Origin of the sequence: Gallibacterium trehalosifermentans, assembly GCF_042433055.1 — a bacterium.
Taxonomy (GTDB): Bacteria; Pseudomonadota; Gammaproteobacteria; order Enterobacterales; family Pasteurellaceae; genus Gallibacterium; species Gallibacterium trehalosifermentans.
The window spans coordinates 1-115,343 of record NZ_JBHLWB010000009.1; the positions used below are offsets into that span (position 1 = coordinate 1).

Genomic DNA, 115,343 nt, shown 5'->3' on the forward strand with positions numbered 1-115,343 from the left:
TTCCCATGTGAGAGTAGGACACTGCCAGGTTTTTGAATTAAAGAGAGCCTCCGTAGCGATACGGAGGTTTTTTGTTTTTGGAAAATTGAGATGTGGCAATCGCTTCGTGCAACTCGTGCAATGCGGGACGATTTGTTAGTACCGCATTAATCACGTCTCACCCTCTTCTTCTTATACAATCAACCCAAAAAAGCAAGCGAAAACCCACGAAAAAGCTGGAGAAACGTTCAAACGTCCTAAAGCGATAATGGAGCTATACCGATTTTTTATCATCATTGACGGGGATAGATGGGCGAGAAGCTGAGGACAGAAGAGCGGAAAGTAATGTTGTTTGAGATGGATTTACCCTTTTTATAGCGTTGCGTTTTATAAGGTTCTTTTAATGAAGTCCATTTTTCACCCTCTGGTGAGCGCTCATCATCAAACGCCTCTTCTGCCTCTTGCCACAGTACATTGGCGATTTTACGAGTTAAGCCCTCTGTTTTACCTGCTTGGCTGAGCTTGCGGAATTTATTTTGAATTGCTTTAGTGTCAGCTTTAAATACTAAGTGCATTTGACTTTTTCTCTAAATAGAATTAAATTTATTACAAGGCTAAATGATGTCGACTAATGGTAAGTCATCAGGAAACTGAGGTATTGTGGGTTCGACCCCCCCCCCACCATCATTAGCCTAACAATCATAGATTACCTTCAACTAACTCGTAAACACCGCCCGGCACTGAATTCCTAACATCTTCTAAATTTACTCGATACGCATTAATAACAGTATCTAATTTTTCGTATGGCTTTAATTTATCTTTATTAGGTACATCAACAATAACCTTAATATTTCTTTTTTTATCAATATAGATAAGGTTTCTATTATGTTTATCCCAAATGACTACACTAGGATTTGCAATAATTTGTGAAATACTTGCATATTCATCAACTGATAAACCAATCCCTCCCTTATGATGTTTATCGCTGCTAGCGTGATCGAGCCTTTTCTCACTCATCACCAACACCCGTTGCGAGAATTTTTGTCCACCTGATAATTCAGCCACTTTTTCGGCAATGGCTTCATTTACGATACCTGCAGTAATATAACGGCTACTTGCCCCATTCAGTATATGGATTATATTTTTAGGCGTATTTTATTCATCTATTGAAAAATGATAGAAATCTAACATATGGTGAATTTGGGAGAAATGTTTTTAAAATATATGGAGTTCGCCATATTGATGAAAATGGCGTAATAAAAAATTATTTTGGGATTAAGGAATAAGATAAATTAGATTAGATCTGGTTGAGAGAGATATTACTTCATTTCAACCAAGAATCCCTAGTGAGTTTTAAAACGTATCTATTTTTAGTCAAAAATTGCTTGTCAAATGGTAAATACAAGGTATTATAGCCGTCTAGAAGTAAAAACATCTATTTAGTAACCTCCTTTTAATGTTTTCTACTTATTTTGTATTAGATTAAATTGAAATTTATTGAGTAAATTTTAATAAGGAATTTTCATGTCAACATATTTATTTACCTCTGAATCTGTGTCTGAAGGACACCCAGATAAAATTGCTGATCAGATTTCAGATGCTGTTTTAGATGCAATTTTAGAACAAGACCCTAAAGCACGAGTTGCGTGTGAAACCTATGTAAAAACGGGAATGGCGCTGATTGGTGGAGAGATCACAACATCTGCATGGGTGGATATTGAACATCTTGCACGCCAAGTAATTTGTGATATTGGTTATACTTCATCAGAAATGGGATTTGATGGTCATTCTTGCGCAGTGTTGAATGGTATCGGTAAACAATCATCGGATATTAATCAAGGGGTGGATAGAGAAAATCCATTAGAGCAAGGTGCGGGCGATCAGGGAATTATGTTTGGTTATGCTACAAACGAAACAGAAGTATTAATGCCAGCACCAATTACTTATGCTCACCGTTTAATGGAGAAGCAAGCTGAAGTACGTCGTCAAGGAGTTTTACCTTGGTTAAGACCAGATGCGAAAAGTCAGATCACTTTTATTTATGAAAATGGTCAAATTCAAGGGATTGATACCGTTGTTCTTTCTAGTCAGCACGCAGACAACGTAAGTGAGAAAGCGCTGCGAGAAGGAATTATGGAGGAAATTATTAAACCTGTTCTTCCTACAAAGTGGTTATCAGCCAATACAAAATATTTTATTAATCCAACTGGGCGTTTTGTTATCGGTGGTCCAATGGGAGATTGTGGTTTAACGGGGCGTAAAATTATTGTTGATACTTATGGCGGTGCGGCGCGTCATGGAGGAGGGGCTTTCTCTGGTAAAGATCCGTCTAAAGTTGACCGTTCTGCAGCATATGCGGCACGCTATGTGGCGAAAAATATTGTTGCCGCTGGGTTAGCAGACCGCTGTGAAATTCAATTATCTTATGCGATTGGTGTGGCAGAGCCAACTTCCATTATGATTGAAACGTTTGGCACAGGTAAAATTGATAATGAATTATTAGTGAAGTTAGTGCGTGAACATTTTGATTTACGTCCATATGGTTTGATTAAAATGTTAGATTTGATTCAACCAATTTATCGTCAAACAGCGGCATATGGGCACTTTGGGCGAGAACAATTCCCTTGGGAACGTACTGATAAAGCGGAATTATTGCGTAGTTACTTAAAATAAGTCATCACTTTATTTGAAAAGTCATAGAGAAAAAAGAGTTGGTAATGATTATTTCCTTATAATTTTTACCAACTTTTATTTTTAAGAAATTCTGTATAAACATTATTTTCTTTTTGTACTACAAATGTAGTTTATCTTTAACGTTTTTCAATCATGTGTTTCTTTGAAAAAAGTGGTTTAAAACGTTGTACTATAAGTTGTTAAACCACTTTTATCTATCATGTTGTCCTCTATAACTATTCTATGTTTGGACAAGGTATAAGGAAAAACTTATAAAAATCAGAGTGTTAAACAGCGTTTTTTCACTCAAATGAATGATATTGATTTAATGGTGGAACAGGTTTCCCTATTCTGGCATAAAATTCTTGTACAAACTCCTCAAAACGTTGCTCCTCAATGGCTTGTCGAATTTGTTCCATTAAACGTTGATAATAACGTAGGTTGTGAATGGTATTTAATCTTGCCCCTAAAATCTCGCCACATTTATCTAAATGATAAAGATAAGATTTGGTGTAATGTTTACAAGTATAACAATCACACTCAGGATCTAATGGCGAAGTATCATCACGATATTTCGCATTACGAATTTTTACTACCCCATCAGTAACGAAGAGATGACCATTGCGTGCATTGCGCGTTGGCATCACGCAGTCAAACATATCAATCCCACGTCTTACCCCTTCCACTAAATCCTCAGGTTTCCCTACACCCATTAAATAGCGTGGTTTATCTTGAGGAATTTTCGGGCAAATATATTCCAGAATACGGTGCATATCTTCTTTCGGTTCACCCACTGCTAACCCGCCAACGGCATAGCCATCAAAACCAATTTCCAATAGACCATCTAATGAAACTTGACGTAATTCTTCGTGCACACCGCCTTGAATAATGCCAAATAGTGCATTTTTATTGCCTAATTGATCAAAACGATCTCGGCAGCGTTTTGCCCAACGCAATGATAGCTCCATTGAGTTTTTCGCATAATCAAAAGTTGCTGGATATGGGGTACATTCATCAAAAATCATCACAATATCTGAACCAAGATCATATTGGATTTCCATTGATTTTTCTGGCGATAAGAAAATGCGTTCACCATTAATTGGGTTTTGGAACTTCACGCCCTCTTCGGTAATTTTGCGTAATTTCCCTAAACTAAAGACTTGGAAACCGCCTGAGTCAGTTAAGATTGGGCGATGCCATTGCATAAAGTCATGTAAATCGCCATGCTTACGCATAATCTCTTGCCCAGGGCGTAACCATAAGTGGAATGTATTGCCTAATAAGATTTCAGCACCTGTCGCTCGGACTTCTTCTGGTGTCATACCTTTTACCGTGCCATACGTGCCTACTGGCATAAATGCTGGGGTTTGTACGGTAAATGTTCCTTGTGGGCGTTCAAATGTCAGTTGTCCTCGGCGAGCACGACCGTCCGTTTTTTTTAATTCATATTGCATAGTTGCTCCAATCAACGAATAAACAGTTCGAAGTTTAAGTATATTTGCCCTTTATGGGCGGTTTCTTGTTTAGAGAGAATGGTTCTAAGAGGCTGACAAATTTAATTGCAAAAATAGATTTGTCAACTATTTAACGAGCGTTTTATTGCAATTTTGCTTTCTTTTCTGTCATATCCATCATATTAATCAATAATTTGCGATCAACTTTGCGTTGGCTATCTAAAATTTGTTGCCAGAGTTTAATTGCTTGTTGGTAATGTGCTTGTTGAAACGCATCATTAGCGAGTAATAATAGCGCAGTGGTGTCATCTGGATCTTGCTGTAATGCTTCTTGCAACCATTGTTGAGCTTGTGTTGTTAATTTTTGATTGTGTTGATAATAGAGAGCGGTTGCTGCGGCAGCTAAAATTTGTGGTTGGCGTCCTAATAAAATTGTTGCTCTGGAATAAGATTCTAAAGCGTTATCAAATTCATTATTCTGCGCATAAGCTAACCCTAATTCATACCAATTTTCACCCTGATTTGGATTTTCACGGATTTTTCGTTGAATAGATAAAATCATGTCTTCATTCTGATTTTGTGAAATCACTTTTGTTTTTATTGGCATATTGAGTTGAGTAACGGTTTGCCAACGGTTGGTCAGCGCATAATAACTGATAGCGAGAAAAAAAAGGACACAGCCAAGTATGAGTGTAAATGCTTTGCGCCGATATTGTGGCGTTGGCAACGATGATGGAATTGCCTGTTCTTGCATAAAGCGATAGGCGGTTTCATTTAATAAGGTAGTATTTTGTTGTTTTTTATTCTCAGTAAGTTGTTGATTGAGTAGCTGTTGGTTAAGTTGTTGATTGGCGTAGTCAACTGTTTTACTCGGGCGATACCAATATAGGATCAAAATAATGATCCCTAAAAAAAGTATCAGTCCAGAAAAGAAAATTGAATTAATCATGCTGCTCCTGCTGTTGTAAAAAAGCATTGATTTGTTGTTGTTCTACTGTGGTTAGTGGCTTATTTGCTTTGCGTTTTCTTAAATAATATAAACTCGTAACGATAGCGATGCCCAAAGCGATGATTGGCAATAACCATAATAGATAGGTATTAAGCGCAAATGGAGGATCATAACGGACAAAATTGCCAAATCGTTCTGTCATAATATTGATGATTTCATCATTACTTTTTCCCTCATTTGCCATTTGATAGACTTCAAGCCGTAATTCATAAGCTACTGCTGCATTGGATTCGACTAAATTTTGATTTTGGCATTGCGGACAACGTAAAGTTTTGGCTAAAGCAATCGCGCGTTGTTGTGTTTCTGGCGAATGAAACTGAAAGGTATCGACAATTTCAGCATTGGCGATACTGCATAACGTTAGCAAAATAAAGAAAAAGCGTAGCATTAAGGTTCCGCCTGTAATTGTTGGATTAAAGGTAACATTTGCTGTTGCCAAATGGTTTGGTTAATTGCGCCACCTTCAAAAAAATAACGAATAATGCCTTTTTTATCAATAATAAAGGTATAAGGGGCACCATTAATACCAAGTTCTGCGGCAAATACACCTTTACTATCATAAGCATTTAATTGGAATGGATTACCTAACTCAGCCAATGTATTAAGCGCATTCTCTCGTTTATCCAAATAGTCAATGCCAATAATTGGTAGTTGGTATTGCTGACTGATGTGATGTAACAAAGGAAATTCCTGTTTGCAATATTGACACCAGCTGCCCCAAATATTAATTAAATAGACCTGACCTTGTGGAAGATCACTATTTTGCCAAGTGCGAGTATTGTCTTGTAAATCAGATAACACTAATGCTGGCAGAGGTTTATTAAGATGATCTTTCATTTTTTGCAGCGGATCTTGGTTTAAGCCAAAAAAGAGGATCACGGCAAAAAGCAAAATAATGATCACAGGAGTGAATAATAGCCAACGTTTCATTGTTTATCCTTTGTTTTGGGTTTTCTAGCACTCCACATCGCAAGGAAACCACCGAGCATAATGAGTAAGCCACCTAGCCAGAGCCAACGAATATAAGGTTTATAATGTAAACGGAAAGTGAATTCATCGCTCGATAATTTATTCCCCATCACAATATACAAATCTTCAAACCAGCCCCACGCAATACCTACTTCACTCATATTCATGGTGCGTACATCGTAAAAACGGCGTTCGGCACTAATTTGGGCAATATGTTTATTATTTCGTTGTACCGTGAAAAAGGTGCGTTCTGCTGTGTAATTAGGCCCGATTTCATTACGATAGCCAAGATAGGTAAATTGATACTGATGTAAAGTTTGAGTATCGCCTGCTTTCATTTTGACACTGATCTCTTCGGCATAGAAATTGCTAATTGTGCCACCAATAACGCTCATTGCTAAACCAATATGTGCTAGCCGCATACCCCATTGTTTTATATCTTTAATCCAACGAGCAAATAGCGTATTGAGTAATAGCCACCAAGCGAAAATTAATAGGCAAATAGCAACAACTGAAATATCAGAAAATTGTAGCCCTTGTTGTTGCCATATTTGTAATAGTGTTAATAGCAGTGCAGGTAATAGCCAATAGCTTGCACGACGTAAACGAGTAAATGATGTTTGTTGCCAAGACCATTGAGGGGCAAATAGCATCAAGATAAGTAAGACAACTAATAGTGGTAGGAATAAGCGATTAAAATAAGGTGTACCGACCGAAATACTACCCCAGCCCATCATCGTAAAAATCATTGGGTAAAATGTGCCAACAAAAACAATCAATGTGGCAAGGGAAAAAAGGATATTAGTGATCAGTAGAGCAGATTCTTTTGCTAACCATTGAAAACGAACGATTGATGGCGGATTACTTGCGCGTAAAGCAAACAGGATTAATCCTCCAATCGTAAAGAGAAAAAATATCGCTAGTAATGCCTGCCCTCGCTGTGGGTCGATAGTAAAAGCATGTACAGAAGCAATAGCACCAGAACGGACAATAAATGTCCCTAATAAACTCAAGGCAAAAGTAAAGATGGATAATAACATGACCCAATAAATGAAAATGCCTCGTTTTTCATACACAATTAGCCCATGTAAGAGAGCAGTAGCCAATAACCAAGGCATTAAAGAAGCATTTTCAACGGGATCCCAAAACCACCAGCCACCCCAACCTAATTCGTAGTATGCCCACCAAGAACCTAAAACAATGCCAATCGTTAAAAATGCCCACGAGGCTAATACCCAAGGGCGGCATAAACGAGCTAAGGCGGCATTGAATTGTTGTAATAGCAAAGCCGCACAGATGAGCGCAAAATTAATCGCAAACCCTACATAACCAAGATAAAGAAGTGGTGGATGCACAATTAAGCCAATATCTTGTAGCATAGGATTTAAATCACGTCCTTCAATAGCAGCAGGAATCAAGCGTTGAAAGGGATTAGAAAGAAATAGAATAAAAAGTGCAAAGCAGAAACCGATTAATCCCATAATAATCAAGGTAATCGTCATTAAACGGAGATCGGTATGGCGGTTAAACCAAGCAAACAGTCCAGTCCATAGTGAGAGAGCAAAGAGCCAAAATAGCATTGAACCTTCATGTCCACCCCAAGTTGCGGCTAATTGATAAAATAAAGGTAATTTTGAATTGGAATGTTGGGCGACATATTCGATAGAAAAATCATTGGTGGCGAGCGCATAAGCTAATAGTGCTAATGTTATCGTTGTGAATAGGGTATAAAGTAAACTGAGTGGTTGGGCAAGTTGCATAAAGAATGGCTTGTTACGCCATACACCATAGGTCGGTAATAAGGCTAAACACCCAGCGAAAACAACAACTAATAATAAACTGATAAATCCTAACTCAACGACCATAAATTATTTATATCACGATGATCAAGAAAAATGAAAGTGATATGTCGAGAGAACAACATATCACTTTTTACCACTTTGTTATGCACACTTAGTTAAGCAAGTGTCATTTGTCCTGCGTATAATGCCCAGAAACGTAAGCATAATACGCCGATTAAGCCTAATGCAGCGACTGTCATCATAAAGGATTTTTTATGTTTAAGGTTTTCGTTAGCAACGGCATTTAATAAGGTTGGTAGAACTAAACCGATGCCAACAACGCCAAACCAAAATACATTAGACCAAAATCCGCCGCCGATGGCATTGACAATCGCCACGGTTTTTTGTCCGCCACCTAGGTAAAGTCCGACGCAGAAAGCGAAGAGTAAAAACGCTTCGATTAACACTACCGGCAATTCAAATTTATGGATAAAATGCAATGCTGGTGAGTGGGTACTCTCTTTGGTGAAGAGTAATGCACAGACAACCAATGCCGCAACACCTGATGATGTTCCTGATGCTAAGAATAAAATTGGCAAGACAGGGTTATTCAACATCGGGTAGCTGATTAAAGCGGAAAGGAGGAAGCCTGTGTATGCCCCGAGTAAGACAGACAGTAAAATCAGGATGATTTCTATTGGCGAAATAAAGCGTTCTGCGGTTGCAATGAGGCGATTAACAAAAGCTAATTTTGGGACAAAACGCGCGATCATTGTTGCCACTAACGATTTAAAAATAATCGCTAACCATAAGAATAAAAACGCCATATAGACTTGGAATAACATGACCCCCATCGACATAATCGAGGTGCTGTGGTAGTTAAACATTAAATACCAGAACGTCCAAGGCTTGGTTAGGTGGAAAATTAAAATCGTTAAGCCAAGTAAGATAGTCACAGGCGACAAGATAGCCGCACAGCGGATAATGTTGTTCTCACTTGGTGAGGAGACAATGCCACTGCGTCTTAATAAGACGGCTAGCATTGTTGCCCCTGCTGAGATCCCTAATAAAAAGAGATAAATCGCAATAATTTCGTCCCATACTAACGATGGAAAATGAAACGGGCTACTCATCGTCTGATCTCCCCTTGTTTAGCTGGAATATGGTAAAGATTTGGTTCTGTGCCGAGTTCTACTTTAGTACGGTAAACCTGATCTTTACGCACTTTCTGCGAAATCTCGCTATTTGGGTCATTTAAATCGCCGAAGGTTAAGGCTTTGGTTGGGCAAGCCTCAACACAGGCTGGTAATTTGCCTTGTGCAAGATTGGTATCTCGGCAGAAATTGCATTTATCGGCGGCTTTTGTTTCTGGGTGAATAAAGCGAACACGATAAGGGCAAACCGCAATGCAATATTGGCAGCCGACACAGAGATCTTTATTCACATCAACAATGCCTGTTTTCGCATCAATAAAAGATGCGCCAGTCGGGCAGACGTGTACACAAGGTGCGTTACTACAGTGTTGGCATGAATGACGGAAAAACTCATACTCTACATTAGGAAATTCACCATAAGGCTCACTACGGATAATTTCAAGACGAGACACCCCTTCTGGCACGTTATTCACTTCACGACAAGCGTCCATACAAGCTGTACAGCCAATACAACTACGCTCATCGTGCAACATTCCGTAGCGTTTGTTTTTTTCTTCAGAAAGTACGGTGGCTAATGTTTTATTGCTGCCTCCAGCAACTAACATTAATGCTCCGATTCCTGAAACAAAGTTGCGGCGTGAACAATTCATTGTGTATCCTTCTTAATGTTTTTCTCTTGCTGGATTGCCTGTTGTTTACCGTGACAATCTACACACAATTTCACCCGCTCTTTCGGCTGAACATCTTTCATTGCGTCATTGGTTGGGTGTAGTGTATGACAACTTGCACAAGGTAATTTCATGGCGTGTACATCGTGAACCCAGAACTTCTCACGCAGTTTTGCTGGCTGGTGGCAAGCAAAGCAGACCTGATTTTGTTCTTGCACGCTATACATTGGGGCTTTATCACTGAAAATATCCCCGTGGAAACGCATTACATCTTTCACCCCACGACGGTGATCTTCTGAAATATTACCGTGACAACTTACGCAATTAATCGGCTTGCCGTTATTTGGGTTCACTTTATTTAAATGCACACCGTGAAACTGTTGCTCATTAAATTTGTGGCATTTCGCACAATATTGGTTTGGATCACGCTGATTTTCTAATTGTGGCTGATAAGTCAGCTGGTTTTGTCCATCCGCTTTAGCTTGTTCAGCACTGGCTTGCGTCCAGCTTAACATTGCAACAGCAACGAGTAACGCTGTTCTGATCCCATTCTTAAAAGTCGAGTAGAAGCTCATTATTATTACCTCAAAAAAGTTTTCTTATTTGACCGCACTTTTTGCTTTTATCAGGCTCAAAGTGCGGTTATTTTTTAGGATTATTTTGCATCAGCTGGCAATAAGCCTTTCTCTTTTGCTTCTTTATCCCATTGAGGAACGACTGTTCTTAAAAACTCTTCTTTTTCACGTTTTTGTTTTTCGATATCAATACCGACTGCCGCTTGTGCTTTGGCTTTGGTAGAAATATCAGGAATTGCAACAGGTTGTGCCACATTATGACGTGTTAAGACCACCGCTAATTTACGGCGGGCATCTGCCGCTTTATCCACACCAGAACCTAACACGCTTAATGCCACTTCAGGTGCGTGAATAAATGCCCCATGGCTTGCTGCTGCATAGTCCCAACGCCATTGAGCATGACGAATATCTTGCAAGGCATCTTTCATCTCATCAGCCGTTGCGCCTGCGTCCCAAGCCGCTTTTGCTTCAAAGTGAGCGTGCACTAATTGATCTTCTAAAGTGATAAGCATTGTGTTCACACGCTCTTTACGAGAATTAACAATACCTTCTAACTTCTCTTTGCTTTGATCGTGGCAGTTTGCACAGGTATTTTGGAAATTATCAAACGGATTGCCGATATTGTGGTCAGTATAAACTTGACCATCAGCGGCTTGTACTTTCGGCATATGACAATCAACACAAGTTACGCCATTTTTACCGTGCATACCCATTGTCCAAATTTCAAAGTCTGGGTGCTGTGCTTTCAACATTGGTGCTTTTGATAAAGAGTGCGTCCAATCTTTAAAATCTAAATCATCATAGTATTTTTGCATTTGATCAACACTTAAGCCGTTATCCCAAGGGAATGTAACGGTTTTCTTATCACCAGCAAAATAGTATTCAACGTGGCAGTTTGCACAAATCGCTGCGCGTTTATCTGTTTTGTCTGAACGTTCAAAATTCCAATTTACTTTGTCTAACGCACGCAATGCGTGAGGGCGAGCAATACGCAATGCAGGCTCACCTTTAGCAAAGGCAGCTGAATTTGTGTCATGACAGTCCGCACAGCCGATTGGATTGACAATTTCAGAACCCCATTTCGCCCATTTCACGCCAAAGTAGCCGTCTTCACCTTTTTCCGTGATTAAACGAGCCACATCAGGGCTTTTACAGGTCCAACAAGCGGCAGGTTGTGGACCACTATTTTCATCTTTCGGACCACCTGTACGCAAAATATTACGCACATCTGTTACCGCATAAAAGTGTCCACGCGGGTGGTTATATTCTGATGAGAATAAATAACCGCCCCAAAGCACCACTAAACGAGGATCTTCTTCAAGGGCATCACCAATTTTTTCTGATTGTTTGGTACTTAACCAAGATTGATATTGTAATGGATATTTTTCTGCATAAAGGTCATTGCGTACAGCCACTTTATCAATATCAAACTTCATATCTTTATATTTATCTGCAGTTTGTGTGGCTGGATTATTTGCAGGTTGTTCAGCAGCCTGTGCTGATACCATTCCCATAGAAGCCGTACCAGCTAATAAAAGAAGCATCGCTTGTTTGAATGTTTTCACGATAATTACCCCAACATAAATAGTTATTTAGTAATAACAAAATATAGATAAATTTAGATGTATCTAATACCTTGAAAATACAAGGAAGATACAATTATAAGCAGTGCATACTTTAACGAAATATGTGTAATTATTCTAAGGTTTTATGGTGATTTTTTGAGTTTAATCAAAAAGTTTTGGTAGAAAAAATGGAAAGTAAGAGGTTAATTATTTTTTATACCTATTAATGGTTATAAAAGGTAATAATATCAATAGAATAGGAATTTTATTTTTATACCTATTTGTGGGTATTTTAATAAAAAATAGGATTAGATTTTTATAAAATAGTGAGATATGTATATGAGAATAAAATAAATAACCGCTCTTTTGAGCGGTTAGAGATGTTTAGATAATAAGGGCTTTTGTGGCTGCTATTTTTTTATCTGCGTATATCACCACCTCTTTTATCACCAGTTTTTGAATGGCGGAGATGAGCGTTTGCATTAATTTATAATCAATGTTGCCTGTTTGGGTAATGGGGAGTTGAATATTTAATACATCAGCATCTTTTGCATAAAAGTTCCTTCCATAGTTAAATTGACCATTATAAGAAGATTTATGAATACCCAACACTTAAATCTTATTTAATAAGTAACGCAATCAAACTTTATGCGACTATCATTTTAAATCTATGATAGAAAAAGTGCGGTAAAAATTACCGCACTTTTTTGTTGCAGCCTGATTGGTTACTATAGCGTATTCAATAATTCGTTTTTCTCTTGTTCAGATAATTTGGCGATGCCAAAGCCTGTGAGTCCCCAAAGAGTGGCGAAGAATATACCGCTCCAGCAGAGGATTGCCCACGGGAGGTAGGAGAGTGTTGCCACGCCGAGTGTACCTGCCATATATGCCCCTGCGGCTGTCCACGGCAGGATTGGTTCAATAATGGTGGCAGAGTCTTCGACTGTACGCCCTAAATTTTTCGGGTGTAAACCACGCTCAATATAGGCTTTGCGAAGCATTTCACCTGGGATTAGGATCGAAATTTGTCCGTTACAAGTTACGCCAATCATTGTTAAACCGCAGGCGATGGTGGTAACAATTAATGAGGCGGTTGATTTCACCATTGTCAGCAATTTTTCTAAAATCACGTTAAGGGATCCGCCGACCGACAACGCCCCTGCAAACGATAAGGCACAGAAACAGATCAACAATGTCCCCATCATTGAGTTCATTCCGCCACGGTTGAGTAATCGGCTTAAATCGGCACTCACTTGGATTGCGTCATTATGGATCATCGACACATTAAAGCCATTCAAGGCACTGTTCATCACATCAGCAAATTGGAAATGTTGAATAAATACCGCATTGAACATTGCGATCAAGGCGGAAACTAGCATCACAGGAATGGTCGGTTTTTTCGTGATAGATCCCCATAAAATAATCACCACTGGCACGAGTAAAAGCAGGTTGAACTGGTAGATGCTTTCAAGCCCAGTCAGCATATTGGCGACTTTTTCAGGGGTGGCCACTTCGGTTACTTCAATGTTTAAGCCGTAGATAATATAAACCGCGGCTGCCAGCAGGAACGATGGCAAAGTGGTGTAAAGCAAATGGAATATATGCTCGTATAAATTGACTTTAGTCGCCGCGGCGGCAATGTTGGTGGTGTCTGATAAAGGCGAAAGTTTATCGCCAAAATACGCGCCAGCAACCACAGCCCCTGCGGTGGCAGCAAGGTTTGCGTCTAAGCCAATCGCCACGCCCATAAATGCCACGCCGACTGTGCCTGCCGATCCCCACGATGTGCCGGTACAAATCGACACCACTGAGGTGAGGACTAAGGCGGTTACATAGAGAAATTTCGGATCAATCACTTTTAAGCCGTAATAGATCAGCATTGGGATTGTGCCACCACTGATCCAAGTGCCAATCAGCAACCCTACGCTGATTAAAATCAGCAAAGCAGGCATTGTTTTGGCGATTTTATCGGCGATTGCTTTGAGAATATCGTCATAGCGATAGCCTAGACGAATAGTAACTAAGCCTGCAATCACGGTGGAAATCACCATTAACGGTTCAGGCGGTAAATCAAAAAACGCATAGCCTAAACCTAATAATATCAGCATTGATAAAATTGGTATCAACGCTTCAAAAAGCGTTGGTAAACGTGGGGTGGTCGTCGCCATAATTTACTCCTTTTCGGTGGTTAAAGCGAAACAAATACGGTCTAAACACGCACGCAACCTTGCTTGCGGAAGAGCGGTGTTTAAACGGAAAAACCCTTTGCCCTCTTCCCCAAAATCCTCGCCCCACGCCAGTTCAATGTTGGCGTGCGTGAGTATGCGTTGTTTAAATTGTTCAGGGGTGAGCGACAAGTCGGTGTAATTTATCCACAGCAGATAAGTGCCGTCTGTTGGGCAAACGACCAGCTGTGGCAATTTTTCAGCAAAACAAGCGGTTACAATTCGCTTATTTTCTGCAATATAGTCTTTGAGTTGAAGGAGCCATTCATCGCATTGTGTGTAGGCACAATATAGGGCTGGCACGCTGAAATAATTGGGGTTATGAAAGCCTGTGCGTTGTAATATTTTTTCAAAATCCGACCGCACTTTGGCATTTTTGATAATGATATTGCTGATCTCCAACCCTGGCAGGTTAAAGCTCTTGGCAGGTGAAGTGCAGATCATCGAATGTTGGGCGAGATAATCGCTGACGCTGGCAAGCACGGTATGTTTTTTACCAAACACAAAATCGGCGTGGACTTCATCGGCAATCACAAATACGCCATATTGTTCCGCCAGCCGTGCGATTAAGCCTAGCTGTTCGGCGTTCCAGACAATACCTGTCGGGTTGTGTGGTGAAATCAAAATAAATACCCGAATACGCTGAAAACAGGCGGTCAGCTCGGCTTCGTCAATCTCATAACCTTGACCGTTATAGCGTAATGCACAAGGGATCAGCGTTCGCTGATTTAAGGTTACGCAATTCACCACGGGCGAATAAGAGGGCATAAATATGCCCACCGCATCGTCTGTTGCGGTGAAATGTTGCAAATAGAGCGAAATCGCTTGTATCACTCGTGGGCAGTGGACAATTTCTGTCGGCTCTGCCTGAAAATCGTAATGGCGAGCCAGCCAATTTGCCACCGTTTGCTGATAATGCTCACCCAAAATGGTGTAGCCGTAAATGCCGTTATTGGCTTGTTGAATCGTGTCAATAATCGCAGGGGCAGTCGGTAAATCCATATCCGCTACCGACAAGGGAAAGACACGCCGTTGGTGGCGTAGCAAGGCTTCGTCCCATTTCGCTGAATAGGTGTGATAGCGTGAAATTTCCTGATCAAAATGATATTGCTTCATAGGTATTTCCTATTTTTTCTTGCTAATAGAGTCCACCCAAACAGCGAGCAATAAGATGCCGCCTTTTACAATATATTGCCAAAAGGTTGGGACATCGAGCATACTCATACCATTGTCTAATGCTGCAATAATCAATGCTCCGATTATTACCCCAAAAATACTACCGACACCGCCGGCAAGGCTTGCGCCACCAATCACACAAGCGGCAATCGCATCTAATTCGGCATTTTGTCCCGCAGATGGCGAGCCAGCGCCCAATCTTGCACTTAAAATTAGACCTGCAATCGCTACCATCAAACCATTAATTGAGAAGATCGCGAGTTTAATTTTTTCCACTTTGATCCCTGAAAGGCGAGCTGCATCAATATTGCCGCCAATCGCATAAATATAACGACCAAATGCGGTTTTCTTCGATACGAAGTAACCAATGACAGCAAGAATAGCGAGCAGTAATACAGGGAATGGGATACCGCGATAATCATTCAGCAGATAAATTGAACCTAAAAGTAAAATGGCGAGCGCTGCATAAGTGATAAAATCTTTTGATATGGCTGGTACTGGTAATTGTAATTTTTGCCGAGCATGACGTTGGCGGCTAGTCCATAAAATAAAGGCGACAACAGCAAAACAACCAATGCCAAGTCCCCAAATATCAGGAATATAACCTTGACCAATAAGGGTCATTGACGGACTAACAGGCGAAACGGTTGAACCGTTAGTCATACCAACGAGAATACCTCGGAATGCCAATAAACCAGCTAAGGTAACAATAAAGGACGGTACACGTTGATAAGCCACCCAATAACCATTCCAAACCCCAAAAATTAAACCAAGTACTAATGTTGCTAGAATTGTTGCGGGTAATGGCCAACCCCACCAAACATTGGTAATGGCTGCAAAACCACCAAGTAATCCCATTAATGAACCGACAGAAAGATCAATTTCAGCCGCAATAATCACAAATAACATACCGATAGCTAAGATACCCGTAATTGACGTTTGGCGTAGTAAGTTAGAAATATTCCTTGCACTGAGGTAGGCACCATCAGTTGCAAAAGAGAAAAAAAGCATGATTACAATGATTGCAATCAGCATAATATAAACTTGTAAATTAATGGATTTTAGTTTTTTCATAGACTACTCCTTGAGTGCGGTTTCCATGACTTTTTCTTGGGTAAGTTGATGATTAATGAGATTGCCTTTTAATTTTCCTTGGTGCATGACAAGCACACGATCACTGATCCCAAGAACCTCTGGAAGTTCGGAAGAAATAACAATAATAGCAACGCCTTTTTTCGCTAATTCATTGATTAGTTTATAGATTTCGTATTTTGCGCCAACGTCAATACCACGAGTTGGTTCATCTAAAATTAAAATTTGTGGGTTAAGTAATAGAGCTTTGGCAAGAATCGCTTTTTGTTGGTTACCACCACTAAGGCGAGAAATGGCTAATTCAGGTGCTGGTGTTTTTACTTTTAATTCCTGAATAGATTGTTGAATAATGGTTTCTTCAAGTGCTTCATTGATGACATTAGCATGGCAATATTTTGGTAAAGCAGATAGTGTAATATTTTTATTTACGCCCATTATTGGAATAATACCGTGGCGTTTTCGGTCTTCAGGCACCATAAAAATACCGTTTTTAATCGCCTCAGCACAGTTTTTATGTTGTACAGGTTGTCCATGTAATTTAAAGTTACCTTCAAATTTACCTGGATAAGCTCCGAAAATACATTGCACAATTTCAGTTCGGCCTGAACCAACTAAACCTGCAATCCCAAGGATTTCACCTTTATGTAATTGGAAACTGACATCATCAATTCGTTTAATGTGTGTATTTACATGATGCCATGCAGTTAAATGTTCTACGGATAAAATTTCTTCGCCGATTTCATGCGTGTCGTGTGGATAAAGAGAAGTAATTTCACGTCCGACCATCATAGTGATAATGTCATCTTCGGTCATCTCTGCAGCAGAACGAGTCCCGATATGCTTACCATCACGAATAACACAAATTTGATCGGAAATCGCTTTAACTTCATTTAATTTGTGTGAAATATAAATACAAGCGATATTATGTGCTTTTAGATTACGAATAAGATCTAATAATATATCTGTTTCTTTTTCAGTTAATGATGCTGTTGGCTCATCTAAAATTAATAAACGTACGTTTTTATTTAATGCTTTTGCTATTTCAACTAATTGTTGCTCACCTAAACCTAATTCACCAACAACAGTATAAGGATCAACATTTAATTGCACTTGAGATAACATTTTCTGACAGCGAAGATACATTTCATTTTCATCAGCAATGCCATATTTAGTTAATTCATTACCTAAAAATATATTATCCATAATAGTCATATTTTTAACTAATGCTAATTCTTGGTGAATTATTGCAATGCCACGAGTTTCTGTATCTTTTATATTTTTTGATTTAAGTAATTCTCCAGAAAAATAAATATCACCCTCATAATCACCATAAGGATAAATACCACAAAGTACTTTCATTAAAGTTGATTTTCCAGATCCATTTTCTCCACAAAGAGATAATACTTCTCCTGGGGAAATAGAGATAGAAATATTATCTAGTGCTTTTACATCACCAAATTTTTTTACTATCCCTTTCATTTCTAGTAATACATCCATAGAAACCACCTTAAAATAAAGTGAGGGAGAATATCTCCCTCAAAAATATTATTTATAAACACTATCTTTAGTATGGAAACCATCTTTAATAACGGTTTCATCAATATTATCTTTAGTGACAACAATTGGTGTTAATAAATAAGATGGAACATCTTTAAGTGCGTTATTTAATACTGCATTACTTTCAACTTTTTCACCTTTACCAAGTTTCACAGCAATTTCTGCTGCTTTATCAGCTAACTTCGCAATTGGTTTATAAACCGTCATTGTTAGTGTTCCAGCAACAATACGTTTTACACCTGCTAAGTCAGCATCTTGACCAGAAATAACAACTTTACCTGCCAATCCTTGGGCTTGTAGAGCTTGTACCGCACCACCTGCAGTAGCATCGTTAGAAGCTACCACAGCATCAATTTTGTTATTGTTAGCAGTTAACGCATTTTCCATAATTTGTAATGCTTTTTCTGGTAACCAAGAATCTACCCATTGGTCGCCAACAATTTTAATATCGCCTTTATCAACTAATGGTTGAATAACTTTCATTTGTCCTTTGCGGAATAATTTTGCATTATTATCAGTAGGTGAGCCGCCCATTAAGAAGTAATTACCTTTAGGTTTTAATTTAACTAAACTTTCTGCTTGTAATTCCCCAACTTTTTCATTATCAAATGAAACATAGAAATCAATATTTGCATTATTAATTAAGCGATCATAAGCTAATATTTTAATACCTGAACGTGATGCATCCTCAATAACATTACTTAATACATCACCATTGTGTGGAATAATGACTAATACATCGACATTTCTATTAATCATATTTTCAATTTGTGAGATTTGAACGCTGTCATCACCATTTGCAGATTGTACAAATACTTTTGCACCTAACTCTTCAGCTTTTTTAGTAAATATTGAACTATCTTTTTGCCAACGCTCTAAACGTAAATCATCGATTGACATACCAATAGTTAATTGTTTTGCCTGAGATACGCTGCTTATACAACCTAAAATAAGTGCAATAGATAATAAAGTTTTTTTAAATTTCATTTGAGTCACCTCATGTTAATTAAAGGGATAAGTAATACGGCGGCTATTACTATTCATAATTTCTACATGTGGAACAATTTATAAATTTTGTTTTTCAATTACGATTTTTAGTTTCTGTGATACTTCTCACAATATTAAAAATAAGTATGTTTTGGACATAATGTGATATTTGTCACAAAAAAGAATTATCTAAATTGGAAAAAGAAATAACGTAATTGAAGAGATGATTTTTCATATTTACTCTGTGCACAACCAAAATTTATTACGCATGTAAGGAGCTTAAAAATGACAACTTATTTTGATCAAATTGAACAAGTAAAATATGAAGGCCCACAATCAACTAATCCATTTGCCTATCGTTATTACGATGCAAATCGTGTGGTACTCGGTAAAACAATGGCAGAACATTTACGCCTAGCAGTTTGCTATTGGCATACTTTCTGTTGGAATGGTACAGATATGTTTGGTACTGCTTCACTTGATCGTCCATGGCAAAAAAATGCAACTGAATTAGGTGCAGCAAAAGAAAAAGCCAATATTGCATTTGAATTTATTAAAAAATTAGGCGTACCTTATTATTGTTTCCATGATGTAGATGTTGCGCCTGAAGGTAACTCATTTAAAGAATATATTTATAACTTCTCAACCATTGTGGATTTACTTGCACAAAAACAAGCAGAAACAGGTATCAAACTGTTATGGGGAACGGCAAACTGTTTTACCAATAAACGCTATATGTCAGGGGCTGCAAGTAACCCTAATCCTGAAGTGTTTGCGTGTGCTGCGACTCAAGTTTTCCACGCAATGCAAGCAACCCAGAAATTAGGTGGTGAAAACTATGTGTTGTGGGGTGGACGTGAAGGCTATGAAACATTGCTTAATACTGACTTGAAACGTGAGCGTGAACAACTCGGTCGTTTTATGCAATTAGTGGTGGAAAATAAATATAAAATTGGTTTCAACGGTACATTATTAATTGAACCAAAACCACAAGAACCAACCAAACACCAATATGATTATGATGTAGCAACCGTATATGGTTTCTTAAAACAATTTGGTTTGGAAAAAGAAATTAAAGTGAATATTGAAGCAAACCATGCAACACTAGCTGGTCACACTTTCCAACACGAAGTGGCAACTGCAGCAGCACTCGGTATCTTAGGCTCTATTGACGCAAACCGTGGTGACGCACAACTTGGTTGGGATACAGACCAATTCCCGAATAGCGTAGAAGAAAATGCGTTAGTGATTTATGAAATCTTAAAAGCTGGCGGTTTAGGTCAAGGTGGTTTCAACTTTGATGCGAAGATTCGTAGACAAAGTATTGATCGTTATGATCTTGTTCATGCACACATTGGTGGTATTGATGTATTAGCACGTTCATTATTAATTGCAGCTGAAATGATTGAAAATGATCGTTTACAAGCAGAAAAAGATAAACGTTATGCTGGATGGGATGCACCATTTGGTAAAGATATTCTTAGCGGCAAACTTTCTCTTGCTGATTTAGCAAATCATGTTGTACAAAATGATGTTGCTCCAGCACCAGTTTCAGGTCGCCAAGAATTACTCGAAAATATTGTTAATTCTTATATTTATAAATAAAAAGGAGACAAAAGAAGGAACACAAGTTGTTCCTTCTTCTTTTATTGTTCTCATAATAATTAATCAAACTTAGCTAAGAGATGGGGAGGTACAATGTATCTCGGAATTGATTTAGGGACATCAGGAATAAAAGCCGTTGTATTAAATGAAGCGCAACAAATTGTTGCTACTGTGACGGCACCACTAAGTGTAACCCGCCGACAACCTTTATGGTCTGAACAAGATCCTGCTGATTGGTGGCAAGCACTGCAACAATGTTTTAGTCAATTAGCAGCAGAACAGGATCTTTCTGCGATCAAAGCAATTGGATTGACTGGGCAAATGCATGGTGCGGTAATGTTGGATGCACAAGATGAAGTTCTCTATCCAGCGATTTTATGGAATGATGGACGAAGTTTTGCTGAGTGTCACGAATTGGAACAGTTAGTGCCAGATTCTCGTGAAATTACAGGCAATTTAATGATGCCAGGGTTTACTGCACCAAAAATCAAATGGATTGAAAAAAATGAACCTGAAGTATTTAAGAAAATAGCTAAGGTATTGTTACCAAAGGATTATTTACGTTTATTACTCACTGGAGATTATGTGAGTGAAATGTCAGATGCAGCAGGGACAATGTGGTTGGATGTTGGCAAACGGTGTTGGAGTAAAGCGTTATTAACAGCTTGCCATTTAACAGAACAACAAATGCCACGTTTAGTAGAAGGTAATGCGATTACAGGACAATTATTACCAGAATTAGCTCAACAATGGGGAATGTCATCTGTTCCAGTGATTGCTGGCGGTGGTGATAATGCTGCTGGGGCGATTGGTGTCGGTTTATACCAAGCAGGGCAAGCGATGCTTTCGTTAGGAACATCGGGCGTTTATTTTGTGGTAACGGACCATTATGTTAGCAATCCAAGTAAAGCAGTGCATAGTTTTTGTCATGCTTTACCAGATCGTTGGCATTTAATGTCAGTGTTATTAAGTGCGGCTTCCTGTATTGATTGGGCAAATAAAGCCTTAGGAATTAATGATATTCCACAATTCTTTGCGTTAGCAGAACAAGCAAAAAGTAGTAAAGATGTCTTATTCTTACCGTATCTTTCTGGTGAGCGTACGCCACATAATGATCCTTATGCAACAGGCGTATTTTGGGGATTGCATCATGATACAACGCAAGCAGAAATGGCGAGAGCTGTTGTGGAAGGTGTAAGTTTTGCATTAACTGAGGGTATTGAAGTTTTACATGAAACTGGCGTAACTGCGGAATCAATTACCTTGATTGGTGGTGGAGCGAAAAGCCATTTTTGGCGACAATTATTAGCGGATATTAGTGGTAAAACATTTGAATATCGAATTGGGGGAGATGTTGGACCAGCATTAGGTGCTGCAAAATTAGCGCAAATGGCATTGTATCCAGATCGACCGATTGCTGATTTTTGTCCACCGCTGCAATTAGAGGCTCGTTATCTGCCAGATCTTCAACAGTTTAAACACTATCGGGCTAAGTATGAGAAATTTAGACAGTTATATCAGCAGGTAAGGGGGTTTTAAATAATAGATAAATGTCGGTATTTGATGCCGATATTTTAAACGGCTGACAAATCTAGATTTAAGCAAGATTTTTATAAAATGCTCAATGGGTTCCCTTGTGCTTTGCCCGAATGCAGGAAAGATTTTCAGGCAAAAAACGTCTAATTTTTCGTAGAAAAATATTAGTTTTTTGCCGCTCGGAAAATCTTGACGAAATGAGGAATAGCAAAGCACTAGGGCGTGCTTTTTTTGCCCACTTTTCTTGCACGAGCAAAAAAGTGGGGCGCCCTTTAGGGCGAAACCTAAATATCAATTTGAGTGAAACATAACATCTAAATTAATGTATATGACTTTGTCAACAACCTGAAAGGTTGAGTTAAAATTTCTCTCGTAATGACACTTCCCCAATAGCAAAAGTTACTATCGAACTATCTTCTCGTTGCAAACATAATTCACCATTAGCATTCACGCCTTGATTAATGCCAGTTATGGTTTGCTTTTCTAACAATAATTTGACTTCTTTTTGATAAAAATAGTCGTATTGTTGCCAGAAAGGTAACAATGGCGATAAGCCATTTGCAGTAAATCGATCTAATACTTGATTAAATTGTTTGATAATCTCTGCAATCACAGTATTGCGATTTAGCGGTTTTTGTTGACTTAACATTGCAATCGGTTGATCGAGTTGAAGATCAGCTGGGAAGTGTACATTTAATCCTAAACCAATCACCACATCATAACGGGCTAACGCTGCTTGTTGTTTCATTTCAATTAAAATGCCACCTAACTTTTTTCCTGCTAACCAAATATCATTCGGCCATTTTAACTGCACTTGTTGATAGCCTAAATGCGTTAATGCTTGAGCTGTGGCAATACCAACCGCTAAACTTAAACCAGATAGATTGACGGTATTCGGAAATTGTCGATAGAAACTTAAAATTACTTGTCCTGCAAAAGGTGAATGCCATTTTCGTCCTCGTCTGCCACGCCCTGCTGTTTGATATTCCGCTAGACAAACACTGTTATTTGGCAACGTAGCAATACGATCTAATAAATACTGATTGGTTGAATTGATAACGGGTTGAATAATAAGCGTGTTATTTGGCAAGGCTTGCTGCAAGAAAGGACGAGCTAATAACTCCGCAGCAGGCAACCATTGGCAAGTTTCAGCCAGTTGCACTAGTTGTACACCTTGTTGCTGCAATTCTGCTATCTGTTCTGTCAAAGTCGATAAGGTAATCGCTAATGCTTGAGATAGTGTTGTATAAGAATGTGCTTGACCATCTGCGAGTAAATTGAGTAATGCAATATTCATAACGTAATCAGATTTTTCCGTGTGAGCATAAACCATCTATATCGGGGGAAGCTATAATTCCCTGTGAAAATGCGTATAATACACTGCATTTATGTTTACCTCTAACGATTATGCATACAGTTTCCCAAACAACTTTAGTGCCACATAGTGCCGAACAGATGTATCAACTAGTTAATCAATATGAACGCTACCCGCAATTTCTTCCTGGTTGTGTAGCAAGTAAAACTTTGCATCAACAGGGGAATGAGTTGGACGCGGAGTTGGTGGTGAGTAAAGCAGGAATCCGCTTGGCATTTACCACACATAATACGATGCAACCAAATCAATTAATTCAAATGCGTTTGGTTGAAGGACCATTTAAACAGCTCTCAGGTGAATGGCGTTTTCTTGCCCTTGATGAATATTCTTCACAAATTAGTCTGCAGCTGCAGTTTGAATTTAGTAATGTTCTAGTAGAAAAAATGTTTGGCAAAATTTTCCAACAACTCACTTCTCAGATGGTGCAAGCATTTAAGCAACGTGCAAAGGAGATTTATTATGGCTGAAATTCATGTCGAAGTAACTTATGCCTTACCCCAGCACTATTTTCTGAAAAAAATCCGCTTACCTGAGGGCTGTAACGTGCAATCTGCGATTTTGCAATCGGGGGTATTACAAGCTTTTCAAGAAATTGATTTACGCGAAAATAAAGTGGGCATTTTTGGGCGACTTGCTAAATTGACGGATATTTTACGTGATGGAGATCGGGTCGAAATTTATCGTCCATTACTTGCTGATCCAAAAGAGATTCGCCGTAAACGTGCTGCACAACAACAAGAACAAAAAGCTCAAGCTAAATAATCACATTCAACTAGGATACCCAAAATGACACATCAATATTGTTTACCCGCAGATATTACTCCTGAAATTTTCTTGCGTGATTATTGGCAAAAACGCCCATTATTAATTCGACAAGGTTTACCACAAATTGCGGGAATGTTTGAACCACAAGATATTATTGAATTAGCCCAAGAGGAAGAGGTAACGGCACGTTTAATCCAAACCCATTTGCAGCAAGATGGCAGTGAAAAATGGCAATTAAAAACCAGCCCGTTACACGCAACAGATTTTGACAACTTGCCTGAAAAATGGTCTGTTTTGGTGCAAAATTTAGAACAATGGTCGCCAGAACTCGGCAAATTATGGCAAGCATTTGCTTTTATTCCGCAATGGCAACGTGATGATATTATGGTCTCTTTTGCCCCGAAAGGTGGTTCGGTCGGCAAGCATTATGATGAATATGATGTGTTTTTGGTGCAAGGTTATGGTGAACGGCGTTGGCAATTAGGCAAATGGTGCGATCCAAGTACTGAATTTAAGGCAAATCAACCTATCCGCATTTTCGATGATATGGGGGAATTAGTGCTCGATGAGGTCATGCAACCTGGTGATGTGTTATATGTTCCTTCTCGTTTATCACATTACGGTGTCGCAGAAAGCGACTGCCTGACTTTCTCCTTTGGTTTACGCTATCCAAATGCGAGTGATATTTTAGAGAATTTTTGTAAAGCACTAGAGCATCATAGTGAACAAATTAATAGTAGTGAATTTGCTATTCCGTTTCGTCTTGCGCCAGATGTGCAACCAAATGGTTTGCTAGCGCAGCAATCTATACAAACACTAAAACAACAGCTAATTGCATTACTACAACATTCTAGCCAATTTGATGCACTCTTTACCCAAGCCATTGCCACAACCGTGAGTGGTCGCCGTTATTCCTTGTTAAATACCGAAGACAGTTTCTATCCTGATGAATTAGCTGATGTTTTGCAATCGGGAGCGCGCCTATATCAAGATGCTAACTGTAAAAGTATCTATACCGATAATGGCGAAATCTTTGTACAAGGTGAGTGGATTGATGAATTAAATGCTACGGAACGTCAGTTATTAGCGTATCTTGCAGATGGTAATGCGTTAGATTGGCAACAGTTACAACAATATGTGAGTGCTGAATCATCATTGGCATTATTGCTCGATAGCTTATGTGATTGGCTCGATAATGGCTGGTTATTACTGGATACGGAATAATTTTTTATGTTATTAAATCAAGCTAGCACAACCCCACAGATTCTTTCAGTGAGCCAACTGAATCACTGTGCAAAAACTTTGCTTGAACAAGAATTAGGTTCACTTTGGCTAACGGGAGAAATATCTAATTTTTCACAACCCGTATCGGGTCATTGGTATTTCACCTTAAAAGATAATAATGCCCAAGTGCGTGCGGCTATGTTTAAAATGCGGAACTTGCGAGTTACGTTTAAACCGCAAAATGGCATGCAGGTACTGGTTAAAGCAAGTGTTAGTTTGTATGAACCTCGGGGCGATTATCAATTAATTGTGGATACGATGCAGCCTGCTGGCGAGGGACTATTACAGCAAGAATTTGAACGTTTAAAATTAAAACTGGCGGCAGAGGGATTATTTGCCCAACAATGGAAACAACCGTTGCCGCAACATTGCCAACGTATTGGCGTGATTACTTCCTCCAGTGGGGCGGCATTACATGATATTTTACAGATTTTACGCCGCCGCAATCCTAGCTTAGAAGTTGTGATTTATCCGACCTTAGTGCAAGGAAAAGAGGCTGCGCAAGATATTGTCCGTAATATTGAAATTGCTAATCTTCGCCAAGAATGCGATGTGTTGATTGTTGGGCGCGGTGGTGGTTCATTAGAGGATCTTTGGTGTTTTAATGAAGAAATCGTGGCACGCGCAATTTTCGCTTCTACGATTCCAATTATCAGTGCCGTCGGGCATGAAACAGATGTAACGATTGCCGATTTTGTTGCTGATTTACGTGCTTCTACGCCATCTGCGGCTGCGGAATTATTAAGTCGTGATCAAAAAGAGTTATGGCAAAAAATTGATTATCTGCAACAACGACTTGAAAAAGCATTTGCGTTATTTCTTAATACAGCACAACAACAATTAGAACGGTTACAACTACGCTTAAAAAATCAACACCCTAAAGCCCAATTAGCCTTACAAAAACAGCAGTATCAACATTTACATCAGCGTTTACAAAAAAGCATTTTGCTTTATTTACAACACCAACAGCAACGACAACAACATTTAGCGCAACGCTTATCGCAGATTCCATTAGCGCATAAAGTAGAAGTACAGCAAAAAGCGTTACAACAATGGCAGTTTCGCTTGCATAATGCAATGCAAACCCTTTTACGCCAACAACGTTATCAATTTGCTCAATTAAGCGGTTGTTTAGAAAGTGTGAGTCCGTTAAAAGTATTACAACGAGGTTATACGGTAACTACCACCGAACAACAGCGATTGGTAACAAGTATCGAGCAGGTGGAGATTGGACAATTATTAACCACACAGACGACTGATGGACAGATTATCAGCATCATTCGACAGGTTACAGCAAAATCTTAAACTTCAATATCATTAAGGAGTGGCTATGACAAAAACTTATTACCAAATTGCCTTATTTTTTAATGCAAACAAAGTTTATGATCGTGAAGTGATGAGTGGAATTGGTGAATATATCCAAACGTCAAGAGTCTCATGGAATGTCTTTTTAGAAGATGATTTTATTCATCGAGAATTGATCTTAGATCCAGAAAATCTAGATGGCATTATTGCCGATTTTGATAATCCTGTTTTAGCGAAAAAATTACTTAATTGTAAAATTCCTGTGGTTGCAGTGGGCAGTTCCTATCAAGATGAACAGCATTATCCTGCTAATATTCCGTATGTTGCGACAGATAACCATGCGATTTTACAAGCAGCTTTTGAACATCTACAACGTAAAGGGATTAATCACTTCGCATTTTATGGTTTACCTGATCCAGGTTTTCAACATTGGTCTAGTGAACGCCGTATGGCATTTGAACGGATTATGCAACAAAACAATTACCAACCAAACATCTATTTAGGGCAAGAAACACATGCAGAAAATTGGCAGCAAGCACAACAAGCGTTGTCAGAATGGATTCTCTCTTTGCCAAAACATACTGGGATTATTGCAGTTACTGATGCGCGAGCAAGACATCTCTTACAAACCTGTGATTTAGTAGATATTCCTGTTCCTGATCAGCTTTGTATTATTGGTATTGATAATGAGGAGCTAATTCAAGCCTTTTCTCGCGTGCCATTATCCTCTGTGCGACAAGGGACGAAAAATATGGGCTATCAAGCGGCAAAATTATTGCACGCGTTAATTGAAAATCGCGCAATCAAACATCACCCTTATTTAATTACGCCTTTGGGTGTAGAAGCACGAACTTCTACTGATTATCGTTCGATTAAAGATCCTTTAGTCATTCAGGCGTTACATTATATTCGTTTAAATGCATGTTCTGGTATCAAAGTTGAACAAGTTCTAGATTATGTAAAAGCCTCTCGTTCAAATCTTGAAAATCGTTTTCGGACTGAAACAGGTAAAACGATTCACCAAGTATTGCATGACGAAAAAATGAATAAAGCCAAGCAATTATTGAGTGATACGCAAATCTCAATTCAAGAAATTGCTGAGGTTTGTGGTTACCCCTCTGTACAATATTTCTATTTTGTATTTAAGAAAGAGTTCCAACAAACGCCAAATGAGTATCGGGCTAAATATCAGCCTGAAATGTTAATTTAAATAGTTAAATATCTAGCCAATATCTCTACTTGCGATAGATCAAAAAAAAGTGATTTCCTTTTATCTGTAAATATCATTATTTATCAGGTAGTTAGTACCTTTTAATTTGTTTTATTTTGTAATTTTTACTACTAAAGAGGTAGGTTTGAGGTTGAGATAAAAATACCACCAATGACTGGCTTATGTTAGAATTTTGCCCCGTTAAATTAGTTTAGTCGATCAGCAGTAAATATATGAATTCAATCAATCAGTTACAGGTCAATGATCTCAGTTGCCAGCGCGGAGAGCGAATTTTATTTGCTGATGTTAATTTTCAATTTCAAAGTGGTGATTTTGTTCAAATCGAAGGACATAATGGTGTAGGGAAAACCACGTTATTGCGGGCATTAAGTGGACTTTCTCGTCCAAGAAAAGGCGAAGTACTTTGGAATAATCAGGCAATTTTGCAGCAACAGGAAGAATTTAATGCCAATTTGTTGTTTTTAGGGCATCACGCAGGCATCAAACCTGAATTGACCGCATGGGAAAATCTCCATTTTTTTCAGCGTACCACCAATAGCCGTAAACAATCAGAAGTATTATGGGAAACGCTACAAGTGGTAGGGTTATTAGGTTATGAAGATATTCCTGCGAGTCAATTATCTGCAGGGCAACATAAACGTGTATCACTTGCAAGATTATGGTTATCAACGGCACCCTTATGGATTTTAGATGAACCTTTTAATGCGATAGATAAACGAGGCGTTCAGGTTTTAACCCGTTTATTTGAATTTCACGCCCGCCAAGGTGGCATTGTGATTATTACCAGCCATCAAGATGTACCGAGTGATATAGTGCAAAAAGTACAACTAGAAAAATATAAATTTGTAGAAACAGAATAGAACCAATGATTTTTTACGACATCATCAAACGTGAATTACAAATTGCAATGCGGAAACCGAGTGAGATATTAAATCCACTATGGTTTTTTCTCATTGTTATTACGTTATTTCCGTTAGTCGTTGGTCCAGAACCACAATTATTAGCACGTATTGCACCTGGGATTGTCTGGGTGGCAGCCTTGTTGTCAGCATTATTATCATTTGAACGTTTGTTTAAAGATGATTATTTAGATGGTTCATTAGAACAGCTACTTTTATTACCGATTCCTCTTTCGATGATAGCATTAGCGAAAATTTTTTCTCACTGGTTATTAACAGGATTTCCTTTAATTTTGTTATCACCCATTGCAGGTCTATTACTCTCATTAGACATTGATGTCTGGTGGGCGTTAGTACAAACTCTATTTATTGGTACGCCGATTTTAAGTTGTATTGGTGCGGTTGGTGTGGCATTAACTGTTGGGCTACGCAAAGGCGGCGTATTACTGAGTTTATTGGTGGTACCACTCTTTATTCCTGTTTTAATTTTTACAGCAGCAGTATTGGATTCAGCTGCATTGCATCTTGGCTATAGCGGACAATTAGCTATTCTGGCAGCGATGTTAGTTTTAGCGTTAGTGAGTTGTCCATTTGCGGTAGCTGCAGCATTACGAGTTAGTTTGCATTAATCAATTTAAAGGTAAAAGATTATGTGGAAATGGTTACATTCTTACGCAAAACCTGAGACACAATATCGTATTTGTGGAAAATTATTGCCGATGTTAGGGGGAGCAAGTTTATTGTTATTAGTGATTGCGATAGTGTGGGGATTGGGTTTCGCTCCCGCCGATTATCAACAAGGTAATAGCTTTCGGATTATGTATATTCACGTTCCCAGCGCAATTTGGTCAATGGGCATTTATGGTTCAATGGCAGTTGCTGCGTTTGTAGCACTGGTTTGGCAAATTAAGCAAGCCAGTTTAGCAATGGTAGCGATGGCACCAATCGGGGCATTATTTACTTTTTTAGCATTGGTAACAGGTGCGGTTTGGGGAAAACCAACATGGGGAACATGGTGGGTTTGGGACGCGCGTTTAACGTCAGAATTAATCCTATTATTCCTCTATTTTGGCGTGATTGCCTTATATAGTGCGTTTCAGGATAAAGTCATTGGCGCAAAAGCAGCGAGTATTTTAGCGATTGTTGGGGTGATTAATTTACCGATTATCCACTTTTCAGTGCAATGGTGGAATACGTTGCATCAAGGTGCAAGTATCACAAAATTTGAGAAGCCATCGATTGCAACAGAAATGTTAATTCCACTGTTATTAGCCATTTTGGGTTTTATGTTATTAAGTCTGTATTTAACTGTCGTACGCTATCGTAATGAATTACTTAATGCAGATAAAAAACGTCCTTGGGTACAAGCGTTAGTGCAAAAAATTAACTAAAAGGAACTGTAAAATGACACCATTTTTTGATAGTTGGAGTGCTTTTTGGCAAATGGGGAATCATGGATTTTATGTATGGCTTTCTTATGGTATCTCATTGATTGCGATTCTGTTATTAGTGGTTACCAGTCATCGAGGACAACGTAAAGTGTTACGTGAAGTGCAAAAAGAGATCCAACGCCAACAACGAATGAAACAACAAATAACAACGGAGAACCGTTTATGAACCCACGCCGTAAATCAAGATTGTATTTAGTATTATTTGTCGTGGCAGGAATCAGTATTGCTGCTGGTTTAATGCTGTATGCGTTACGGCAAAATATTGATTTGTTTTATACACCAAGTGAAATGATTTATGGTAAGGATAATAATATCGCTTCAAAACCTGAGCCAGGTCAACGGATCCGTGTTGGTGGAATGGTCGTAGAGGGATCAGTGCAACGCGATCCAAATAGTTTAAAAGTAAAATTTAAACTGAATGATATTGGACCATCAATAGATGTGGAATATGATGGGATTTTGCCAGACCTGTTTCGTGAGGGGCAGGGTATTGTGGCACAAGGTACCTTGAAAGATGCGACGACATTAGTGGCAAGTGAAGTATTAGCGAAACATGATGAAAATTACGTTCCACCTGAATTAGGTGAACAGATGAAAAAAGTCCATAATCCGATGGGCGTATCTGCAAATGATCTCACCAGTGAATCAGAACGCGACAAAATGCAGTTTGAACAGCAAGCTGAGGAGAAAAAATGATTGCTGAATTAGGGAATTATGCCTTAGCGCTTGCCTTAGCGATTGCTATCTTATTAACAGTCGTCCCTTTATGGGGATTACGGCAAAATAGTCCATTATTAATTGCATTGGCGCGTCCAATGGCATTTGGATTATTTATTTCGCTTTCATTTTCTTTTTTCGCATTAATGTACCTGTTTGCAATTAATGATTTTAGCGTGCAGTACATTGTGAATAACTCCAATAGCCAACTCCCTATCTACTATCGTTTATCTGCGGTTTGGGGATCGCATGAAGGATCGCTGTTATTATGGATTTGGCTATTAAGCTGTTGGTGTTTAGCGGTAGCCATTTTTAGCCGTCAATTACCACAAGAATCGGTGGCAAGGGTCTTAGCGATAATGGGAATGATCAGTATTGGCTTCTTGGTATTTGTGGTTTTTGCGTCTAACCCATTTACGCGAACTTTCCCTGATTTTCCAGTTGATGGCAGAGAGTTAAATCCAATGTTGCAAGATATTGGCTTAATTTTTCACCCACCATTGTTATATATGGGATATGTTGGCTTTTCTGTCGCATTTGCCTTTTCGATTGCCTCATTAATGAGTGGCAACTTAGATACTGCTTGGGCGAGATGGTCTAGACCTTGGACATTAGCCGCATGGTGCTTTTTAACACTAGGCATTGTGCTAGGCTCATGGTGGGCGTATTACGAACTCGGCTGGGGAGGCTGGTGGTTCTGGGATCCTGTGGAAAATGCGTCATTTATGCCTTGGTTAGCTGGAACAGCATTATTACATTCACTCGCAGTAACGGAAAAGCGTGGTAGTTTTAAAGCTTGGACGGTATTGCTTGCTATCTTAGTTTTTTCCCTTTGTTTATTAGGTACATTCTTAGTTCGTTCAGGTATTTTAGTCTCAGTGCATGCTTTTGCTTCTGATCCAACACGCGGATTATTTATTTTAGCCTATTTAGTGGTTGTGATTGGTGGATCACTGGGTCTTTATGCTTACAAAGGAAGTGAAATTCGTTCTCGTGATAACTTCCAACGTTATTCAAGAGAATCGATGCTATTGCTTAACAATATCTTATTAATGACAGCTTTAGCGGTCGTATTGTTAGGGACATTATTACCGTTAGCACATAAACAACTAGGGCTTGGTTCAATTTCCATTGGCGCGCCATTTTTCGATCAAATGTTTTTAATTATTATGGTGCCATTTGCGTTGTTATTGGGTATTGGTCCATTAGTAAAATGGCGTCGTGATCAATTCTCTGCGATTCGTAAACCAGTGGTCATCAGTGTTATTGCCATGGCATTATTTGGTTTCGTGTTACCTTTGGTTATTGCTGATAAAATCACGGTAAGCGCAGTATTGGGCAGTATGATGACATTGATCATCGCCTTACTAAGTTTATATGAGTTACAACAGCGCGCCACTTATCGTACTGGATTTTGGCAAGGTATAACAAAATTATCGCGTTCGCATTGGGGAATGTTCTTAGCACATATTGGTGTAGCGGTAACGGTATTTGGTATTGCGTTTAGTCAAAATTTTAGCGTTGAGAAAGATGTGCGCATGAATATTGGCGATAGTATTAATGTCGCAGGCTATGATTTCAAATTTAGTCAGGTAAAAGACAATCATGGACCTAACTACCTTGGCGCAACAGCAGCAATTATTGTGAGCAAAGGACAACAACCAATTACGACACTCAATGCAGAAAAGCGTTTCTATCAAGTGAGCCGTATGAGTATGAGTGAAGCTGCGATAGATGGCGGAATAACACGTGATCTTTATGCTGCATTAGGTGAGCGATTGGAGAATGGGGCATGGGCGGTACGCCTCTATTATAAACCGTTTATTCGCTGGATTTGGTTTGGTGGTTTATTAATGGCATTAGGCAGCTTGTTATGTATTTTTGATCGCCGTTATCGATTTAGTAAGTTAATTAAAAGGGATTCAAATGAATAAGAAATTGTATCTACCTTTAATTCTCTTTGCCTTGTTTGTGGTGATGGCGACCGTCGCCTTAATTCGTAATGCCCAAGGCGATGATCCAAAAGCACTTGAGTCGGCATTAGTTGGGAAAGCTGTTCCAATGACGACTGTAGTAGTTGATCTATTTGATAAAACAAAACAGTATGATCAACAGTTATTTAAGCAAGGCAAGCCAGTATTACTAAATGTCTGGGCAACATGGTGTCCAACTTGCTATGCAGAACACCAATATTTAAATCAATTAGCCAAGCAAGGCATCACGATTATAGGCGTGAATTATAAAGACAACACTGAGAAAGCAAAAAAATGGCTTAATGATCTCGGTGATCCCTATCAAGCTGTGATCGAAGATCAAAAAGGCAGTTTTGGTTTAGATCTTGGCGTTTATGGCGCACCAGAAACCTTTGTCGTGGATTGCCAAGGCATTATCCGTTATCGCTATGCAGGTGATGTGAATCCAAATGTTTGGCAACAAACGTTACAACCGCTTTATCAAAAATATGCTGCGGAGGGTGTATGTGCAGCCAAATAAAACGGATCTTGCTATTATTTGCGGTTATTTTTTTAGCTAATTCGGCAATAGCGGCAATCGAAGCCTTGCATTTTCGTTCGCCAGCAGAAGAGCAAACTTACCATGAACTCACACAAGAGTTACGTTGTCCGCAATGTCAGAATAATAATATTGCCGATTCTAATGCGTTGGTGGCAACAGATATGCGGGCGAAAGTATTGGAGCTGCTGCAACAAAATAAGAGTAAACAAGAAATTATTGATTATATGGTGGCACGTTATGGCAATTTTGTAACTTACGATCCACCTGTAACGGCTGGTACGATTATCCTGTGGATTGCGCCATTGCTTCTTGTTTTCTTGGGGATAGGGATTTTAGTACGTAGACGTAAAAATTTACCAATGGAACAACATATAGAAAGTTCGCTTGATGCGGAACAACAAGCACGTTTGCAGCAACTATTAGAGAAGGAAAAAGAACAATGATTTTTTGGTTAAGTGCATTAGGCTTGACATTAGTTGTCGCATTAATTTGCTTTTTTCCATTATTACGTCAAGCAAAAGTACAAAAAAGCATTCAGCGTGAAGCGTTTAACAAAGCGTTCTATTTTGATCGTGTTAAAGAGATTGAACAGGCTGCCGAACAAGGGTTGTTGGATAATGAGCAACAAATAAAAGTTGAGTTACAACAAACGTTATTAGCGGATATTCCAACCGAAGTACAAACTCAGACGGTATCACAGCAACGCTATGGTAAAGTCTGGTTTGTTACGGGTTTTTTATTACTGTTTATTTTGTCAGGAGCAAGTTATTTTGCTGTCGGATCTTGGCGAATGGAATCAATGCTAGAACAGACATACCAAAAATTGCCACAATTTTTTGCGCGCTTGCAAGATGAGAAACAGAACCCGCTTTCTGATACAGAAATTGAACAGTTTATTGTCGCATTAAGACAAGATTTACAGAAGAACCCAAATAATGCAGAAAATTGGTGGCTATTGGGACAAATGGGAATGGCGATGGATAAAGCGCAATTAGCCATGGACAGTTATGCTAAAGCTTATCAATTAGTACCAAATGAGGTTGCCTATAAATTAGCCTATGCCAGAATTTTGATGTTTTCGCAGGATCAAAATGATAATAGTCGAGGAAGAAGCTTATTATCAGAGGTTATTCGCCAAGATCATACCAACGCAGATGCGTTAGGATTATTAGCATTTGATAGTTTTCAGCGTGGTGATTTTAAAATGGCGATTGTGAGTTGGAATATGATGTTACAACTTTTACCAAAAGATGATCCAAAACGTGAATTGCTTGAACGTAGTATTGATAATGCACGCCAAGAATTACAACGCCAAGAGCAAAATTAATCACAAGTGGAATAAATTTAGCTAGAGCTAAATGTTACAAATGCTGGCGGTTATGTTTGATCGCTATTTAGCGAAAAATAACAATAGCAATTAAATGACTTTCCCCTCTTCAACTAAGAGGGGCTACTTTTTTAGAGGAGCGAGTATGATTCCGATGCTTGGTATTACAGGTTATAGCGGTACAGGAAAAACTACATTATTAGAAAAATTGTTGCCGCTATTAGCAGAGCAAGGGATTCGTACTGCTGTAATTAAGCATACTCACCATGATGTACAACTTGATAAACCTGGTAAAGATAGCTGGCGTATGCAAGAAGCGGGTGCAAAACAAGTTATAATGACCTGTGATCAACGGTGGGTATTAATGACCGAAACAGCGACCCCCGTTACACTAAATTATTTAGCACAACAATTTGACCCGCAATTAATTGATTTAGTTTTAGTCGAGGGATTTAAGCATGAACCGATAGCGAAAATTATGTTGCATCGTCAAGCATTAGCTAAACCGCTACCAGAATTTGATGAATATATCATTGCGTTAGCGTTAGATTATCCGTTCGAAACAACAGCAGTACCCATTCTAGATATTAATCAACCACAGCAAATTTCTGATTTTATTATTAATTTTTATCGTCATTTATAGGAATAATGACAATGGCAAAGTTAAGTAAAGCACATCGAGGTTTAGCTTGGATCGCCTCGTTTGCTTTTTTTATGCAAACGTTAGACGTTACCATTTTAAATACGGCATTACCAATGATAGCTCACGATCTCAATGAATCGCCACTCAATATGCAGTTGACTGTCATCAGTTATGCCTTAACGGTTGCCCTGTTTATGCCATTGAGTGGTTGGTTGGCAGATCGGTATGGTACGTTAATCGTCTTCCGTTATTCAGTGTTGTTATTTGTCTTAGGATCAGTACTTTGTGCAATATCAGGATCGTTGGATATGCTGATTTTATCGCGAATCGTACAGGGCGTTGGTGGGGCGATGATGATGCCAGTTGCACGGTTAACTTTAATCAAAGCCGTACCTAAAACTGAATTACTCGCAGCGTGGAATTTAATGGCAATGGCAGGGCTGACAGGACCAATCTTAGGTCCATTACTTGGCGGGTGGTTGGTAACTTATGCCTCTTGGCATTGGATCTTTTTGATTAATATTCCAGTTGGTTTATTAGGTGTATTTTTTGCTCGTTTTTATCTGCCTAATTTAAAAGGAATAAAAGCAAGTTTTGATCGGACAGGCTTTATATTATTTTCAGGTGGAATTGTGTTAGCGACTTTAGGGTTAGATTTTATCGGTGAAGCAAAGCGAGATTGGCATAGGGCGATCATTTTAATTGTTGTGGGATTATTGTTGATAGCAGGTTATGTCTTATATGCAAAAGGAAAACGTAATGTACTGTTTCCATTATCTGTTTTTTTGAATCGAACTTTTACTTTAAGCCTGATTGGTAATGTGCTAATTCGCCTTTCTGCTTCTAGTGTCCCGTTTTTATTGCCATTAATGTTGCAAATTGGCTTGGGTTATCCAGCAGATCAGGCTGGAATGTTAATGGTACCGTTAGCGATTAGTTCCATTGTGATGAAACCCGTGATTACCAAAATCTTAGAAAAATTTGGTTATAAGAGAACCTTAGTCGTGGCAAGTGGATTACTGACTATTGCAGTTTATGGATTAGGATTAATGAGTTATAGCCAAAATCTTATCTTTAGTGTTGTTATTATTATGTTTTATGGGGCGTGTATTTCGATGATTTTCTCTAGTGTGAATACGCTTATGGTAAGTGAATTAAAAGAAGATCAGGTAAGTGCAGGGACAACATTGCTTAGTATTGTACAACAAATTGGGATAAGTTTAGGAATTGCAGTTGCGTCTGTGGTGTTGAATTTATATCATCATCATTCAGCACAAAATGAATTATTGCAAAGTTTCAGTAACACTTTTTTTACGCTGTCAGTATTTGGAGGGTTATCGATGCTGACATTTTTATGTTTTCGTGCTGATGTCGGTGATGTTATGCGACATAAACGTGATACAACAGAATAGTTATGCCATTTAGTTATAATGAACTATTTTTTGTTATTTCATTTTAAAAATTAACAGGCTAATCTATACCGCAATAATAAGTGTGTATTCGTGAAAAAATGCATCAGTAATGACTACGAGGAGTAATCAAATGAAATTTAAACATATCTTTGCACTCAGTGCAGTGGCAACGACATTATTAAGTACTGCAAGTTTTGCTCATGCAGAAAAAACGTTTATTAATTGTACTAGCCGTTACCCACAAGGCATTAGCCCAGCGCTTGTGATGGACGGAATCTCCTATAACGCGAGTTCCCAACAAGTTTATGATCGTTTAATTAATTTTAAACGTGGATCAACAGAAATTGAGCCAGGCTTAGCAGAAAGTTGGGATATTTCAGCAGATGGATTGACTTATACTTTACATTTAAGAAAAGGGGTGAAATTCCATTCAAGTAAAATTTTTAAACCAACACGTGATTTTAATGCTGACGATGTAGTTTTTTCCTTTATGCGTCAATTAGATAACAATCACCCATATCACAATGTCTCTAAAGGAACCTATCCATACTTCAATGCGATGAAGTTTCCTCAATTATTAAAATCGGTGAAAAAGGTTGATGATAATACAGTCGAAATTGTATTAAATCGCCCAGATGCTACATTCTTACCAACACTTGGTATGGATTTCTTATCTATTTATTCAGCGGAATATGCAGACCAAATGATGCAGAAAGGTACGCCAGAAAAAGTAGATACCGATCCAGTTGGTACGGGACCATTTATTTTTGCTGGAGCGAAATTAGATCAAGCGTTACGTTATAAAGCGAATCCAGACTATTGGCAAGGTAAGACCCCAATCGATACCTTAATTTTCAGTATTACGCCAGATGCGACAGCACGTTATGCAAAATTGCAAAAAGGGCAATGTGATATGATCGATTTCCCGAATGCGGCAGATTTAGAGCGCATGAAAACAGATCCAAAAGTGCAGTTAGTCTCGCAACCTGGTCTAAACATTGCATATATTGCGTTTAATACTGCAAAAGCGCCATTTGATAATGAGAAAGTTCGTCAAGCATTAAACTATGCAGCAGATAAAGCCGCTATTATTGAGTCGGTTTATCAAGGTGCGGGCTTAGCAGCGAAAAACCCATTACCGCCAACAATTTGGAGTTATAACGATAGTATTCAAGATTATCCATTTGATCTTGAAAAAGCGAAAAAATTGTTAGCGGAAGCAGGCTATCCAAATGGGTTTGAAACTGAACTTTGGGTACAACCTGTTGTGCGTGCATCAAATCCAAACCCACGTCGTACCGCAGAAATTTTACAAAATGACTGGGCGAAAATTGGCGTGAAAGCCAAACTCGTTAGTTATGAATGGGGGGATTATATTAAACGTACTCGTGCAGGAGAGTTTACTGCAGGAATTTATGGTTGGTCAGGCGATAATGGCGATCCAGATAACTTCTTATCACCATTGTTAAGTTGTGAAAATGCAAATAGTGGCAGTAACTATTCTCGCTGGTGTAATAAAGAATTCGATGATCTACTTGCGAAAGCGATTATTACCTCAGATAAGAAAGTACGTGCGCCACTTTATGAAAAAGCACAGGAAATGTTCCATCAAGCAGTGCCATGGATTCCTGTAGCTCACTCAGTAAGTTATACTCCGTTAAGTCCTCGTGTACGCAACTATGCACAAAGTCCATTTGGTTATAATGCCTTTTATGGTGTAGATGTTGTCGAGTAAAGGGAATTTATTTAAATAAAGCGAGCTAAATTAGCTCGCTTTTTAATTGAAAAATATTATTTTAAACTTGCACAGCGTAAACTCACGGCATTTTTGTGGGCTTGTAATTGCTCCGCTTCTGCCATTACCTCTACTGTTTTAGCGAGCTGTACAAAACCTTGCGGTGTTAATTCTTGCACTGTCATACGCTTGCTGAAATCGGCTAAACCTAAACTTGAAGTGGTACGGCTGTAACCATAAGTCGGCAACACGTGATTGGTGCCAGACGCATAATCCCCCATACTTTCTGGTGAATAAGCCCCTAAGAAAATTGAGCCTGCATTGTCTAATTCTGGTAATAATGCTCTGGCATTTTCCACTTGTACGATTAAATGCTCAGGTGCATACGCATTACTAATTTCGACACACTGCGCTAAATCTTGCGCAATAATGATGCGACTATGCGAAAGCGCTTTTTCGGCTGTTTCCGCACGAGGTAATAAGGCTAATTGTTCTGTAATCGCTTGTTCTGTTTGTTGGGCTAACGTTTGACTTGGTGTAACCAGAATAACTTGTGAATCTGCACCATGTTCTGCTTGTGAGAGTAAGTCAGCGGCGACAAATTGAGGATTTGCAAATTGATCAGCGATTACTAATACTTCTGATGGACCTGCTTGCATATCGATTGCTGCACCATTTGGATCTTGGCTAACTTGACGTTTTGCTTCTGTTACAAATGCATTTCCTGGTCCGAAAATTTTATCGACTTTAGGAATGGATTCTGTACCAAATGCCATTGCCATTACGGCTTGTGCTCCACCGACTTGATAAATGGTATCAACACCACATAATGACGCCGCATAAAGAATTTCATCAGCAATCGGTGGTGGAGAACAGAGAATTATTTGTTGGCAACCAGCAATTTTAGCGGGGGTCGCTAACATTAACACGGTTGAGAATAATGGGGCTGAACCGCCAGGAATATATAAACCGACTTTGTTAATTGGACGAGTAAGCACTTGGCAGCGAACACCAGATTGTGTTTCTATATCGATTAGTGCGGTTTCTTGTGCTTGATGGAAAATTGCAATATTACGTTGTGCGGTTTGCATAGCTTGCTTTAATTCTGGTGTAATCCTTGCACAGGCGGTGGCAATTTGTTCGGCAGAGACTTTTAAGTCGCTTAGATTGACCTTGTCAAAACGTTGATTAAGTTCAAATAGGGCTTGATCCCCTTTTTGTAAGACAAGTTCTCGAATTTCATCAACCGCAGCTTGGATTTTTTGTGAACTACCAATCGCGGGGCGTTGCATTGCTTGTTGGCGTTGTTGCGGAGTGAGATTATTCCAAATAAGTGTTTTCATATCAGTTCCCTTAATTCATCATTTTTTCAATAGGTAATACAAGGATAGAACTTGCCCCAATAGCTTTTAACTGTTCCATTGTTTCCCAGAAAAGGTTTTCTTGGCTAACCATATGCAATGCAACACGATCATCTTCGCTTGCTAAAGGTAAGATTGTTGGATCTTCAACGCCAGGTAATAAGGCAACCACTTCTTTGAGTTTGCTTTTTGGGGCGTGCAACATAATGTATTTGGATTCTCTTGCCTGCATTACCCCTTGGATACGAGTGAGCAATTTATCAATTAATTGTTGTTTGGCAGGTTCTAATGGATTGTTTTGTTGGATTAAGCAAGATTTTGAACGGTAAATGACATCAACTTCACGTAAACCATTGGCTTCTAATGTTGCGCCAGTAGAAACAAGATCACAAATTGCATCGGCTAATCCTGCGCGGGGGGCTACTTCTACGGAACCATTGAGTAAACAACTTTTGAATTTTAATCCACGCTCGGTCATAAAACGTCTTAATAGTTGTGGGTAAGAGGTCGCAATTCGCATATTGTTTAATGATTCAGGACCAGTATATTCCGCATTTTGTGGGACGGCGAGTGATAAACGGCAAGTACCAAAATCTAAACGAGTGAGCATTTTATAATTGGCTTCTTCACCACTTGCTTTACGGCGTAGCTCTTCTTCTTCTAAAACATTTTCGCCAATAATGCCAAGATCTACCACGCCATCAAATACTAACCCAGGGATATCATCATCACGTACCCGTAGAATATCAATCGGTAAATTCTCTGCATAAGCGATTAAACGTTGTTCATTTAAATTAATTTTTACCCCGCATTGTTTAAGTAATTCTTGAGAGTCTTTACTTAAACGCCCTGATTTTTGCATTGCAATACGTAAACGAGTTTTGTCTGACATTGTGTTTTTCCTTCTTATTTAAATGCTAAAAAATAAAAAACCCTTCGGGATAACTCCCGAAGGGTATAATTGAATATTTGTACTCTCGGAAGTTTCTTATCTTCCAAGCAGCACCAAATGCCTGAAAGATTATTCAGGGTAATGGTGATGATGAGAGTAACAAATGAATAACATCAAATTTTCTTTCCTAAGCTAAAAAGCGACCTTGATTAAACTATGCGATTTTAATTGATTATGCAAGCGTTTTCTTCGTGATATTAGTTAATTTCTATTTCACTAATATATTCACTCTGTAAATCCGCGATTGGCAAAGTTGAATTTGGCCAACTACGCATAAGTTGTACTTGCATTAAATCTAATGTATCTAATCCTGGTGTTGTGTCAGGAGTATATTGTTGGGCAATTCTGGCAAGTTGTGTTAACCCAAAGCTAGACTCAATGCTTGAACTAATCACAGCAATTAAACCTTGTTGATGTGCTTGTTCAATTAATTGCACACATTTTTCTAATGAACCCACGAGTGTAGGTTTAATCACGATTGCAGTTACCTTATTTTCTGCTTTTATCTGAAAATCGGGATCTCGCACAGTTTCGTCCCACGCAATAGCAATGCCTGTATCAGCAGCAAATTGTAAACTCTCGCTAGGGGTTTTACATGGTTCTTCAATAAATTGAATTCTAGCGCGATGTTCAGGTTTAACATATTTGGCAAACATTGCCGCTTTCTCAGGTGTCCAAGAACGATTTGCATCTAAACGAAGTTTAAGATCAGGAATCGCTTCTAAGAACATATCTGCAATTAAACCATCACGATTGGCTTCATATAATCCAACTTTAATTTTGGCAATTTTTTCACCAGGTAACTGTTCTAGTTCCGCATACAGTTCATCAGGATCGCCATAGCATAAAGGAGCAATTTTAAAATTACCTTGTTCACCTAATTTTCCTTTTAGCTCAGCTAAAGCACAACTTAAACCAAATGCCACTGATGGATAACAATTTTCTAATGATAATTTTTCATTGCAAGCGCGCGCCAGATCCCATTTTTTTAACCAATCAATCGCTTGTTGTTGCGCTTGTTCTAATGTTTCTTGGCTAAATTCAGGTAATGGTGCAATTTCTCCCCAACCTGATTGCCCCCCACATTGAATCTGGACTAATAGACCTTCACGCTGTTTTAAAAAGCGATTGCGTAAAACAACTTGAGAATCCATTGGAATTTGATAACGATAGAGTTTATAACAGCGTTCGGTCATAATTTTTTCCTTCAATAATGAGTGAATTTAGCAAGGGGCGAGTATAGCAATTAGGTGAAAATGCGACAATCACAAAACAGGGTGAGTCTAGCGAAAACAAAAAATTGTCGCTCTTTTTTGCATTTTGTGAGTAATCGCAATAAACTTAGCCCCCAACTGAAAAGAGTAGATATGTTTCTTGGGCAAACATACATAAGAAACGGTTTTTTTTATAAAGAATAGGTAAGCATATGCGTGTTGCAGATTTTTATTTTGATCTTCCTGATGAATTAATCGCACGCTATCCACAAAAAGAGAGAACGGCGAGCCGTCTATTAAAATTAGATGGCAATAGTGGTGAGTTTTCACATCACCATTTTAAAGATGTCTTCTCGTTTGTGAATGAGGGAGATCTGTTAGTCTTTAATAATACACGAGTTATTCCAGCACGAATTTATGGTAGAAAAAGTAGTGGCGGAAAAGTAGAAGTCCTGATTGAGCGAGTACTAGATGATAAAAGTTGTTTAGCTCATGTCCGTGCCTCTAAAGCGCCAAAAGAGGGCAGTGAGTTAATTTTAGGGGAAGATAAGCTTGGCGAAGGGAATGGTATTTATGTAAAGATGTTAGGTCGTCAAGAGGCATTATTTCACCTACAATTTGCGATTACAGGATCGTTATTTGATAGCTTACAACAAATTGGGCATATTCCGTTACCGCCATATATTGATCGTCCTGATGAAGAGTCCGATCAAGAGCGTTATCAAACGGTATATAGTAAAGTCCCAGGCGCTGTTGCTGCGCCAACGGCAGGCTTACATTTTGATGAAGAACTGTTAGCCGCATTGCGTGCAAAAGGAGTGAATATTGCATTTGTAACATTACACGTCGGTGCAGGGACATTCCAACCAGTACGAGTAGAAAATATTGAAGATCACCATATGCACGCTGAGTACGCAGAAGTACCACAAGCGGTGGTGGATACCGTATTAGCGACTAAAGCAGCAGGTAAGCGTGTGATTGCGGTTGGCACCACATCAGTGCGATCTTTGGAGAGTGCAGCGTTAGCTGCTGAACAACAACAAAGTAAACAGTTACTTGAACCATTTTTTGCAGATACCACCATTTTTATTTATCCTGGTAAAAAATTCCGTGTAGTGGATTGCTTAATCACTAATTTCCATTTGCCAGAATCTACCTTAATTATGTTAGTTTCTGCGTTTGCGGGTTATGACAATATTATGCGAGCATATCGGAATGCGGTGGAAAATCGGTATCGTTTTTTTAGTTATGGCGATGCGATGTTTTTGACGAAAAAGACAAAATAAAGTGATGGGCAGTAACTTTGTAACAAATTCTAGATGATTATCAATGGGGCAGAGTACGATTTCCTCTTATGGTAATCGTCGGTCTGATTTGTTCCACTTTCGATTTCTGCTATAATCCGCCCGTTTAACTACAATGAAAATAGGATAAATTATGGGATTTTTAACAAATAAACGTATTTTAATCGCTGGTGTTGCTAGCAATCGTTCTATCGCTTATGGTATTGCGCAAGCAATGCATCGTGAGGGAGCAGAACTCGCCTTTACTTATCAAAATGACAAATTAAAAAGCCGTGTTGAAGAATTTGCACAAGAACTTGGTTCTTCTATTGTAATCCCTTGTGATGTTGGTACCGATGAAAGTATCGAAAATTGCTTTGCTGAATTACAAAAACACTGGGATAAATTTGATGGTTTCGTTCACGCTATTGCTTTTGCACCAGGCGATCAACTTGATGGCGATTATGTTAATGCTGTTAACCGTGAAGGTTTCCGTATTGCACATGATATTAGTGCTTACAGCTTTGTTGCTATGGCGAAAGCTGCGCGTCCTAATTTAAATCCTGGTGCAGCCCTAGTAACTCTTTCTTATTTAGGTGCTGAACGTGCTATTCCAAATTACAATGTAATGGGATTAGCAAAAGCTTCGCTTGAAGCTAATACACGCTATATGGCATCTGCAATGGGGAAAGAGGGGATCCGTGTAAATGCAATTTCTGCAGGTCCAATTCGTACTTTAGCGGCATCTGGAATCAAAAATTTCAAGAAAATGTTAGGTCATTTTGAAAATACTGCACCGCTTCGCCGTACAGTAACTATTGAAGATGTAGGCAATACTGCAGCATTCTTATGTTCTGATCTTGCTGCGGGTATCACTGGGGAAGTTGTTCATGTTGATGCAGGCTTTAGTACTGTTGCAATGAGTGAATTAGACCTAGATTAATCCTTTCTTATTATTTCGCTCCGTGCTTGCGGAGCGAATTTTTTATTTAATCGGATAAGATATGCTTTTAGATAATCCTCTTCTTAGCCAACTCAAACAACAAATTCGTGATAATAAGCCCCACGTTGAAGGTACTGTGAAAGCAACTGATAAAGCCTATGGCTTTTTGGAATGCGAAAAGAAAAGTTATTTCATTCCGCCACAAGCGATGAAAAAAGTGATGCACGGCGATAAAATTAAAGCACTTATCGAAACGGTTGGTGAGAAAGAGCAAGCTGAACCAGATAGTTTGTTAGAACCAATGCTAACACGCTTTATTGCTAGAGTTCGTTTCAATAAAGATAATAAACTGCAACTTTTTGTGGATCATTCTAATATTAAACAAGCTATTTCGGCGAATGTGCATAAAAATGTTACTGAAACACTCGCCAATGGTGATTGGGTGGTAGCTGAATTAAAAACACACCCATTACGAGATGATCGTTTTTTCTTTGCTCAAGTAACGCAATTTATTTGTCATCATGATGATCCAAAAACAGCTTGGTGGGTTACTCTCGCACGTCATGAACAACCTCGTACTGCGGTAGCTGGGTTAGATCAGTACCCATTTGAGGAAACCACGATTCGACAAGATCTAACAGATATAGATTTTGTTACGATTGATTCAGAAAGTACAGAAGATATGGACGATGCCTTAGCCATTTCGCCACTTATGCAAAATGGCGCGCAATCTGGTTGGAAACTTGCTGTGGCAGTGGCTGATCCAACAGCCTATATTCCATTGGATTCACAAATTGAGATCGATGCGAAACAGCGCTGTTTTACCAATTATCTACCAGGTTTTAATATTCCAATGCTCCCTCGTGAGTTATCTGATGATCTCTGTTCATTGGTGGAGGGAGAAAAGCGTCCTGCCTTAGTCTGTTTTATTGAAACGGATCTTGAAGGCAATGTTACTGCTGAACCAAGTTTTACTTTGGCATGGATTTGTTCTAAAGCAAAACTCGCTTATGATGCGGTTTCAGATTATTTAGAACAACAACCAAATGCGTGGCAACCAACCAACGACATTATTAAGACGCAAATTGATGCATTACATCAATTCAGTTTAGCGAGAATTCAGTGGCGTCAACAACACGCAATCTTATTTAAAGATCGTCCTGATTATAATTTTATCTTGGCAGATAATGGAGAGGTTTCTGAGATTCGAGCTGATTATCGTCGGATTGCGAATCGTATTGTTGAAGAGTGTATGATTATTGCTAATACTTGTGCTGCACAATTTTTGGCTGCACATCAAGCAGCGGGTATCTTTAGTACGCATTCTGGTTTTGATAAAAAATTCTTACCAGCAGCAAGTCAATTCTTATTAAAACACCTTGCTAATGAAAATAATCAGACGGAACTTGAACAACGTTATAGTGTGGAAAATTTAATGACACTCGATGGTTATTGCCAAATGCAGCATGACCTCGATCAACTTTCCCAAGCGTATTTAGAAACTCGTTTACGCCGTTATTTAACATTTGCTGAATTTAAAACAGAAGTTGCACCACATTTTGGTTTAGGTTTAATTGCTTATGCGACATGGACTTCACCAATTCGGAAGTATTCAGATATGGTAAACCATCGTGCAATCAAAGCTATCTTACAACAACAAACATCGCAGCCAATCGAAGAAAATGTGCTAGCTCGATTACAAGAAGCCAGAAAACAAAATCGGTTGGTTGAGCGTGATATTGCAGATTGGCTTTATTGTTTATATTTGGCGAAACAGGTAGCAGATAAACCGATTTATCAGGCACAAATTATGGATATTACTCGTGGCGGATTACGAGTACAGTTACTAGAAAATGGTGCTTATCTCTTTGTACCAATGTCTTTTATTCATGATAAGAAAGAAGAGATTGAGGTAAACAGTGATGATATTGCGTTATATGTACAAGGTAATCGCGTTTATCAATTAGCAGATCTGTTGTCAGTACGTTTAGCCGAGGTCAATATTGATACTCGCAGTATTATTGGCGAGCCAGTAAAAGAGTAAATCTACTCGCTGCCTTATTAGCAGTTTAAAGCCCAGTGAATACTGGGCTATGAAACTATTAGAGTGAGTTGAGGTTTAATACATCAGTCATATCAAACAAGCCTTTATCATGATTTGCTAACCATTTGGCAGCGCGGACTGCACCATTAGCGAAAGTCATACGGCTAGAGGCTTTATGTGCAATTTCAACTCGCTCACCTTCATCGGCAAACCACACAGTGTGTTCACCCACCACATCACCAGCTCGAATAGTAGCAAAGCCAATTTGATCCTGTTTGCGTTCACCTGTGATTCCTTCACGAGCATATACTGCGTGTTGTTTAAGATCTTTCCCCATTGCTTTTGCGATATGTTCTCCCATAGATAATGCGGTACCTGATGGCGCATCTACTTTATGACGATGATGCGCCTCAATAATTTCAATATCGCAGTAATCGCCCATAACTTTTGCTGCTTTTTCGAGGAGTTTAAAAACAAGATTAACACCGACACTATAATTTGACGCAAAAACAATGCCGATTTTTTCCGCTGCTTGTTGAATAGCTTGTTTACCTTGTTCATCAAATCCTGTAGTACCAATCACCATTTTTTTATTGTGAGCCACACAAAGCGCTAAATGATTGAGCGTACCTTCAGGGCGAGTGAAATCGATAAGTAAATCAAAGTGTTCCAGTTTTGCTGATAAATTATCGGTAATCTCAATACCATTATGTCCTATTCCAGCTAATTCACCAGCATCACTGCCAAGTAAACTTGAGCCTGAACGTTCAAAGGCAGCAGTGATTGCCACTCCCTCTGTTTTACTCACAGCTTGAATTAGTTGGCGACCCATACGCCCACCTGCACCAACTACGGCAATTCTTAATGTCATATATTTATCCTTATTTCTTTGTTTTTAAACGAATATGTACAGTAATTTCTTCTCGGTCATGATAAAGATGTTTTGCTTGCATTTGATAATCAAGATCGGCATCAATTAATCGTTGTTCAATTAAGAAAAGGCATTTCTGCACTTCTATGTAACGTTTTTTCATTGGTAATTTTAGATTAAAGATTGTTTCTTGACACCAACCATTTACTAGCCATTTTGCGATTAATTCAGCAATACGAATAGGTTGTTCGACCATATCACAAACTAACCAATCAATTTTGCGTTTTTTTGGCGGTTGGAATTTGAAGCCATCTTCTGGGCAATGTTCAACACGTCCCGTTTCTTGTAAAGACTCTGCTACTTTACCGTGATCCACGGCATAGACAAATAAACCTCGTCTAACAAGTTGATATGTCCAGCCACCAGGGCAAGCCCCTAGATCGACGGCGTATTGTTGTTCATTTAGGCGTTCAGCTTCTTCTTTTTCTGTCAAGAATGTTTTAATGGCTTCTTCTAATTTAAGGGTTGATCGACTAGGTGCTTCGACAGGGAAACGTAATCGTTTTATCCCCATAAAATCAGGTGAATGGTTGTGGTTAAAAGAATAGCCAATAAAACAACTATTTGATTCCGTAAAGCAGAGATGTAAGGTAAATGGTTGTGTTTTGGTTGTTATTTTTTTTGTCAGATAACCTGCTTGTTTTAACTTCTGACGTAATGGTACGGTAAATTTGCGACAAAAAGAGAGAAGCTCTTTTGCTTGATTGGTATCTGCTGTTTCTACCCAAACATCGGTCATTGCATTTAAATCAAGATCGCTGCTTAAAAGGCAATCCATAAGCGGAGAAATACGATCTGTTGTTGAAGTAAAGGTGAGTTGTTGAATAACGGCAAACCATTGTCGACAAAATACTAAAGTATTAAATTCAAGATGTTGAATTAATAACTTTACCTCTTCGGCACAGTTACATTCAAAAATAACAAGAGCACTATCGGGTTCTGTTCGGGCAAAACCATATATACCTAAACCAGTTGCTTTATCATTAATTTCTGCTGCTGTTTCTTTTTCAAATCCAGCGCGACAATATAAAATAAGTTGATTTGTCATAATAATTTTTATTTGGTTGTATGGGTTAGAAAGCGATAACGGATTCCGAGATAGCATAAGTTGCCCCACCCTAATAAAAAGAAAATACCACCAACAGGGGTAAGATGAGCCAAACTTTTATTCCCAGTTAACGCTAAACAGTATAGGCTAAAACTGAAGAAGATAATACCTGCAATCCAACAATAACCACTCCATTTTACGGTCTGATGCCATTTGGGAGCGACTTGAGGTAGTGGTATGACAAATAAAAGTATTAAAAAAAGTAAGGCTAAAGTATGAAATACCTGATAACGCCAACCAATTTCCAACCAATTTAATGCTTCAGCAGAAAGTTGTTTACTTAACACGTGAGAGGAAAATGCGCCAAAAGCAACACAGAAAAAGCCACTTAGTGCAGTAAAAATTAAAAATAGTCTGAACACAATATTTCCTTATACTAATGAGATTAACCAATCACGAAATGCCTTAATTTTTTCATCGTTCTCACGATCAGAATGATAAACTACATAAAACGATTTCGGATCTTTTAATTGGAGATTTAACACCTCTTGCAAGTTGCCTTGCTCAATTTCTTTCTGGGCAAGTAACTCGTTTGCTAATACAATGCCCTGACCATGGATAGCTGCTTGTAATGCCATAAAGGTATGACTAAATACTGGGTTATGTTGCAGATCCATTCCTTCTAATTTCAATGAATTTAACGCCATTTGCCAATTATCACGATTATGGACATGTAAAAGTGTATAGTGGCGGAGATCATCTGCCTGATGAATAGGTTGCTTATTCAATAAATTGGGTGATGCCAAAATTAATAATCGAGCCTCTTTTAATCGTTCAACGGATAAACCTTTCCAATCACCTTTGCCATAGTAGACGGCAATATCAATTTCTCGAGACAGCAAACCTTCATCATGATCTACCCCATTAATACGAACATCTATATTTGGATAACGCTGATTAAATTTGCTTAGTTGAGGTACTAACCATTGCATACCAAAGGTTTGTGGAATATTTATTGATAACACAGTTTGTCCTGTGTTTTGGGTAAGTTTTTCTGTAGCATTCATTAGTTTTTTTAATATGTTATTTACATCAAAAAAATAACTTTTTCCTGCTTCGGTTAATTCAAGTGTACGATTTTTGCGCAAAAAAAGGGCTGTTCCTAAAAAATCTTCTAAAATTTTTATTTGATGACTAACTGCTGCTTGAGTAACAAAGAGTTCTTCTGCAGCTTTTGTAAAACTTAAATGCCTTGCTGCTGAATCAAAAGCTTTTAGAGCATTTAAGGGGGGCAAACGTTTAACCATAATTTAATATCCAGAGTAAAAACTTCCTGTTAGTTGCTATTGGATTTTGTTATTAGTTTTTTTTATGACAAAGATAAAAAAAAATTGTTTGTTTCTTCTAGGGTAGCTCCCTAGAATGTGCGCCATACTTAATGATTGGTCATTCCTTACTAGTTAATGAGTTTCAGATTCTTAAGTATGATGTTGTGTTTGCATATTAGCCTAGAGTTTCTAGGCTGAGTAACTGAAAAGTTACTCATTTCACTTCCTGTATATTTTTATAAACAGAATTGTTTATCTGCCACCTAAATTTAGGTGGCATTTTTTTTGCGTGAATTTTATCAGAATTTTATCATTTATTGGTTATAAATGTACTACTAATATAACCTATTTTTGATAAATTTACTTGAATTTTTATGCAATAAATTGAATTTTTATGCGTTGTTTTAATAAAGATTGTGGACACCTGAGCGATTTTAGGGAATAATACGCACTCGGTAAACGTTCGTTTTATCACAGAATCAAACACATCTCACGAATAGGAATTAATATGTCAACAACAATTCTTGAATCTCTCCCAATCGGTCAAAAAGTAGGTATTGCGTTTTCAGGTGGTTTAGATACTAGTGCAGCATTACTTTGGATGCGTCAAAAAGGCGCTATACCTTATGCTTATACAGCAAATTTAGGTCAGCCAGATGAAGATGATTACGAAGCAATTCCACGCAAAGCAAAAGAATATGGTGCAGAAAATGCACGTTTAATTGACTGCCGTACTCAATTAGCTAATGAAGGAATTGCCGCTATTCAGTGCGGAGCATTCCATATTAGTACTGGTGGGGTAACTTATTTTAATACAACACCTCTTGGTCGAGCTGTAACAGGCACAATGTTAGTTACCGCAATGAAAGAAGATGATGTCAATATCTGGGGTGATGGCAGTACTTTTAAAGGTAATGATATTGAGCGTTTTTATCGTTATGGTTTATTAACGAATCCACGTTTAAAAATTTATAAACCGTGGCTAGACCAACATTTTATTAATGAACTTGGTGGACGCCATGAAATGTCAGAGTTCTTAATTGCCAATGGTTTTAACTATAAGATGTCAGTGGAAAAAGCGTATTCAACTGATTCTAATATGTTAGGCGCAACCCATGAAGCGAAAGATCTTGAATTTTTAAATAGTGGTATTCGTATTGTTAATCCAATCATGGGCGTGGCTTTCTGGAAAGAAGATGTAGCGATCAAAGCAGAAGAAGTTACCGTTCGCTTTGAAGAGGGGATTCCAGTTGCATTAAATGGAAAAACTTTTGCTAATGCGGTTGATCTTTTCTTAGAAGCAAACCGTATTGGTGGACGTCATGGTTTAGGAATGTCAGACCAAATTGAAAACCGTATTATCGAAGCGAAAAGCCGTGGTATTTATGAAGCGCCAGGAATGGCATTATTACATATTGCTTATGAACGTTTAGTAAGTGGTATTCATAATGAAGATACGATTGAGCAGTACCGTATCAATGGATTACGTTTAGGTCGTTTACTTTATCAAGGTCGTTGGTTTGATCCACAAGCATTAATGTTAAGAGAAACAGCACAACGTTGGGTTGCTCGTGCAGTAACGGGTGAGGTTACTTTAGAATTACGTCGTGGTAATGACTACTCAATTTTAAATACTGAATCACCAAACTTAACCTACCAGCCAGAACGTTTAAGTATGGAAAAAGTAGAAAATGCCCCATTTGATCCAAAAGATCGTATTGGTCAGTTAACAATGCGTAACTTAGACATTACAGATACACGCGATAAACTAGGGATTTATACGCAAACAGGTCTATTGTTGAATAATTCTGCTTTCCCACAATTAGGTAAAAAAGAATAATAGATCGTTATTTTCCCATATTTGAGAAACCGCCAAGGAAACTTCTTCTTTGGCGGTTTTTATTTATCGTATTCATAACAATATAAGCGAAATTTTGCTATACTTCCGTTCCAATAATTAATTAGATGGCAGACTGTATGGCTTGGACTCCTACTCGAACTACACAATCACAAACACCTGTAACAAAAGCAAATAGAAACAAAGAGATAGAACAGTTTACTCCCCCACATTCTATTGAGGCGGAACAATCTGTTTTAGGGGCGTTATTGTTGGATAATGGTTTATGGGATCGAGTAGCCGAAGCTGTTATTGCACAAGATTTTTATACTTATGCTCATCGGGTTATTTTCCAAGAGATAGAAAATTTATTGAGTCATGGTAAACCTGCTGACCTAATTACTTTAGAACAAGCATTGGGTAGTAAAGATCTTACGGATACAGCGGGTGGTTTTTCCTATTTAGTGGAGTTATCTCAGAAAACGCCAAATAGTGCAAATGCATTAGCCTATGCCAATATTATTCGTGAAAAGGCAATTTTACGGGAATTAATTGCGACAACGAATACGATTTCAGAAAATTGTTATTCACCAAATGGGCAAGATGTAAAAGATATTTTGGATAATGCAGAAAGTAAGATTTTACAAATTGCCGAGCAGAGAATGACGGGAACGGATACTGGTCCACAAAACATTTCTAAAATCTTATTTGATACGATTAGCAAAATTGAAACCTTGGCACAAAATCCAAGCCTTGGCGGTATTACAGGCGTTTCAACAGGTTTTACAGATCTAGATAAAAAAACAGCAGGTTTACAACCTGGTGATTTAATCATTATTGCTGCTCGTCCTTCAATGGGAAAAACGACTTTCGCGATGAATTTATGTGAGAATGCGGCTTTGCCAAAAGATCAAAATAAAGCAGTATTAATTTTTAGCCTAGAAATGCCAGCAGAACAATTAATGACAAGAATGTTAGCTTCTCTTTCTCGTGTCGATCAAACTAAATTGAGAACGGGACAAATTGACTTTGCTAATGATGAGGGCGCTAGATTATCAAGTTGTATTGCATTATTAAAAGAGAAAAATAATCTCTATATTGATGATACTTCAGGTCTAACCCCAACAGAGCTACGTTCACGTGCTAGACGTATTCATCGTGAAAGTCCGAATGGCTTAGCAATGATTATGGTGGATTATTTACAGTTAATGCGTGTTCCTGGTTATGCAGATAATCGTACTTTAGAGATTGCCGAGATCTCTCGCTCTTTAAAAGCCTTAGCGAAAGAATTAAAAGTGCCAGTGATTGCATTATCACAGTTAAATCGTAGCTTGGAACAACGAGCAGATAAACGCCCAGTTAACTCAGATTTACGTGAGTCAGGGGCGATTGAGCAAGATGCCGATTTAATTATGTTCATTTATCGAGATGAAGTTTATAACCCTAATTCAGAATTTAAAGGAACCGCAGAAATTATTATTGGGAAACAACGTAATGGACCGATTGGTAGTGTTCGTCTTGCTTTTATGGGAGGCTTCTCTCGCTTTGATAACTTGCAGTATGGTTCTGAGTTTAATGATGATTATTAATTAATAAAGGCAGTAATATGAAAGCAGCAACGGCAAAGATTAGTTCTCTTGCCCTAAAACATAATATTCAAAAAATCAAATCATTAGCACCAAAAAGTAAAATTATTGCCGTGGTGAAAGCAAATGCTTATGGACATGGTGTGGAATTTGTTTCTCAAACAGTACAAGACAATGTGGATTGTTTTGGCGTGGCGCGTTTAGGAGAAGCGCTCCGTTTACGCTCAAATGGAATCACCAAGCCTATCTTATTATTAGAAGGCTTTTTTTCTGCCAGTGATTTACCGATTTTAGCAGTAAATAACTTAGAAACGGTGGTACATTGTGCAGAACAGTTAAATGCGTTATTGCAAGCCGATTTACCTAATCCAATTAGTGTATGGATCAAAATTGATACAGGAATGCACCGCTTGGGTATTCAGCTGGAAGAAGTCGATGTTTATTATCAAGCTTTATCACAATCTGCAAATGTAAATCATATCCGCTTTATTAGCCATTTTAGTCGTGCTGATGAGTTAACCAGTGGTTATACAGAAAAACAACTTGAGCGTTTTTTATCTGCTTGTCAGGGGAAATCGGGCGAAAGAAGTATCGCAGCATCAGGTGGTATTTTGTTCTGGGAGGAATCTCATTTAGAGTGGATTCGCCCTGGGATTATTATGTATGGTATTTCGGTGAATAATACACCAAGTCGTGAATATGATTTAATTCCTGTGATGACGTTAACGTCCTCATTGATTGCCGTGCGTAAACATAAAAAAGGTGAGCCTGTTGGTTATGGCGGACGGTGGATCAGTGATAAAGAGACTAAAATTGGTGTGGTAGCGATAGGCTATGGTGATGGCTATCCGCGAGATGTGCCAACGGGGACACCTGTGTATGTGAACGGTAGACGAGTGCCGATTGTAGGCAAAGTATCAATGGATATGCTGACGGTGGATCTGGGAATGGACGCCGAAGATAAAGTCGGCGATGAAGTGATCTTGTGGGGTAAAGAACTACCTATAGAAGAAATAGCAGAAATTGTTGGCGTAATCAGTTATGAATTAGTAACTAAACTCACTCCACGTGTTTTAGTCGAATATATTGATTAATTTAAATTAAAGGGAAATTGTATGAAAAATATTAATCCAACCTCAACCAAAGCATGGCAAGCATTATTGCAACATCAACAAGCAATGAATGATGTAACCATTCAACAACTGTTTGCTGAAGATGCAGATCGTTTTGCTAAATATTCATTAAAATTTCAACAAGATATTTTAGTCGATTTTTCTAAAAACCATTTAACTGAACAAACTTTACAACTATTGCGTCAATTAGCGGAAGAAACCGCAGTGAAAGATGCGACAGAAAGTATGTTTACTGGTGAAAAAATTAATCGTACTGAAAATCGTGCGGTATTACATACAGCATTACGTAATCGTAGCAATACTCCAGTTTATGTTGATGGCAAAGATGTAATGCCAGAGGTAAATGCGGTATTAGCGAAAATGAAAAGTTTCTGTGATCGAGTGATTTCAGGAGAATGGAAAGGGTATAGCGGAAAAGCGATTACTGACGTGATTAATATTGGAATTGGGGGCTCTGATTTAGGTCCATATATGGTAACAGAAGCATTACGCCCATATAAAAATCACCTTACCATGCACTTTGTTTCGAATGTAGATGGTACGCATATTGCAGAAACATTAAAGAAAGTTGATCCAGAAACAACTTTAGTATTGGTTGCTTCTAAAACATTTACTACTCAGGAAACTATGACTAACGCTCATTCTGCGCGCGAGTGGTTCTTAGCAGCAGCAAAAGATGAAGCCCACATTGCAAAACACTTTGCGGCATTATCAACGAATGCGAAAGCCGTAGCAGAATTTGGTATTGATACGGACAATATGTTTGAATTCTGGGATTGGGTAGGTGGTCGTTATTCACTTTGGTCAGCGATTGGGCTTTCCATTGCGTTATCTATTGGTTTTGAAAATTTTGAGGCGTTATTGAGTGGCGCTCATGAAATGGATAATCATTTCCGCACTGCACCAGTAGAACAAAATATTCCATTGACCTTAGCATTGGTTGGCTTGTGGAATACCAATTTCTTAGGCGCGCAAACGGAAGCGATTCTGCCTTATGACCAATATATGCACCGTTTTGCAGCTTATTTCCAACAAGGGAATATGGAATCAAACGGAAAATATGTAGATCGCAATGGTAATGTAGTGAATTATCAAACTGGTCCAATTATTTGGGGGGAGCCAGGTACGAATGGGCAACACGCGTTCTATCAATTAATCCATCAAGGGACAACGTTAATTCCTTGTGATTTTATTGCACCTGCCAAAACACATAATCCGTTAGGCGACCATCATACTAAATTATTATCAAACTTCTTTGCGCAAACTGAAGCTTTAGCATTTGGTAAAACTAAAGAAGAAGTGGAAGCAGAGTTTGTGCAAGCAGGCAAAAATCTGGCTGACGTACAACATATTGTGCCATTTAAAGTCTTCACTGGTAATAAACCAACCAATTCAATTTTACTCAGTGAAATTACGCCATTTACTTTAGGGGCATTAATTGCAATGTATGAGCATAAGATTTTTGTGCAAGGTGTCATTTTCAATATCTTTACTTTTGACCAATGGGGGGTGGAATTAGGTAAACAATTAGCCAACCGAATTCTGCCTGAATTAGTAGGGAATGAGGAAGTTACCTCACACGATAGCTCAACCAACGGATTAATTAATCAGTTTAAAGCTTGGCGTTAATTATCTATTAAGCGCAATAAATAGTCTGAAGTATGGTGAGAAATCGCCATACTTTTTTTATTTTTTAAGATTCTTGTTGCTGGCTTTTAAACTCTAAATACTCTTCTAACTGTTCAATCGCAGCGAGGCAGCGTTCACGGCGTTGTTGATAGTGAATAATGTGTTGCTGATAAAGTGCTTTTTGTTGCGGATCTGTTGTTTGCTGTTGTTGCTGTTCTAAATAAGCTAATTGATCATTAAAACGCGTTAAAAACTCATAATATTTATGAATCCGCTGTTCTGGAGGAAGATGGAATACCGCATTTTTATCTTTCGGGTTGGCTGCTGTTTGTGGTGAGGATTGCGTGATTTGCTTGTGAGTGTGTGCCGTTTGTTCAGGATTTAACGCATCAAATAATACTCTAAATTGGGCAGTAATTTTTTCTGCAAGATAATCAATGACTTGTACATTTTCTACTTTGGCTAACTTTTCAATATTTTGTTGAATTTCATCAAGATAGAAGCCTAGTGGCTGAAAAGATTCCAGAAAAATCGTAGGTTCAAACGCAACAGTTAATAATTGGCGAGAATCATAGCGAGAAAAATGCTCAAGTTGTTTTAATAGTTGTTGAACTAAGTGCTGGTGTGGTGTTGACATACCATTTCCTTATAAATCACTCATAAAAATGGGCAGTTTAGATTGTCTGCCCATTATAGTGATATTTGATAAAAAATTGCTGATCTGATTAACAGTTACATCTTTTCGACTGTTTTGATTCCTAATAGATCTAAGCCTTGTTTTAACACACGAGCCGTTAATGCAGCAAGTTTTAAACGGCTTTGTTTAACCTCTTCTGCTTGATTGAGAATCGGACAATGCTCATAGAAAGAAGAGAAAGCCCCCGCTAAATCATATAAATAACCGCAAAGAATATGTGGTGTCCCTTCACGAGCGACAGTGGTTACTGCTTCCTCAAATTTCAATAGGGTTAAAGCAAGTTGACGTTCTTTTTCATCTGTAATTTGAATAAGCCCCGTTAAGCTGTCAGCTGCTATACCACTATTAGCAAAAATGGAACGAATACGCGTATAAGCATATTGAATATAAGGTGCAGTATTGCCTTCAAAGGTAAGCATATTATCCCAGTCGAATACATAATCCGTCGTACGGTTTTTTGATAAGTCAGCATATTTGACTGCACCAATCCCGACGACTTCAGCGACTTGCTGTTGTTCTGCTGCGGTAAAATGTGTTGATTTTTGACTGATTAATGCTTGAGCGCGCTCAACTGCTTCATCTAATAAATCAGCTAATTTCACTGTTCCACCAGTACGCGTTTTGAAAGGTTTATTATCTTTACCTAGCATCATACCGAAATTGAAATGTTCTAATGAAACAGTTTCTGGTACATAGCCTGCTTTGCGCACGATAATCCAAACTTGTTGTAAATGTTGGCTTTGGCGAGAGTCAGTAAAATATAAAATACGATCTGCGTGTAAGGTTTCATAACGATATTTGGCACAAGCAATATCGGTGGTGGCATAGAGATACCCACCATCTTTTTTCTGAATAATGACACCGAGCGGATCACCCTCTTTATTTTTGAATTCATTTAAAAAGACAACAACCGCACCATCATCTTTTACCGCTAAACCTTTCGCTTCTAAATCCGCAACAATGCCTGGCAACATTGGGTTATATAAACTTTCCCCCATCACGTCTTTATCTGTTAGAGTAACATTTAAACGATCATAATTACGTTGGTTTTGCTGCATAGTAATGTCAACCAATTTACGCCACATAGTGCGACAATATTCATCACCACCTTGTAATTTGACTACATAACCGCGCGCTTTTTCAGCAAAGGCTTCATCTTCATCGTAATGTTTTTTTGCTTCACGATAAAAGGCTTCTAGATCGCTTAATTCCATATCAGAAGCGTGTTCATTCTGCATTTTTTCTAGGTAAGCAATGAGCATACCAAATTGTGTACCCCAATCCCCAACATGGTTTGCACGAATGACATGATGCCCAACAAACTCTAATGTACGTACGACAGCATCACCGATAATTGTCGAACGTAAATGCCCAACGTGCATCTCTTTTGCAACATTGGGTGCAGAGTAGTCTGCAACGATAGTTTGTGGTTTTATTGTAGAGAAAAGAAATTTTTCATCAGCAAGCATATTATTGCTTTGTGTTGCTAACCAAGCAGGGTTTAAGAAAATATTAATAAAACCAGGACCCGCAATTTCGACTTTTGCAATCATCTCGCCAAGTTCAAGTTTATCAACAACTTGTTGAGCTAATTCACGCGGTGGGCGTGCTAATTTTTTGGCAGCAGCCATAATGCCATTAGCTTGATAATCGCCAAATTGTACTTTATTTGATGGGCGAACTAAGGCTTCACTTTGTTGATCTGCACCTGCTGCGATCATTGCGTGTTTAATTTTTTCAGATAGAATGGTTTGAATATTCACGAATGTATGCCTTTTGCTTTTTGAATTGAACCAATAAATTTAAACCTGTAATGATACTAGGGTTTAAGTCATCAGAAAAGTAGTAAGAAATAAATTGCGTTATGACAACTTTAAAAATTTTCCAACAATACCCTGCCTTATTCAATCAACTTATTGAAATTCAACCTCTTTTTCAACAAATCCTTGATATGACAGGATTAAACAGATTGGATTTGCAAATTGATCATATTGCCTTACGTGTTAATGATGTTGATATGGCAAAACAGTGGCAAGCCTGTTTTGCCGAAGAGGCGACATTATTAAGCAATAATGAGATTAATGGCAGACCTATCTATTTATATGAATTAGAGAAGCCTTTGCTTATTTTAGAGCAAGAGGTAAGGGTTGTAGAATTGCCATTTCCTAAGGCGAAAAATTATCCACAACAAGGTTGGGAGCATATTGAAATGGTATTACCATTTATTGTAAATGAAACGGTAGAACAATGGTTTGCGCGAGTAGAAAAATTATTGGCACCAGTAGCGGAGCGAATTATTTTGCAAAAAAGCTGTCATAAAGGGGACGGAGAAGGTTTACCAAATCCTGCAGTTGCCATAAAATTGGCAGACAAAAGTAATTTTGCCACAATTAAATTGCACCCTTATGCAATTAAGCAGATTGTGATGTCAGAATAATAACCTCAAAATGAAGGAGATAAAGATGAAAAAAATCGCATTAGTAGCCAGTCTGTTGGCGAGCGTAACATTAGTTGGCTGTTCAAACACCGATTTATATAGTGGTAGCGTTTATTCAGGTGGACAAACAAAAGAAGCTCGTTCAGTGGCTTATGGACGTATTATTTCAGTGCGTCCAGTAACAATCCAAGGTGAAAGCCGTTCACAAGGTGCAGTTGGTACCGTTGGTGGTGGTGTGTTAGGTGGGGTATTAGGTTCAACCATTGGTGGGGGTAGTGGTAAAGCCGTTGCAACAGCTGTTGGTGCAGTAGCGGGTGCGGTACTTGGCAATAAAGTTGAGCAAACGGTAGATCAAACAGCAGGGGTTGAGCTAGTGATCCAAAAAGATAATGGGCAACGCATTGCCGTAGTACAAAAAGCAGACCCAAGTTTTGTACCTGGTGCAAGAGTACAACTTGTTGGAACAAGTGGTTCTTTAAACGTTTCTGTACTTTAATCTTATTTGAGCGAATTATTGATTTCAGTAATTCGCTTTTTTCTTTATTAAGGCAATACTATTATGACGATGAAAATCCAACTTTCATCACTCCCTGCGTCAGCAGCATGGGGTGAAAAAGCGCTTCTCTCTTTTCAAAATGAACAAGCATTAATTCATATTACGGAAAATCGCACTGTAACTGATATTCAAAAAGCAGCTAAAAAGTTGCGTAATCAAGGGATTGATGATGTTGAGTTAGTTGGCGAAGAATGGGATTTAGAAGCTAGCTGGGCATTCTATCAAGGTTTTTATACGGCAAAACAAAATTTTGCTGTTGAGTTTCCTTCTTTAGAAGAGGACGATGAAGCAGAATTATATGAACGTATTCGTTGTAGTGATTTTGTTCGTGAAATTATTAACTTACCAGCAGAAATTATTACGCCAACAGAATTGGCTAGCCGTGCAGCAAATTTTATTACGGAACAAGCAGATAACTATGTTGGGCAGGGCTGTGTTAGTTACCACATTATTAGTCGCGAAGAGTTAAAAGCGCGTGGTTATTATGGCTTATGGGAAGTGGGTAAAGGATCGCATAATTCCCCAGCAATGCTACAACTCGATTTTAATCCAACAGGTGAAGCAGATGCGCCTGTGTTTGCTTGTTTGGTAGGTAAAGGTATTACTTTTGATTCTGGTGGTTATAGCATTAAACCAAGTAATAATATGGATTCTATGCGTTCTGATATGGGCGGTGCAGCATTATTAACTGGGGCGTTAGGATTTGCGATTGCACGAGGTTTAAAACAACGTGTGAAACTTTATCTTTGCTGTGCAGAGAATCTAGTGAGCAGTAAAGCATTTAAACTAGGAGATATTATCAAATATCGTAATGGTGTTAGTGTTGAGGTTTTAAATACTGATGCAGAAGGGCGTTTAGTCTTAGCAGATGGTTTAATTGAAGCGTCAGCACAAAATGCGAAGTTTATTGTCGATTGTGCAACCCTTACTGGTGCAGCAAAAGTTGCTGTTGGCAATGACTACCATTCTGTTTTATCTATGGACGATCAATTAGTTGCGGCGTTATTTGCAGCTGCTAAAGAAGAAAATGAACCTTTCTGGCGTTTGCCATTTGCAGAGTTTCATCGTGAACAAATTAGTTCTTCTTTTGCAGATATAGCGAATACTGCGAGTGTGAATACACCAGCAGGCGCAAGTACCGCAGCGGCATTTCTATCTTACTTTGTCGCAAATTACCAGCAAAATTGGTTACATATTGACTGTTCTGCAACGTTCCGTAAGGCTGCTTCACCATTATGGGCGGTTGGCGCAACAGGCATTGGTATGAAAACATTAGCAAATTTATTACTTTCTGCTGAATAGCAAGGAGATACAATGGCATTAGAACGTACTTTATCGATTATTAAACCAGATATTGTTGAGCGCCAAATGATTGGAGCTATTATTCATCGTTTGGAACAAGCTAAATTTCGTATTGTTGCGATGAAAATGGTGCAATTAACCCAAGAGCAAGCAGCTGGATTTTATGCAGAACATCAAGGGAAGTCCTTTTTTGAACAGTTAGTCTGCTTTATGACATCAACACCTGTTGTGGTATTAGTATTAGAAAAAGAGAATGCCATTGTAGATTATCGTGCTTTGATGGGGAAAACTAATCCAGAGGAGGCGCATATTGGTACATTACGCCATGATTTTGCATTAAATGGGCGGCAAAATAGTGTACATGGTTCAGATTCAATCGCTTCAGCAGAACGAGAAATTGCTTATTTCTTTGCGGATAGTGAAATTTTTTAATCAGCAAAAAGCGTGTTGTATGGCTACTTTAATCGAGTGATTAAAGTAGCTTTTTATCCAAGTTATCTTATTAAACTTATTTGCTTAAAGTAAATATTTTTCATTCACACATTATAAGAAATCGTTATAATGCGCACTCAACAAAATTGAGGATAATGTGAATGAAATTGACAGATAAATATAATTTTAAATTTTCTTTAATAATTTTAATACTTTATAGTACAGTCTTGTTGTGCAGTGAAGTGTTATATCGATATGTTTTTGCAATTCCACCTATCACACGTTATTTAGAAAGTTTTATCGTTCTTTTTATTCTACTTTCTCTTTATTATTTTTCTAAATTTAAAGTTACTCGTATCCTGATTGTTGGTTTCTATTTTTTATCCATTGTTATTAATAATGTTCATTTTCAGGTTTATCAGAGTTGGATTAATGGGACGAATTACTTTCTGATGCTGACAGAGGTTTCAGAAGTGGCGCATACTGGTTTTGCGATGTACAAGCAATGGATACTCAATCTTATTTGGGGAGTAGTTGATGTCGCCATTTTTGTGTCTATCTCACGTTTTAGACGAAAAAATTGGGCTATTGCGGATACATTATTTATCCTTTCAATGATATATATCTTTATTCGTTCTTATCATACTAGTCAAGAGTTGGGCATTTCGCCAAATGCAAATTATTCACGTGTTAAAGCGAACTATTTCTCATTTGGCTATTTTATTGGTCGTGTTTTACCATACCATACGCTCTCTTTGTCAGATATTCCTGAATATTCCTATCCAAAACCAGCGGTGAAGTCAGCGCTAGAAATAAAGAATATTATTTTTATTATGGGAGAAAGTGAGTCAGCTTCCCATGTTTCCTATTTTGGTTATGCAAGAGAGACAACCCCGTTTTTTAGTAAATTAGCACAGCAGCACCCAGATGCTATTATTAAACAGAGTTATTCAGCTGGGTTTATGACGGCTGTATCATTACCACTCTTTTTTAATGCTATCCCTTATCCAAATGGAATGTTGCAGATGATGAAAGGGGATACTAATTTATTTAATTTAGCCAAACAGCAACATTATCAAACTTATTTTTATTCAAGTCAGCCAGAAAACCAAATGATGATTATGAATTTGATAGGAAAAGCGTGGATTGATACGTTACGTTTTCCAACCGATGAGGGCTATAAAATTTCTGAGTTAATGCCTGACAAAAATTTATTGCCACATTTGTATAATATTAATTTAGATCAAGGACATAACTTTGTTGTATTACATCAACGTGGCTCGCATGGGGTTTATGGTGAATCATTAACTGAAGATGAAAAAATTTTTAAAGGTAAAACGCCATTAGATGAATATGATAATACTATCTATAATACAGATCGGATTATTGAGCAGGTTTATCACTATTTATCTCAGCGAGAACAACAGGATTGGCTATTAGTCTATACCTCTGATCATGGGCAAAATGTAACAAGTAAGTATCAGAATCAAGGAACACAAGCAGAAGCTAACTATGTTGTTCCATTAATGCTTTTCACGCCCAATGTCGCTTTACAGCAAAAAATCACTACAATTTTTCAACAATGTAAAGTGGCATACCATCAACAATTATCAACATTGTTAATCAATTTGATGGGATATGATATGCCAATATCTACTTGTGAACAGGGCGTTGTTACAGGAAATTTTGTTACTGGTGATGCGGGTTATTTAAAAATTTATCCAGATGGACATTCAGAGTATATTTATCCAACAAAAGGACGGATTAAAAACTAATAAAAAAACGCCAGAATTTAAATGTTCTGGCGTTTGTTTTTTCACTATTAACTTTCGTGTTTGAATAAACCAGAAGAACCTTCAGAATAATCTTTTGGTTGCTCTTGTTTTGGTTTATCTGTTAGGGTTGGATTTTCTTGTGTAAGAGCGAAAATCTCTTTGTGGTTATCGGGTAAAAGATTGGTCGAACTATTCGCAAAATGTTGGTATAACTTTTGATAATCTTGCGCCAAACTTTTCATTAAATCAGCGGTTTCAACAAAGTGTTTTTCTAATTGTGCTTTCTGTTCTGCGATAGTATCTTGCGCTTTTCTAAGTTCTTGTTGGGTTTGTTTTTGTGCTTTAACGCTACCATTGGTAAAGCGCGCAACTAAATAACCAATAAAAAATCCAATAATTAAACCGATGAGCAAAATTTGCCACATTTCTTCAGTCCAGTTTTGCATATAACACTCCTTAACAACCTAGATGAATACATTAAAATCATCATAATCATTTCTCAAAAACTTGTCTTGTAGTAATCTTCATTTCTTTGTGGTAGCTCACAGAAAAAATTTAAAATATTGTTATTAAGATATTTCAAGAAAAGACTATATAAAAGCAATCGTTTGCTTTATACTTATGCCCGCAAATTTTCTCATCTTTTTTCATATCAAACAAAGGAATAAATAATGCAGGAACAACGTCCTATCCAACGTGCTTTAATTAGTGTTTCCGATAAAACTGGTATTGTTGAATTTGCTCAAGGTTTAATTCAACGTGGTGTACAAATTCTTTCTACAGGCGGTACAGCTAAATTACTTTTAGAAAATGGCTTAACGGTAACGGAAGTATCTGATTACACGCAATTTCCAGAGATGATGGATGGGCGCGTGAAAACCTTACATCCAAAGGTACATGGTGGCATTTTAGGTCGTCGTGGGATTGATGATGAAGTAATGGCTAAACATCATATTGATCGTATCGATATGGTGGTGGTGAATTTATATCCTTTTGCTCAAACCGTCGCAAAACCAGATTGTACCTTAGAGGATGCAGTAGAAAATATTGATATTGGCGGACCAACAATGGTGCGTTCCGCTGCAAAAAATCATAAAGATGTTGCGATTGTAGTGAATAATGCGGATTTTGCTGCAATTTTGGCAGAAATGGATCAAAACCAAAATTCATTAACATTTGCTACACGTTTTGATTTAGCAATTAAGGCATTTGAACATACCGCGCAATATGATGCAATGATTGCGAATTACTTCGGTCGTTTAGTTAAACCATATCTTGGTGCAGAACAAGAGGAACTTGATAACCCTTGTGGTCAATTCCCTCGCACCTTGAATCTGAATTTTATTCGTAAACAAACCATGCGTTATGGTGAGAATTCACATCAAAATGCGGCATTTTATATTGAAAAAGAGTTAAAAGAAGCGAGTGTGGCAACGGCTGAACAGTTACAAGGTAAAGCATTGTCTTATAACAATATTGCGGATACCGATGCGGCATTAGAATGTGTGAAAGAGTTTAATGAGCCAGCCTGTGTGATTGTTAAGCACGCTAATCCTTGTGGTGTCGCTTTAGGCAAAGATTTATTAGAAGCCTATAATCGAGCGTATCAAACTGATCCAACTTCTGCATTTGGTGGCATTATCGCATTTAACCGTGAATTAGATGCTGAAACAGCAAAAACGATTATTGAACGCCAATTTGTAGAAGTGATTATTGCCCCAGTGATTTCTGCTGAGGCGAAAGAGGTATTAAAAGCGAAGAAAAATGTTCGTGTCTTAGAATGTGGTGAATGGCAACAACGTCAACCACGTTTAGATTTTAAACGGGTAAATGGTGGTTTATTAGTGCAAGAAGCCGACCTTGGTATGGTTGCGTTAGAAGATTTACAAGTGGTGAGTAAACGTAAGCCAACAGACGAAGAATTAAAAGATCTTTTATTCTGCTGGAAAGTGGCAAAATATGTGAAATCAAATGCAATAGTCTATGCAAAAAATAATCAAACTATTGGGATTGGTGCAGGACAAATGAGCCGAGTTTATTCTGCAAAAATAGCGGGTATTAAAGCAGAAGATGAAGGTTTAGAAGTAAAAGGTACAGTAATGGCGTCTGATGCATTCTTCCCATTCCGTGATGGTATTGATGCTGCTGCGAAAGTCGGCGTAACTTGTGTGATTCACCCAGGTGGTTCAATTCGTGATCAAGAAGTGATTGATGCCGCAGATGAACATAATATGGTGATGGTATTAACAGGTATGCGTCATTTTAGACACTAATTTAATAGTTATAAGGAAGCAAGAGTGCCTCTATTAAGACGATTGTTATTAATTGCTATTAGCTTGCCAATAAGCGTTCACGCAGCAACTAAAATAGAGATTAAAGGGGAGCAAATTGATTTTCCTCCGCCACAGAAATCTAAGCTGGCTTTCTTTTCTGGAGATCCTAAAGGGATATATGTAACAGAATACACAGATGCGAAAGACAAAGTTGATTCTTGGAAAACGTATCTTATAAGTGATTCACGTTATCCGCATCATATGGGAAGTTGGCTCGATTTAATCGCATTTGCGTTAGGCACATTACAAGAAAAATGTCCTACAATTAGATTTTCAGAGATTGAACCGTTATTAAGTAATATTTTTCCAGGTAAAGCGGTGGCAGTTGCTTATTATTGCCCAGAAAAATTACCTAATGCACCTTATGGTGAAGCCGCATTAAATTTTTTCTTGGAAGGAGAAGATTATAACTTTCATCATTGGCATTCTTGGCGACCACAAGAAAAACCTAAGGAAGAAGATATATTTGGAGTAAATCATTTTTCTTTACTGACAGATTATATAGTGATGCGTGAGTATCTTTCTATTTGTAATCCAGAAAAAGGTAAACCTTGTCGTTACAATAAGCTCTACCCACACAAGAATAAGTGGCAAGGTCGTGCTTCTGATTTATCAGAAGATGATCTAAAAAGATTTACAACGCAAAAAGAGTTATTTCATAAATAAATATAAATAAGGTGTTAAATGAAAATTTTAATTATTGGAAATGGTGGACGTGAACACGCTTTAACCTGGAAAGTAGCCCAATCACCATTAGCAGAAAAAGTATTTGTTGCACCCGGAAATGTTGGTACGGCACAAGAAGCAAAAGTGGAAAATGTTGCCATTAGTGCAACCGATATTACGGCTTTAGTGGAGTTTGCTAAGCAGCAACAAATTGATTTAACGATTGTTGGCCCTGAAGCACCATTAGTTATTGGTGTGGTTGATGCGTTTCGTGCGGCAGGTTTAAAGATTTTTGGTCCAACCAAAGCCGCAGCCCAATTAGAAGGTTCAAAAGCCTTTACTAAAGATTTTTTAGCTCGTCATCATATTCCGACAGCAGAATATCAAACTTTTACCCAAGTTGAACCTGCATTAGCTTATTTGCAAAAGAAAGGCGCACCAATCGTGATTAAAGCAGATGGTTTAGCTGCTGGTAAAGGCGTAATTGTTGCCATGACACTAGCTGAAGCAGAAGCTGCCGTGAAAGATATGCTTTCTGGTAATGCGTTTGGTGAAGCGGGAAGTCGAGTGGTTATTGAGGAATACCTTGATGGCGAAGAAGCTAGTTTTATTGTGATGGTCGATGGTAAAAACGTTGAACCTATGGCAACGAGCCAAGATCACAAACGTGTTGGTGAGGGAGATACAGGGTTAAATACTGGCGGAATGGGAGCCTATTCACCTGCACCAGTGGTTACCCCTGAAATTCATCAACGTATTATGCAGGAAGTGATTTACCCAACTGTGAATGGCATGGCGGCAGAAAATAATGTTTATACAGGTTTTCTCTATGCAGGATTAATGATTATGCCAAATGGACAGCCGAAAGTGATAGAGTTTAATTGCCGTTTTGGGGATCCTGAAACGCAACCAATTATGTTACGCTTACAATCTGATTTAGTGGAACTTTGTTTAGCTGCTTGTGATGGTAAGTTAGATCAAGTTCAATCACAATGGTGTGAGCAAGCTGCGTTGGGTATTGTATTGGCTGCAGAGGGGTATCCTGATACGCCGCGGAAAAGTGATGTGATTGAGGGGTTAGCACAAGCGGCAAAACTTGATGGCAAAGTTTTCTTTGCTGGTGTTGAGCAACAGGGCGAGCATATTGTAACGAATGGCGGACGTGTTCTTTGTGCGACGGCATTAGGTGATAGCGTGCAAGCAGCACAACAAAAAGCATTACAATTAGCTGAAACCATTACTTGGCAAGGGCGTTTCTATCGCCGTGATATTGGCTATCGTGCGATTGCTCGAGAAAAAGAAAAATAATTCAATAAATGCTTCTAAAGTGTTAAAAAGCATGATGATTGAATTTATGAATAAAACGATTTCTACAGATAGCGGTTTGTATGAATAGTTTTCATTATAGAGATGAAAAAATAGCGAGAAGATTTTAATTACACCTTGTAAATAAATAGGTACACTTAATAACCTTCCATCATCATTTTATTAGAGAGGAAATCCTGATGTTAAAAAGAAGTATGAATATTGCTGATTACGATCCAATTTTATGGCAAGCAATCCAAGATGAGGATCGTCGTCAAGAAGAACATATCGAATTAATTGCTTCTGAAAACTATGCCAGCCCACGTGTAATACAAGCACAAGGTTCACAATTAACCAATAAATATGCAGAGGGTTATCCAGGTAAACGTTATTACGGCGGCTGTGAATATGTCGATATTATTGAGCAACTCGCGATTGATCGTGCGAAAGAACTATTTGGCGCAGATTATGCGAATGTGCAACCACACTCAGGTTCACAAGCGAATGCAGCGGTTTATATGGCGTTACTTGAACCAGGCGATACGATTTTAGGTATGAGTTTGGCGCATGGCGGACATTTAACTCACGGTGCATCAGTGAGTTTCTCAGGGAAAATTTATCATGCAGAGCAATATGGTATTACTGATGAAGGACTCATTGATTATGACGCATTGCGTCAACAAGCTTTGGCAGTGAAACCAAAAATGATTGTTGGTGGTTTCTCGGCATATTCACAAGTTGTTGATTGGAAAAAAATGCGTGAAATTGCTGATGAAGTGGGGGCATATTTATTCGTTGATATGGCTCATGTTGCAGGTTTAATCGCCGCAGGTGTGTATCCAAATCCATTAGAGCATGCTCATATTGTAACGACAACCACGCATAAAACATTAGCAGGTCCACGTGGCGGTTTAATCTTAGCAAAAGGTGGTTCAGAAGAACTCTATAAGAAATTAAATAGTGCCGTATTCCCAGCAGGGCAAGGTGGTCCATTAATGCATGTTATTGCGGCAAAAGCGGTTTGTTTCAAAGAGGCTATGGAGCCAGAGTTTAAAGCTTACCAACAACAGGTGGTAAAAAATGCAAAAGCAATGGTAGAGGTGTTTAAACAACGCGGCTATGACATTGTGTCAAATGGTACAGAAAACCACTTATTCCTTGTTAATTTAGTGAAGAAAGGTTTAACTGGGAAAGCAGCTGATGCAGCACTAGGTCGAGCTAATATTACGGTGAATAAAAATGCAGTACCAAATGATCCGAAAAGTCCATTTGTTACTTCAGGTATTCGTGTTGGTACACCATCAATTACTCGTCGTGGCTTCAAAGAAGCGGAAGCTCAAGAATTGGCAGGTTGGATATGTGATGTTTTAGATGATATTGAAAACGAAGCCGTAATTGAAGCAACGAAAGAGAAAGTATTGGCAATTTGTCGTCGTTTACCAGTATATGCTTAATCATTCTTTCTTAGCCCTCTCTTTTAGAGAGGGCTTTATTTTTCTAATCAATTTCTTTTTTAAACCAATCAAACATCGATTTCTTACGATATATTTTGTTGAATAGATATGCAAAAAACATTAATATATTTGCATTATTGCTAATCTTAATCTAGAGCATATCCTTAATGACCATCAGTATTAAAAATGTGAACTTTTTTTATGGTTCCACACAAGCTTTATTTGACATAAATTTGACCGCTGAACAAGGTGATATTGTGGTTTTGCTTGGTCCAAGTGGCGCAGGGAAAAGTACATTGATCCGCACGTTAAATCTACTTGAAGTACCGAAAAGTGGTGAATTGGTGATTGCAAATAATCGCTTTGACCTCTCGACGAATAATGATCCAAAGCAAATTCGTCAATTACGCCAAGATGTAGGAATGGTATTCCAACAATACCATCTTTGGCCACATATGACTGTGATACAAAATTTAATCGAAGCACCAATGAAAGTACTTGGATTAAATGAACAAACTGCTAAGCAGCAAGCATTAGGTTTATTAGAACGTTTACGTTTAGAAGAGCACGCAGATCGTTATCCACTCCATTTATCGGGAGGGCAACAACAGCGTGTTGCAATCGCACGGGCGTTAATGATGAAACCTCAAGTGCTTCTCTTTGATGAACCAACGGCAGCATTAGATCCAGAAATTACGGCACAAGTTGTTTCTATTATCCAAGAGTTACAACAAACAGGCATTACACAATTTATCGTTACCCACGAGGTTAATGTTGCTCGTAAAACAGCAACGAAAGTGGTGTATATGGAACAAGGGCGGATTATTGAAGTGGGCGATGCGTCTTGTTTTGAAAATCCACAAACTGAACAATTTAAGCAATATTTATCACACTAAGATCCTTACAGGAGAAATACAATGAAAAAAGTATTATTAGCAAGCTTATTATTTGGCGCAGCAGTTGCAGCAAATGCACAAACAATTACATTTGCGATGGAGCCAACCTACCCACCTTTTGAAAATACTAATGAAAAAGGGGAAATTGTTGGTTTTGATGTTGATATAGCAAGTGCAATCTGTAAGGAGATCCAAGCAGATTGTAAATTTACTAGCCAATCTTTCGATAGCTTAATTGCAGGGCTTAAGTTTAAACGTTTTGATGCTGCAATTTCTGCAATAGATATTACGGAAGAGCGGGCAAAACAAGTGGGTTTTTCTGATCCTTACTATGATAGTTCGGCAAGTTTCGTTGCGGTAAAAGAAGGAATTACATTAGAAAATGCGAAAAATGTTGGTGTACAAAACGGAACCACTTTCCAACAGTATGTTGCAGCAAAAGCTAAGCAATATAGTAGTAAACCATATTCAACATTACAAAATGCAATTTTAGATCTGAAAAATGGTCGTATTGATATTATTTTTGGTGATACAGCGGTATTAGCAGAATGGATTAAAACGGATAAATCAGTGCATTTTATCGGGGATAAAGTAACCGATAAGCAATACTTTGGTAATGGCTTAGGTATTGCGGTAAACAAAAACAATACTGAATTGTTGCAACAGTTAAATAAAGGTTTAGCGGCAATTAAAGCAAATGGTCAATATCAAGCAATTTACGACAAATGGATGTCTGGTAAATAAGAACAATGTTTGCTGATTTTATTCAATTAATGTTTTCCGCTACCCTAATGACCTTAGGGTTAGCGGTTTCTTCATTGATACTGGGATTAATTTTATCCATTATTTTTGTGGTACTTGAAACCAATAAAATTGGTTGTATTCGTCAAACTACTTCTGTTGTTGTAACGCTATTACGTGGCTTGCCAGAAATTTTAGTGGTGTTATTAATTTTCTTTGGCTCAACACAAGTTCTCTTTATTTTAACTGATGAATATATTGAATTTGGGGCTTTTTGGTGTGGGACGGTAGCGTTAGCAATTATCTTTGCCGCATATGCTTCTCAATCACTGCGTGGGGCAATACAGGCGATTCCGTTAGGTCAATGGGAGTCTGGGGCGGCATTAGGTTTAAGTCGCCCACAAACCTTTATACGCATTGTGATGCCACAAGTTTGGCGACATGCGTTACCAGGATTAAGTAATCAATGGCTAGTGTTATTAAAAGATACTGCGTTAGTTTCACTAATTGGAGTAGATGATTTAATGCGCCAAGCGGAATTAGTGAATGCGAGCACGCATCAACCATTTACTTGGTATGGTATTGCGGCATTACTTTATTTAGTCATTACATTAGTGAGTCAAGTAGGTATCCGTAAATTGGAGCTGTACTTTACACGTTTTGAACGGGAGAAAGGCTAATGACATACGATTACTTTCAGACCATTACACAAGGTATTCCAACCAGCCTTTTATTGACCGTAGTAGCTTTAGCGATTGCTTTTGTTATGGCATTAGTATTAACGTTTTTATTGGCATTGAATAATAAAATTATCAGTCGTGTTGTTAATACCTATATTATGCTTTTCACTGGTACACCTTTATTAGTGCAATTATTCCTAATTTATAGTGGTCCAGGTCAATTCCAATGGATTGTCGATAGCCCATTATGGAGTTTGTTATCCAATGCTTGGTTCTGTGCAATGTTAGCCTTAGCGTTGAATAGTGCCGCCTACTCAACCCAACTTTTTTATGGAGCAGTAAAAGCGATTTCTAAAGGGCAGTGGGAGAGTTGTGCTTCATTAGGTTTATCGCGTGCGCAGACGTTAAAAATCTTAATTCCCTATGCGTTAAAACGAGCATTACCGTCCTATACTAATGAAATCATTCTGGTATTTAAAGGAACGTCTTTGGCATCAACCATTACAATTATGGATATTATGGGTTATGCCAGACAGCTTTATGGGACAGAATACAATGCGTTATTAATTTATGGTTTGGCAGGTGTAATTTATTTAGTGATTACAGGCATTGCGACCTATTTATTACGTAAACTAGAAAAACGTGTATTAGTATTTGAACGTTTAGAAGTGTCTAAAGCATCTTAGTTTTATCGGGGATTAATGCTTATCCCCGATTTTCAAACCAACTTTCCAAAATGACACATGCAGAAATTGAATCAATTTTACCTTTATTCAATGCACGAAACCCTCCTCTGGCAAAAATTTCGGATCTCGCTTCAGTAGTAGTGAGGCGTTCATCTTGTAATTCAACTTTTACGCCAAAGCGCCCATATAGGCGATTAGCAAATTTTTTCGCTCGTTGTGTGATTTCTTGTTCAGTGCCGTCCATATTTAAAGGCAGTCCTACCACAACGATATCAGGTTGCCATTCATCTAAACACTTTTTTATCGCTTCCCAATTAGGAATACCATCTTGCGCTTTGAATGCAGGTAATGCTTGGGCTGTTTCTGTAATACTTTGCCCAATCGCACAACCAATACTTTGTGTACCGAAATCAAAAGCCATAACTGTTAGATTTGCCATTATGCATTCCCCATTTCATAGCTTAATGAATAACGTTGTTGAATACCTAATAGATGATTTGCGGCTTGCCAACGTTGGTCAAAGGGTAATTCAAATAAAATTTCACGCGAAGCAGGTACAGTTAACCAAGCGTTTTGTTTGATTTCATTGGCTAATTGATTGGGTTCCCATAAAGCACAGCCTAATGCAATCAGATAATCTTTTGGTCCTTGTTCTTCTCCAAGTGAAAATAGCACATCTGAAGATGTCGTGAGAAAAAGATCATCTGTTACGGCAAAAGAGTAGCGATATTTTTGTGAAGTAGCAGAATGTAACACAAAACCTTGCTCAATATTGACTGGACCACCAGCAAAAATTAATTTTTCAGGATAATGTTGTTCAGTGGGAATAAAGTGGTTCATCTTCGCCATCATTTCCGCTAATGTTAAATCCGTAGGCTGATTAATCACAAGTCCCATTGCCCCTTGTTCATTATCTTCACAAATATAAACAACGGTACGTTGAAAAAAGGGATCATCAAGATCGGGCATTGCCACAAGAAATTGATTTTGTAATGTCATAATATTCCTTCAAACTAAATTACAGATCGCCAAAACAGACCTGTAATGCACTAATTGCAACTAACGAGGCTGTTTCGGTGCGTAATACACGTTTACCGAGTAAGACTTCGGTAAATCCTTGCTGTACGGTATGTTCGATTTCTTGTGCAGATAATCCCCCTTCTGAACCAATCAATAAACGCACGCCCTCTTTTGGGAGAGTGGCGAGCTGTTTAATAGATTGCGTCGCACGAGGATGTAAATTGAGTTTGAGCATATCGTCATTTTCAGCACACCAGTCTTGTAGTTTCATGAGAGGGCGAATTTCAGGCACAATATTGCGTCCACATTGTTCGCAAGCAGCGATGGCAATTTTTTGCCATTGTTGGATTTTTCTCTCCATACGCTCTGCATCTAATTTTACGCCACAACGTTCTGACCAAAGTGGTGTAATAATTTTTACCCCTAATTCAACCGATTTTTGAATGGTAAACTCCATTCTTTCGCCACGTGAAATGACTTGCCCTAAATGAATAATAAGTGGGGATTCACGATCATCAAAGACAGCTGGTTCAAGGGAAACAGAAATCTGTTTTTTACTGATATCGTTGATCACAGCGGGGTAAATATGATTACTGCCATCAAATAATTCAAGTCGTTCGCCTATTTGCATACGTAAAACACGCCCAACATGGTGAGCAGCCTCTTCACTTAATTGACAGTAAGGTTGATTGGTTAAAGATTCAGGGTGATAGATGCGTGGTATTCTCATAAAGTTTCTAATAGTTCCGTAATTTGTTAGCGGTTATTGTAAAAAATTATTGCTTTTTTTGATATATCTCTAAGGATTTTTGTCTATTTTTGTTATAGTAAGCGCCGTTATTTTTGAAGATAATCAAGGAGAAAATTATGGCTCGTCGTCCTTTAGTAATGGGCAACTGGAAATTAAATGGTAGTAAAGCATTTACCAAAGAATTAATTAATGGATTAAAAGCAGAATTAGCCGATGTTGAAGGCTGTGATGTTGCGATTGCTCCGCCAGTAATGTACCTTGCAGAAGCTGAAACTGCATTAGCTGGTAGCAAAATTGCATTAGGTGCACAAAATGTTGACCTTAAACAATCAGGTGCTTTCACTGGTGATATTTCAGCCACTATGTTAAAAGATTTTGGGGCAAAATATATCATTATTGGGCATTCAGAACGTCGTGCGTATCATCACGAAAGCGATGAATTTATTGCACAAAAATTTGCGGTATTAAAAGAGCAAGGTTTAGTACCCGTGCTTTGTATCGGCGAAAGTGAAGCGGAAAATGAAGCAGGTAAAACGGAAGAAGTTTGTGCAAAACAAATTGATGCTGTATTAAATACTTTAGGTGCAGAAGCTTTCCTTGGTGCAGTGATTGCCTATGAACCAATTTGGGCTATCGGTACTGGTAAATCAGCGACTCCAGCACAAGCACAAGCCGTACACGCATTTATTCGTAGCCATATTGCGAAGAAAGATGCAAACGTTGCAGAACAAGTTATCCTGCAATACGGTGGTTCAGTAAATGATGCGAATGCAGCGGAATTATTTGCTATGCCAGATATTGATGGTGCATTAGTTGGTGGTGCATCATTAAAAGCACCTGCTTTTGCAACGATTGTTAAAGCTGCTGCAAAAGCGAAAAATTAAGGTTAATTAAAGTCAGGTATTTTTATTCAACGTAGATCGTTGAGAAATCTTGATTTAAGTTAGATCTTGATAAAATACTCAATAGGTTCCCTTGTGCCTTGCCCGAATGCAGGAAAGATTTTTAGGCAAAAAACGTCTAATTTTTCTGAGCTGTGCGAAGAAAAATATCAGTTTTTTGCCGCCTGAAAAATCTTGACGGAATGAGGAAATAGCAAGGTACTAGGGCGTGCTTTTTTTTGCCCACTTTTCTTTGCACGAGCAAAAAAAAGTGGAGCGCCCTTTAGGGCGAAACCTAAATATCAATTTGAGTGAAAAAACAAAAGTTAATGAATATGACTTTGTAAACAGACTCAGTCGGATAGAAATATCCGACTTTTTTATTACCAATATTAAGTTGTCAATTTTTTATGAAATAATTTCCATAAAACAAACAAAATACTTAGACAGATAAAAAAGATAGAATCTAAATTATATGTTTTTAATGATAAGTAATAATGTATTGTGGATAAAATAATCGCAATAAGAGTAAGTTTGTGAAGTGGAAACCAATATGCTTTTAATCTTCTCTTTATTATTGGTATAGACGAAATTGCGATAATAATAAATATCAGCGCAGCAATTCCGCCCAGTTGTAAATATGTTCGAGTAATCAATTCATTAACAAAAAGCGGCATATTGAAGCCTAATTCTAGAAATAAATAACTTAGTATATGTAGTACTAACCAGAATAACCCCCACAATCCTAAACTACGATGTAAAGGTAAAAATATTGTTTGGTGGCACAGTTGTACTATTATTCTAAAACTAAATAAGGCAAGGAAAAACGATAGTGCGACATAGCCTAAAAAGTGAATAATTTCTTTACTAGGATCTGAGCCGAAGCTAGTTGAAAAATTAAAATTTATAGTATAAATAAGCCAAATAAGGGGAAGAAATCCCCCTAAATGAATTAAATAACGAAAGAATTTAAATAGCATATTAATAATTTATCCGTAAATCTAAATCCGTATATAAGTGAGCGACTTGTTCTGCATAACCATTAAACATTAACGTTGGTTGTCTTGTGATGTCGAATAAACCACCAGATCCAATGACTCGTTCAGAGGCTTGCGACCAGCGAGGGTGATCCACATTAGGATTCACATTGGCATAAAAGCCATATTCATGGGGAGCAAGTTTTACCCAAGTTGTTAATGGGCGTTTTTCAGTGAGTGTAATTTTGACAATAGATTTGATGCTTTTAAAGCCATATTTCCACGGTACTACTAGACGAATAGGCGCTCCGCTTTGTGGTGCTAATGTCTTACCGTATAGCCCAACAGACATAAGCGTAAGTGGGTTCATTGCCTCTTGCATTGTAAGCCCTTCAATATAAGGATAATCAATATTCCCACCGAAGAAAGGATTTTTTTGCCCTGGCATTTGTTCAGGATCGTATAAAGTTTCAAAAACAACATATTTTGCCTTACTAGTAGGGGAAACGGATTTTAATAAAGATGCAAGTGGAAAACCAATCCATGGAATCACCATTGACCAAGCTTCAACACAGCGGAAACGGTAAATTCGTTCTTCCAGAGGAAATTTAGTTAATAAATCTTGATGATCTAAAATAAGTGGCTTTTCAACTTCCCCATTAATTTCTAATTGCCATGGAGTGCTTTTAAAATCTCTTGCGTAATATGCTGGAGAGCCTTTTTCCACGCCAAACTCATAGAAATTATTATAACCAATCACTTTATTTTCGGGGGTGAGAGAGAGGGTATTTTCAGATTGAGGCGAAAAAGATAATGCAGAACGAGAATCTTGTTTATCATTGGCAATACTGGTTTTCGGAAGTAGAGAGGCAATACTACTAGATCCTAACAAAGCAATTAATTGCCGACGTTTATGAAAAATATGTTCTGGGGTAACATTATGTTCAGTTAATTTCATATACTCTCCTTTATAATAAATCAAAGTAATTAATTAGTTAAAATTCTGACGACTATTTTTTAAAGAAGTTCTTAAGTAGTAGAAAATATTTGTCGATTGCTGTAATAGGTAATAGAAAGATAATGTATTGAGGACAAGAAAAACGCTATACTACCTATACTTTTATATACGCACTGAGGTGGATCTTGACCACAACAATTTCAGAAGTTTTTACATTGGAGCCACAAGATAATGCCCGTTTGCAATCACTTTGTGGCCCATTTGACGAACATATTTCATTAATTGAAAAGCAGTTTAATCTGATTATTTCTCGCCGTAATTTTACTTTCACTCTTGAATCAGCAGATGATGAAACTAAACCACATCATGCACAACTGTTGAAGAATATTGCAAAATTAATTCAACGTTTATATCTTGAAACGGCGATGGTAAAAGGCAAAGTGAATGAATTAGATTTAGAGCAGATTCATTTAGCGATTCAAGAAAGTCGTATGTTGTTGCAACAGGTTGATGATGTTGACGATGATGAGGCAAAAGTCTTTTCCACTACGATTAAAACTAAACGTGGCGTGATTAAACCACGAGGAAAAAATCAAATTCAATATTTACATAATATTTTACGGCACGATATTAGTTTTGGGATTGGTCCTGCTGGAACAGGAAAAACTTTTTTAGCAGTAGCAGCGGCTGTTGAAGCATTAGAAAAGCAACAAGTACGCCGTTTATTATTAACTCGTCCTGCGGTGGAAGCTGGGGAAAAATTGGGTTTTTTACCTGGTGATTTAGCCCAAAAAATCGATCCTTATTTACGTCCATTGTATGATGCTTTGTTTGAAATGTTGGGTTTTGAAAAGGTGCAAAAATTGATGGAGCGTAATGTGATTGAGATTGCACCATTAGCTTATATGCGTGGTCGTACACTAAATGATGCTTTTATTATTTTAGATGAAAGTCAAAATACCACGATTGAGCAGATGAAAATGTTCCTTACTCGGATTGGTTTCAATTCTAAAGCGGTCATTACAGGTGATATAACCCAAGTGGATTTACCTCGAGGGCAAAAATCAGGCTTACGTCATGCGATTGATGTATTGAGCGAAGTAGAAGAGTTAAGTTTTAACTATTTTAAAAGTGAAGATATTGTGCGTCATGCTGTGGTAGCGAAAGTGGTACAAGCCTATGAGAAATGGGAAGCAGCAGATGAAATTCGCCGTAAAGAAGCAGCAGAACAACGCCGTTTAGCAAAACTTGAGGAACAGAAAAATGACGCATAAACCAGATGTAATTGTTGATTTACAAATCGTTTCTGAAGAGCAAAACAATTTACCAACCTTAGAACAGTTTACTCATTGGGCAACGCAAGCAGTACGCCCTGAACAAGAGAATGTCGAGTTGACAATTAGGATCGTTGATGAAGCAGAGAGTCATCATCTTAATTTCACTTATCGTGGTAAAGATCGTCCAACGAATGTGTTATCGTTTCCTTTTGAAGTACCAGAGGGAATTGACCTGCCGTTATTAGGCGATCTGATTATTTGTCGTCAAGTGGTAGAACAAGAAGCGATAGAACAAGAGATTTCGTTAGAAGCCCATTATGCGCATTTAACGGTACACGGCTGTTTACATTTGCTTGGCTATGATCATATCGAAGATGATGAAGCAGAAGAGATGGAAAGCCTAGAAACAGAAATTATGCTTGGTATGGGATATGCTGATCCCTATTTAAGCGAGAAAATTTAAGTTAGGTAATGTTGGAACAGCAAATAGATTTTTCTCGTCAGGTGATAATTCTTGCTGGGCGTATTACTTGGCGAGAACAACAGTTACAACAGATTGCGCAACATTATCCAACGCAGTCAATCCTTTACTGTGGTGTGAAGCCACCAACTGTTTGTTCAGAGCAATTTACTTTTTTTTCGTTACAAAATAGCCGTAATGTTTTAGGACAAGAGTTTTCGGTAGCGATTTTTGATGCGTGTCAGCAAGAGAATTTAGCCTTTCATTTAGATACCTTAGCCATTATTGCGGCGACCTTAAGAGCAGGTGGTTGTTTATTTATTTTATTACCAACATGGCATAACTTACCTTATCGAGTGGATATAGATTCACTACGTTGGAATAGTATTAATGAAGCCACTACGACGCCGAATTTTCTTGATTGGCTAGTGAGTCGGATTACACATTATCAATTACCGATTTATCAAGAACCCGCAACGGAAATTATTTTTCCTGATGTGAATACCGACAAATGGGGTATGCCAACTGCTGCAATCAATGCACAGCAACAACAACTACAATGCTTGCTACAATCTGATGCCGATATTTATCTCTTAATTGCGGGGCGTGGACGTGGTAAATCGGCATTGGCGGGGCAATTTATCAAAAAATTAGCTAAAAAAGTATTAGTAACCGCTGCGAATCAACAAGCAATCAAAACCTTGCAGCAATTTGCTGCACCAAATAAAGTTGATTTTCTTGCTCCTGATCTTTTATTAGCAAAACTGATTCAACAGGAAATTGATGAGGATTATGCTTGGTTGATTGTTGATGAAGCCGCAATGCTACCATTAGCGATTCTGCAGCAATTTTGTGGCGCTTTCCCTAAAGTGTTATTAACGACGACCAGTGAGGGGTATGAGGGAACGGGGAAAGGCTTTTTATTAAAGCTAGAAAAATCTTTATCAAAAACAGTTGCTTATTTGGATTTAACCCTACCATTGCGTTGGCAAGCTGGCGATTTATTGGAGCAATGGGTAAATGATCTTGCTTTATTACAACCTAAAGATGTTATTTTTCCTTATCAAGCACAAGCGAGTTATTCTTTGTATTCAACACAACACATTTCTGCTACGCATAAACTAAATCGGCTCTATCAATTATTATCATTAGCACATTATCGCACTTCATTAAGCGATTTTCGCCGTTTGTTAGATGGGCAAAACCAACAGTTTGTATGGTATGAAGTTGATCAGCAGCCAATCGGTATTGTATGGGGACTAAAAGAAGGAAATATTCAAGACACATCTTTAGTACAAGGGATTCGTCAAGGCTATCGCCGTCCAAAAGGGAATTTAGTTGCACAAGCACTTTGTTTTCAATTAAATGATGAGCGAGCAGCGAAATTACGGTCATTACGGATTTCACGGATTGCAGTATTGCCAGAATGGCAGCAACAGGGAGTAGGCTCACAATTAATTCAACAGTTGATTCAGCAATGTTCAGGAGAGTTTGATTTTCTATCAGTCAGTTTTGGCTATAGTGCAGAGTTATTTGCATTTTGGTTACGCAATGGTTTCCAGCTAGTGGGGGTTAGTGCAGGAACGGAAGCGAGCAGTGGTAATTATAGTGTGATGATGATTTATCCATTATCAGTACAAGGGGAGCAATTTTTCCAACCAGCTAAAATTCTTTTTCAGCGTAATTTTATGTTAAGTGAGCATTCATTAGTTACAGCACTAAGTAAACAGTTGAGATTCGATAAACCTGATTGGCAATTAACAGCGTGGGATTGGCAAGCAATAGCAGATTTTATTGATCATCAGCGTACATTGACGGTAGCGTATCCAACCTTAAAACGGTTTTTTTATCATTATCCTAATGAAGCATTAACTGCACAGCTCGCATTATTGCTTCAGCCTTTTTATCCTCAAAAGAAACAACAGTTGTTATTATTTAAACAGCAGCTGTTAACTTTTTTACAAAAAATCAATAAAAAAATTTAGTGTTAAAGAAGCGTTAAAATCTAGAGGATAAAATTAACTTGTTAGTTTATTTTAAAATTTAATGCTAAAAAAAATTATTTATTGCAGCTTTTAATTTTTGTTTTGATTGTTAATAAAGCAAAATAAATTCTTTTTTAGCATAAAATTCTGTTGACTTGCTTAAGGCTTTTCGGCAGAATCAAAAGCGTTTTTGATTTGCAAGGTTTTAACTACATGATTCGTTTAATTTCTTTATCTCTGAGTCTTCTCCTCACAAATAAATAATTTGTGCGGTAGGTCGTGGATAAAGAAAAGTTAATCAAAGCAAACACACACATTAGCCCGCACATAAGCGGGCTTTTTTTTAACTATTTTATTGTTAGGTGGTATATGAGTAATCGTGTAATTATTTTTGATACAACATTAAGAGATGGTGAACAAGCATTAAGAGCGAGTTTAACCGTTAAAGAAAAATTACAGATTGCATTTGCATTGGAACGTTTAGGCGTTGATGTTATGGAAGTGGGATTTCCTGTGTCTTCTGAGGGGGATTTCAAATCTGTTCAAACGATTGCTAAAGCAATCAAAAATAGCCGTGTTTGTGCGTTATCGAGAGCAGTTGCTAAAGATATTGATGCTGCATATGAAGCATTAAAAGTTGCTGAGGCTTATCGAATCCATACTTTTATTGCAACGTCTGCATTACACGTTGAAGCGAAATTAAAACGTTCATTTGATGATGTAGTTGAGATGGCGGTTGCTGCGGTGAAACGAGCAAGAGGTTATACCGATGATGTCGAATTTTCCTGTGAAGATGCAGGGCGTACAGGTGTGGATAATATTTGTCGTATTGTTGAAGCAGCAATCAATGCGGGTGCAACCACGATTAACATTCCAGATACTGTTGGTTACACATTACCAACCCAATTCGGCAGTATTATTGAAAATGTGATGAATCGTGTACCAAATATTGATAAAGCAATTATTTCAGTACATTGCCATAATGATTTAGGTATGGCGACGGCAAACTCATTAACCGCTGTGCAATATGGGGCAAGACAAATTGAATGTACTATCAATGGTATTGGTGAGCGTGCGGGAAATACGGCATTAGAAGAAGTGGTAATGGCAATTCATACACGTAAAGATTTAATGAATGTAACGACTGATATTAATACACAAGAAATTTATCGTGTGAGCCAAATGGTGAGTCAACTTTGTAATATGCCGATTCAACCGAATAAAGCGATTGTGGGATCGAATGCATTTGCCCATTCTTCAGGTATTCACCAAGATGGTGTGTTAAAAAATGCCAATACTTATGAAATTTTGTCGCCAGAAAGTATTGGTTTGAAAAAAGAAAAATTAAATCTTACTGCTCGCTCTGGTCGGGCAGCGGTGAAAAATCATATGGCAGATATGGGCTATACTGAACAAGATTATGATTTAGATAAATTATACGAAGCGTTCTTGAAATTAGCTGATAAAAAAGGGCAAGTGTTTGATTATGATTTAGAAGCATTAGCCTTTATCGATATGCAGCAAGGCGATGAAGATCGTTTAACCTTAACGAAAATTTCGGCACACTCTGTGAGTGATTTCCCAGCGACTTCCTTTGTCGAATTAATGTTAGATGGTCAAAAATTAAGTACCGTTTCTGCAGGGGGTAATGGACCAGTTGATGCGACATATAATGCGATTTTATCGTTAACTGGCATGGATATTACCATGTTACATTACAATTTAGCTGCAAAAGGTGAGGGAGCGGAAGCGCTTGGACAAGTCGATATTGTGGTGGAATATCAAGGTCGTAAATTCCATGGTGTGGGATTAGCGACGGATATTATCGAATCTTCTGCTTTAGCATTGATTCATGCAATTAATGCAATTTATCGTTCACAAAAAGTTTCAGAAATGAAAAAACATACGGAGAAACACTAATGCAAACTCACAATATTGCCGTATTGGCAGGAGATGGAATCGGGCCAGAAGTGATGGCTGAAGCGTTAAAAGTTTTAAGCGCAGTAGAAAAAAAATTTAACTTTAAACTTAATTATCAACATTATGAGGTTGGTGGCGCAGGAATTGATAATCATGGTAAGGCATTACCAGATGTTACTTTACAAGGCTGTGAAGCAGCAGAAGCCATTCTGTTTGGATCAGTTGGCGGACCAAAATGGGAGCACTTACCCGCACATGAACAACCTGAGAGAGGGGCATTATTGCCATTACGCAAACATTTTGCTCTGTTCTGTAATCTTCGCCCTGCAACGCTATACAAAGGTTTAGAAAAGTTCTGCCCATTACGCTCAGACATTGCTGCAAAAGGGTTTGATATTGTTGTTGTACGTGAATTAACAGGTGGTATCTATTTTGGGCAACCAAAAGGGCGTGATGGCGAGGGTTCAATGGAGAGAGCTTATGACACGGAAGTCTATCATCGCTATGAAATTGAACGTATTGCACGTATTGCGTTTGAAGCGGCACGTAAACGCCGCAAAAAAGTAACCTCTGTTGATAAAGCAAATGTGTTAATGAGTTCGATCTTATGGCGTGAAATCGTCATGGAGGTAGCGAAAGAATATCCCGATATTACGCTTGAACATATCTATATTGACAATGCAACGATGCAATTAATCAAACAGCCTGAACATTATGATGTTTTGCTTTGCTCCAATATCTTTGGTGATATTATTTCTGATGAATGTGCGATGATTACGGGATCAATGGGTATGTTGCCATCAGCCAGTATGAATGAGAAAGGCTTTGGCTTATATGAACCAGCAGGTGGATCAGCTCCTGATATTGCTGGCAAAGGCATTGCAAATCCGATTGCGCAAATTCTTTCTGCGGCAATGATGTTGCGTTATAGCTTCCAGTTAGAAGCGGCGGCACAAGCGATCGAAACAGCGGTACAACAAGTATTAGCAGAGGGGTATCGTACGGCAGATTTAGCGGATCAATCTGTCCCAGTTTCTACTTCTGAAATGGGTGATTTAATTGCTGCTCGTATTTAATTGGCAGCAAATGATGAAATAAAAAAATAAACGAGTGATTATTATGGGCAAAACATTATACGAAAAATTATTTGACGCTCATGTTGTGTATGAAGCGGCAGGTGAAACACCAATTCTGTATATTAATCGTCATTTAATGCACGAAGTAACCTCACCACAAGCCTTTGATGGCTTGCGTGTTGCAGGACGTAAAGTGCGTCAACCAAGTAAAACATTTGCAACAATGGATCATAGTATTTCAACGCAAAGTCGTGATCCAGCTGCTTGTGGGGAACAGGCAAGAATCCAAGTATTAGAGTTAGATAAAAATTGTCATGCGAACAATATTTCGCTTTATGATCTTACTAACAAAAAACAGGGAATTGTGCATGTTATGGGACCCGAACAAGGTTTAACCTTACCTGGAATGACGATTGTTTGTGGTGATTCACATACCGCAACACATGGTGCTTTTGGGGCATTAGCTTTTGGGATTGGTACATCTGAAGTTGAACACGTTTTAGCGACACAAACCTTGAAACAAGCTCGAGCTAAAAAAATGAAAATTGAGGTGCGGGGAAAAGTGGCTGAGGGGATTACCGCTAAAGATATTATTTTAGCCATTATTGGTAAAACCACTATGGCAGGTGGTACAGGTCATGTAGTTGAATTCTGTGGGCAGGCGATTGAAGATCTTTCTATGGAAGGGCGAATGACAGTGTGTAATATGGCGATTGAAATGGGCGCCAAAGCAGGATTAGTTGCCCCTGATCAAACTACATTTGATTATTTAAAAGATCGTCCATATGCACCAAAAGGTGAAGAGTGGGATAAAGCCGTTGCATATTGGAAAACGTTGAAGAGTGATCCTGATGCGGAATTTGATACGGTAGTAGTGTTAGATGCAAAAGATATTGCGCCACAGGTTACTTGGGGAACTAATCCAGGACAAGTGATTGCGGTGGATCAAACTGTACCAACGGTGGATCAAATTACTGATCCGATTGAAAAACAGTCTGCACAAAAAGCCCTTGCGTATATGGGATTAAATGGTGGTGAATATTTGACCGATATTAACGTGGATAAAGTGTTTATCGGTTCTTGTACTAACTCTCGCATTGAAGATTTACGTGCAGCTGCCGCCGTAGCGAAAGGACGTAAAGTTGCAGCTGGTGTACAGGCATTAGTTGTACCAGGATCTGGGCTAGTTAAAGAACAAGCTGAAAAAGAAGGTTTGGATAAAATTTTTATTGAAGCAGGCTTTGAATGGCGTTTACCTGGCTGTTCAATGTGTTTAGCCATGAATGATGATCGTCTTGGTGAATGGGAACGTTGTGCATCAACCAGTAACCGTAACTTTGAAAGTCGTCAAGGTCGAAATGGTCGTACCCATTTGGTTAGCCCCGCAATGGCAGCAGCAGCGGCTGTTTTTGGTAAATTTACCGATATTCGCACAGTAGAATTATTAGGAGCATAATATGGCAGGATTTAAACAACACCGAGGTTTAGTGATTCCATTAGATATGGCAAATGTTGATACTGATGCGATTATTCCAAAACAATTTTTACAAGCAGTAACTCGAGTGGGATTTGGTAAACACCTTTTTCATGAATGGCGTTATCTCGATCCAGAGGGTACACAAGTGAATCCAAAATTTGTGTTAAATTTTCCACAATATCAAGGAGCAACGATTTTATTGGCGCGGGAAAATTTAGGTTGTGGCTCATCAAGAGAGCATGCGCCTTGGGCATTAGCTGATTATGGGATTAAAGTGATGATCGCACCAAGCTTTGCGGATATTTTTTATAGTAATAGTTTGAATAATCATCTGTTACCTGTAAAGTTAACGGAACAAGAAGTCGATGAGATTTTTACTTGGGTAAGCGCGAATGAGGGTAAGCCGATTGATGTGGATTTGGAGCAACAAACCGTTCAAGTGGGCGATAAAACTTACCATTTTACGCTTGATCCATTCCGCCGTTATTGTTTGTTGAATGGTTTAGATAATATTGGTTTAACCTTACAGCATGAAGATGCGATTGCGGAATATGAGAAAAATATTCCGAGTTTTTTACGGTAATAGATGTGAAAAAGGAGATCCGTCAGATCTCCTTTTTACTGTCATTATTTTGTATATATCATTATTTCTTTTCTGCGTGTTTTGCTAACCATTTTTGCATAAATTCAATTTCAGCTTGTTGTGCTTTAATGATGTCTTGAGCTAATTGGCGTAGTTCAGGATCTTTACCATATTTTAGTTCTACTTCTGCCATTGCAACGGCACCTTGATGGTGTGGTAACATACCTGCTGCAAAGGCGACATCTGGATCTTGGTGTTCAATGCCTTTCATCATTGCATCATGCATTTCAGTCATTGATTGCATATAAGCTTCAGTTACTGGGTTTTGCTGATGTTGCTGATGATGGTGATGTAGCGTTTCTGCAGCGACTGTTGTTGATAAGATCGCTAGCCCAAGAGTTAATAGTACTTTTTTCATTCTCATCTCCTTTGTTAAATGTGAAAAAACGTTCATTAGAATAAAGCTTCCCCTAAGGGAAAGCAAAATACCTAAAAAACGTTAATTACGTTTACCAAAAATCGCAGTCCCAATTCTTACCATAGTTGAGCCAGACTCAATAGCGCTTGGCATATCATCGGACATTCCCATAGAAAGCGTATCAATTGGTAATTGTGGGTAACGCTGTTGTAGTTGTTGGAATAAGGTTGCCATTTGTGCAAAAGCCTTTTTTTGTTGTGCAGGATCTGTTGTTGGCGCAGGAATTGCCATTAAACCGCGTAATTGAATATTGGGTAACTGAACAATTTGTGCAGCAAGTTCAAAAAGTTGCTCTGGTTGAATCCCTGATTTTGAATTTTCATCACTAATATTAATTTGAATCAGAATTTGTAGTGGTACTAAATGAGATGGACGTTGTTGGCTTAACCGTTCGGCGATTTTAAAACGATCAATCGTTTGCACCCAATCAAAATGTTCGGCGACAAGACGAGTTTTATTGGATTGTAGCGGACCGATTAAATGCCAAGTAATATCCTTAATATTCTGTTGTTGGGCTTGTTGAATTTTCTCAACACCTTCTTGCACATAATTTTCACCAAATTGGTATTGACCTGCATGATAGGCGGCAAGAATGTCAGAAAAAGGCTTGGTTTTACTAACAGCTAATAAGGAAACCGTACGGGGAGTTTGATATTGATTAATTTGTTGTTGAATGTTGTGTAAGTTTTGTTCAATAGACATTATCTAATTCTCTATAAAAAGCAAAAAACATCTTATTATAGAAAAAATTAACGAATAGTAATAAATTTATTTGACAAGCAGAGTGAATTTAGGTACTTATTAGAACCATTGAATTAACAAGGTATTTTCTTCTGTGTAGTAACCCATGGCAGTAATGAATATGACGATTACCCGCATTATGATGACCATTATTATTAGTGGGGCGGGTTAGCACACAGAATTTAGTGTTTATAGAACCCGCACCTAACAAAGTGCGGGTTTTTTTATGGTTTCAATTTGAATTTTTAAAATACAACAAGATAGAGGACAACATCATGCGAGTATTAAAATTTGGTGGTACTTCACTAGCAAATCCACAACGTTTTTCACAAGCTGGGGAATTAATTTTGCAGGCGCATCGAAAGGATCAAGCAGCAGGTGTGCTATCTGCACCAGCAAAAATCACTAACTATTTAGTGGCGTTAGTGGATAAAACAAATAAAGGTGAAGATAAGCAGAAAGATTTTCAAGAAGCGAAACAAATATTTGAAACAATCTTAGTGGGATTAAAACAACAAAACGCAAAATTTGACGATGTAAAATTAAGAAATACTGTCCAACAAGAATTTGCACAAATCGAACAAACTTTATCACTTTTCTCTCCGCAAACACCATGTCCTGACAATATCAATGCTTCCATTATTTCGCGTGGCGAAAAACTATCGATTGCTATTATGGCAGGTTGGGTTGAAGCTCAAGGCTATCAAGTTCACGTGATTGATCCTGTTAAACAATTATTAGCGCATGGTGAATATTTAGAGTCTTCAGTAGATATTGAAGAGTCGACAAAACGCATTAATGCGCCAGCTATTGCAAAACAAAGTGTTGTCTTAATGGCTGGTTTTACGGCTGGTAACGATAAAGGCGAATTAATGGTATTGGGGCGTAATGGTTCTGACTATTCTGCAGCGGTATTAGCGGCGTGTTTGCGTGCTGATTGTTGTGAAATTTGGACTGATGTTGATGGGGTTTATACTTGTGATCCGCGTTTAGTGCCAGATGCGCGTTTATTGGAGACTATGTCTTATCAGGAGGCAATGGAACTTTCTTATTTTGGCGCGAAAGTGATTCACCCTCGTACTATTGCCCCGATTGCGCAATTTAATATTCCTTGCTTAATTAAAAATACAGGCAATCCAAGTGCACCTGGAACATTGATTGATGGCAATGTACATTCCGAAACGTTACAGGTGAAAGGGATTACTAATTTAAATGATGTGGCGATGTTTAATGTATCAGGACCAGGTATGCAGGGTATGGTGGGTATGGCTGCACGTGTGTTTGATACAATGTCAAAAGCAGGTATTTCAGTCATTTTAATTACCCAATCTTCATCAGAATATAGTATTAGTTTCTGTGTACCACAAAAATCAGCTAATAAAGCAAAAAGTGCATTAAAACGCGCTTTTGCAACTGAATTAGCATCGGGAGCATTAGATGAAATCGAAATTTTAGATAATCTTGCAATCATCTCGGTAGTGGGTGATGGTATGCGTAAAAGTCGTGGTATTGCGGCTAAATTCTTTACTGCATTGGCACAAGCGAATGTCAATATTGTTGCGATTGCGCAAGGATCATCAGAACGTTCTATTTCTACTGTTGTGCCATTAAATAAAGCGATTGAAGGTGTTAAAGCAACCCACCGTGCATTATTTAATAGCCAACAATCACTCCGCGTTTTTCTGATTGGCGCAGGGGGAGTAGGAAGTGAATTGCTCGATCAAATTGCTCACCAACAACAATTTTTAGCTGAAAAAAATATCGCTATTCGTGTTTGCGGAATTGCAAATTCTAAGAAAGTTTTACTTAATGTTGAAGGAGTGGATTTAACAAATTGGCGTGCAGATCTGGCGAATGCAACAGAAAATTTCTCTGTTCGTCGTATTATTGAAGCTGTACAAGATCAACATGTATTAAATCCAATTTTGGTTGATTGTACATCTAATCAAGAGATTGCCGATAGTTATCTCCATTTCTTAAATGCAGGTTTCCACGTTGTTACACCAAATAAAAAAGCAAATACGTCAAGCCTAGCGTACTATCATCAGTTGCGTGCAGCAGCATTAGCCAATCAACGTCTGTTTTTATATGACACTAATGTTGGCGCAGGTTTACCTGTTATCGAAAATTTACAAAATTTATTGGCGGCAGGTGATGAAGTTGAAGTATTTGATGGGATTTTATCGGGTTCATTATCTTTTATTTTTGGTGAATTAGAACAAGGTAAATCGTTATCTGAAGTAACTCGCTTAGCAAAAGAGAAAGGATTTACGGAGCCCGATCCTCGTGATGATCTGTCAGGACAAGATGTTGCCCGTAAATTATTAATTTTAGCACGTGAAGCAGGATTAGAATTAGAGTTAAGCGATATTGAAGTGGAGGGTGTGTTGCCAAAAGATTTTGCGAAAGGAAAATCGACCGCTGAGTTTATGGCAATGTTACCTGAATTAGATGCGGAATTTGCGCAACGTGTGCAAGCGGCACAAGCTGAAGGGAAAGTGCTGCGCTATGTTGGTGAAATTAGACAAGGTAAGTGTCGCGTAGCAATTAAAGCAGTTGATGCCGAAGATCCATTATATAAAGTGAAAAATGGCGAGAATGCACTTGCATTTTATACTCGTTATTATTCTCCAATTCCATTATTATTACGCGGTTATGGTGCGGGTAATGATGTTACTGCAGCGGGCATCTTTGCCGATATTTTGCGCACATTACGCCGCTAATGAAAAAGAGGGAAATTATGTTACGAATTTATGCGCCTGCTTCTAGTGCAAATATTAGTGTCGGGTTTGATACACTGGGAGCAGCAATTTCACCAGTTGATGGTTCATTATTAGGAGATGTGATTCAAATTGAAGATTGTGCTACACAATTTGAATTTGAAGCGGTTGGCTATTTTGTGCGTAAATTACCCAAAGAACCACAAAAAAATATTGTTTATCAAGCTTATGTCTTATTTAGTGAGCGTCTAAAATTGCGTAATAAACAGGTAAAACCATTATGCTTAACATTAGAAAAAAATATGCCAATCGGTTCTGGATTAGGATCGAGTGCTTGTTCCATTGTGGCGGCATTAGTTGCACTGAATCAATTCCATCAAGAACCTTTCTCTGATATGGAATTATTGGAAATGATGGGTGAGTTAGAGGGGCGTATTTCAGGCTCAATTCATTATGATAATGTTGCGCCGTGCTATATGGGGGGCGTGCAATTTATGGTGCAATCGTTAGGATCAATTTGTCAACGTTTGCCATTTTTTGATCATTGGTATTGGGTATTAGCCTATCCAGGGATTGAAGTTTCGACTGCAGAAGCAAGAGCAATTCTACCGAAAAGTTATACTCGCCAAGATGTGATTTCGCATGGACGCTATCTCGGTGGTTTTGTACATGCTTGTCATACACAGCAAGAGAATTTAGCAGCAATTATGATGAAAGATGTGATTGCTGAACCTTACCGCCAACAATTATTGCCAAATTTTGCAGAAGTGAAACAAGCGGCACAAGATCTTGGTGCATTAGCAACAGGGATTTCTGGTTCTGGTCCGACGATGTTCTCCATTGCGCCAGATCTTATGGTAGCAACAAAAGTGGCGGATTATTTAGAGAAACACTATTTACAAAATAACGAAGGTTTTGTGCATATCTGTAAAGTAGATAATCAAGGCGCAAGACAACTGGGTTAATTGAAATAAAAGGTAACACAATGAATTTATATAATATTAAATATCCAGAAGAACAGGTGAATTTTGCTCAAGCAGTTCGTCAAGGTTTAGGTAAGGATCAAGGGCTATTCTTTCCTGAGAAATTACCTTATTTTGCTAATGTTGAAGAATTACTTGCATTACCACTGGTAGAGCGTAGTCAACGTATTTTATCGGCGATTATTGGTGATGAAATTCCAGCGGAAAAACTTGCGCAGATGGTGGCTAATGCCTTTACTTTCCCTGCACCTGTTGCGAAAGTTGAAGAGAATATTTATGCTTTAGAATTGTTTCATGGTCCAACTTTGGCATTTAAAGACTTTGGTGGACGTTTTATGGCACAAGCATTAGCTGCAGTGCGTAAAGATGGCAAAATTACCATTTTAACGGCGACCTCAGGGGATACTGGTGCGGCAGTTGCTCACGCATTTTATGGCTTAGAAAATATTGATGTTGTCATTTTATATCCAAAAGGCAAAATTAGTGTTTTACAAGAAAAATTATTCTGTACCTTAGGTGGCAATATTCGTACGATTGCGATCGAGGGCGATTTTGATGCTTGCCAAGCCTTAGTTAAACAAGCCTTTGATGATCAAGAACTCCGTGAAGCGATTGGTTTAAACTCGGCAAACTCCATTAATATTAGCCGTTTATTAGCACAAATTTGCTATTATTTTGAAGCAGTTGCTCAATTACCAGCAGAAAAAAGAGAGAATTTAGTGGTATCTGTGCCGAGCGGTAATTTTGGGAATTTAACGGCGGGGTTAATTGCTAAGGCGATTGGCTTACCAATTAAACGTTTTATCGCCTCAACTAATGCGAATGATACCGTACCTCGTTATTTACGTTCACATCAATGGGATCCGTACCCAACCGTTGCCACACTATCTAATGCAATGGACGTTAGCCGACCAAATAACTGGCCTCGAGTCGAAGAATTATTCCGCCGTCAGCAATGGTCATTAAACGAATTACATTCTGATAGTGTTACTGACGCAGAAACGGAAGAAACTTTACAAGCAATGTATGCAAAAGGTTATGTTTGCGAGCCACATGGGGCGATCGCTTACCGTGTGTTGAAAAATGATTTAAGCGAGGGCGAAACAGGGGTATTTCTCTGTACGGCACACCCAGCAAAATTTAAAGAGAGTGTTGAGCGTATTTTAGATATTGAGGTGCCATTACCAGAAGCATTAGCGAAACATAATGCATTACCTTTATTATCTACTACAATGCCAGCTGATTTTGCAGTGTTGAGAAATTATCTGTTATCTGCAGTGAAATAATCAAGAAACGTTAAAAACGAAAACCCTCTTACTGATAACAATCGGTCAAGAGGGTTATTTTTTATGATAATAAGCCATTTTAGATTCTTGCAAAAATTTTTTAGAAGTAGATCAAAATTCTAATAATCTCTTTTTTTGTTCTTTTGACTTTCCTAACGTGTAGATTTATATTAACAAATAGTTAACATTAAGGATAACTACTAACATAAATTTACTTCATACTCTAGCAACAAATTAACGTAAGGATTTATCATATGGCTAATTTCTTAGGTGATTATCAAAAACACGTTGAACAAAGACAGGCAGAAGGCGTTTTTCCATTACCATTAGATGCGGAACAAACTGCGCAATTAATAGAACTTTTAAAAGCCCCTTCTCAAGACAATCCAGATTATCTTTTAACTCTTTTTGAAATTCGTATCCCAGCAGGTGTTGATGAAGCAGCTTATGTTAAGGCTTCTTTTTTATCTGCATTAGTAGCTGGCGATGTTACATCACCATTAATTAGCCAAGAACGTGCAGTAGAATTATTGGGAACGATGCAAGGTGGTTACAATATTGAACCTTTAGTGAAAGCGCTTGATAACGATAAACTTGCCCCTTTAGCAGTAAAAGCGTTATCTCATACTTTATTAATGTTTGATAGTTTCCATGATGTTGCAGAAAGAGCAACTGCGGGTAATCCATTTGCTAAACAAGTATTGCAATCTTGGGCAGATGCCGAATGGTTCTTATCTCGTCCTAAATTAGCAGACAAAATTACCGTAACAGTGTTTAAAGTAACGGGTGAAACCAATACTGATGACCTTTCTCCTGCACAAGATGCGTGGTCTCGTCCTGATATTCCATTACATGCAAAAGCAATGCTAAAAAATAGCCGTGATGGTATTACACCTGATAAAGAGGGGGAAGTTGGTCCAATTAGTCAAATTAACCAATTAAAAGAAAAAGGTTTTCCTTTAGCGTATGTTGGTGATGTGGTGGGTACGGGATCTTCTCGTAAATCGGCAACTAACTCTGTGTTATGGCACATGGGTGAAGATATTCCATTTATTCCGAATAAACGTGCTGGTGGTGTGGTATTGGGTGGAAAAATTGCCCCAATTTTCTTTAATACCTTAGAAGATGCTGGTGCATTACCGATTGAGGTTGATGTAACTGCATTAAATATGGGTGATGTGATTGATATTTATCCATATGAAGGCAAAATTTGTCGTCATGATAGTGATGAAGTGTTAGCGACCTTTAGTTTAAAAACTAAAGTATTACTTGATGAGGTACGTGCTGGTGGACGTATTCCATTGATCATCGGTCGTGGCTTAACCCATAAAGCAAGACAAGCGTTAGGTTTAGGTGAAAGCGATGTCTTTGTTAAACCACAATCAGTCGCAGCAAGTAATAAAGGCTTTACCTTAGCACAAAAATTAGTCGGTCGTGCTTGTGGCGTTGAAGGAATTCGTCCAGGACAATATTGCGAACCGCGTATGACATCGGTTGGTTCACAAGATACAACAGGGCCAATGACACGTGATGAGTTGAAAGATCTTGCTTGTTTAGGATTCTCTGCGGATTTAGTGATGCAATCTTTCTGTCATACTGCCGCCTATCCAAAACCAGTTGATGTGACCACACACCATACCTTACCTGATTTTATTATGAATCGTGGCGGGGTATCGTTACGTCCTGGTGATGGTATTATTCACTCTTGGTTAAACCGTATGTTATTACCTGATACCGTAGGAACTGGTGGCGATTCACATACTCGCTTCCCAATCGGTATTTCATTCCCAGCAGGTTCAGGATTAGTCGCATTTGCTGCTGCAACGGGTGTAATGCCATTAGATATGCCTGAATCAGTGTTAGTACGTTTTACAGGCACAATGCAACCAGGTATTACATTGCGTGATTTAGTCCATGCTATTCCATATTATGCAATTCAACAGGGGTTACTCACTGTTGAGAAAAAAGGGAAGAAAAATATTTTCTCAGGTCGTATTTTAGAGATTGAAGGTTTAGAAAATCTTAAAATTGAACAAGCGTTTGAGTTGTCAGATGCTTCAGCAGAACGTTCTGCGGCAGCTTGTACAATTAAATTAAATAAAGAACCGATTATCGAATATCTCAATTCTAATATTACTTTATTAAAATGGATGATTGCCGAAGGTTATGGTGATGCTCGTACCTTAGAGCGCCGCATTAAAAATATGCAGGCTTGGTTGGCTGATCCACAATTATTAGAAGCAGATCCAGATGCAGAATATGCGGCAGTGATTGAAATCAATATGGACGAAATTAAAGAGCCAATTCTTTGTGCGCCAAATGATCCAGATGATGCACGTAAATTATCTGAAGTACAAGGCGATAAGATTGATGAAGTCTTTATTGGTTCTTGTATGACCAATATTGGACACTTCCGTGCAGCGGGTAAATTGCTCAATAAATTTGCTGATGTGATTCCAACTCGGTTATGGATTGCACCACCAACGAAAATGGACGCTGCATTATTAACCGAAGAGGGTTATTACAGTATTTTTGGTAAGAGTGGTGCGAGAACAGAAATGCCAGGTTGTTCACTTTGTATGGGTAACCAAGCACGAGTTGCGCCGAAATCAACTGTTGTTTCTACCTCGACTCGTAATTTCCCGAATCGTTTAGGTCAAGGTGCGAATGTTTATCTCGCTTCGGCAGAATTAGCAGCTGTGGCAGCATTATTGGGTAAACTGCCAACACCAGAAGAATATTTAAGCTATGCAGCGGATTTACAACAAGATAAAGACGATACTTATCGTTATATGAATTTTGATAAAATTAATAGTTATGTGAAGAAAGCTGAGGAAGTGATCTTCCAAACACAAGTTTAATTGATCATATTGTTGTATTTCTTATTTATCTCGTTAAAAACGCAACCCCATCATTAGTATGATGGGGTTACTATTACAGGTATCTTTTCTGGTAAATTTAGATAGTAATATCCCGCTTTTCTTTTTTCGATATGAAGTTATTTTTTAGGCAAGATAATTGCAGGCTCTTTGCTTGGACGATAGAGAACTAAAATATGCCCGATACGTTGTACAGCATAAGCACCTGTTTCACGTACGATTGCGGCAGTAACTAATTCTTTATCTTCACGTTCTACACCAGAAATTTTCACTTTAATTAATTCGTGGTGGCTAAGCGCATTATCAATTTCAGCAATAACACCTTCAGTTAGCCCATTCCCACCTAATAACACAACAGGATTTAGATGATGAGCTAAACCTTTTAGATATTGCTTTTGTTTTGTTGAAAGAGTAAGTGCCATATTGATCCTTATAAATCATAAATCTGTAAAACATACGATTGTAAACAGTTATGAACAAAATAGAAAGGAATTCAGTAAAAATGACAGAATCTATATCTCGTTTAAGTGTAATTCGTGATAATTTTCTTACCTATTACTGTATTCGTTTAATTTATATTACTTTGCCTTGAAATTTAGATAATAATCATCATATAGTATCGGTATTTTTTGATAGCAATGTAATTAGTTTTAGATTTGAGTAGTTATGGGTAAGAAAAAACGTTCAGCTAGTTCGACTCGCTGGCTCAACGAACATTTCAAAGATAAATTTGTTCAACAGGCTCATAAGCAAAAATTGCGTTCACGAGCCTATTTTAAATTAGATGAAATCCAAAAAACGGATAAATTATTTAAGCCAAATATGACCGTGGTCGATCTTGGTGCTGCCCCTGGAGGGTGGTCGCAATATGTTGTAACTCAAATTGGACAAAAAGGTCGGGTTATTGCTTGTGATATTTTAGATATGGATCCTATTGTTGGGGTTGATTTTTTACAAGGCGATTTTCGTGAAGAAAAGGTCTTACATACATTGCTAGATAAGATTGGTGAGAATAAAGTTGATGTGGTGATGTCTGATATGGCACCTAATTTTAGTGGTATGCCTTCGGTGGATATTCCACGTGCAATGTATCTTGTCGAGTTAGCTTTAGATATGTGTAAGCAAGTTCTTGCTACACAAGGTAGTTTTGTGGTGAAAGTGTTTCAAGGAGAGGGCTTTGATGAATATCTACGAGAAATTCGCTCATTATTTAAGAATGTAAAAGTACGCAAACCAGAGGCTTCAAGAGATCGCTCACGGGAAGTCTATATTGTTGCAACTGGTTATAAACATTAACCACAAAGAAAACCATTTTTTAATCAAACAAATATAAACGGGGATTTACCTTGAAAAATAATAATATGCTTAAAAATATCATGCTTTGGAGTGTCGTAGCCGTTGTGCTTATGACCGTTTTCCAAGGTTTTTCTGGTAGTTCGAGAGACTCGATCGATTACTCTACATTTATTACGGATATTGGTAATAATCAAATTTCAGAAACTGTATTTGATGGTAATGAGATTACTGTTACAAAGAAAAATGGCGATAAATATCAAACCGTTATGCCATTATATGATGATAAAGTGTTAGATGATTTATTAAAGAAAGATGTTAAGGTAGCGGGTACGCCTCCAGAAAGACGAGGGTTATTGGCGCAAATCTTAATTTCATGGTTCCCAATGTTGCTGTTAATTGGGGTGTGGATCTTCTTTATGCGTCAAATGCAAGGTGGCGGTGGCGGTGCTTTGAAGTTTGGTAAAAGCCGTGCCAGAATGATGACTCAAGAACAAATTAAAACAACCTTTGCCGATGTGGCAGGGTGTGATGAAGCGAAAGAAGAAGTCGGCGAGATTGTTGATTTCTTACGTGATCCAAGCAAATTCCAAAAATTAGGCGGAAAAATTCCAAAAGGGATTTTAATGGTTGGTCCTCCAGGAACAGGTAAAACCTTGTTAGCAAAAGCTATTGCTGGTGAGGCAAAAGTACCATTCTTTACCATTTCAGGATCTGACTTTGTTGAAATGTTTGTTGGTGTCGGGGCTTCTCGTGTTCGTGATATGTTTGAACAAGCGAAAAAAGCTGCGCCTTGTTTGATTTTTATTGATGAAATTGATGCGGTTGGTCGCCAACGTGGTGCAGGTTTAGGCGGTGGTCATGATGAGCGTGAACAAACGTTAAACCAAATGTTAGTTGAAATGGACGGCTTTGAGGGGAATGAAGGGGTTATTGTGATTGCAGCAACTAACCGCCCAGATGTCCTTGATCCAGCGTTAACTCGCCCAGGTCGTTTTGACCGTCAAGTTGTTGTTGGTTTGCCTGATGTACGTGGGCGTGAGCAAATTTTGCAAGTACATATGCGTAAAATTCCATTGGCTGGCGATGTTGATGCGATGACGATTGCGCGTGGTACGCCAGGTTATTCAGGTGCAGACCTCGCAAACTTAGTCAATGAAGCTGCGTTATTTGCTGCTCGTACTAATAAACGATTGGTTACTATGATCGAATTTGAAAAAGCGAAAGATAAGATCAATATGGGACCTGAGCGTCGTACCATGATGATGACGGATAAGCAAAAAGAATCAACCGCTTATCATGAAGCAGGACACGCTATTGTTGGGTATCTCGTACCAGAACATGATCCTGTGCATAAAGTAACAATTATTCCTCGTGGTAGAGCATTAGGGGTAACTTTCTTCTTACCTGAGGGCGATCAAATTAGTATTAGCCAAAAACAATTAGAAAGTAAACTTTCTACGTTATATGCGGGACGTATTGCAGAGGCATTAATTTACGGTGATGAGAATGTGTCGACTGGGGCGTCAAATGACATTCAGGTTGCAACGAATATTGCACGTAAAATGGTTACTGAATGGGGCTTCTCCAGTAAGTTAGGTCCGATTCTCTATGCAGAGAATGAGGGCGAAGTGTTCTTAGGACGTTCTATGGCGAAAGCAAAACATATGTCAGATGAAACTGCGCATACGATTGATGAAGAAGTACGTGATATTGTGTCGCGTAACTACCAACGAGCTCATCAGTTACTGCTGGAAAATATGGATATTTTACACGCAATGAAAGATGCACTAGTCAAATATGAAACGATTGATGAGCCACAAATTAAACAATTAATGGAGCGTCAAGAGGTTACACCTCCAGCAGGTTGGGTAGAAAAAGAAAAGCCAATGGAGAAACCAGAACAACAAGATAAGGCTGAAGAGTCAGTTTCTGAAGCCAAAAAGGATAGTGATACACCAGAAATTTAATGTAAAAATAGTAGAAAAAAGGGCTTTGGATAGCCCTTTTTTATTGGACTTAATTTATAAGTTGATTAATTAGGGATATTTTAATTTATTGTAAAATATTAAAAGGGCTATGCTTGAATATGCTTTAAAAAAGAGTGAAATAAGAAAGTGTCATTTATGTAGAAAAATGCTAGTTAACGTTAAAAAGATTTCTTTCAAAAAGAAAGAAATCTTTTAATCTGTTTCTTAATGATGAATGATTTATTCTTCTTCAGAGATACTATTATTCACATCTTCTTCTTGTACAGTAGAAGCATTGGCTTGATGGTTGTGGTGAGAAATAGCTCTCGCAGGAACAACTGTAGAAATAGCGTGTTTATATACCATTTGGCTAACAGTGTTTTTAAGGAGAATGACAAATTGATCAAAAGACTCAATTTGTCCTTGTAATTTAATACCATTTACGAGGTAAATTGAAACAGGAATACGTTCACGACGAAGTGCATTTAAATAAGGATCTTGTAATGATTGTCCTTTTGCCATTTTCTTTTCCTTTTTTGATTAAGATGCTAATAATTATGCAAAAAAATCTTAGTTTTAGATGCTGTGATGTAATTAAACTAAGGTACTATCTACCCGATAGTGAGTAACAATATAACAATAATATTTTGTTATGTCATCACTGAAATGAAAAGATTATCTACTAAGATTTAAATTCCATTATTTTTTCAAGAATGGTGAATTTCGCTTGTTCAATATTTAAACTATCTAGCCAAATAATTGGTGATTTCCAACCTCTTAACCAAGTAATTTGCCGTTTTGCTAATTGCCTTGTTGCACAAATACCGCGATAAACCATTTCGTCATAATCATATTTATGCTGTAAAAATTCCCACATTTGTCGATAGCCAACACAACGAATAGAAGGCAGATCTAAATGCAGATCACTCCGTTGATATAGTTTTTCGACTTCTTGCTGGAATCCCTGATCTAACATTTGTAGAAAACGTTCTTCAATACGTTGGTGTAATACGCTTCTATCCTGAGGAGCAATAGCAAATTGTAATAACTGATACGGAAGCGGTTCACCTTTCTGTTCAGTGAGTTCAGTTAATGATTTTCCTGTTAGATAGTAAACCTCTAATGCTCGGTTGATGCGTTGTGGATCATTAGGGTGAATTCTTGCGGCTGATATTGGATCCACTTTAGCTAATTCTTGATGTAATGCCTGCCAACCGAATTGTTCTGCTTTTGCTTCAATGTTAGCTCGGACTTCTGGGTTGGCTTGTGGTAAAGGCGATAATCCTTCCAATAAAGCTTTGTAATAGAGCATTGTTCCGCCGACCAAAAGTGGAATTTTGCCTTGAGATCTAATCTCTTGCATCGCCTGTAGCGCGTCTAAACGAAAATCCGCTGCCGAATAACTTTCAACTGGATCTCTAATATCAATTAATCGGTGAGGGGTTTCAGCCAATTCTTTAGGCGTAGGTTTTGCCGTACCAATATCCATACCTCGATAGATCAATGCAGAGTCAACACTAATAATTTCACATGGTAGTATTTTACTCAGTTGAATAGCCAGCCCTGTTTTACCAGAAGCTGTTGGTCCCATAAGAAAAATAGCGAGAGGCTTTTTAGTCATCATTATCAATGCTCAGTTAAATAAGGGGTTAAATCAATTTCGATGCATGCTTCTAAAATAGTATTATTTGTAGTGCGTTGCTCAAGATCTTGTAAGACGTTGATTGCATCAGCTAGGACAGTAATAGGCTCAACAAGGATTTCCTCAAATAACATTTGGAGAAAAGTCGTGTTGTTGGGAATCGTCGCATTAAGTAATTTAATGGTTAACTGTTGTAGATTTTGGTGGCGTAATAATGTGGCAATATGAGTAATCGTAATTCTTTCTGCATATTGTTGAATCGTAAAGCCTGCTTGGGCAAAGTAGAGTTTATATTGCTCATAATTTGCTAATTGTTGCTTATCTAATTGAAAGCTCACTGGAATTAATAAAGCCTGACAAAACTTATTTGGATCTTGTAATTGATGAAAATATGCAATTTTTTGTAGTTTTCTTGTTGCTAGTAGATAGAGTCTATCTTGTTGTTGTAAGCATAATAAGCCTTGTGGTAAAAACGATAGTACTTTTAGCTGAGATTGTGTTGTTATGCTATCCGTGGCAACTGTAGATTTTACAATATCTTGTGTTGAGATAGGTGAGGATATTTCTTGATGAGATATTGTAGATTGTTCAGTGGTAGCTTGATGTGCAGATTGCAGCAAATGATGATATTGTTGATACGCTTGTTTATTTGTTTTTGTTAAATAGCGTTCTGCGGAATAATTAAAAATATTTTTACCAGCAGCAGAACGATTTTGTGGCATGGCATTAAAGTTTTGCTGTGGTGATTCATACTGGGCTTGAGGTTCAGCTACTTGTTCTTGTGTGTTGATTGTTGTTGGTTGATCATTATGTTCATTGGCAAATAGGTGTTGTGTTTGTGAGAGAGCGTTAATAACACCTTGCAAAATAAAATCATGTACAAGGCGGGATTGATGAAAACGCACTTCATGTTTAGTTGGGTGAACATTCACATCGACCAGAGTAGGATCAATTTCCAAAAATAATACAAATGCAGGAAATTGATCGGTAGAGAGATAATCAGCATAAGCTTGGCGTAAAGCGTGCAGAATGACTTTATCTTTCATCATTCGACCATTGACGTAGCTGAAGTTAAAATCATTTTGTGTTCGATAAAATTGCGGTGCGGCTACCCAGCCATGGAGATGCATGTCCTCATATTGCCAATCAATACGCAATGCGTACTCGGTAAATTCATTGCCACAAATTGCCGATAAGCGTTTTAATTGAGCGTTGGTATCTATTGCTGGTTTATATTGGTGAATTAATTTTCCATTATGCGTGAGGATAAAGTGAATCGTAGGTTTGGCTAGGGCAATACGTTTTACCACTTCATCAATATGAGCAAATTCTGTTTTATCACTGCGTAAAAATTTACGACGTGCAGGGGTATTAAAAAAGAGATTAGCAACTTCTACGGTGGTACCTACTGGGTGTGAAGCAGGAAGAATTGTTGCTTCCATCTCTTGTCCTTGCGCATATACCTGCCACGCTTCGGTTTGCTCTGCTGTTCGTGAGGTTAACGTTAAGCGAGAAACAGAACTAATACTTGCTAAAGCCTCACCACGGAAACCTAGGCTAAGGATATTTTCCAGATCATCTAGCGTTGCAATTTTGCTGGTAGCATGGCGCATTAAGGAAAGTTGTAACTCTTCTTTTGGGATACCAATGCCATTATCACGAATACGAATTAACCCACTACCACTTTGTTCAATATCAATTTGGATTTTATTTGCCCCAGCATCTAAACTATTTTCAATCAACTCTTTCACAACGGAAGCAGGGCGTTCAACCACTTCCCCAGCGGCAATTTGATTGGCAAGTAGTGGTGGCAAAATTTGAATTGGCATAATTATTTCTCTTTTAAACGTATTTTTTGTCCAACTAACAAATGATCTGGGTTTAACGTTGGATTAAGTTTTAGCAGTTGGTTAATAGAAATATTATAGGTACGTGAAATTTGGTATAACGTTTCATTTTTACCTACTTTATGAAAGTCAGGCATAGCAACATCATGTTTTTTCTGAGTATTTGATTTAGGAATTTGTACAATATTGACTAAATTATTTTTTTGATAATCGACTAAGCCATTATAAATTGCTCTAGCAATTTGTCGGCGATACGTTAGAGTATTCAATTTTTGTTCTTCTACTTTATTACTGACAAAACCTGTTTCTACTAAAACTGATGGAATATCAGGCGCACGTAATACGCCTAAACTTGCGTGTTGTGGCTCTTTTCGACTAAGCTGTGTAATTTGCCCAAAGCGACGTAAAATATTGTCCCCTAGTTCATAGCCAACACGCTGAGAATGCCCAAATTGTAAGTCGAGTACTGTCTGATCGAGGTATTTCTCATTATGTGTCGATAGCACATTTCCTGCTCCGCCTAACAATTCTGATTGCTTTTCATGATCTTCTAACCATTTTCCCATCTCATTATTAGCACGGCGATTTGATAGCACCCAAACAGAAGCACCTTTAGGAGATGAGCTTGGCGCCGAGTCAGCGTGGATAGAGATTAAAAAATTTGCTTTATATTTACGAGCAATGTCAGAGCGGCTTGGCACAGAAATAAAATAATCGCCAGAACGAGTAAGCACCGCTTTAAAATTTGGATCTTGATCCAATAATGCTTTTAGCTCTTTAGCGATAGATAATGTGATATTTTTTTCTTTAACTTTTAGTATTTTACCTATTGCGCCAGGATCTTTTCCGCCATGCCCAGGATCAATCGCTATAATATAGGGGGTTGAGCGAGAAGGGGTTTTACTGACAACAGGTAAAACCGTATTGTTATGATTATTCTGTCTCTTTTGGTTTTGCTGCTTTTGTTTTTTTATATTGTTAACTTTTTCTGAAGTACCTTTAGGGTTGGGAATTTTTACTGAAATTCCATTTTTATTATTGATAAAAATAGCTCGCACATTTTGTTCCAAATACAAAACAACTCGTAGATTATTTGGACGATTAGGTTTACCTTGTCCGATTTTTTGTAGATTTGTATGATTATTTTTAGGAAGTAACCCTGGACTACTTTGGCTATTAACAAAATCAATAACTAATCGATGAGGTTTTTCTAAATAAAAATAACTATATTTACTCGATAAACTAAAACGAAAATCGACACGAGTTTCTTTGTCTGTATTGTGGATATTGATTGATTTCAGTGTACCCGCAAAACTGGATAAGCTGAATATCAGACATAACATGGTGATTAACCAATAACTAAATGTAGTAATTTTTCTCATTTTTTATTTTATATCAATAGGTTACTTATAATGATTTAGAAAAATAATTAATTAGCGGTTATTTTGCTTGATCTGTTATTAAAGCGCAAATAATTTGCTCTGCAGCAATAGAGTTAGCTTGCAATATTATTTCACGTGCATTGTCTTGATAATTTAATGTTATTAATAAATCAGCAGGAGGAACTAAATCACCGCCTTTTTCTGCCCATTCTAATAGACATAATGTATGTGGACGAAAATAATCACGAAAACCAAAAAATTCTAATTCTTCAGGATCACTTAAGCGATATAAATCAAAGTGATAAATGCTTTTATTATGTAAATGATACTCTTCCACTAAGGCGTAAGTTGGGCTTTTGACATTTCCTTGATAACCCATATTTTGAATAATTGCACGTGTTAGTGTTGTTTTACCTGCACCAAGTTGACCATTTAAATAAATCACAAAATTTTCTGTTAGGTTAGTGAGCAATACACTCAACTTTTGACCAAAAGCAAGTGTTGCGGCTTCATTTTCAAGAAATAAATGAAAGTGCATGGTTATATGAAATCCTGAATAAAATATTAATAAGTGTATCGTAAAAAGTGAGTATCATAGCAAAATTTGCTAGTTGAAATAAGAGTGTGATCAAAAAATCAAAATAACAAAGGGGCAAAAAATAAATAAGGCTATCAAATGATAGCCTTTTTATTTTTATTTCCTGTCGTTCTACTTGCTAAGTCCTAAATTTTTTGGTGCTTACCTTAATTTGCTTAGCTGGGAGTGTTAATGTCTTAATCGTTTTTACATTAGGTTAGATACATATTTCAGCATGATGCCCGCTGCAATAGCGGAGCCAATAACACCAGCAACATTTGGTCCCATTGCATGCATTAAAAGGAAGTTCTGTTTATCGGCTTCTAGCCCGACTTTATTTGCTACCCTTGCTGCCATCGGTACCGCAGACACGCCAGCAGCTCCAATAATAGGATTGATCGCGGTTTTACTAAAACGATTGATTAATTTCCCCATTAAAATACCGCTTGCAGTCCCTATAGCAAAAGCAATAATGCCTAGAACAAGAATACCGAGCGTTTGTGGTTGCAAAAATTTACTAGCAACTAATTTTGCACCAACAGATAATCCTAAAAAAATGGTTACGATATTGATTAACGCATTTTGCGCGGTATCGTTTAATCGTTCGACAACACCACTTTCGCGCATAAGATTACCAAAACAGAACATACCTAATAGCGGTGCGGCATCGGGTAGTAATAACGCAACTAAGAGAAGTAAGATGATAGGGAATACAATTTTTTCCGTTTTACTTACTGGGCGTAATTGAACCATGCGAATTTGACGTTCTTTAGTCGATGTTAACGCGCGAATAATCGGTGGTTGAATTAGCGGGACTAATGCCATATAAGAATACGCAGCAACGGCAATAGCACCGAGCAGTTCAGGGGCTAATTTACTCGCTAAATAAATCGCTGTTGGACCATCTGCACCACCAATAATGCCAATCGAAGCGGCTTGCGGTAACGTAAATTCTATTAGTCCAAAATAATTTAAGGTTAATGCACCGAGTACTGTGGCAAATATACCAAATTGTGCAGCAGCACCGAGTAGTAATGTTTTAGGATTTGCTAGTAATGGACCAAAATCGGTCATTGCGCCAACCCCCATAAAAATAATTAAAGGGGCGACACCAGAGCCAATCGTAACTTGATAGAATAACGATAAGATGCCTGTCGAATATCCTAAATTTTGTGCCAATGTCTCAAATTGATGAAGCTGAGATGAAGAGAGTTGTTCAATAGCGGTTTTTAGCGTAATAAGTTCTGGTTGTACCTCTAAGGTAGAAGCAAGGATAGTTAAATGTTCGGGATTGTTTTGTTGCAGTAAACTTTCTAATGCCGTCATTGCTAACCCTGCATCGGGAATATTTGCTAACAATCCGCCAAAGCCTATTGGTAATAGTAATAAAGGTTCAAATTGACGTTTAATTGCCAGCCACAGTAAGAGCAAGCTAATGATAATCATAATGGCTTGACCTAACGTTAAATGCCATAGCCCCATTCCTTGTATTAATGCAACAAAACTATTCATCATATCCTCTTATATTATTGTTATTAATGTATCATCAGCAGCAACCGTATCGCCAACATTGGCATGAATGGTTTGGATTGTTCCTGAGGTTTCGGCACAAATTTGAATTTCCATTTTCATCGCTTCAAGGATTAATAAGACATCGCCTTGAGCAACGGTTTGGTTCTGCTTAACCAATATTTTTACAACGGCACCTGCCATTGGTGCAGTTACTGTTGTGGCTTGCGTATTGGTATCTTTCGATATTGTTTGAGGCGGTGTTGGAGAATGTGAAAGAGGGATCGTAGGTGAAGAGATTGGAGTAATCGTATCAATTTCACCGCCATTGCTTACTTTCACAACAAAAGATTTTCCTTCTAACTCAACAGTATAGATCTCTTGTGTTGAAGTTTTTATAGAATGTTCTGCTAAAGTGGTTGAGGTTTTGCTTGCAACTTCTTTTTTAAACACTGAGGGATTATTTCTGTTTTGTAAAAAATGCCAACCTGATTCAGGAGCTAATGCGATAAGCAAAATATCATCATCAGTGCCATCTGCTTTTAATTGAATATTTTTCGCTTTTGCTTGTTGCAATGTTTCGCGAGTTAATACTTCCATTTCTGGAGCAAGTGTCTCAATCGGGTGGGTAATGGTTGATGGTAGCTGATCTTTGAACACTTTTGCTTTTAATTCAGAACTTACGGAATCTGGTGTTGCGCCATAGTTACCTTTTACAATCGCTGCAATCTCGTTAGTTATTGTTTGATAACGATCGCCAGTGAAAATATTGTCGATGGCTTGCGTGGTTACAATTTGTGTAAATGGAGAGATAAGTGGGATATAACCTAAGTCTTTACGAATATTAGTACTTTCTTGCAAAACGGCATCAAATTGTTCAACTGCATTATGTTTTGCTAATTGTGTTTTAATAGCGGTTTGCATAGGAAACGGAATCTGTGAATTTAATAGTGCATAGTGATTTCCTATGATAGTGGTTTCATAATTAGGCGTGTTTGGTCGTACTGTTTGCAAATAATTTGCTACCTTTTCTAAATAGTTAAGTTTTAGATCGGTTTGAAAAGGTGTATTTTGCAGCACAACAATTAACGGTGCTATGGCTGGTGGAGCATAGTTGTTTTGCATAGCAAAATTAGTTGTATCAATGCCATCTATGCCTGCTTCAATCGCTTTAAAAAGTGTTATGCCAGCTACAGCAGTTGTGGCGTTGCAGTGAAGATGTAATTTTATTTCAAAATGTTGTTTAATCGCTTTGATTAATTCATAGGCTGCCATTGGGGTTAAAATCCCTGCTGTATCTTTAATGACTAAAGAATCTATGCCTATTTCTAAGAGTTGTTCTGTAAGATTTAGCCAAGTGTTTAAGGTATGAGCTGGGCTGGTGGTATAGCATAATGTGCCTTGAACATGAGCACCATTTTGACGAGCTGCAATCAGAGGGTGTCGCAGATTACGAATATCATTCATGGCGTCAAAAATTCTGAAGATACTGATACCATTAGCGATAGCTCGCTCAATAAAAAGATCAATTACATCATTAGCATAATAGCGAGTTCCAAATAACTGTTGTCCTTGCAAGGCTATTTGTAAAGGGGTTTTTGGCATTGCTTTTTTGAGTTCTCGTAAACGTTCCCAAGGATCTTCGCCGAAATATTGAAGACAATCATGAAAAATTTCACTATTGAGCACTTCTAATGACCAATAGCCACTATTATCTAATTCTGTTGCGATTGGCAATATCTCTTTTAGATGTAACCGAGAAGATAATAATGAAGCGCTACCCTCACATAGGGTAACATCAGTAATTGCAATATTTTTATTGTTATTCATAATAATTATTCCTTGCCTTGTTTACGGCGATGGTGATGTATTGCTGCGATAATAATTGGATATAAATGTGCATCTTTATTGGGACTGATATTGGCTTGCCCAATAAAAATCTCTTTCGTTGCGGAAAGTTTGTTTATGATGTAAGACATTAATTTAACTAAGTAAATTAATACTATCAGGAACAGAATCACGAATCCCATTCCTGAAAACATTAAATTAACTCCTTCCATTAATAATTCAAAATTTGTCATAAAATTATTCCTATATGGTGGAAATAATTAATCACTATATAGTTAGTTTAGCTGAATTAAGCAAAAATATTATTGAGATATTTGCTGAGAGTAATAATACTTAATACAGCCATTAAAATAACGACAATTACCCCAGAAATAGTCAGCCAAATTGGGTGTTTATAAGTACCTACAATTTTTTGTTTATGTGCAGCTAATAAAATTAACCCTAATGAAATAGGGAGTATTAATCCGTTTAATGTGCCGACAAAGACAAGAACCTGAGCTGGACGTCCAATGGTTGCTAATATTGCCGTGGAGATAATAATAAAAGCAATGATCCAATAATTTTTATGTTTATCAAAAATAGGGGAAAAGCTTGTCAGGAAAGATACAGAGGTATAAGCCGCACCGATAACAGAAGTAATAGAGGCTGCCCAAATTACAATTCCAAATATAATTAAGCCAATATTACCTGCGACATGAGAAAAAGGCGTTGCTGCAGGATTTGCTGGATCAAGTTTTACACCTTGAGAAACCACACCTAACACCGCTAAAAAGAGAACAACTCGCATAATAGAGGCAATAAGAATGGCTGAAATAGAACTTTTACTGACTTCTTTTAGTGCCGCTTGACCTTTAATTCCTGCATCAAGAAGACGATGAGCACCTGCAAAGGTAATATAACCACCGACCGTACCACCAACTAGCGTAATAATGGCAATGACATCGATCTTTTCAGGAATAAAAGTGTGGGTAGCCGCGTCGGCAATCGGAGGATTGGTATTATAGGCAACGTAAACAGTTAGGGCGATCATAATAAATCCCATAAATTGGGCAAAGCGATCCATTATTTTGCCTGCTTCTTTAAACAAGAAAATACCGATGGCAATAACGCCACTAATAATAGCCCCTATTTCAGGTTGAATACCAGTTAGAATATTTAAGCCTAGACCTGCTCCGCCAACATTTCCAATATTAAAGGCTAATCCGCCCATAACAATCAGGATTGCTAAGAAATAGCCTGCACCAGGTATTATATTATTTGCAATATCTTGGGCTTTTTTTTCTGAAACAGTGATGATGCGCCAGATATTTAATTGTGCGCCAATATCAAGCAAAATAGAGAGTAAAATAACAAAACCAAAACTTGCAGCGAGTGTTTGAGTGAATGTTGCTGTTTGGGTCAAAAATCCTGGACCGATTGCAGATGTTGCCATTAAAAATGCCGCACCTAATAATGCACTACGATTATTTTTCATAATAATTCCTTATTTTTGTTTTAAATTAACTAGGCATAATAGAAACCTGATGAGCAGTTAATGCTTCTCTAATCTTTTCAGCGAATGAAATGGCATGTATGCCATCACCATGTAAACAAATACTATCTGCTTGAATCGCAATAGTCTTACCCTCAAGGCTTGTTACCGAACCGTGCAAGACCATTTGTAGTACTTGTTGGATTGCTTGAGATTCATTTTCAATTAGTGCTTGAGGGTGAGAGCGTGGAACTAAGGAACCATCGGATAGATAATGGCGATCCGCAAAAACTTCAGAAATTGTGCCTAAACCATGCTGAGTCGCTACTGTTAACATCAAACTTCCAGAGAGTCCCATCAGTTTAAGCGTAGGATCAAATTGCTTAATTGTTTGGGCTAATAGTGTGGCTAAATGTAGATCTTTTGCTGCCTGATTATATAACGCACCATGAGGTTTGACGTAGGCAAGTGTGATATTTTCAGCATCACAAAGGGCTTTAATTGCACCCAGCTGATAAAGCAAACAAGCTTTTAACTCTTCATCACTTAACTGCATGATTGATCGACCAAAATTCTCTCGATCAGGAAAGCTAGGGTGGGCTCCTATACGCGTTTGATAGCGTTTGCCCCATTGGATTGCTTTGCGCATTTCGTTGAAATCACCAGCGTGTAATCCACAAGAAATATTTGCAGATGTAGCAAGTTGTAATAATTGCTGATCGTTGCTACAGCCCTCAGCGATATCAATATTTAAATCAACGTGCTTCATAGGTAGTTCTCCTAATATTTTCTAAATAGAGTTGATTTTGTTGGGAAATTTCTAATGCCTGTTGACGAGAAATGAGATGGAATTGCAGCGGATCACCTAACTTATTTTGTGCTAATCGTCCTAAATCGGCTTGAATAACACACGCAATTTTAGGATAACCACCTGTAGTTTGAGTGTCCGCCATTAAAATAATTGGTTGACCATCAGGTGGCACTTGAACTGTGCCCATTGGTGCAGCATATGACAGCATTTCTAAAGGTTGTTTTAATTGCAAAGGTTTTTCACCTGAAAAACGGTATCCCATACGGTTGCTATTCTGAGATAGAGACCAAGTTTGTTGGGTAAAATATTGTTGACTCTCTGAGGTAAAAGCAGAAAACTCTGAAGAAGCAATAAAGTAAATATTATTAGTAAATGCAATCGGTTCAATGCCTATTGAGCTCAGATAAAGATCACGTTTGCCTGTTGGGATATGATCGCCTTTGGCTAAGCATCTTCCTTTATATCCGCCAAAACCTGCTTTCAGATCTGTACTGTATGATCCTAATACTTGGGGAACAAGAAAACCGCCAGCTACACAAAGATAACAATAATTTCCTTGAGTAAGTCGTTTAATCGTTAAACGTTGTTTCGCTTTAGCGGTATAACGCCAATAGGCATAGATAGGATTGTCGTCTAGATAAGCTTCACATAAAGCTCCAGTTAAACAAAACGGGGTATCACAATCAAAAGTCAGGGTGATACCACCAAGTGAAAGTTCTATGGCAGAAGCATCAAAGGTGTTTTCTAGGAGTAAATTACCTGCTTGTAAGGCGAGAGGATCCATCGCGCCTGCGTGTCCAATACCAAAATTTCGATACCCAAAGCGACCTAAATCTTGGATATGGGCAAATCCACTAATCTTTTCAATATAAATCATAGATATATTTTCTCTGCTATAAAACGAATTTGATCTCCCGCTTTTAATAAAACGGGTGGGGTTTGTTTGATATCAAAAAGTGGTATTGTGGTTCGCCCGATGATTTGCCACCCACCAGGAGAACTAAATGGATAAATACCTGTTTGACTGCCGCCAATACCGACTGACCCAGCGGGGACTTTGGTTCTCGGTTGTTCTCGCCTTGGTGTATGTAAATTTTCTGGTAAGCCACCTAAATAGGGAAAACCAGGCTGAAAACCCATCATAAAAACGGTGTAGGTTACAGAAGTATGACGTTGAATAATTTGCTGGGGAGTTGTGTTGTGATAGTTAGCGACATCGAATAAGTCTTCGCCAAACTCCCCTCCATAGTGAACAGGAATATCAATTAATTTACTTGGATAGGAAAGCTGTTGCTGTGAATGATTAACCCATAACTGTTTTAGTTGTTGTTCTAAGGTGTCAGGAGAAATTTCCGCTTGGAAATAAACAGTAAAATTATTCATACCAACAACAACTTCATTGATATAAGGTAATTGTCTAGCAAGATCCGCAATATGCCAAATTTGTTGCTGTTTTTCTAAAGTTGCTGGTGAGGGTAGTGTACAGATAATTGAGTATTCACTCGTAAAAGAAAATGTAATCATAATGTTTTATTATTGTTAACAAATGATATTCTTTTATCTGTAATTAAGAGAAATGTCAATCATAAAATATGAAAATTAACAATAAAATCAATCTGCAATAGAAAAATAAACGAAGAATGTGAGATAGATTGATATCTTAGAGAATGAATTTAACATGATTTAATAAATAAAATGGAGCGGGAAACGAGGCTCGAACTCGCGACCCCGACCTTGGCAAGGTCGTGCTCTACCAACTGAGCTATTCCCGCAGAGTGTGGAAAGGAAAATTTGGAGCGGGAAACGAGGCTCGAACTCGCGACCCCAACCTTGGCAAGGTTGTGCTCTACCAACTGAGCTATTCCCGCTTAACGGTAGAGCATTATACGAAAAAAATAGCAGAGTGCAACTATCGAGTGTGGATAGTTGCTGTTTTATCAAGCATTTGATTTGGTAAGTTGAATAAAATGTTGGCGATAATAAGCTAATTCAGCAATGGATTCACGGATATCATCTAATGCAAGATGCGAATTTTTCTTTTGGAAGCCGTCAAGTACATTAGGTTGCCAACGTATTGCTAACTCTTTTAATGTACTCACATCAAGATAACGATAATGGAAATAATCTGCTAATTCAGGCATATAGTTAAATAAAAAGCGTTTATCTTGTGCAACACTATTGCCACAAATTGGAGAAACGCCTTTGGGTACCCATTTTTTTAAGAAATCTAATGTTTGTAGCTCAGCTGCTCGTTCAGTGAGTGTGCTTTGACGAACTCGTTCAATTAAACCGTTTTGGCTATGCGTTTTTTGACACCATTCATTCATTCCTGCTAAGACAGATTCTGTTTGTTTGATTGCTAATACGGGACCTTCAGCTAAAATATTTAGATCTTTATCTGTTACGATTGTGGCAATCTCAATAATACGATCTGTGTTCGGGTCTAGCCCTGTCATTTCTAAATCAATCCAAATGAGATTTTGTTTATCTAATTGCATAATATCAGGTATCCTATTTAGTAATATTAGCGAATATTTTACGTCATTTTTCGAATAACCGTAAGGAGTGGACTTGAGTAAACGTAAGTTGACCCATAATCAGCAACGTCGTATTGCTTCTAATCAACATAAAAATTTGCGTAAACATCAACAAAAATTAAAACAAGAACCTACTTGGCAAGAAGATATGCTTGGTGCCGCTCAAGAAGGAATTGTCGTAACTCGTTATTCACAACATGTAGATGTAGAAAATCTACAAGGTGAGAAGTTTCGTTGTAATTTAAGACGTACATTAAGCGATGTAGTGGTGGGAGATCGAGTGATCTGGCGACAAGGATTAGCTGAAATGCAAGGGATTAGTGGGGTTGTTGAGGCGAAACACCCTCGTACCAGTGAATTAAGTCGTCCTGATTATTATGATGGATTAAAAGTGATTGCGGCGAATATTGATCAAATTGTGATTGTATCGGCAATCGCACCAAAATTATCTTTAAATATTATTGATCGTTATTTAGTGATTTGTGAAAAAGCACACATTAAACCTGTTATTGTCATTAATAAGATTGATTTATTAGATACGCCTGAGCGAGCAGAATTAGATAATACCTTAAAAATTTACCAGCAAATTGGTTATCAAACGCTAATGTTATCTACGTTTACTGGCGAAGGTATGACGGAATTGATAACTTTATTGGCACAGGGCAATTCGATTTTTGTTGGACAATCAGGCGTTGGAAAATCAAGTTTAGTGAAGACGATTTTACCAGAAGTTGATACTGCTATTGGCGAGATTAGTGAAATTTCTGGCTTGGGACAACATACCACGACGTCTTCAACCCTCTATCACTTACCACAAGGTGGAAACTTAATTGATTCACCTGGTATCCGTGAATTTGGCTTATGGCATTTGGAAGATGAGGATATTACGTATGGTTATCGAGAGTTTTTACCTTATTTAGGTACGTGTAAATTTAAAGATTGCAAGCATTTATATGATCCTGGCTGTTCCATTCGTGAGGCTGTTGAAGAAGGAAAAATTAATCCAGCCCGCTTTGAAAATTATCATCGATTAATCAGCAGTAAAAGTGAAATGAAATCACAACGTCATTTTGTTGGCAAAACAAAGCGATAACCTGAGCAAGGAGATTAACAATGCACAAGGTACTCTGTGGATTCTTTCTATCTTGGATAATTTTATGGAGTGCGAATGCTAGTCCAACCATCAATTTTTTTAGTACTTACCAAAACGCAATGCAAGGCGATGTTGATGCACAATACAATCTTGCGCTGCTATATAAAAAAGGTTATATGGTCGCTCAAGATTTCGCAGCTTCTAGATATTGGTTTCGCCAAGCGGCTAAGCAGGGAGATATAAATGCTCATTTACAATTAGCGCGTATTTATGAAACTGGGATTGGGGTGTCTGTTGATTATGTAGAAGCGTTGCAATGGTATCAGAAAGCTGCGGCAAAAGGTTCAGATTTTGCTATGTTTAGGTTAGGTGAATTTTATAGCAAAGGTTTTGGTACGAAGGTTGACAATGCGAAAGCGATAGCCTTTTATCAACAAGCAATTGAATATGAGTTTCCATTAGCGTATTTCTCTTTGGGGACAATGTATTACAACGGTATTGGCGTGAAGCAAAACTACGCTAAAGCCTATGAGTTATTCCAAAAAGCAGCAGAATTGAATGTCGCGGAAGGACAGTTTGCCTTAGGGAAAATGTACTATTCTGGGCATTTCGTATTACAAGATTATGCGACAGCTGCCCATTTCTTTCGCCAAGCGGCAGAACAGAAAGAAATCAGAGCTGCTAAAGAATTGGGGTTGATGTATCTACATGGTCAAGGTGTAACGATAGATCATACTGAGGGAGAAAAATGGATTCGTTTAGCGGCTGAGGGTGGCGATGTTGAAGCACAATATGCTTTAGCTAAATTGTATGAAGTAAAGGATAATGTTCAGCAACAAGAAGAGGCAATAGCATGGCTAACGAAAGCTGCTTATTCGGGCTATTCTGCAGCACAACATAAGTTATCAGTGCATTATTTTCAGGCACAACAGTATGATGATGCCTTGCCGTGGGCAACAAAAGCGGCAGAACAAGGACACGTTGAAGCGCAGTTTAATATGGGGGTAGCTTATACTCGAGGAGCAGGTGTGGCGAAAAATTATGCAAAAGCTCTCGAGTGGTATAGCAAAGCGGCAGCGCAAGGGAGTGCCAAAGCAAAATTAGCGCTGGGCAATCTCTATCTAAGTGGTGAGGGGATTAAACAAAGTAGTGCAAAGGCAATAAAGTTCTATACTGAGGCGGCAGAAGCAGGGGACATTGATGCTCAACGGCAATTAGCTACCATGTATTTCAAAGGCGTTGGTGTGAAATTGGATTATGCCCAAGCCTTAAAATGGTATCAAAAACTGGCTGAACAAGGCGATCTTGCTAGTCAATGGCAAATGGCATTGATGTATCAATATGGGTGGGGTGGAACACCTGATTATGCTCAAGCGAATTACTGGTATCAACAGCTACTGCAAGATAAAAGTAAGCCACCACTCAGTGAGAGAATGCAAAAAACATTGCTCTCTTATTTCAAGCAAGAACCCCTCAATTATTTAGAAATTACCATAGAATATTACCTAGAATTACGGGATTATGTGCGTATCGCCTATACGCTTGGTGTCAATTCGTTTGCAATGGATAATTTTGCAGAAGCAGTGAAGTGGTTTAATGTAGCGGCAGATTTTTTGGGGCGGAAAAGTAACGAAATGCTCCTCTATTTATATGCGAATGGGCATGATGTACAGCGTGATCCCTATTTGCTGTTTATCCGTTTGCGGGCGATAGCAGAGTTAGGGAATACAACAGCAAAATATCTATTAGGCAATGTGTATTGGAATGGCTATGGCATTGCAGTAAATAAACAAACGGCGATTTATTGGTTTGTACAAGCTGCTGAGTTGGGGCAACTCACCGCAGGAGAGCGTTTACTGGAGTTCTATTTGACTCGTGAGCCGTTAACATTGGAACCAGCGTTGAAATCTCGTTATTTGCAGGTTGTGTGTCAGTTGGGGGTAACATCGGCGTGTCAGGAATATGTGGCTGAAGATAAGTAGAAATATTCTTAGAAAGAAAATCATAGGGCGTGTAGGAAATATTCCTATTTTTTGCCTAAAAAATAATCTCTTTTTGCATTTTTTGTACCTAAAAACAACTATTTTTGTGCGGTAACGCAAATTTTTGAAGATTTATGCTTGATTCTTGGTGAAGAATGTCGATACTAGCGATGACATTTATTTTAGCTAATAAAATAAATATTAAAAAATTGTTACTCTGCATTTGATATTTTTGTTGTTGCAATGACAGAAAATTAAGTGCGGATTTTTTATGATTCTTAACTATCCATGAGATTTAAGGAGAGAAAAATGTATTCTCAAGATATTACCATCACTGCACCTAATGGTTTACACACTCGCCCAGCAGCTCAATTTGTCAAAGAAGCAAAAGGTTTCTCATCTGATATTACTGTAACCTCTGGTGGCAAAAGTGCGAGTGCGAAAAGTTTGTTTAAATTACAAACTTTAGGCTTAACTCAAGGAACAACAATCACTATCTCTGCAGAAGGTGAAGATGAAAAAGCAGCAGTAGATCATCTTGTTGCATTAATTCCAACATTAGAATAAGTCATTCATTTGACAGCGACATCTGTATTTATTTAGTGATTTTAGAAAAGGTTAGATTATGATTTCAGGTATTTTAGCTTCTCCAGGTATTGTCTTTGGTAAGGCATTAGTATTGAAAGAGGAACCGATTGTTCTTGATAAGCGTAAGATTTCTGATGATGAAATTGAGAGTGAGATTGCTCGTTTTTACCAAGGGAGAGAAGCGGCATCAGCACAATTAACGGCTATTAAAGAAAAAGCTCGTCAAACATTAGGTGAGGAAAAAGAAGCTATTTTTGAAGGACATTTAATGATCCTTGAAGATGAGGAGCTTGAGGAAGAGATCATTGCTTATCTAAAAGAGCATCATGTAACAGCAGATGTCGCCGCTTCTGTGATCATTGATCAGCAGGTGGCAATGCTTTCCGATATTGATGATGAATATCTAAAAGAACGTGCAGGAGATATTCG

The 115,343-nt window shown here is 38.1% G+C and carries 106 protein-coding genes, 2 tRNA genes, 2 pseudogenes and 1 other annotated feature (1 of these 111 running past the window's edge); of the genes and pseudogenes, 58 read left to right on the plus strand and 52 right to left on the minus strand.

The annotated features are described in order from the left end of the window. Positions 1-272: 272 nt before the first annotated feature. Both ACFFHK_RS07780 and ACFFHK_RS07785 read right to left on the minus strand, forming a co-directional pair. The gene (locus ACFFHK_RS07780; RefSeq protein WP_382371208.1) at positions 273-554 is read right to left on the minus strand and encodes a phage virion morphogenesis protein; all 282 of its coding nucleotides are present in this window, start codon (positions 552-554) and stop codon (positions 273-275) included. A 124-nt stretch (positions 555-678) separates the two neighbouring features. Next, on the minus strand, positions 679-1,044 hold the full coding sequence (locus ACFFHK_RS07785) for a hypothetical protein (RefSeq protein WP_382371210.1): 366 nt from the start codon (positions 1,042-1,044) through the stop codon (positions 679-681). A gap of 459 nt (positions 1,045-1,503) precedes the next feature. Between ACFFHK_RS07785 and metK the strand changes: the two genes are divergently transcribed. Next, positions 1,504-2,652 (plus strand): methionine adenosyltransferase, encoded by a 1,149-nt coding sequence (metK, locus tag ACFFHK_RS07790; RefSeq protein WP_382371212.1) that lies wholly within the window; start codon positions 1,504-1,506, stop codon positions 2,650-2,652. A gap of 302 nt (positions 2,653-2,954) precedes the next feature. Here the strand turns inward: metK and tgt are convergent, their stop codons facing one another. From tgt to xylF, 15 genes are all read right to left on the minus strand, one after another. Then, positions 2,955-4,106, minus strand: coding sequence for a tRNA guanosine(34) transglycosylase Tgt (gene tgt, locus ACFFHK_RS07795; protein WP_382371213.1), 1,152 nt, complete (start codon positions 4,104-4,106; stop codon positions 2,955-2,957). A 142-nt stretch (positions 4,107-4,248) separates the two neighbouring features. Beyond that, positions 4,249-5,055: a TPR domain-containing protein gene (locus ACFFHK_RS07800; protein ID WP_382371215.1), complete on the minus strand. Its 807-nt coding sequence runs from the start codon at positions 5,053-5,055 to the stop codon at positions 4,249-4,251. Next, complete coding sequence (nrfF, locus tag ACFFHK_RS07805; protein WP_382371686.1) at positions 5,048-5,503, minus strand: heme lyase NrfEFG subunit NrfF; 456 nt, start codon at positions 5,501-5,503, stop codon at positions 5,048-5,050. The genes ACFFHK_RS07800 and nrfF overlap by 8 nt, the downstream gene beginning before the upstream one ends. Then, positions 5,503-6,045, minus strand: coding sequence for a DsbE family thiol:disulfide interchange protein (locus ACFFHK_RS07810; protein WP_382371217.1), 543 nt, complete (start codon positions 6,043-6,045; stop codon positions 5,503-5,505). The genes nrfF and ACFFHK_RS07810 overlap by 1 nt, the downstream gene beginning before the upstream one ends. Further along, entirely contained in the window at positions 6,042-7,949 is a 1,908-nt protein-coding gene (locus ACFFHK_RS07815; RefSeq protein ID WP_382371219.1) for a heme lyase CcmF/NrfE family subunit, read from the minus strand. Before ACFFHK_RS07815 ends, ACFFHK_RS07810 begins: the two co-directional genes overlap by 4 nt. A gap of 92 nt (positions 7,950-8,041) precedes the next feature. Beyond that, positions 8,042-8,998 carry a cytochrome c nitrite reductase subunit NrfD gene (gene nrfD, locus ACFFHK_RS07820; protein WP_382371221.1) on the minus strand — a complete coding sequence of 319 codons (957 nt, stop codon included), beginning with the start codon at positions 8,996-8,998 and terminating at the stop codon, positions 8,042-8,044. Continuing rightward, positions 8,995-9,669 (minus strand): cytochrome c nitrite reductase Fe-S protein, encoded by a 675-nt coding sequence (gene nrfC, locus ACFFHK_RS07825; protein WP_382371223.1) that lies wholly within the window; start codon positions 9,667-9,669, stop codon positions 8,995-8,997. Before nrfC ends, nrfD begins: the two co-directional genes overlap by 4 nt. Further along, entirely contained in the window at positions 9,666-10,262 is a 597-nt protein-coding gene (gene nrfB, locus ACFFHK_RS07830) for a cytochrome c nitrite reductase pentaheme subunit (protein ID WP_382371225.1), read from the minus strand. Before nrfB ends, nrfC begins: the two co-directional genes overlap by 4 nt. 80 nt (positions 10,263-10,342) lie before the next feature. After that, positions 10,343-11,806: an ammonia-forming nitrite reductase cytochrome c552 subunit gene (gene nrfA / locus ACFFHK_RS07835; protein ID WP_382371688.1), complete on the minus strand. Its 1,464-nt coding sequence runs from the start codon at positions 11,804-11,806 to the stop codon at positions 10,343-10,345. A gap of 405 nt (positions 11,807-12,211) precedes the next feature. After that, positions 12,212-12,439 (minus strand): hypothetical protein, encoded by a 228-nt coding sequence (locus ACFFHK_RS07840; protein WP_382371227.1) that lies wholly within the window; start codon positions 12,437-12,439, stop codon positions 12,212-12,214. Between the two features lie 116 nt (positions 12,440-12,555). After that, positions 12,556-13,995 (minus strand): Na+/H+ antiporter NhaC, encoded by a 1,440-nt coding sequence (gene nhaC, locus ACFFHK_RS07845; RefSeq protein WP_382371229.1) that lies wholly within the window; start codon positions 13,993-13,995, stop codon positions 12,556-12,558. 3 nt (positions 13,996-13,998) lie between these two features. Then, a complete protein-coding gene (locus tag ACFFHK_RS07850; protein WP_382371231.1) occupies positions 13,999-15,168 on the minus strand; it encodes a MalY/PatB family protein in 1,170 nt (389 codons plus the stop codon). Positions 15,169-15,177: 9 nt separating this feature from the next. Continuing rightward, the gene (locus tag ACFFHK_RS07855; protein ID WP_382371233.1) at positions 15,178-16,302 is read right to left on the minus strand and encodes a sugar ABC transporter permease; all 1,125 of its coding nucleotides are present in this window, start codon (positions 16,300-16,302) and stop codon (positions 15,178-15,180) included. A 3-nt stretch (positions 16,303-16,305) separates the two neighbouring features. Continuing rightward, a complete protein-coding gene (locus ACFFHK_RS07860) occupies positions 16,306-17,817 on the minus strand; it encodes a xylose ABC transporter ATP-binding protein (RefSeq protein WP_382371235.1) in 1,512 nt (503 codons plus the stop codon). Positions 17,818-17,865: 48 nt separating this feature from the next. Continuing rightward, positions 17,866-18,864, minus strand: coding sequence for a D-xylose ABC transporter substrate-binding protein (gene xylF, locus ACFFHK_RS07865; protein WP_382371237.1), 999 nt, complete (start codon positions 18,862-18,864; stop codon positions 17,866-17,868). 285 nt (positions 18,865-19,149) lie between these two features. Here xylF and xylA point away from each other — a divergent pair, with 285 nt between their 5' ends. Then, a complete protein-coding gene (gene xylA / locus ACFFHK_RS07870; protein ID WP_382371239.1) occupies positions 19,150-20,469 on the plus strand; it encodes a xylose isomerase in 1,320 nt (439 codons plus the stop codon). A 93-nt stretch (positions 20,470-20,562) separates the two neighbouring features. Continuing rightward, a complete protein-coding gene (gene xylB, locus ACFFHK_RS07875) occupies positions 20,563-22,008 on the plus strand; it encodes a xylulokinase (protein WP_382371241.1) in 1,446 nt (481 codons plus the stop codon). A 355-nt stretch (positions 22,009-22,363) separates the two neighbouring features. Here the strand turns inward: xylB and birA are convergent, their stop codons facing one another. Then, on the minus strand, positions 22,364-23,302 hold the full coding sequence (birA, locus tag ACFFHK_RS07880) for a bifunctional biotin--[acetyl-CoA-carboxylase] ligase/biotin operon repressor BirA (protein WP_382371243.1): 939 nt from the start codon (positions 23,300-23,302) through the stop codon (positions 22,364-22,366). Positions 23,303-23,412: 110 nt separating this feature from the next. On the opposite strand from birA, the gene ACFFHK_RS07885 reads away from it, so the two are divergent. From ACFFHK_RS07885 to ACFFHK_RS07965, 17 genes are all read left to right on the plus strand, one after another. Then, positions 23,413-23,847 carry a type II toxin-antitoxin system RatA family toxin gene (locus ACFFHK_RS07885; RefSeq protein WP_382371245.1) on the plus strand — a complete coding sequence of 145 codons (435 nt, stop codon included), beginning with the start codon at positions 23,413-23,415 and terminating at the stop codon, positions 23,845-23,847. Beyond that, positions 23,840-24,142, plus strand: a complete 303-nt coding sequence (locus ACFFHK_RS07890; RefSeq protein WP_382371247.1) for an RnfH family protein — start codon at positions 23,840-23,842, stop codon at positions 24,140-24,142. The genes ACFFHK_RS07885 and ACFFHK_RS07890 overlap by 8 nt, the downstream gene beginning before the upstream one ends. A 24-nt stretch (positions 24,143-24,166) precedes the next feature. Continuing rightward, positions 24,167-25,369: a JmjC domain-containing protein gene (locus tag ACFFHK_RS07895; RefSeq protein WP_382371249.1), complete on the plus strand. Its 1,203-nt coding sequence runs from the start codon at positions 24,167-24,169 to the stop codon at positions 25,367-25,369. Between the two features lie 6 nt (positions 25,370-25,375). Further along, positions 25,376-26,734 (plus strand): exodeoxyribonuclease VII large subunit, encoded by a 1,359-nt coding sequence (xseA, locus tag ACFFHK_RS07900; protein WP_382371251.1) that lies wholly within the window; start codon positions 25,376-25,378, stop codon positions 26,732-26,734. Positions 26,735-26,759: 25 nt separating this feature from the next. Continuing rightward, positions 26,760-27,944, plus strand: coding sequence for a XylR family transcriptional regulator (locus tag ACFFHK_RS07905; protein ID WP_382371253.1), 1,185 nt, complete (start codon positions 26,760-26,762; stop codon positions 27,942-27,944). Between the two features lie 233 nt (positions 27,945-28,177). Further along, entirely contained in the window at positions 28,178-28,825 is a 648-nt protein-coding gene (ccmA, locus tag ACFFHK_RS07910; RefSeq protein WP_382371255.1) for a cytochrome c biogenesis heme-transporting ATPase CcmA, read from the plus strand. A gap of 5 nt (positions 28,826-28,830) precedes the next feature. Continuing rightward, positions 28,831-29,493, plus strand: coding sequence for a heme exporter protein CcmB (gene ccmB, locus ACFFHK_RS07915; protein WP_382371257.1), 663 nt, complete (start codon positions 28,831-28,833; stop codon positions 29,491-29,493). A 21-nt stretch (positions 29,494-29,514) separates the two neighbouring features. Next, positions 29,515-30,255 carry a heme ABC transporter permease gene (locus tag ACFFHK_RS07920; RefSeq protein ID WP_382371259.1) on the plus strand — a complete coding sequence of 247 codons (741 nt, stop codon included), beginning with the start codon at positions 29,515-29,517 and terminating at the stop codon, positions 30,253-30,255. A 13-nt stretch (positions 30,256-30,268) separates the two neighbouring features. Continuing rightward, a complete protein-coding gene (ccmD, locus tag ACFFHK_RS07925; protein WP_382371261.1) occupies positions 30,269-30,481 on the plus strand; it encodes a heme exporter protein CcmD in 213 nt (70 codons plus the stop codon). Continuing rightward, positions 30,478-31,011: a cytochrome c maturation protein CcmE gene (gene ccmE, locus ACFFHK_RS07930; protein ID WP_382371263.1), complete on the plus strand. Its 534-nt coding sequence runs from the start codon at positions 30,478-30,480 to the stop codon at positions 31,009-31,011. Before ccmD ends, ccmE begins: the two co-directional genes overlap by 4 nt. Beyond that, positions 31,008-32,966: a heme lyase CcmF/NrfE family subunit gene (locus ACFFHK_RS07935; protein WP_382371265.1), complete on the plus strand. Its 1,959-nt coding sequence runs from the start codon at positions 31,008-31,010 to the stop codon at positions 32,964-32,966. Before ccmE ends, ACFFHK_RS07935 begins: the two co-directional genes overlap by 4 nt. Next, the gene (locus tag ACFFHK_RS07940) at positions 32,959-33,525 is read left to right on the plus strand and encodes a DsbE family thiol:disulfide interchange protein (RefSeq protein ID WP_382371267.1); all 567 of its coding nucleotides are present in this window, start codon (positions 32,959-32,961) and stop codon (positions 33,523-33,525) included. Before ACFFHK_RS07935 ends, ACFFHK_RS07940 begins: the two co-directional genes overlap by 8 nt. After that, positions 33,522-33,989 carry a cytochrome c-type biogenesis protein gene (locus ACFFHK_RS07945; protein WP_382371690.1) on the plus strand — a complete coding sequence of 156 codons (468 nt, stop codon included), beginning with the start codon at positions 33,522-33,524 and terminating at the stop codon, positions 33,987-33,989. The genes ACFFHK_RS07940 and ACFFHK_RS07945 overlap by 4 nt, the downstream gene beginning before the upstream one ends. Continuing rightward, on the plus strand, positions 33,986-34,873 hold the full coding sequence (gene ccmI, locus ACFFHK_RS07950) for a c-type cytochrome biogenesis protein CcmI (RefSeq protein ID WP_382371269.1): 888 nt from the start codon (positions 33,986-33,988) through the stop codon (positions 34,871-34,873). The genes ACFFHK_RS07945 and ccmI overlap by 4 nt, the downstream gene beginning before the upstream one ends. Positions 34,874-35,018: 145 nt before the next feature. Then, positions 35,019-35,516 carry a molybdopterin-guanine dinucleotide biosynthesis protein MobB gene (gene mobB / locus ACFFHK_RS07955; RefSeq protein WP_382371271.1) on the plus strand — a complete coding sequence of 166 codons (498 nt, stop codon included), beginning with the start codon at positions 35,019-35,021 and terminating at the stop codon, positions 35,514-35,516. Positions 35,517-35,527: 11 nt separating this feature from the next. Further along, the gene (locus ACFFHK_RS07960) at positions 35,528-36,928 is read left to right on the plus strand and encodes a DHA2 family efflux MFS transporter permease subunit (RefSeq protein ID WP_382371273.1); all 1,401 of its coding nucleotides are present in this window, start codon (positions 35,528-35,530) and stop codon (positions 36,926-36,928) included. Between the two features lie 130 nt (positions 36,929-37,058). Further along, on the plus strand, positions 37,059-38,663 hold the full coding sequence (locus ACFFHK_RS07965; RefSeq protein ID WP_382371275.1) for an ABC transporter substrate-binding protein: 1,605 nt from the start codon (positions 37,059-37,061) through the stop codon (positions 38,661-38,663). Between the two features lie 56 nt (positions 38,664-38,719). Here ACFFHK_RS07965 and hisD read toward each other — a convergent pair whose 3' ends face one another. The 3 genes from hisD to menC all read right to left on the minus strand — a co-directional run bounded on the left by hisD (position 38,720) and on the right by menC (position 42,172). After that, a complete protein-coding gene (gene hisD, locus ACFFHK_RS07970; protein ID WP_382371277.1) occupies positions 38,720-40,006 on the minus strand; it encodes a histidinol dehydrogenase in 1,287 nt (428 codons plus the stop codon). A gap of 10 nt (positions 40,007-40,016) precedes the next feature. Beyond that, complete coding sequence (gene hisG / locus ACFFHK_RS07975) at positions 40,017-40,916, minus strand: ATP phosphoribosyltransferase (protein ID WP_382371279.1); 900 nt, start codon at positions 40,914-40,916, stop codon at positions 40,017-40,019. 32 nt (positions 40,917-40,948) lie between these two features. Then, positions 40,949-41,070 (minus strand) — a sequence feature (His leader region). 103 nt (positions 41,071-41,173) lie between these two features. Further along, positions 41,174-42,172 carry an o-succinylbenzoate synthase gene (gene menC / locus ACFFHK_RS07980; RefSeq protein ID WP_382371281.1) on the minus strand — a complete coding sequence of 333 codons (999 nt, stop codon included), beginning with the start codon at positions 42,170-42,172 and terminating at the stop codon, positions 41,174-41,176. 230 nt (positions 42,173-42,402) lie between these two features. Between menC and queA the strand changes: the two genes are divergently transcribed. The 3 genes from queA to ACFFHK_RS07995 all read left to right on the plus strand — a co-directional run bounded on the left by queA (position 42,403) and on the right by ACFFHK_RS07995 (position 46,460). Beyond that, positions 42,403-43,476: a tRNA preQ1(34) S-adenosylmethionine ribosyltransferase-isomerase QueA gene (gene queA, locus ACFFHK_RS07985; protein WP_382371283.1), complete on the plus strand. Its 1,074-nt coding sequence runs from the start codon at positions 42,403-42,405 to the stop codon at positions 43,474-43,476. 151 nt (positions 43,477-43,627) lie between these two features. Continuing rightward, the gene (gene fabI / locus ACFFHK_RS07990) at positions 43,628-44,416 is read left to right on the plus strand and encodes an enoyl-ACP reductase FabI (RefSeq protein WP_382371285.1); all 789 of its coding nucleotides are present in this window, start codon (positions 43,628-43,630) and stop codon (positions 44,414-44,416) included. Positions 44,417-44,477: 61 nt separating this feature from the next. Next, positions 44,478-46,460 (plus strand): exoribonuclease II, encoded by a 1,983-nt coding sequence (locus tag ACFFHK_RS07995; protein ID WP_382371287.1) that lies wholly within the window; start codon positions 44,478-44,480, stop codon positions 46,458-46,460. A 58-nt stretch (positions 46,461-46,518) separates the two neighbouring features. On the opposite strand, the gene dapB is transcribed toward ACFFHK_RS07995, so the two are convergent. From dapB to ACFFHK_RS08015, 4 genes are read right to left on the minus strand one after another with little or no spacing between them, the layout of a single operon-like run. Continuing rightward, positions 46,519-47,331 (minus strand): 4-hydroxy-tetrahydrodipicolinate reductase, encoded by an 813-nt coding sequence (dapB, locus tag ACFFHK_RS08000; protein WP_382371289.1) that lies wholly within the window; start codon positions 47,329-47,331, stop codon positions 46,519-46,521. Between the two features lie 10 nt (positions 47,332-47,341). After that, complete coding sequence (gene rlmM, locus ACFFHK_RS08005) at positions 47,342-48,439, minus strand: 23S rRNA (cytidine(2498)-2'-O)-methyltransferase RlmM (RefSeq protein ID WP_382371692.1); 1,098 nt, start codon at positions 48,437-48,439, stop codon at positions 47,342-47,344. 8 nt (positions 48,440-48,447) lie between these two features. Further along, entirely contained in the window at positions 48,448-48,861 is a 414-nt protein-coding gene (locus tag ACFFHK_RS08010; protein WP_382371291.1) for a DUF423 domain-containing protein, read from the minus strand. 9 nt (positions 48,862-48,870) lie between these two features. Next, positions 48,871-49,746 (minus strand): transcriptional regulator GcvA, encoded by an 876-nt coding sequence (locus ACFFHK_RS08015; RefSeq protein ID WP_382371293.1) that lies wholly within the window; start codon positions 49,744-49,746, stop codon positions 48,871-48,873. 529 nt (positions 49,747-50,275) lie between these two features. Here ACFFHK_RS08015 and argG point away from each other — a divergent pair. The 4 genes from argG to pgi all read left to right on the plus strand — a co-directional run bounded on the left by argG (position 50,276) and on the right by pgi (position 55,952). After that, a complete protein-coding gene (gene argG, locus ACFFHK_RS08020) occupies positions 50,276-51,607 on the plus strand; it encodes an argininosuccinate synthase (RefSeq protein WP_382371295.1) in 1,332 nt (443 codons plus the stop codon). A 137-nt stretch (positions 51,608-51,744) separates the two neighbouring features. Next, on the plus strand, positions 51,745-53,193 hold the full coding sequence (gene dnaB / locus ACFFHK_RS08025) for a replicative DNA helicase (RefSeq protein WP_382371297.1): 1,449 nt from the start codon (positions 51,745-51,747) through the stop codon (positions 53,191-53,193). A gap of 17 nt (positions 53,194-53,210) precedes the next feature. Further along, positions 53,211-54,284: an alanine racemase gene (alr, locus tag ACFFHK_RS08030; RefSeq protein ID WP_382371299.1), complete on the plus strand. Its 1,074-nt coding sequence runs from the start codon at positions 53,211-53,213 to the stop codon at positions 54,282-54,284. A 21-nt stretch (positions 54,285-54,305) separates the two neighbouring features. Further along, the gene (gene pgi / locus ACFFHK_RS08035) at positions 54,306-55,952 is read left to right on the plus strand and encodes a glucose-6-phosphate isomerase (RefSeq protein ID WP_382371301.1); all 1,647 of its coding nucleotides are present in this window, start codon (positions 54,306-54,308) and stop codon (positions 55,950-55,952) included. Between the two features lie 64 nt (positions 55,953-56,016). Here pgi and priC read toward each other — a convergent pair whose 3' ends face one another. Next, complete coding sequence (gene priC, locus ACFFHK_RS08040; RefSeq protein ID WP_382371303.1) at positions 56,017-56,589, minus strand: primosomal replication protein PriC; 573 nt, start codon at positions 56,587-56,589, stop codon at positions 56,017-56,019. Between the two features lie 95 nt (positions 56,590-56,684). Beyond that, positions 56,685-58,412, minus strand: a complete 1,728-nt coding sequence (gene argS / locus ACFFHK_RS08045) for an arginine--tRNA ligase (protein ID WP_382371305.1) — start codon at positions 58,410-58,412, stop codon at positions 56,685-56,687. Between the two features lie 101 nt (positions 58,413-58,513). Between argS and ACFFHK_RS08050 the strand changes: the two genes are divergently transcribed. The 5 genes from ACFFHK_RS08050 (at position 58,514) to ACFFHK_RS08070 (ending at position 63,151) form a co-directional block, all read left to right on the plus strand. Continuing rightward, positions 58,514-59,086, plus strand: a complete 573-nt coding sequence (locus ACFFHK_RS08050; RefSeq protein WP_382371307.1) for a VOC family protein — start codon at positions 58,514-58,516, stop codon at positions 59,084-59,086. A 25-nt stretch (positions 59,087-59,111) separates the two neighbouring features. Then, complete coding sequence (locus tag ACFFHK_RS08055; RefSeq protein WP_382371309.1) at positions 59,112-59,582, plus strand: outer membrane lipoprotein; 471 nt, start codon at positions 59,112-59,114, stop codon at positions 59,580-59,582. Between the two features lie 69 nt (positions 59,583-59,651). Further along, positions 59,652-60,944, plus strand: coding sequence for an aminopeptidase PepB (gene pepB, locus ACFFHK_RS08060; RefSeq protein WP_512700289.1), 1,293 nt, complete (start codon positions 59,652-59,654; stop codon positions 60,942-60,944). Positions 60,945-60,956: 12 nt separating this feature from the next. Beyond that, positions 60,957-61,376, plus strand: a complete 420-nt coding sequence (ndk, locus tag ACFFHK_RS08065) for a nucleoside-diphosphate kinase (protein WP_382371313.1) — start codon at positions 60,957-60,959, stop codon at positions 61,374-61,376. Positions 61,377-61,537: 161 nt separating this feature from the next. Continuing rightward, the gene (locus tag ACFFHK_RS08070; RefSeq protein ID WP_382371315.1) at positions 61,538-63,151 is read left to right on the plus strand and encodes a phosphoethanolamine transferase; all 1,614 of its coding nucleotides are present in this window, start codon (positions 61,538-61,540) and stop codon (positions 63,149-63,151) included. Between the two features lie 47 nt (positions 63,152-63,198). Here ACFFHK_RS08070 and ACFFHK_RS08075 read toward each other — a convergent pair whose 3' ends face one another. Next, positions 63,199-63,597 carry a Z-ring associated ZapG family protein gene (locus tag ACFFHK_RS08075; protein ID WP_382371317.1) on the minus strand — a complete coding sequence of 133 codons (399 nt, stop codon included), beginning with the start codon at positions 63,595-63,597 and terminating at the stop codon, positions 63,199-63,201. Between the two features lie 225 nt (positions 63,598-63,822). On the opposite strand from ACFFHK_RS08075, the gene purH reads away from it, so the two are divergent. From purH to artM, 8 genes are all read left to right on the plus strand, one after another. After that, positions 63,823-65,424 (plus strand): bifunctional phosphoribosylaminoimidazolecarboxamide formyltransferase/IMP cyclohydrolase, encoded by a 1,602-nt coding sequence (gene purH, locus ACFFHK_RS08080; RefSeq protein ID WP_382371319.1) that lies wholly within the window; start codon positions 63,823-63,825, stop codon positions 65,422-65,424. Between the two features lie 24 nt (positions 65,425-65,448). Beyond that, positions 65,449-66,150, plus strand: a complete 702-nt coding sequence (locus ACFFHK_RS08085) for a hypothetical protein (RefSeq protein ID WP_382371321.1) — start codon at positions 65,449-65,451, stop codon at positions 66,148-66,150. A gap of 18 nt (positions 66,151-66,168) precedes the next feature. Next, positions 66,169-67,458, plus strand: coding sequence for a phosphoribosylamine--glycine ligase (gene purD / locus ACFFHK_RS08090; protein ID WP_382371323.1), 1,290 nt, complete (start codon positions 66,169-66,171; stop codon positions 67,456-67,458). 197 nt (positions 67,459-67,655) lie between these two features. Then, positions 67,656-68,909 carry a serine hydroxymethyltransferase gene (glyA, locus tag ACFFHK_RS08095; protein ID WP_382371325.1) on the plus strand — a complete coding sequence of 418 codons (1,254 nt, stop codon included), beginning with the start codon at positions 67,656-67,658 and terminating at the stop codon, positions 68,907-68,909. Between the two features lie 167 nt (positions 68,910-69,076). Next, positions 69,077-69,805 carry an arginine ABC transporter ATP-binding protein ArtP gene (gene artP, locus ACFFHK_RS08100; protein WP_382371327.1) on the plus strand — a complete coding sequence of 243 codons (729 nt, stop codon included), beginning with the start codon at positions 69,077-69,079 and terminating at the stop codon, positions 69,803-69,805. 21 nt (positions 69,806-69,826) lie between these two features. Continuing rightward, positions 69,827-70,549, plus strand: a complete 723-nt coding sequence (locus ACFFHK_RS08105) for an arginine ABC transporter substrate-binding protein (RefSeq protein WP_382371329.1) — start codon at positions 69,827-69,829, stop codon at positions 70,547-70,549. A 5-nt stretch (positions 70,550-70,554) separates the two neighbouring features. Then, entirely contained in the window at positions 70,555-71,226 is a 672-nt protein-coding gene (artQ, locus tag ACFFHK_RS08110) for an arginine ABC transporter permease ArtQ (RefSeq protein ID WP_382371331.1), read from the plus strand. Further along, entirely contained in the window at positions 71,226-71,912 is a 687-nt protein-coding gene (gene artM, locus ACFFHK_RS08115) for an arginine ABC transporter permease ArtM (RefSeq protein WP_382371333.1), read from the plus strand. Before artQ ends, artM begins: the two co-directional genes overlap by 1 nt. A gap of 19 nt (positions 71,913-71,931) precedes the next feature. Here the strand turns inward: artM and ruvX are convergent, their stop codons facing one another. The 3 genes from ruvX to rsmE are packed head-to-tail and all read right to left on the minus strand — an operon-like array spanning position 71,932 to position 73,662. After that, positions 71,932-72,351, minus strand: coding sequence for a Holliday junction resolvase RuvX (ruvX, locus tag ACFFHK_RS08120; RefSeq protein WP_382371335.1), 420 nt, complete (start codon positions 72,349-72,351; stop codon positions 71,932-71,934). Beyond that, positions 72,351-72,911, minus strand: a complete 561-nt coding sequence (locus ACFFHK_RS08125) for a YqgE/AlgH family protein (RefSeq protein WP_382371337.1) — start codon at positions 72,909-72,911, stop codon at positions 72,351-72,353. The genes ruvX and ACFFHK_RS08125 overlap by 1 nt, the downstream gene beginning before the upstream one ends. 19 nt (positions 72,912-72,930) lie before the next feature. After that, positions 72,931-73,662 (minus strand): 16S rRNA (uracil(1498)-N(3))-methyltransferase, encoded by a 732-nt coding sequence (rsmE, locus tag ACFFHK_RS08130; protein WP_382371339.1) that lies wholly within the window; start codon positions 73,660-73,662, stop codon positions 72,931-72,933. 137 nt (positions 73,663-73,799) lie between these two features. On the opposite strand from rsmE, the gene tpiA reads away from it, so the two are divergent. After that, entirely contained in the window at positions 73,800-74,567 is a 768-nt protein-coding gene (tpiA, locus tag ACFFHK_RS08135; RefSeq protein ID WP_382371341.1) for a triose-phosphate isomerase, read from the plus strand. 389 nt (positions 74,568-74,956) lie between these two features. Here tpiA and ACFFHK_RS08140 read toward each other — a convergent pair whose 3' ends face one another. Together ACFFHK_RS08140 and msrP are read right to left on the minus strand one after the other, a co-directional pair. Continuing rightward, the gene (locus tag ACFFHK_RS08140) at positions 74,957-75,544 is read right to left on the minus strand and encodes a ferric reductase-like transmembrane domain-containing protein (protein ID WP_382371343.1); all 588 of its coding nucleotides are present in this window, start codon (positions 75,542-75,544) and stop codon (positions 74,957-74,959) included. A 1-nt stretch (position 75,545) separates the two neighbouring features. After that, the gene (gene msrP / locus ACFFHK_RS08145) at positions 75,546-76,499 is read right to left on the minus strand and encodes a protein-methionine-sulfoxide reductase catalytic subunit MsrP (protein ID WP_382371345.1); all 954 of its coding nucleotides are present in this window, start codon (positions 76,497-76,499) and stop codon (positions 75,546-75,548) included. Between the two features lie 185 nt (positions 76,500-76,684). Here msrP and ACFFHK_RS08150 point away from each other — a divergent pair, with 185 nt between their 5' ends. The 7 genes from ACFFHK_RS08150 to leuD all read left to right on the plus strand — a co-directional run bounded on the left by ACFFHK_RS08150 (position 76,685) and on the right by leuD (position 85,277). Then, positions 76,685-77,773, plus strand: coding sequence for a PhoH family protein (locus tag ACFFHK_RS08150; protein WP_382371347.1), 1,089 nt, complete (start codon positions 76,685-76,687; stop codon positions 77,771-77,773). Further along, a complete protein-coding gene (ybeY, locus tag ACFFHK_RS08155) occupies positions 77,763-78,239 on the plus strand; it encodes an rRNA maturation RNase YbeY (RefSeq protein WP_382371349.1) in 477 nt (158 codons plus the stop codon). Before ACFFHK_RS08150 ends, ybeY begins: the two co-directional genes overlap by 11 nt. An 8-nt stretch (positions 78,240-78,247) precedes the next feature. After that, positions 78,248-80,221 carry a GNAT family N-acetyltransferase gene (locus ACFFHK_RS08160; RefSeq protein WP_382371351.1) on the plus strand — a complete coding sequence of 658 codons (1,974 nt, stop codon included), beginning with the start codon at positions 78,248-78,250 and terminating at the stop codon, positions 80,219-80,221. A gap of 369 nt (positions 80,222-80,590) precedes the next feature. Further along, positions 80,591-82,141, plus strand: coding sequence for a 2-isopropylmalate synthase (gene leuA / locus ACFFHK_RS08165; RefSeq protein WP_382371353.1), 1,551 nt, complete (start codon positions 80,591-80,593; stop codon positions 82,139-82,141). Beyond that, the gene (gene leuB, locus ACFFHK_RS08170) at positions 82,141-83,217 is read left to right on the plus strand and encodes a 3-isopropylmalate dehydrogenase (protein ID WP_382371355.1); all 1,077 of its coding nucleotides are present in this window, start codon (positions 82,141-82,143) and stop codon (positions 83,215-83,217) included. Before leuA ends, leuB begins: the two co-directional genes overlap by 1 nt. 43 nt (positions 83,218-83,260) lie before the next feature. Beyond that, a complete protein-coding gene (gene leuC, locus ACFFHK_RS08175) occupies positions 83,261-84,673 on the plus strand; it encodes a 3-isopropylmalate dehydratase large subunit (RefSeq protein WP_382371357.1) in 1,413 nt (470 codons plus the stop codon). A gap of 1 nt (position 84,674) precedes the next feature. Then, entirely contained in the window at positions 84,675-85,277 is a 603-nt protein-coding gene (gene leuD / locus ACFFHK_RS08180; protein ID WP_382371359.1) for a 3-isopropylmalate dehydratase small subunit, read from the plus strand. Between the two features lie 61 nt (positions 85,278-85,338). On the opposite strand, the gene copM is transcribed toward leuD, so the two are convergent. Then, positions 85,339-85,695, minus strand: coding sequence for a CopM family metallochaperone (gene copM, locus ACFFHK_RS08185; RefSeq protein ID WP_382371361.1), 357 nt, complete (start codon positions 85,693-85,695; stop codon positions 85,339-85,341). 81 nt (positions 85,696-85,776) lie between these two features. Continuing rightward, positions 85,777-86,457 carry a YggS family pyridoxal phosphate-dependent enzyme gene (locus ACFFHK_RS08190; protein ID WP_382371363.1) on the minus strand — a complete coding sequence of 227 codons (681 nt, stop codon included), beginning with the start codon at positions 86,455-86,457 and terminating at the stop codon, positions 85,777-85,779. A 314-nt stretch (positions 86,458-86,771) separates the two neighbouring features. On the opposite strand from ACFFHK_RS08190, the gene thrA reads away from it, so the two are divergent. The 4 genes from thrA (at position 86,772) to acnB (ending at position 94,346) form a co-directional block, all read left to right on the plus strand. After that, entirely contained in the window at positions 86,772-89,219 is a 2,448-nt protein-coding gene (gene thrA, locus ACFFHK_RS08195) for a bifunctional aspartate kinase/homoserine dehydrogenase I (protein ID WP_382371365.1), read from the plus strand. A gap of 17 nt (positions 89,220-89,236) precedes the next feature. Continuing rightward, positions 89,237-90,181 carry a homoserine kinase gene (gene thrB / locus ACFFHK_RS08200; RefSeq protein WP_382371367.1) on the plus strand — a complete coding sequence of 315 codons (945 nt, stop codon included), beginning with the start codon at positions 89,237-89,239 and terminating at the stop codon, positions 90,179-90,181. A 20-nt stretch (positions 90,182-90,201) separates the two neighbouring features. Beyond that, positions 90,202-91,485, plus strand: coding sequence for a threonine synthase (gene thrC, locus ACFFHK_RS08205; protein WP_382371369.1), 1,284 nt, complete (start codon positions 90,202-90,204; stop codon positions 91,483-91,485). Between the two features lie 254 nt (positions 91,486-91,739). Continuing rightward, positions 91,740-94,346, plus strand: a complete 2,607-nt coding sequence (acnB, locus tag ACFFHK_RS08210) for a bifunctional aconitate hydratase 2/2-methylisocitrate dehydratase (protein WP_382371370.1) — start codon at positions 91,740-91,742, stop codon at positions 94,344-94,346. Positions 94,347-94,483: 137 nt separating this feature from the next. Here acnB and yhbY read toward each other — a convergent pair whose 3' ends face one another. Further along, positions 94,484-94,786: a ribosome assembly RNA-binding protein YhbY gene (yhbY, locus tag ACFFHK_RS08215; RefSeq protein WP_382371371.1), complete on the minus strand. Its 303-nt coding sequence runs from the start codon at positions 94,784-94,786 to the stop codon at positions 94,484-94,486. 244 nt (positions 94,787-95,030) lie between these two features. Between yhbY and rlmE the strand changes: the two genes are divergently transcribed. Both rlmE and ftsH read left to right on the plus strand, forming a co-directional pair. Beyond that, entirely contained in the window at positions 95,031-95,660 is a 630-nt protein-coding gene (gene rlmE, locus ACFFHK_RS08220) for a 23S rRNA (uridine(2552)-2'-O)-methyltransferase RlmE (protein WP_382371373.1), read from the plus strand. A gap of 65 nt (positions 95,661-95,725) precedes the next feature. Beyond that, the gene (gene ftsH / locus ACFFHK_RS08225; protein WP_382371375.1) at positions 95,726-97,627 is read left to right on the plus strand and encodes an ATP-dependent zinc metalloprotease FtsH; all 1,902 of its coding nucleotides are present in this window, start codon (positions 95,726-95,728) and stop codon (positions 97,625-97,627) included. 240 nt (positions 97,628-97,867) lie between these two features. On the opposite strand, the gene hfq is transcribed toward ftsH, so the two are convergent. The 16 genes and pseudogenes from hfq to orn all read right to left on the minus strand — a co-directional run bounded on the left by hfq (position 97,868) and on the right by orn (position 111,212). After that, positions 97,868-98,149 carry an RNA chaperone Hfq gene (gene hfq / locus ACFFHK_RS08230; protein WP_382371377.1) on the minus strand — a complete coding sequence of 94 codons (282 nt, stop codon included), beginning with the start codon at positions 98,147-98,149 and terminating at the stop codon, positions 97,868-97,870. 160 nt (positions 98,150-98,309) lie between these two features. Further along, positions 98,310-99,248: a tRNA (adenosine(37)-N6)-dimethylallyltransferase MiaA gene (gene miaA / locus ACFFHK_RS08235; RefSeq protein WP_382371694.1), complete on the minus strand. Its 939-nt coding sequence runs from the start codon at positions 99,246-99,248 to the stop codon at positions 98,310-98,312. Positions 99,249-99,253: 5 nt separating this feature from the next. Beyond that, positions 99,254-101,098 (minus strand): DNA mismatch repair endonuclease MutL, encoded by a 1,845-nt coding sequence (gene mutL, locus ACFFHK_RS08240; protein WP_382371379.1) that lies wholly within the window; start codon positions 101,096-101,098, stop codon positions 99,254-99,256. A 167-nt stretch (positions 101,099-101,265) separates the two neighbouring features. Then, positions 101,266-101,991 (minus strand): annotated as a pseudogene (locus ACFFHK_RS08245) (N-acetylmuramoyl-L-alanine amidase); the annotation flags it as partial. Positions 101,992-102,228: 237 nt separating this feature from the next. Next, positions 102,229-102,498 (minus strand): annotated as a pseudogene (locus tag ACFFHK_RS08250) (AMIN domain-containing protein); the annotation flags it as partial. A gap of 58 nt (positions 102,499-102,556) precedes the next feature. After that, positions 102,557-103,036 (minus strand): tRNA (adenosine(37)-N6)-threonylcarbamoyltransferase complex ATPase subunit type 1 TsaE, encoded by a 480-nt coding sequence (tsaE, locus tag ACFFHK_RS08255; protein ID WP_382371380.1) that lies wholly within the window; start codon positions 103,034-103,036, stop codon positions 102,557-102,559. 246 nt (positions 103,037-103,282) lie between these two features. Beyond that, positions 103,283-104,587, minus strand: coding sequence for a sodium ion-translocating decarboxylase subunit beta (locus ACFFHK_RS08260; RefSeq protein WP_382371696.1), 1,305 nt, complete (start codon positions 104,585-104,587; stop codon positions 103,283-103,285). Between the two features lie 9 nt (positions 104,588-104,596). Further along, positions 104,597-106,417 carry a pyruvate carboxylase subunit B gene (locus ACFFHK_RS08265; RefSeq protein ID WP_382371698.1) on the minus strand — a complete coding sequence of 607 codons (1,821 nt, stop codon included), beginning with the start codon at positions 106,415-106,417 and terminating at the stop codon, positions 104,597-104,599. A 2-nt stretch (positions 106,418-106,419) separates the two neighbouring features. Beyond that, the gene (locus ACFFHK_RS08270) at positions 106,420-106,665 is read right to left on the minus strand and encodes an OadG family transporter subunit (protein ID WP_382371382.1); all 246 of its coding nucleotides are present in this window, start codon (positions 106,663-106,665) and stop codon (positions 106,420-106,422) included. Positions 106,666-106,721: 56 nt separating this feature from the next. Further along, positions 106,722-107,906, minus strand: coding sequence for an NRAMP family divalent metal transporter (locus ACFFHK_RS08275; RefSeq protein WP_382371384.1), 1,185 nt, complete (start codon positions 107,904-107,906; stop codon positions 106,722-106,724). A gap of 25 nt (positions 107,907-107,931) precedes the next feature. Further along, positions 107,932-108,672 carry a 5-oxoprolinase subunit PxpA gene (gene pxpA, locus ACFFHK_RS08280; RefSeq protein ID WP_382371386.1) on the minus strand — a complete coding sequence of 247 codons (741 nt, stop codon included), beginning with the start codon at positions 108,670-108,672 and terminating at the stop codon, positions 107,932-107,934. Further along, positions 108,659-109,591, minus strand: a complete 933-nt coding sequence (locus ACFFHK_RS08285; protein WP_382371388.1) for a 5-oxoprolinase subunit C family protein — start codon at positions 109,589-109,591, stop codon at positions 108,659-108,661. Before ACFFHK_RS08285 ends, pxpA begins: the two co-directional genes overlap by 14 nt. Next, entirely contained in the window at positions 109,588-110,238 is a 651-nt protein-coding gene (pxpB, locus tag ACFFHK_RS08290; protein ID WP_382371390.1) for a 5-oxoprolinase subunit PxpB, read from the minus strand. The genes ACFFHK_RS08285 and pxpB overlap by 4 nt, the downstream gene beginning before the upstream one ends. 172 nt (positions 110,239-110,410) lie before the next feature. Further along, positions 110,411-110,486 (minus strand) — tRNA-Gly (locus tag ACFFHK_RS08295). 20 nt (positions 110,487-110,506) lie between these two features. Further along, positions 110,507-110,582: transfer RNA gene (locus tag ACFFHK_RS08300), tRNA-Gly, on the minus strand. Positions 110,583-110,651: 69 nt separating this feature from the next. Further along, positions 110,652-111,212, minus strand: coding sequence for an oligoribonuclease (gene orn / locus ACFFHK_RS08305; protein ID WP_382371392.1), 561 nt, complete (start codon positions 111,210-111,212; stop codon positions 110,652-110,654). 73 nt (positions 111,213-111,285) lie between these two features. Between orn and rsgA the strand changes: the two genes are divergently transcribed. The 4 genes from rsgA to ptsI form a co-directional block, all read left to right on the plus strand. Further along, positions 111,286-112,344, plus strand: a complete 1,059-nt coding sequence (gene rsgA, locus ACFFHK_RS08310; protein ID WP_382371394.1) for a small ribosomal subunit biogenesis GTPase RsgA — start codon at positions 111,286-111,288, stop codon at positions 112,342-112,344. A 20-nt stretch (positions 112,345-112,364) separates the two neighbouring features. Further along, the gene (locus ACFFHK_RS08315) at positions 112,365-114,326 is read left to right on the plus strand and encodes a tetratricopeptide repeat protein (protein ID WP_382371396.1); all 1,962 of its coding nucleotides are present in this window, start codon (positions 112,365-112,367) and stop codon (positions 114,324-114,326) included. Between the two features lie 309 nt (positions 114,327-114,635). After that, complete coding sequence (gene ptsH / locus ACFFHK_RS08320; RefSeq protein ID WP_382371398.1) at positions 114,636-114,893, plus strand: phosphocarrier protein Hpr; 258 nt, start codon at positions 114,636-114,638, stop codon at positions 114,891-114,893. 58 nt (positions 114,894-114,951) lie between these two features. Next, a protein-coding gene (ptsI, locus tag ACFFHK_RS08325) for a phosphoenolpyruvate-protein phosphotransferase PtsI (protein WP_382371400.1) crosses the window boundary here: on the plus strand, positions 114,952-115,343 show its 5' portion. Its footprint extends 1,336 nt past the window's final position; 392 of the gene's 1,728 nt are visible here — the first part of the coding sequence; the start codon lies at positions 114,952-114,954; its stop codon lies off the right edge, out of view.

Excerpts from the sequence above, each read along its gene's own strand:
- ACFFHK_RS07780 (WP_382371208.1), bottom strand. The coding sequence starts at position 554 with ATGCACTTAGTATTTAAAGCTGACACTAAAGCAATTCAAAATAAATTC.
- metK (WP_382371212.1), top strand. The coding sequence starts at position 1,504 with ATGTCAACATATTTATTTACCTCTGAATCTGTGTCTGAAGGACACCCA.
- tgt (WP_382371213.1), bottom strand. The coding sequence starts at position 4,106 with ATGCAATATGAATTAAAAAAAACGGACGGTCGTGCTCGCCGAGGACAA.
- ACFFHK_RS07800 (WP_382371215.1), bottom strand. The coding sequence starts at position 5,055 with ATGATTAATTCAATTTTCTTTTCTGGACTGATACTTTTTTTAGGGATC.
- nrfF (WP_382371686.1), bottom strand. The coding sequence starts at position 5,503 with ATGCTACGCTTTTTCTTTATTTTGCTAACGTTATGCAGTATCGCCAAT.
- ACFFHK_RS07810 (WP_382371217.1), bottom strand. The coding sequence starts at position 6,045 with ATGAAACGTTGGCTATTATTCACTCCTGTGATCATTATTTTGCTTTTT.
- ACFFHK_RS07815 (WP_382371219.1), bottom strand. The coding sequence starts at position 7,949 with ATGGTCGTTGAGTTAGGATTTATCAGTTTATTATTAGTTGTTGTTTTC.
- nrfD (WP_382371221.1), bottom strand. The coding sequence starts at position 8,998 with ATGAGTAGCCCGTTTCATTTTCCATCGTTAGTATGGGACGAAATTATT.
- nrfC (WP_382371223.1), bottom strand. The coding sequence starts at position 9,669 with ATGAATTGTTCACGCCGCAACTTTGTTTCAGGAATCGGAGCATTAATG.
- nrfB (WP_382371225.1), bottom strand. The coding sequence starts at position 10,262 with ATGAGCTTCTACTCGACTTTTAAGAATGGGATCAGAACAGCGTTACTC.
- nrfA (WP_382371688.1), bottom strand. The coding sequence starts at position 11,806 with ATGCTTCTTTTATTAGCTGGTACGGCTTCTATGGGAATGGTATCAGCA.
- nhaC (WP_382371229.1), bottom strand. The coding sequence starts at position 13,995 with ATGGCGACGACCACCCCACGTTTACCAACGCTTTTTGAAGCGTTGATA.
- ACFFHK_RS07850 (WP_382371231.1), bottom strand. The coding sequence starts at position 15,168 with ATGAAGCAATATCATTTTGATCAGGAAATTTCACGCTATCACACCTAT.
- ACFFHK_RS07855 (WP_382371233.1), bottom strand. The coding sequence starts at position 16,302 with ATGAAAAAACTAAAATCCATTAATTTACAAGTTTATATTATGCTGATT.
- ACFFHK_RS07860 (WP_382371235.1), bottom strand. The coding sequence starts at position 17,817 with ATGGATGTATTACTAGAAATGAAAGGGATAGTAAAAAAATTTGGTGAT.
- xylF (WP_382371237.1), bottom strand. The coding sequence starts at position 18,864 with ATGAAATTTAAAAAAACTTTATTATCTATTGCACTTATTTTAGGTTGT.
- xylA (WP_382371239.1), top strand. The coding sequence starts at position 19,150 with ATGACAACTTATTTTGATCAAATTGAACAAGTAAAATATGAAGGCCCA.
- xylB (WP_382371241.1), top strand. The coding sequence starts at position 20,563 with ATGTATCTCGGAATTGATTTAGGGACATCAGGAATAAAAGCCGTTGTA.
- birA (WP_382371243.1), bottom strand. The coding sequence starts at position 23,302 with ATGAATATTGCATTACTCAATTTACTCGCAGATGGTCAAGCACATTCT.
- ACFFHK_RS07885 (WP_382371245.1), top strand. The coding sequence starts at position 23,413 with ATGCATACAGTTTCCCAAACAACTTTAGTGCCACATAGTGCCGAACAG.
- ACFFHK_RS07890 (WP_382371247.1), top strand. The coding sequence starts at position 23,840 with ATGGCTGAAATTCATGTCGAAGTAACTTATGCCTTACCCCAGCACTAT.
- ACFFHK_RS07895 (WP_382371249.1), top strand. The coding sequence starts at position 24,167 with ATGACACATCAATATTGTTTACCCGCAGATATTACTCCTGAAATTTTC.
- xseA (WP_382371251.1), top strand. The coding sequence starts at position 25,376 with ATGTTATTAAATCAAGCTAGCACAACCCCACAGATTCTTTCAGTGAGC.
- ACFFHK_RS07905 (WP_382371253.1), top strand. The coding sequence starts at position 26,760 with ATGACAAAAACTTATTACCAAATTGCCTTATTTTTTAATGCAAACAAA.
- ccmA (WP_382371255.1), top strand. The coding sequence starts at position 28,178 with ATGAATTCAATCAATCAGTTACAGGTCAATGATCTCAGTTGCCAGCGC.
- ccmB (WP_382371257.1), top strand. The coding sequence starts at position 28,831 with ATGATTTTTTACGACATCATCAAACGTGAATTACAAATTGCAATGCGG.
- ACFFHK_RS07920 (WP_382371259.1), top strand. The coding sequence starts at position 29,515 with ATGTGGAAATGGTTACATTCTTACGCAAAACCTGAGACACAATATCGT.
- ccmD (WP_382371261.1), top strand. The coding sequence starts at position 30,269 with ATGACACCATTTTTTGATAGTTGGAGTGCTTTTTGGCAAATGGGGAAT.
- ccmE (WP_382371263.1), top strand. The coding sequence starts at position 30,478 with ATGAACCCACGCCGTAAATCAAGATTGTATTTAGTATTATTTGTCGTG.
- ACFFHK_RS07935 (WP_382371265.1), top strand. The coding sequence starts at position 31,008 with ATGATTGCTGAATTAGGGAATTATGCCTTAGCGCTTGCCTTAGCGATT.
- ACFFHK_RS07940 (WP_382371267.1), top strand. The coding sequence starts at position 32,959 with ATGAATAAGAAATTGTATCTACCTTTAATTCTCTTTGCCTTGTTTGTG.
- ccmI (WP_382371269.1), top strand. The coding sequence starts at position 33,986 with ATGATTTTTTGGTTAAGTGCATTAGGCTTGACATTAGTTGTCGCATTA.
- mobB (WP_382371271.1), top strand. The coding sequence starts at position 35,019 with ATGATTCCGATGCTTGGTATTACAGGTTATAGCGGTACAGGAAAAACT.
- ACFFHK_RS07960 (WP_382371273.1), top strand. The coding sequence starts at position 35,528 with ATGGCAAAGTTAAGTAAAGCACATCGAGGTTTAGCTTGGATCGCCTCG.
- ACFFHK_RS07965 (WP_382371275.1), top strand. The coding sequence starts at position 37,059 with ATGAAATTTAAACATATCTTTGCACTCAGTGCAGTGGCAACGACATTA.
- hisD (WP_382371277.1), bottom strand. The coding sequence starts at position 40,006 with ATGAAAACACTTATTTGGAATAATCTCACTCCGCAACAACGCCAACAA.
- hisG (WP_382371279.1), bottom strand. The coding sequence starts at position 40,916 with ATGTCAGACAAAACTCGTTTACGTATTGCAATGCAAAAATCAGGGCGT.
- menC (WP_382371281.1), bottom strand. The coding sequence starts at position 42,172 with ATGACCGAACGCTGTTATAAACTCTATCGTTATCAAATTCCAATGGAT.
- queA (WP_382371283.1), top strand. The coding sequence starts at position 42,403 with ATGCGTGTTGCAGATTTTTATTTTGATCTTCCTGATGAATTAATCGCA.
- fabI (WP_382371285.1), top strand. The coding sequence starts at position 43,628 with ATGGGATTTTTAACAAATAAACGTATTTTAATCGCTGGTGTTGCTAGC.
- ACFFHK_RS07995 (WP_382371287.1), top strand. The coding sequence starts at position 44,478 with ATGCTTTTAGATAATCCTCTTCTTAGCCAACTCAAACAACAAATTCGT.
- dapB (WP_382371289.1), bottom strand. The coding sequence starts at position 47,331 with ATGACATTAAGAATTGCCGTAGTTGGTGCAGGTGGGCGTATGGGTCGC.
- rlmM (WP_382371692.1), bottom strand. The coding sequence starts at position 48,439 with ATGACAAATCAACTTATTTTATATTGTCGCGCTGGATTTGAAAAAGAA.
- ACFFHK_RS08015 (WP_382371293.1), bottom strand. The coding sequence starts at position 49,746 with ATGGTTAAACGTTTGCCCCCCTTAAATGCTCTAAAAGCTTTTGATTCA.
- argG (WP_382371295.1), top strand. The coding sequence starts at position 50,276 with ATGTCAACAACAATTCTTGAATCTCTCCCAATCGGTCAAAAAGTAGGT.
- dnaB (WP_382371297.1), top strand. The coding sequence starts at position 51,745 with ATGGCTTGGACTCCTACTCGAACTACACAATCACAAACACCTGTAACA.
- alr (WP_382371299.1), top strand. The coding sequence starts at position 53,211 with ATGAAAGCAGCAACGGCAAAGATTAGTTCTCTTGCCCTAAAACATAAT.
- pgi (WP_382371301.1), top strand. The coding sequence starts at position 54,306 with ATGAAAAATATTAATCCAACCTCAACCAAAGCATGGCAAGCATTATTG.
- priC (WP_382371303.1), bottom strand. The coding sequence starts at position 56,589 with ATGTCAACACCACACCAGCACTTAGTTCAACAACTATTAAAACAACTT.
- ACFFHK_RS08050 (WP_382371307.1), top strand. The coding sequence starts at position 58,514 with ATGACAACTTTAAAAATTTTCCAACAATACCCTGCCTTATTCAATCAA.
- ACFFHK_RS08055 (WP_382371309.1), top strand. The coding sequence starts at position 59,112 with ATGAAAAAAATCGCATTAGTAGCCAGTCTGTTGGCGAGCGTAACATTA.
- pepB (WP_512700289.1), top strand. The coding sequence starts at position 59,652 with ATGAAAATCCAACTTTCATCACTCCCTGCGTCAGCAGCATGGGGTGAA.
- ndk (WP_382371313.1), top strand. The coding sequence starts at position 60,957 with ATGGCATTAGAACGTACTTTATCGATTATTAAACCAGATATTGTTGAG.
- ACFFHK_RS08070 (WP_382371315.1), top strand. The coding sequence starts at position 61,538 with ATGAAATTGACAGATAAATATAATTTTAAATTTTCTTTAATAATTTTA.
- ACFFHK_RS08075 (WP_382371317.1), bottom strand. The coding sequence starts at position 63,597 with ATGCAAAACTGGACTGAAGAAATGTGGCAAATTTTGCTCATCGGTTTA.
- purH (WP_382371319.1), top strand. The coding sequence starts at position 63,823 with ATGCAGGAACAACGTCCTATCCAACGTGCTTTAATTAGTGTTTCCGAT.
- purD (WP_382371323.1), top strand. The coding sequence starts at position 66,169 with ATGAAAATTTTAATTATTGGAAATGGTGGACGTGAACACGCTTTAACC.
- glyA (WP_382371325.1), top strand. The coding sequence starts at position 67,656 with ATGTTAAAAAGAAGTATGAATATTGCTGATTACGATCCAATTTTATGG.
- artP (WP_382371327.1), top strand. The coding sequence starts at position 69,077 with ATGACCATCAGTATTAAAAATGTGAACTTTTTTTATGGTTCCACACAA.
- ACFFHK_RS08105 (WP_382371329.1), top strand. The coding sequence starts at position 69,827 with ATGAAAAAAGTATTATTAGCAAGCTTATTATTTGGCGCAGCAGTTGCA.
- artQ (WP_382371331.1), top strand. The coding sequence starts at position 70,555 with ATGTTTGCTGATTTTATTCAATTAATGTTTTCCGCTACCCTAATGACC.
- artM (WP_382371333.1), top strand. The coding sequence starts at position 71,226 with ATGACATACGATTACTTTCAGACCATTACACAAGGTATTCCAACCAGC.
- ruvX (WP_382371335.1), bottom strand. The coding sequence starts at position 72,351 with ATGGCAAATCTAACAGTTATGGCTTTTGATTTCGGTACACAAAGTATT.
- ACFFHK_RS08125 (WP_382371337.1), bottom strand. The coding sequence starts at position 72,911 with ATGACATTACAAAATCAATTTCTTGTGGCAATGCCCGATCTTGATGAT.
- rsmE (WP_382371339.1), bottom strand. The coding sequence starts at position 73,662 with ATGAGAATACCACGCATCTATCACCCTGAATCTTTAACCAATCAACCT.
- tpiA (WP_382371341.1), top strand. The coding sequence starts at position 73,800 with ATGGCTCGTCGTCCTTTAGTAATGGGCAACTGGAAATTAAATGGTAGT.
- ACFFHK_RS08140 (WP_382371343.1), bottom strand. The coding sequence starts at position 75,544 with ATGCTATTTAAATTCTTTCGTTATTTAATTCATTTAGGGGGATTTCTT.
- msrP (WP_382371345.1), bottom strand. The coding sequence starts at position 76,499 with ATGAAATTAACTGAACATAATGTTACCCCAGAACATATTTTTCATAAA.
- ybeY (WP_382371349.1), top strand. The coding sequence starts at position 77,763 with ATGACGCATAAACCAGATGTAATTGTTGATTTACAAATCGTTTCTGAA.
- ACFFHK_RS08160 (WP_382371351.1), top strand. The coding sequence starts at position 78,248 with ATGTTGGAACAGCAAATAGATTTTTCTCGTCAGGTGATAATTCTTGCT.
- leuA (WP_382371353.1), top strand. The coding sequence starts at position 80,591 with ATGAGTAATCGTGTAATTATTTTTGATACAACATTAAGAGATGGTGAA.
- leuB (WP_382371355.1), top strand. The coding sequence starts at position 82,141 with ATGCAAACTCACAATATTGCCGTATTGGCAGGAGATGGAATCGGGCCA.
- leuC (WP_382371357.1), top strand. The coding sequence starts at position 83,261 with ATGGGCAAAACATTATACGAAAAATTATTTGACGCTCATGTTGTGTAT.
- leuD (WP_382371359.1), top strand. The coding sequence starts at position 84,675 with ATGGCAGGATTTAAACAACACCGAGGTTTAGTGATTCCATTAGATATG.
- copM (WP_382371361.1), bottom strand. The coding sequence starts at position 85,695 with ATGAAAAAAGTACTATTAACTCTTGGGCTAGCGATCTTATCAACAACA.
- ACFFHK_RS08190 (WP_382371363.1), bottom strand. The coding sequence starts at position 86,457 with ATGTCTATTGAACAAAACTTACACAACATTCAACAACAAATTAATCAA.
- thrA (WP_382371365.1), top strand. The coding sequence starts at position 86,772 with ATGCGAGTATTAAAATTTGGTGGTACTTCACTAGCAAATCCACAACGT.
- thrB (WP_382371367.1), top strand. The coding sequence starts at position 89,237 with ATGTTACGAATTTATGCGCCTGCTTCTAGTGCAAATATTAGTGTCGGG.
- thrC (WP_382371369.1), top strand. The coding sequence starts at position 90,202 with ATGAATTTATATAATATTAAATATCCAGAAGAACAGGTGAATTTTGCT.
- acnB (WP_382371370.1), top strand. The coding sequence starts at position 91,740 with ATGGCTAATTTCTTAGGTGATTATCAAAAACACGTTGAACAAAGACAG.
- yhbY (WP_382371371.1), bottom strand. The coding sequence starts at position 94,786 with ATGGCACTTACTCTTTCAACAAAACAAAAGCAATATCTAAAAGGTTTA.
- rlmE (WP_382371373.1), top strand. The coding sequence starts at position 95,031 with ATGGGTAAGAAAAAACGTTCAGCTAGTTCGACTCGCTGGCTCAACGAA.
- ftsH (WP_382371375.1), top strand. The coding sequence starts at position 95,726 with ATGCTTAAAAATATCATGCTTTGGAGTGTCGTAGCCGTTGTGCTTATG.
- hfq (WP_382371377.1), bottom strand. The coding sequence starts at position 98,149 with ATGGCAAAAGGACAATCATTACAAGATCCTTATTTAAATGCACTTCGT.
- miaA (WP_382371694.1), bottom strand. The coding sequence starts at position 99,248 with ATGACTAAAAAGCCTCTCGCTATTTTTCTTATGGGACCAACAGCTTCT.
- mutL (WP_382371379.1), bottom strand. The coding sequence starts at position 101,098 with ATGCCAATTCAAATTTTGCCACCACTACTTGCCAATCAAATTGCCGCT.
- tsaE (WP_382371380.1), bottom strand. The coding sequence starts at position 103,036 with ATGCACTTTCATTTATTTCTTGAAAATGAAGCCGCAACACTTGCTTTT.
- ACFFHK_RS08260 (WP_382371696.1), bottom strand. The coding sequence starts at position 104,587 with ATGAATAGTTTTGTTGCATTAATACAAGGAATGGGGCTATGGCATTTA.
- ACFFHK_RS08270 (WP_382371382.1), bottom strand. The coding sequence starts at position 106,665 with ATGACAAATTTTGAATTATTAATGGAAGGAGTTAATTTAATGTTTTCA.
- ACFFHK_RS08275 (WP_382371384.1), bottom strand. The coding sequence starts at position 107,906 with ATGAAAAATAATCGTAGTGCATTATTAGGTGCGGCATTTTTAATGGCA.
- pxpA (WP_382371386.1), bottom strand. The coding sequence starts at position 108,672 with ATGAAGCACGTTGATTTAAATATTGATATCGCTGAGGGCTGTAGCAAC.
- ACFFHK_RS08285 (WP_382371388.1), bottom strand. The coding sequence starts at position 109,591 with ATGATTTATATTGAAAAGATTAGTGGATTTGCCCATATCCAAGATTTA.
- pxpB (WP_382371390.1), bottom strand. The coding sequence starts at position 110,238 with ATGATTACATTTTCTTTTACGAGTGAATACTCAATTATCTGTACACTA.
- orn (WP_382371392.1), bottom strand. The coding sequence starts at position 111,212 with ATGCAATTAGATAAACAAAATCTCATTTGGATTGATTTAGAAATGACA.
- ACFFHK_RS08315 (WP_382371396.1), top strand. The coding sequence starts at position 112,365 with ATGCACAAGGTACTCTGTGGATTCTTTCTATCTTGGATAATTTTATGG.
- ptsH (WP_382371398.1), top strand. The coding sequence starts at position 114,636 with ATGTATTCTCAAGATATTACCATCACTGCACCTAATGGTTTACACACT.